The organism is Porphyrobacter sp. ULC335 (assembly GCF_025917005.1).
In the GTDB taxonomy this organism is placed as follows: Bacteria; Pseudomonadota; Alphaproteobacteria; order Sphingomonadales; family Sphingomonadaceae; genus Erythrobacter.
Genome location: NZ_CP078091.1, coordinates 784,632 through 897,692, shown reverse-complemented (window position 1 = coordinate 897,692; position 113,061 = coordinate 784,632). Strand labels below are relative to the sequence as shown.

The following is a 113,061-nucleotide window of genomic DNA, read 5'->3' as shown; positions in this document are numbered from 1 at the left end:
GCCAGCAGCAGGCGATCGAGGCCTGGGCGGGCAAGGCGCTGCCCGGCGCAAGCGTGGTCAAGAAGAACGGCGGACAGCACCCGCTGGCGAGTTTCTGGCAGCGCACCGAGAATTTCCTCGGCCTCGCATCCGTGATCCTTTTCTTCATGGGTGCCGTGGCGCTCGATATGACCAACCGCCGGTGGCTTGCCCGGATGCGCTACCGCGCTGCGATATATGCGAGCTTCGGCACGCCCACGCGCACGGCCACCTTGATGGCGCTTGGCGAATGGCTGGCGGGGTTTCTGTTTTCGATCGTTCTCGCCAGCGCCCTTGCGGCATTCGCATATGTTCTGATCATCGCCGAATTGCAGGCGTATTTTCCCGGTGTGCGAACCGGCTGGCATATAGCGCCGGCCCTGAAGACCATCGGGCTGTTCTTCCTGCTGCTACTGGCATTGCAAATTCCCAGTTTCATCCAGCTGTCGCGCGCGTCCTTGCTGTCGCTGATCCGCAATCCGGCAGAGGGCAGTCACGTCTGGCAGCGCATGATCTGGAGCATCGGCTCGGTGACACTTCTGGCCGCCGCCTACTCGGACAACTGGCTGCTGACCGGCATGACGCTCGCGGCTATCATCGCTGCGCTTGCCCTGATGGCAGGCCTGACCTGGTCCGTGATCCGCCTTGGCGACCTTTGGGGCAGCCGGCGCGCCGGCTTGCTTCCGTTCACCTTCTTCATGATGCGGCGGCGCCTTTTCGCCAAGTCGGCGCAGGTGATGGGTCTGGGCCTGTGCGGACTTCTGCTGCTGTTTTCCCTGATGCTGATGCGCGATCTGGGAGCGACGTTGGAGCGATATAACCGCAGCCACGATGGCAATCTCATGATCGCCGAGGCGCAGGCCGACCAGATCGCGGCGATCGGGGACTGGGCCAAGGCGACCGGAAGCAGCGTGCGCGCCATGCGGCCTTTCGTTTCGGCGCAGCTTGTCGCGGTAAACGGGGAGTCCCTCGCGGACTTCAGCAACGGACCCAGCGACACCCTGGCGACTTTGCAGGATCCGATCCGTCTGAACTGGACGAACGAAATGCCAGCGAACAACAAGCTGTCGGGCGGAGCATGGTGGCCGTCCAATCCGACCGACTGGCAGCAGATCTCGGCGGAAGCGGAAATCATGACCGATCTGGGGCTCAGCTTTGGCGACAAGCTGACCTACCAGATTGGCGGAAAGCCCTATGTCTTCACACTCGTGGCAAGCCACGCCTACCAGCCGGGTAGCGGCTCGATCACATTCTGGTTTCAGGTTCCCGCCTCTGCCCGGGAGAAGATCGACGCTCCCACCCGCTACATGGGCAGTATGGAACTGCCGCCGTCCGCCTGGAATGCGCTGGCCGATCTGTGGCAAGAATATCCAACCCTTGCGCTCGTCCCCCTGAAGGAGCTGACCGAACGGTTTGACCAGACGCTCGGGATCGTCACCAAGGTGACAAGCGGTTATGCCGCCATGGTGTTGCTGCTGTCGCTGTTTGTGCTTGCCGCTTCGGTTGCCGGCTTCAGCGCCGATGACCGCCAGAAGAACGGTCTGCTGATGAGCATGGGGCTGCGTGAAGCGGATTGCCTGCGGCTCAATTTCTACGACTGGGTCATCACCGCCATGATCGCCGCATCCGGGGCCGTCGCCGGCACATGGATTGCCGGTTACCTGATCTATGACGCGCAGTTCAAGCTCACCTATAATCCGGACCTGCTGTGGGTGACGGCGATCGTCATGACGATGGTCACTACGGTGTGCATGGTGGGCTACCTTGCCTGCCGACAGAGCCTCAAGGTATCGGTCCGCGACCTCCTGACGACGTAGCCCGGTGCGCGGCATGGCCGTCGACGTACCGGTACCTCGTCGTACGTTTCGCTAAAAAATCAGGATGGTAAGTTTGACCGCTTGCGCCCTTCTCATGCGCCACAAGCATTTTCCCGGGCAGCTATATCATTGGGATTTTCGTGATGAAGGTTTTGCAGAAAAGATGGGCTGCCGTTGCTTTGGCAATTCCGCTCCTTGCCGCTGGCCCGGCCAAGGAGCAGTCCGACCTTGAGGCACAGCTCGCCCAGCTGATTGGTGAAGGTGACGAAGCCGCCGATCAGGACAGGGCAGGCGCACCGCGTCCCGCACGCACCGGCTGGGCTCAGGGGGAGCTTGACGGGAAGACCGGCAAGAGCTGCGCGATGACCTTCCGTGATGGTATGAATGCGATCGGATATATCGGGCCGTCCAGCGGGTGGAAAAAGGGCTACTTCTTCGTGTCAGGCCCCAGCGTTCCCTTCACAAGCAACCCTCGCATCATCCGCGTCGCGCTGGCCACCGATGGCGACAGCGACCAGACCGTGAAAGCGGTGAATTACCCCGCGGGATCGAAGAACTATGCCATCCTGTTTGAGCTGACCGACTTCACTGCTGCGCTTGATGCCATGGATGACAGCGAGAACATCGCGGTTCTGGAGAAGGACGAGACGGCCACCAATTTCGGACAATCTCTTTTCTCGGGCAGCTGGACTGGCGGGCATGCCGCCCGCGAAGAGCTTCGCGCTTGCCTGAGCGCGCAGAAGTAAGGGATTTCACATGAGCCGACCAAGTTCGAGAATGCGTGCCGCTGCCAGAGCCGCGATGACGTTCGCGTGCTTGCTAGCCGTGACCGGATTGCCTCAGGTCGCAAATGCGCAGGCGCCATCCGAGGAATTTACCAAGTATCAGCGCAAGAACCGCGAGAAGGCCGACCAGATCATCGAGACTCTCTACAATCAGGGTAGAGCCATCCTGATTGTCGCAACACTAGGGATAGACTTCAAATACCCCACCGAGGCTCTGCTCGATGACAACCTTGCCGACGAGGTCACTGACAAAGGCAGATCGGCTGCTGTGGAATATTCCATGGCAATGGAGTGGGTCAATGTCACCGATCCTGAATCGATGGTGGTCATTGCGCAGAATGTGTCCCTTCAGCAGATTGGGCCTCCCGGCTGGTTCTACAGACACAAGATCGGCAACAACGATTACCTGGTTTTCGTTGTCGAACCGGGGACATATTCGCTCAGCAAGATTAGCTACCCTCGGCCGCGGTCGAGGCTGGGCGAGGGGCAATTCATTGCCTCCGGTCACCGCACCGCCGCCATCGGCGAACTGCGGCAGGTCGCCAGCAGCATGCTCGAAGCAGAAGAGACCATGGTTTACCGCGATGCTATCACAACCACTGTCGCTGGAAGCGAAGAGTGCAACTGGTGGTACAAGGGCGTCTGCACGCAGTCTGTCTACACTCCCGAGTATACCGAGCAGACACGTGCCGCCGGCTATTACCCGATGACCAATTATCTGCCGATCCCCGCGACCGATGTCGGGATCAAATTCACCGACGAGGTCGCATCATTTCAGGTCGAGGCAGGCGAAGTCATTCTGGTCGACGGGCTGTTCCCCCAGCCTCTCGACACGGACATGGGAGTCGACGACTGCCGTAGAGGTGAATCCATGGAGGTTTGCGCGCTCCAGTCGATGGAGCTTGTCCGCGCCAAGGGGTCCGTTGAACAGCTGCGCGCGTTTGATTTTGCGGCCGTATTCTATCCGCGACTGGGCAAGCTCGTCAGCGGGGTGCAGCATCGCCAGCTGAAACTGAACGGGACACCGCTGGGCGAAAGCAAGTTCGGCGAGCGTTATCGCTTTTCCCGCTGATCTATCCATCGCGATCCGCGAACAGGCTCGGCGAAGCCGTTGATTTAAGCTTCCCGCACTCGTACGCCTGAGCCGCCCGGAAGCCTTGCCCATGCGCGCCATGCAAGCGCAGCAAAGCACGCGCATGGATCACCTTTGCGCAGACCTTCGCCTCTCGATGCCCGTCGCTTCGAATGCGGAGCTATCGCATTCCGGTTGCTGTTCAACCACTTGCCCGTTCGGAAATCCAAGGATTGGCAATCGCCAAGCTGATCATATCCATAATCAAATTGTACTAGTACATCACTGAATAATAGACATTAAATCGCAGCTGCTATCCGCACGTCCCTGATCTGCCCGTTGAGAGCGGGCTTGAACTTCTGGGGTATGGCAATGGGCGGCGGTAAGTGGACTTCGTTTAGGAAGGCAATCGTAGCTGCCGCCCTGGTGATCGGGCAAGCGCTCATTGCAGGTCCAGCCTATGCTCAGCACACCTCGGGCGAGTGTCCGGCGCAGACCGCAACCGTCTCGGCGGGCGGGACGGTAACCATCAATATCTCCGACTGCGAGGCCGTTGCCGGATTGGGAGGCATTGGCGACATTGATGGTGGCGCTTTCGGCCCAGCCGATTTTGAAAATCACGGGACTGCCACCACGCGGCACACCGGCGGGCAGTGGTTCCTCGACTATAGTCATAACGGATCGACCGGAATTGGTTCGGTCGACGTCTTCGAACTTTCCGACGGATCACTGGCCGGGTCGGGCGACGTCAGGTTTACCATCACCATAACGCCGTCGGCTTCGCCGCTGACGGTGACGCCCGGCAGCTTGCCGACGCTTACGGCTGGCACGCCTTTCTCGCAGACGCTCACCACCACCGGAGGCACCGGGCCCTATTCCTACAGCTTGCAGTCGGGCGTGCTGCCTCCCGGCGTGTCCCTGTCGCCAAGTGGTGTGCTGAGCGGTTCGCCTACGCAGCGGGGGGCCTATTCCTTCAGCGTTCGCGCGACTGATAGCACGGCCCCAACCGCCAATTTCGTCGACAAGGGCTACACTGGCAGCGTCCAGAACCCTTCCCTATCGTTGGGCAGCAACGCTGGAACGGCGATACAGGGGAGCCCGTTCTCGCAGACGCTGACCACCAACGGCGGCGTCGCGCCCTATGCATACCAGATCGAAACGGGCAGCCTGCCGAGCGGCATAACGCTATCGGGTGCTGGGGTGCTATCCGGGACGACGAATGCAGCGCCCGGCAGTTTCCCGGTCTCCATCCGCGTGACGGATTCGAGCACCGGGCCCGGCATCTATTTCGAGCTTGAGACTTTCACGCTCACCGTCACCGCGCAGCCCACGGTCTCGATCGCAGTCTCGCCTGCTTCGGTAGCCGAAGATGGCAGCACGAACCTGACCTATACCGTAACCCGCAGTGCCGCATCTGCCAGCTCGCTAACGGTCAACCTGACCACCTCGGGTACTGCGACCAGCGGGTCGGACTACACGGGTGCGGCCAGCACCATTGTGATCCCCGCCAACGCGGCTTCGGCCACGCTGACGATCAATCCGACGGCTGACACAATATCTGAAGCCAACGAAACTGTGATCGTGTCGATCGCCAGTGGCTCGGGCTACACTGTCGGTACGCCGTCCAGCGCGACTGGCACGATCAACAATGACGAGGGCACTTCGGCTTTCTGCCCGACGTTGCTTGCGACAGTACCTTGGGGGGGGACTGTCAGCATCAATGCGGGATCTTGCAACGTCGGATTCGGGCTGGGGGTTGTTCTGGCCCAACCGACACATGGCACCGCGAGCGTGGGTGCCTTCGGCCCCAATCAGCCGATCATCTACACGCATAACGGGGCCAGTGGTACGACCGACACCTTCACGGTCAATGATGGCGAGGCGCCGCCGAACAACCAGATCCGTGTCAACATCACGATCCTGCCCGCAACGACGTCGCTCGTCGTCGCGCCGGTCAACCTGTCGGCAATGGTGGCTGGCACGCCTTTCACACAGTCGCTGAGCACCACCGGCGGCGTTGCGCCCTACACCTACGTGCTCGATAGCGGCGCCCTGCCGGTCGGCCTGACGCTCAGCAGCGCAGGCGTGATCAGCGGCACGCCCACCCAGCGTGGCAGCTATGCCTTTAACGTGCGGGTCACCGATTCGACCAACCCAACGGCGCAGAGCGTCGTCAAAGGCTATTCCGGCACCGTCCAGGTCCCCTCGCTGGCGCTTGCACAATCGAGCTATTCGGTCGTGCAAGGTGCTGCGGCGTCGTTCACCATTGGCGTCAATGGCGGCGTTGCGCCTTACAGCTTCCTGGTCGAACCCGTTCCGCCAAACGCATTGCCGGCGGGCCTGTCGCTTTCGTCGACCGGGCAGATCACCGGCACGCCGACCACGTCGGGCACCTTCAACACCACGATCAGAGTGACGGACTCGAGCACCGGTCCGGGCTCCTACTTCGAGCTGGAAACACTGACGATCAATGTCACCGCGCAGCCGACGGTCTCGATTGCCGTCTCGCCTGCTTCGTTGTCCGAAGATGGCACCGACAATCTGACTTTTACCGTTACGCGCAGTGCCAGCCTGAACACACCGACTGTGGTCAACATCTCGACTTTCGGCACCGCGACCTCGGGCACGGATTACACGGGCGGGATGACCAACGTCACCATTCCGGCCAATGCCACCGCCGCCACGATCGTGATCGACCCGGCCGCCGACGGCACGGTTGAACCTGACGAGACGGTCACGTTGTCTGTGGCAGCAGGCGCAGGCTACACTGTCGGGAGTCCCTCGGCCGCGACCGGAACCATTCTCAACGACGATGTGCCGAGCGCCTCGATAAGCGTGGCCCCGGCAACGGTGACCGAGGATGGTGCGGGCAATCTCGTTTACACGGTGACACTCAGCGCGGTGTCCAATAGCCCCGTGTCGATCAACTATGCAGTCACGGGTACCGCCGCCAGCGGTACCGACTATGCGACGATCACCTCGCCTCTGATCATCAACACGGGCCAAACGACCGGCACCATCACGGTCAACCCGGCCGCCGACACCAACGTCGAGGCTGACGAGACTGTCGTCCTCACCGTGACCGCTGGAACCGGCTACACTGTCGGATCCCCCAATGCGGCTACGGGCACGATCAGCAATGACGACACCCCCGGCCTGACGATCAACGATGTGACCGTCACCGAAGGCAACTCCGGTACGACCAGCGCGACCTTCACGGTCAGTCTTGCAGCTGCCGCGCCGGCAGGCGGGGTCACGTTCGACATCGCCACTGCCAACGGCACGGCGACTGCCGGATCAGACTATACCGCGCAAAGCCTCAGCGGTCAGACCATCGCTGCCGGATCGACCAGCGCCACCTTCACGGTGTCCGTCACGGGCGACCTTCTCGACGAGCCGAATGAGAGCTTTTTCGTCAACGTCACCAATGTGACGAATGCCACGGTAGTGGACGGGCAAGGCTTGGGCACGATCAGCGACGATGATGACCTTCCAACGATCTCGATCGGCGATGTCGGCGTCTTTGAGGGCAATTCGGGCATCACGAATGCGCAGCTCACAGTGTCGCTCAGCGCGCCAAGCGGCCAGGTCGTCACCGTCAGTTTCGCGACCGGTAGCCAAACGGCAGCGCAGCCCGCCGATTACACCGGCATCATCGGCACATTGACCTTCACCCCTGGCCAGACCGCGCAGCTTATCAATGTTGCCGTGATAGGTGATACAGTGCCGGAAGCGGACGAGACTTTCCTCGTCAACCTCTCGGGTGCCACCAATGCCACGATTGCGGACAACCAGGGCGTCGTCACGATTACCAATGATGATGTCCCGATCACGGTTTCACCCGCCTCCCTGCCGGTTGGGGCGGTTGGACAGGCCTATAGCCAAAGCCTGAGCGCCAGCGGCGGCACAGCACCATACATTTTCGCAGTCACTTCGGGCACGTTGCCGACCGGCCTGAACCTGGCACCCTCGGGGCTGCTGTCAGGCGTGCCGACCGCAGGCGGCTCCTTCAACGTCACCATTACAGCGACCGACAGCAGCGCGGCGCCGGGGCCCTTCAGCGAAAGCCGGTCCTACACGATCGTCGTCGCCTCGCCGACCATCACGCTGCCCGCGACATCGCTTTCCGGCGGCCAGAGCGGTACAAGCTATAGCGCGGCGTTGGCCCCCGCCACGGGCGGCACCGCGCCCTTCACCTACACTGTGACGGGCGGGGCGCTTCCCGCAGGCCTGTCCCTGTCCAGCAGCGGCACGATTGCGGGAACGCCGAGCGCATTCGGCACCTTTGCCTTCACCGTCACCGCAACCGACAGCAGCACCGGCACCGGCCCCTATTCCGCCAGCCAGAGCTACACCATCGCGATCCTCCCTGCGACGCCGGTGGCCGGACCGGTCAGCGTAAGCCTGCCTTACGGAGCGCCGCAGACCGCTGTCGCTCTCAACCTTTCGGGCGGTGCGCCGACTGCGGTCAGCATCGTCACCGCTCCTTCCAATGGTGTCGCAACTGTCGACGGCATCGGGATCAGCTATCGCCCCGATCCTTCCTTCTCGGGCACCGACAGCTTCACCTACACCGCGACCAATTCTGGCGGGACATCACAGCCGGCGACCGTGACGGTCACCGTGGCCGCCCCCAACCTGACCGTAAGCGCGTCGGGATCGCTGACCGCAACGGTCGGGGTATCCTATAGCCAGACGTTCAATTTTGCAGGCGGCTCGGCGCCCTTCGGGTCGTACCAGGTCACTGGATTGCCTGCAGGCGTGGCGCTCACCGGAACCACTTCGAACAGTGTGACGATCGCGGGCGTTCCCCGGGCTCAAGGCACGTTCGCGGTTTCGGTGAGCGCCCTCGACAGCAGCACCGGCAACGGACCGTTCACGGCAAGCGGCGTGTTCAACCTGAACGTCGGCGCGCCCAACCTCGTGCTCACCCCTGCATCTGGAACCTTCGACACGGCTTATGCAGCCGCGTTCACTCGCAGCTTCACGGCCAGTGGCGGAATAGGGGGATACAGCTACGCCTTGAGCGGCACCCTGCCGGTCGGGCTGGCGTTCGACCCAGCTTCAGGCACCATTTCGGGCTCGCCGACCCAGGCCGGCAGCTTCCCGATCACCGTCACCGTGACAGACATCGGTGCCACCGGCCCAGGAGCTCCTTTCACCGTCTCTGGCAGCTACACCATCAATGTCGCGGCACCGATCATCGTGATCTCGCCGGGCGCGCTTCGGGGCGCAACGGTGGGCGTCGGTTACAGCAGCACCATCTCCGCCAGCGGCGGAGCCTCGCCCTACAGCTTTGCAATCACTGGCGGCGCCTTGCCCGCTGGCATGAGCCTCGCGCCATCCGGACTACTGTCCGGTACGCCGAGTGCGGGCGGCACCTTCAGCTTCACGGTCACCGCCACAGACAGCAACGTGGCGCCTGGCCCCTTCAATGAAAGCCGTACATTCACGCTGGAGGTGGCCTCGCCGACCATCACGCTGCCCGCGACATCGCTTTCCGGTGGCCAGAGCGGCACAAGCTATAGTGCGGCGTTGGCCCCTGCCTCGGGCGGCACCGCGCCCTTCACCTACACTGTGACGGGCGGGGCGCTTCCCGCAGGCCTGTCCCTGTCCAGCAGCGGCACGATTGCGGGAACGCCGAGCGCATTCGGCACCTTTGCCTTCACCGTCACCGCAACCGACAGCAGCACCGGCAACGGCCCCTATTCCGCCAGCCAGAGCTACACCATCGCGATCCTCCCTGCGACGCCGGTGGCCGGACCGGTCAGCGTGAGCCTGGCTTACGGAGCGCCGCAGACCGCTGTCGCTCTCAACCTTTCGGGCGGTGCGCCGACTGCGGTCAGCATCGTCTCCGCGCCTTCCAACGGTACCGCGAGTGTCGATGGCATCGGGATAAGCTATCGTCCCAATCCGTCCTTCTCGGGCACCGACAGCTTCACCTACACCGCGACCAATTCTGGCGGGACATCACAGCCGGCGACCGTGACGGTCACCGTGGCCGCCCCCAACCTGACCGTAAGCGCGTCGGGATCGCTAACCGCAACGGTCGGGGTATCCTATAGCCAGACGTTCAATTTTGCAGGCGGCTCGGCGCCCTTCGGGTCGTACCAGGTCACTGGATTGCCTGCAGGCGTGGCGCTCACCGGAACCACTTCGAACAGTGTGACGATCGCGGGCGTTCCCCGGGCTCAAGGCACGTTCGCGGTTTCGGTGAGCGCCCTTGACAGCAGCACCGGCAACGGACCGTTCACGGCAAGCGGCGTGTTCAACCTGAACGTCGGCGCGCCCAACCTCGTGCTCGACCCGGCGTCCGGCTCCTTCGATGCAGCCTACGCGGCACCGTTCAGCCGAAGCTTTGCTGGCAGCGGGGGCATCGGGCCATACTCCTATGCTCTCGCCGGGGCTCTGCCCAACGGCATGACCTTCAATGCCGCCTCGGGTACCATCTCGGGCTCGCCGATCCAGACCGGCGCCTTCCCTGTCACGATCACCGCGACCGATACCGGCGCGACCGGCGCAGGGGCACCCTTCACCATCTCGGGAAGCTACACCCTCAATGTAACGGCCCCCACCATCGTGGTGACGCCGGGGACGCTTCCGAATGCGAGCTCGGGAACCGCCTATTCTGCCAGGCTGGCAGCCTCGGGTGCTGTGGCGCCTTACAGCTTCAGCCTGACGGGCGGCGCTCTGCCGGCTGGCCTGACGCTTTCGGCAGAAGGTGATCTGGCTGGAACACCGACGGCTTCGGGCACCTTTGCGCTTACGGTCACGGCTCGTGATGCCAACGGGCAGGCCTCCCCGACCAACCTCACGCTGGTGGTCGACGTCCCGGTTCTGGCGATCCGGCCCGAAACGCTTCCTGCAGCATCGCAGGGGCTCGCCTATAGCCAGCGGCTTTCGGCCACAGGCGGGGTCGCGCCCTATCGCTACGCAGTGACCACGGGCACGCTTCCGGCAGGCCTCGCGCTTGACCCCGCAACTGGCGTCATCAGCGGAACGCCGACAGGCTCGGGCACTGTCAACTTTGCCATCACCGTGACCGACAGCACCACGGGAACTGCAGCGACCGGAACCATCTCCTACGCGTTGCAGATCACGGCACGGCCCGACCCTGCGCTCGATCCCGAAGTGCGCGGTCTGGTCCAGGCTCAGGCACAATCGAGCCGCCGCCTTGCCAATTCGCAGGTCAACAACTTCATGCGCCGGCTCGAAAGCATGCGCGGCATGCGCCGCAGCGGTGGCGGCTTCCAGAATGGCGTGCGGCTGAGCAGCCCGGGCTATTGCGAGGATTCGATCACCAACTGGACCAACGAAGCCTGCCGGAACAACGACCAGACCCAACAAGGTCTCGCTGCCGCGGATCGTGCGTCCGAACCGGTCGGGGGTGCTAGCAACAGCTTCGCCGGTGAGGACGAGAAAGCATGGACCGTATGGACCGGCGGCACCATCCGTTTCGGTGACCGCGATGCCCAATCAGGACGCTTGTCGCAGGAGTTCAACAGCGAAGGGATCAGCATTGGCGCCGACTACCAGTTCAGCCCTTCGTTCGCGGCGGGCCTGGGTGTCGGCATCGGGCGCGACGAGACCGATGTGGGCGAGAACGGCTCACGGAGCGAGGGCACTGCAAAGACGATTGCCGCCTATGGCAGCCATCAGCTGGGCAAGGGCATCTACCTTGAATGGCTTGGCGGTTATCAGTGGCTCGATTTCGATCTGCGCCGCTATGTCACCAGCACCGGGGCGCTGATCGACTCCAGCCGTTCGGGCCAGCAGTGGTTCGCCACCGGCTCGCTCGGCGCGGAGATCGAAACCGGCAAGTGGGTCATCACGCCCTACTCGCGGCTCGACCTCGTGCGCGGGAAGCTCGGCGGCTATACCGAGAACACCGGCTCGCTGTGGGATCTGCGCTTCCTCGATCAGGACATCGATTTCACCTCGATCGGCCTTGGCACCATCATCGCCTACGAGCACCGGTTCAAGCGCGGGTCACTGCTGCCGCGCTTGCGGGCAGAGTATCTGTATGATCTTGAACGCAATGCCGATGCAGGCGTCGCCTATCGCGATCTGGTGAATGGTCCGTTCTCCACCGTAACGCTGACCGGCTTTGCGCGGGAACAGTTCACCTTCGGCTTCGGAACCGAACTGTTGCTGGGGAGCGTGGCATTCGAGCTCGATTACCTCAACCGCATGGCCTCGGGCGCTGGTTCGGATCAGGCGGTGCAGGTGGGCGTGAGCGTGAAGTACTGAGTTCGATCGGAACGGGGGCCGAGCCCCGAAGTACGGGGAGCACCGGCCTAGGCACTTCGCGGTGCCGAGCCACAGGCGAAACACCGCGAAGGAGAGCTGGCCAGTCCGCCTCTCATCCGCGGTCATGCACGGCTCGTGCGGTATGGCTTGCTGCCCGGAACAACCTCCGTAAGCGGCACAAATCACACTTCCATAAGGGCGAAAGAGCTTGTCGAAGAAATTGATTGTCGGCGCGGCGGCAGCACTTTGTCTGGCAGCCATCACGGGTGCTGTCGCTTCCCAGCAGCGTTCGGATACTCCCGCGCAGCGTGGCGAAGGGATGGCGTATGAGCTGACCGGTACCGAGGTCCATGATCTGCCTGATCAGGCGCGCAATATACCCTACCAGCTCTTTGTCAGCCTGCCCGCATCCTATGCCGACAACCCTCAGAAGCGCTACCCGGTCGTCTATGTCACTGATGCCGACTACGGTTTCGCCATGCTGCGCTCAATCGGTCGGCGCATGAACAATGCCGGGCCTCGGGTGGAGGAATTCATCCTGGTGGGCCTGTCTTACGGCACCGGCGAAGATCCGATTGCCAGCCGCCGACGCGATTACACACCCACCCCGAGAGGCCCGAGCGAGGCCCCAGCCGATGCCCTGCATGGCGAGTCCCTGAAGTATCGGGATTATATCCAGCGTGCTGTGTTCCCGTTTGTTGAGCAGCGCTACCGGACGATGCCGGATCGCCGGGTTTTTGTCGGCCACTCCTATGGGGGCCTGTTGGGGGCCCAGATCCTTCTGACCCGCCCCGATATGTTCAGTCGCTATCTGCTGGGCAGCCCGTCATTGTGGTTCGACAAGGGCTACCTGCTCAAACAGGCACCGGCCCTGCTTGATGGACGCCCGAACCTCAAGGCGAAGGTTTTCATGTACGTCGGAGAGTTCGAGGCACTGCGCAAGGGTGACCGGCGATATATGCAGGAGGTGGATATGGTGGCTGACAATGCAGCCTTCTCCGCCATGCTGCGGGCGCGCCAATATCCGGGACTTGAGTTAAACGACGAAGTTCTGGACGGAGAGGATCATCTCTCCGTCGCGCCGCGAGGCTTTACCCATGGCTTGCTCGATCTGCTTCCCGCAGCTGAAGCTTCGCGCAAGTGAAGCTGCCCGATGAGATGACGCCCGCCTGACTTTGCCGCACGGCGCAGTCTGCGGCGATGGCGTCACCTCATCTGACGTTTCAGGACGTAGGAAAGCGGTGACCCGGCCCGGCAGATTGCCTCGGCCATCGAGCCCGAGTGCGATCGCCTCACTCGTTCGCGTTCACGGCATCCGCGCCATTTGCCGCAAGCCTTGTCCGCTTGTCATAATCACCCAGCACTGCCTTGGTCAGGCCGAAGTCCGTGATGGCGAGAATTATCAACTCGTCGGTCTGGGACATGTTCTTCGACTGGTGAAAGACCCAGCGCGGCACGAAAGCGAGTCCGCCGGGCTTCAGGCCCATCTTTGCCTCGCCGATCCGCACCTCTGCCTCGCCGCTGATCACGTAGAAAAGCGATTCATGCGCGTGCTTGTGCAGTTCATTGTTGCACCCCGGTGCAATACGCACCACCCGGGCATCGAATGCCTGGGTTGCTGGAAAATCCAGTACGTCGACTGAGAAATCGATGCCCAGCTTCTCATTGCGATTCCGATAGATTTCGCGATGATTGTTGATGAGATCGGCGTGATAATCATCAATAGGAGCACCGTCAGCCAAGGGCTGACGGGCTTCTATGTTACGGACGATATTCCATAATCCCGGTGTCATTTCGAAATGCCTTGAATTGAGCAAGCGCCGCTTGTTGACGCGGCGTGCATCAGGAAGCGAGCATCATTGCGGACGCATCGGCGCGCGTCAGAGCGCGTTCGTACATCCAGTCCCAGAAGGACGAACGCAGCGACAATGCCTTGATCATCCCGCGGCGCAGATCGCCTTTGCCTGCTGGCGTGGCTGCAAAATGCAATGAAATTTCCTCAAGCGCTTCTTGATGATGATCATCAACCGCCGTGTGCAACGGGAAGAAAACCGTATCGCGCGGGCTGAGGTTTGTTCTGGACAGCGCCTTCACAAAGGGAATGTAGATGGTGCTCACGATGTTCTCTGTGCCGAGGCCGAGCGCACCGAGCGCTTCGGCGGCAGAGCCATGGGTCAACGTGGTCAGGAAAGATTCGCGCCAGCAGACCAGTTCAATGGCTTCCTTGTCCGGCGAGTAGGGCGCCGTAACGCCAGTGGCCTCGCGAAAACGCTTGAACAATTGCGGGTGAGGAACGCCTTCGATCCACTCCCTCTCGACACCGATGGCCGCGAGTTCCGCATATTCGTCGTCACCATAAAAGCCGGATTCTTCGGTGAGATTCTCCAGCAGGCTGTTGCGGTGCTCTGCGATTTCCAGCTTTGAAATCACTGTTGTCAAGTAACGGGGAAAATGCAGGGAATATCCGTAATAGTGGTTGGCAAAATCCGCCAATGCCCATTCGGTGTCAGGCAGTTCCCCATCCGCCAAGGCTTTCAAATAGGGGTGATTAACGGCACGATGATTCAACGATTCTTCGACCAGATCATTGATATAAACAGACACACGGCCTCCTGGACTTGATTATGTTTTATAACAAGTTTGTTACCAAGGCTCATGAATTGGCCTCGGGCCGTCGGCTATATCTTCAAAGCTGATTTAACAGATATATTGGAGACGTACTGGTTCATTTTTCGGGGTGCCCCCAAGTGCACATTGACGGGCTGACCCGCCATGCAGCAGGTTCACGCGAGCTGGCCGCGCAGCGCGATCAGCAGAGCTTTTTGCAGCGCCCTCGCGGCGCCCGGGAGAGCACCTGGGCGAAACGGACAACGACCGCGGCGTGATCGGCGATCGCAAAGGCCGCGAAAGCGGGCCTCACAGCTCGAGCGGTGGATTTGCGACGTCTTCGGCAAGTTCCCAGCAGGTATCAGTCGGAGTGAAAAGCAACCTCCCGCCCGAGCCTGTTTCCTGCACCAGATCGCCCAGCCCTTCCTCCAGATCGGGTGGCCTGGGGGTCAGGTCCTTTTCGAAAATGCCAGGCAGCCAATCGACCCGGATATGGTTGTTGCTCGCTTGGCTGATCTTCACCTGCACATAGCGACGGTCATCGGGCGACCCGTCTCCGGTCTCGAACGCCTTTGCTGATTCAGCAGTGACAAACAGGTAATCGAGCATCGCAATCGGGTATTGATCCAACGCCAGATAGCGCTGGCGCAGAGTCCTGCGCGTGTTACCGACTTGCCCGACGGTCACACCCGCCGCTGTATGCCGCTCCCGCACCGCCGCAGAGCGGCTGAATGCCTGAATGAAGGCCCTGTAGTCACCATCAAGGCAAGCGCCCTCGGCCATGCCGAGGATCAAGGCGTCGCTTTCACTCAGCGCGGGCGCCGCTTGTTCATCGGCGCGAACACGATCGGCACCATCGCTGTTAGCGGCAGGCTCGGCGACAGCCCCCGCGCTGCTCGCGCCGTCATGCTCCGCAACGACGGGCGCGCCCTGGCACGCGAAAACTCCGACTGCGATGGCGGGCGTCAGGATCGACTTCAGGAACGGCCTCATGATGGCAGCGAACGGCGCGCTGGAACGGGCAGTATACTCATCGGTCTCCATTCCCGGTTTGCAGCATTCGGGTGGCGAGGCAGGCCGCCCCCAGCCGTGATGATCGGGGACAGCAACGTCATGCCGTCCGCATCCGGCACGCGGAAAATGCCGTCAGCCTGCAGGACATAAGGCGGTTTGTGGCTGCGATCGAAATGCTAAAATGAACCGGTGCATTCCATGCGCTGGCTTGTTTTAAGCGGGCGGCCGATAAAGCAGCTATGCAGGCTTTCGCATCCATCACGAATCCTCCGTCACGGAAGTCCGGCCAGCCGCGCAAAGCTCTGTCGCTCGTGGCAGCCGCGGCGGCCGTGCTGCTGATAAGCCTTGGCAGCGCAGCTAGCCGCGCCGAAGCGCGGGAGAGCGCGGAGTCCCCGGTCTTTTCGAAATGCATGAAAGCAAGCGGGGGCGTTACGTCCGAGATGAGGGCGTGCCTTCACGCCGAATACAAGCGCCTCGATCGCGAACTCAATGTCACCTACAAATCTGTGATGAAGCAGCTGAAAACGCAGGATCTTCGCACCCGGCTGGTCAATTCCCAGCGGGTCTGGATCTGGCGCCGGGACAATGATTGCCAGCTCAAAGTCGACAATTCCGGGACCAAGGGCGGAACCGCCGCCGATCTCATTTACGATGACTGCCTGGTCACCACAGTCCGCAAGCGGATCGAGTGGCTTCGCAAGGTGCCTGCCAACCCCGGATATCTGGCCAAAGTCTAGTCGCCGGGCAGGCCACTGATAAGCGCCGCCGGGATGGAGGCTCGATTGATTGACTGCATCGCAAGGCTCGCGCCGACTGCCCTTCTCGTCAGCATAGCTGTTCTTTGGGCTTCGCCCCCGGTGTCGCTGGCACAAAGCGCTGTGCAGTTCGAAGACCCGGCGATGAAAGGCAGCCTTACCGCCTTCGACTATCCCACGATACCGCCGGAGTATCACGGCACCTGGGCTGATCGCTCCGCGAATTGTTACGCCACGTCTGATCGGGGGCGGCAGGTGACTGTGTCAGCCAGCGCAATCGGTTTTGACAGGCTGCTCAAGGTCGAAGGTTACAGCGATCATCCGGCGGTGCTGGTCACGGCGCAGTCCGCCGAAGAGGGCGTAATCCGGGTGTTTCTCGATATCTCGCTGGATCGCAGTCACATCGAAATACGAAGAGCGGGCGCTGATGCCGCCGAGGTGCTGCTTCGGTGTCCACCGCCCTCCGCCGTGGCCGATCCCGCCAGCATCGCTGACGACGGCTGGCTCAGTCAGGCCGAGGGTGCCTGCCAATCCGGCGAGTTCGGGCTTTTTCTCGAGGCTTTCATGTCCTCCGAGTTCATTGAGCGGCGGTACCTTGCGCCGCGGATCAGGATTGTCACGCCGGCGAAGGCCACATCGGTTCCTGCTCACCAGTACCGGCCGGTTCCGATCCGTTCGCTGGATTACAGTTATGTGTTGAATGATGGGTCATTCGCCCAAAAAGTGAGGGCCGAATTCACGGCACTTCCCGATGGCGGCTACCGGCTCGATTGGCGCCGGACCAGCCATGATCCGAGCGAGGATGCCGACGAAGTTGATCAAGCGGCCGGGCTTTACGGGCCGCCCGGCTGGTTGATCTTCGAACGCACCGCCACGTGCTGGCAGCTCGCAGAAGACGGAACGGGGTTCTGACGATGCTACCTCTGAGATCATTTCTGCCAAGAGAGGTACACCCAACCCGGAATCTGCACCGGTGCATCAGGCTCCGCGCGCTTATACGAATTCACTCGTAAGTGGCGCAGGCTGGTCAGGCAGTGAAGCCTGTCAGTGCAGGTCGGGCGCCTCCCTCTCTCGGTAACCTGCCCGACCTGCTCTTTTGCTTGGCCAGCGCGGCGCTGGTGACCATGCACAGTTGCTGCGCTTTCCCATTGAGGGAGGAGCTGACCATACAGGCCTATGTTGGGCGCCGGCTGCAATCTGACAGGTTGGGGGGCAAGCGCGACGTTCGGAACCGGACGACAGCCAATTAATTGGCCGGCCGCCATTATCCTCTCATCAAGCGCTTGCAGAATACACCCCGCGCAATCCGCCGCCGCGCGATCAAGCAGCAGTGGGGCGGAGCGTGCCCAGCAGGCTGTCGATGGCAGTGCGGACCAGTACTTGTGGGCTCGACCAGGGAAAAGCGCTGATTGTTATAAGGTTGTGCGCAATACCGTTGAGCATGCAAAGCAGCAGCTCGGAACTGATGGCAAGATCGCTATCCGAGGTATTTGATGTCGCCTGCGCAAGGCTACGCTGAAAAATCATAAATCGGCCGATTATGGCGTCATCTTGGACAAAGACGCTGACGTCAGATTGTTCAACATTGCTTGACATGAAAACCATGAAATAGATGTCACGGTTCTCGAGCCAGTAGCGAACATAGCCAAGCGCTATCGCCTCAAGTCTTTGCCTGGGATCGGAATAGGTCGCGGCGACTTGCTCCAATTCGTCAAAAAGCGTCTCAAAAACCATCTTCCACAAGTGGCGCAGGATGTCGATCTTGCGATCATAATATCGATACAGCGTCATGACCGTGCAACCGGTGGCTGAGGCGATACGGCGCATCGATATCGCTCCATAACCCTCCGACAGGAACAGAATTTGTGCCTGCTCGGCAATGCGTGCCCGCATCTCCGCCACATGCTGCGCAGAACGCGCCGGCCGACCTCGGGTCCCGGCCTTTCGGCCCACCTTGTTGTCCTTCTCCGCCATCTTACCGTTCAGAGCGGCTTACCATCGAATTGACAACCCACCGAATTAAATATAACGCGTTATCCCTAAAAGGATGGTGGTATGTACAAATGGGCAGCAGGGTTGCTGATCGTCGCCTCTGCGGCGATGAGTGGCGGTCCGGAAACTTCGAACCCCAATGGCCGTTGGCGAACACAAATGCATGGTGCGTTGGTCGATATCAGCACCTGCCCTGATCGTTCTCCATGCGCATTCCTCGCCTGGGTTGACCCATCGAAAGCCAAGGGGGTGACGAAGGATCTTCGCAATCCTGACGCAGCCCTTCGTTCAAGGCCGCTGATCGGGGTGCCGATATTGTGGGGTCTAAAACCTTCCGGACGGGGCTGGAAGGGAGGGCGCGTATACAACCCGGAAACCGGTCAGACCTTCAAAAGTTCGCTCATGTCACTATCGCAGGACAGGCTGCGGGTGACTGGTTGCTGGGGCATTCTGTGCCGGGACGAAATCTGGGTGCGCGTTCAATGAGACATCCCGCCGGAACAGAGGCCGGAGATGATATGCTGATCAACTCTCTGCCGCATCGCGACGTCCGGATGTTCCGTATCTTGTTTGTGATTTCGGCTCTCTGGAATCTCGCCGGGGCAATCCCGGGCCTATCAGATGCCGAAGGCATGTTTCTGCGTGAATTCGGCCGCGAACTTGCCGACCCCATTATGATTGCTGTCTATCGCGGTGCTTGGGGGACCGCATTTCTCTACGGCATCGGCTTTCTGATCGCCGCGTGGAATCCAGCGCGACATACCGGGATTGTGATGATGGGCGGGCTGGGAAAGGCGCTTTTCGCGCTCAACCTTCTCTCCATGTATCAACAGGGCTGGACTTCCGATTTTGCCTTGGTCGTCATCGTCGGCGATGCGCTTTTCGTGGCAGCATTCGCGGCCTATTTTCTCAGACTGAAACGGCATGGGTCGCTGCTTGCCTGACGACCGAACTGTCAACCGGCCTAATGAGGCTCTAGGCCACGCGAAAGGCCCGTAATGCCGCAATAACTCTTGTGACGAATTGCTGGGCCGCTCACCAGTTCGTCTTCGAAGACCGCGCTCCCGCCGGTTCCGCGTATCCGCGCCAGGCTTGGTGACCGGCCAACTATCCATGTCCGCCGGCAGATGGAAGATCGCGGCAGGGAGACGCGATCGCCGGCGCATTTCATATGCACCGGTTCATCGCGCGCTGTAGTGTCCGGATCGCCAGCAGCTAGATTGCCGGCGCTTACCGGTGCCGAAAGGCCCGGGAGCGCAGGTCGGGCGTCGAATCCCCCAAGATCATCTCGCCCGACCTGCAACTTGATCATGAGGCGCCGATCCGGTCCCGATCGCCTTGGTCCGTCATCATGCTCGGCCGGGTTTTGTGAAGGTAATGTGATGTGAAGATTGCCGCGGGCCTCCTGTCGGTTCTTGCCCATGCTCCCTTCGTCGTAGGGGATCTGCACGAGTTTACGGACTGGGTGGTAGGCTGCGACAATTCCAGAGGCTGTCATGCGACGTCCTTCCCCGAGGAACGCTATAGCGAGGGCGAAGATCAGCCGGTTGGCGATGGCAATCTCTCCGTATCGATCAAGACATCACCCGCGCCGGGCACCACGCCCGAAATTCGCCTCGCCGTGGTCGGCGAGTCGGATAGGGAGGCGATTTCCCGGATCAGCGGAATCTCCATCGATGGCCGGATCATTGACCTCAAGGTCTCCAGCGGGAACGGGCTGATCGTCCTTGACTCAGCCGGGTCGGAATTGTTCGTGCGCCATGCGCGCAAGGCGTCGAATGTCGCTCTGGTTGATGACGCGGGGGAGGAGATCGCGTCTGCCTCGCTGCGCGGGTGGCTCGACGCTGCGGCCTATATCGACCATCAGCAATATCGCACCGGCACGCAGGCGTCGCTGGCAGCGCCCGGCGAAAAGGCCTGGGATTACAAAATCGTCCCGCCGATGCCGCCGCGCCCGATTGTCTTCGTCGATCCTCCACCGCAGCAAGCGCCCGTTACCCTTGATGACGCCAGGCTTGCGCCGTTGCGCGCGCTGGATCCCTGCCAGCCCTACGCGCAGGAACCGCCGGTCGACGCACCCGAGTATTTCCGTCTCGATGCAGCCTACACGCTGCTGATCCTCCCGACGACATGTGGCGGATATAATCCCTTCAGGATGCCCTTCGTGATCGACGAAGGCGGGAACGCGAGCGCTGCGGAATTCTGGCCATACCCTGGCAACCGCATGGAGAACCCTCCCGAACTGCCCGATCTCGAATGGAACCAGAAGGAGGGCCGCCTGCTCAGCTTCGGGAGAGGCAGGGTCTTGTCGGACTGCGGTGAGACATCGGAGTTTGTGTGGGACGCAGGCAAGTTCAGGCTGGTCCACTTTGCCAGCATCTACCCGTGCCGGGGCAGCCATGACTACATCACGACCTATCGGCTGGAAGTGCGCGCCCGATGAGGCGCCCAGAGACAGTATTGAACCAGAAGGAGCACGGCGATGATGCATAAGGTATTAGCGAACCATGCGAAAAGGATCGCTGTGCTGTGCGTGCTCTGCATCGCACTTTCCGGATGCTTCTTTCTGCCCGGACGGTTCAATTCGAAACTCGACATCGCCAAGGATGGCAGCTTTTTCTTCAGCTACACCGGAGAACTGGTGTTTCTGATGCCCGAAGAACGGCTTCAAGATTGGGACGATGCTATGGCGCGCTGCTACGATGATAGCGGAGACGGCATGGACGCCCGGCCTTGCACAGACGCTGAAACAGCCGAAGAAAAAGCAAGGTTCGATGCCCAGAATGGGGAAAGTGAAGAAGCGGGGAAGTACATCTCGGAGCTGGTCGGATTCAACCCAATCAGCCCGGAATCCAATCGCGCTCTTGCCAAAGAATTGGAACGGCACCCAGGCTGGAAGAAAGTCCAATACGTAGGGCCCGGCAGATTTTACGTCGAGTACGAGATGCGCGGCCAACTGGACCGCGACTTTGCATTTCCGCTGATACCGCAAGCGCAGATGGCAATGCCGATTGTCCACATCGCGAGAGCGGAAGGCAACACCGTAAAGGTCCGCGGCGGCGGGTTTGCGTCTCCGCAGCTTCGCAGCCTTTTGAATGGGTCAAATCCCGACGCCGACAGTGATGAACGCAAAGCCATGGCTGCGCAGTTCGGCGATCTGGCGCGCGGAACTTTCATCGTGACAACCACAGCCCGGATAAACTCCACCAATGGGACAGAGGATGCTGACGGCGACTCAAAGCGCCTGACCTGGGTCCTCGACGGGCAGGGGCGCGAGACGCCTATGGTCGATCTCGAGTTAGACCGCTGACCCGACACTGCGGCCGTCATGCCTCTGGCGGGCGGCCGCGCCGCATCGCTTATAGACCAGTGCAGAAGGGCTCCGGGACGGTGACGGCCAACCTCCCCGCCGAATCCGGGCGCCGCTGCAGAATGACGTGCTGAACGCAGGTCGCGATGAGCCGATGGGATCGCGAGCGACTGCATCGAATGTCCGGAACCTCGCCGCGTGACCCCGGCTCTTCGACACAAATGAAGCCCGCCTGCTCCAAGGAGCTGATGGCTTGCGCAGCATCCATGTCAGGCGCAATGCGACGCTCCACCTCCGCCCGCACGTCAACGCCGGAGTCCGCAGAACATGCGCAAAGCCCTGCGCTCAAAAGCATGACAAAGGCACCAGCTCTTATCATCGACATTTCGTCCCCCCTGCCCGGTGTTGTACCTTGATCGTCAGCCCGCTGGAGCAGCACACTGGTGCGCAAGGCTCTCGGTGAGATCCCCCTAGCTGCCGCTATCGCTTTGGTGAAAGCTCCAGTGGGATTTCATTCTTGACCAGCCAGGCAAGGACGGCCGCCCTGTCCTTGCGCGTGCGAGCGGACAGGACCTTCTCATCGGCCATGAACAGATAGGGCTGGAAGGTTTGCTGCTGCTGGTTCCGGATCAGCGGATCCGCGCCAGCCTCTAGTAGTTCGAGAACAAGGCCCGGCTCGTTGATCTGCGCGGCAATGTGCAGCGCCGTGTTCCCCACCTGATCGGTCAAATCCGGATCCGCGCCGGAGCTGAGCAGTTTTCTGAAATGCTTGTGCTTCTCCCAGATCAGCGCCGTCATGAGCGGCCGGATGCCTGTGTCAGGATCGGGAATATCGAGGCTTTCAGGATCATGCAGGTACCAAGGCAGATCGCGCGCGCGGTAGTGCTTGATGGCGTAATGCACGTCATCCACCAGCGGCCGGACGACGACGCATCCCTTGACCTGTTCGCCGATCAGCATGGCAACAAGCACGGCAAAGGCCATCAGCAGACTGAGAACGGACACTCGCATCGCGGGAAGCAGCGTATCAAGCGTCAGGAGCTATGCCAGCGCACTCTTGAACTGGTACATGACACGACCATAGCGATCAGGTGCTTGCGGTGAGGCAAGGATGCGCCATCTGCGCCCCCGTCCTGGTCATCACCGGACTATGAAATCGTCACCTTGTCCCGCGCAAACTCCAGCCGGGTCGTCAGCAGCGCGCGGAACGCGTTGTAGCCCCCGGTTCCCGGGAAAAACGCATGGAAGAACAGTTGCGGCTGATCGTCCAGCCCCGGTGCGACGGAGGCATGGCCGGGCGCCCACCACGACTTGACCGACTTCAGCAGCGGCCCATCCTGCTTCACATAGGGGCCGAGCGGGTGGTCGGCGACCGCAACGCCGATGCCATAGGCCGGCGTGCCGAAATCATTGCCCGCATAGAACAGCCAGTACCGCCCTTCCTGCAACGTCACCCACGGGCCTTCGATAAGGTGCCCTTCCCATTGCTGGTCATTGGTCAGCACGATTGTGTCGGTGCCAATCAGATTGCCGTCCTCGTCCAACCGCTGGGCGTGAATGGGTGTGCTCATGGCATCGACGATGAAGGCGGCTTCATCGACTTCGCCCAGAACCGATTTCACCTGCTCCCAGTGGTCCAGCACGGCTTCGATCATCGGCTGCATCAGGAAGAAGCGTTCCATTGGGCGTCGGGTGTTGGCCCACGGCTGGACGGCCGCCGCGAAACGGGCGATCAGCCGGTCTTCCTTGCGATCGAACAGGCGGTCGACCAGTTCCGGGCGTCGCCGCAGCAACCCGGCGAGCGGGCGCGGCCAGACCCCGTTGGTGTCGCGCTTCCAGAACAGATAGCGTTCGCCATTGGCGTCGATGAAGATGTGCGAATCGATCACCCCGCCGCTCAGCATCGGCTGGCTGGGATCATCGGGATAATTGGTGGTGTTGATCGCAAAGCCGCTGACTAGCGGATGGCCGATATCGGTCCAAGGACCTGTCGGATGGGGCGCCTTCGCCAGACCGATGGCAAGCGCGTTGGAGCGTTGGCGCGCGGTGTAGACCAGCCAGTACTCGTCGCCGCACTTGGCCATTTCCGGGGCCCAGTAATCGCCCACCGTGCGGCCATGCGCGGTCCATTCGGGCGCCTCGCCTTCGGGAAACACGAAGCCGCGATGGGTCCAGCTTTCCAGATCGTCGGAATGCAGGATCGGGAAAGCATCGGGCGCATCATTTGAGGTGGCGACAAGGAAATAACCCTCGTCGGTCTTGAGCACGGCAGGATCGCCATAGCCCGCCGTCGTGCGCGGGCTGAGGTTATCAAGGATCAGCGGACGCCAGTCCGGTTCGGGGCCATCGATCGACACCGGCTTGTGACCAGTCGGCGGGCGCGTGCCGAAATCGCGCGCCAGTTCGCTGAAGAACACCGCGTAGTGATTATGCTGGCCGGTCGGCAGCCGATAGGAATGGCTCTGATCACCCAGTTGCACGGTAAAGCGCGTGGCAATGCCTTCTGCAACCGCATCGACTTCGAAAGTCGGGATGGTGGGGGTGGTGGTGCTGTGCATATGCCTCTCTCGATTGGCCCCTCGCCAAGGCCGGAGTCCGGTGATAAATGTTATTTGTAAGATAAATAAGGGACAGGCAATGGCAAGCGCTTTCGACGCTCCTGGCTGCTATGATGCCGGGGATATCATGGGCGGCCTGTATGGCGAGGGTATCATCAGCCTGCCCGGAGCCTTCGATCCGTGCTTTGCCGACACGCTTCATGCGGAAATCATGGCGATATTCGCCGAGATGCGCGACGTGCCCGGCGGCGCGCTGCCGCGCGGGCCGGAGCGCTGGTATATCGAAATCCAGCCCGAGCGGGTTTCCGGCTTTTCCGCCATCGCCGCGCACCCGTGGTTTGTGGCGGTGTGCGAAGCTGTGCTGGGCCACGAATACCGCATCATCGAGGTCGGCTTCGACATCCCCTTCCCCGGCGCCGCCGATCAGCCCTGGCACCGCGATTTTGCCGTGCCGGAGGCGACCACAACAGGACGGCGGCTGAACTCGCTCGCCTTCAACCTCACCACCATCGACACAAGGCCGGAGCACGGGCCATTCGAGATAGCGCCGGGCACGCAGTGGGATGATTTCGCAGGCTGCCCGCGCGGGATGTTCCCGCCGCAAGCGCTGTGGCCGCGCTACGAAGCGCGGGCGGTGAAGAAGCTGCCCAAGCGCGGCGACATCTCCGCGCGTTCGGCCCTGACGGTGCATCGCGGCACCGCCAATCGTTCGGACGAGCCGCGCCCGGTGCTGGTGATCGGTGTGGATGCGCCGGATGCGACCAACGGCGCACATCACGATCTTCAGGCGACCGCGGCCTATCTGGCCAGCCTGCCGCCGCAGGTGCGCGATCACTTGCCGGCCCGAGTGGTTGATCGGATCGAGCCGGTTGTTCAACACCATGTTATCGAAGGCCTGCTTGCGCCGGTCTATTGATGTGCGGGCTGCGTTGACCCGCAAGGCTTTATGCATTAAGTATGATAAATACGATATATAAGTCGTAAACTGTTGAGGGGGATGTCCTTGTCCGGTCTGGAGCTGATCGAGGTCTGCAAGTCCTACGGCGACACCAGGGTGCTCGATGGAGTCTCGCTGACCATTGCGCCGCGCGAGTTCATCGCTTTCCTCGGCCCGTCGGGCAGCGGCAAATCAACCTTGCTGCGGATCATTGCCGGGCTGGAAAGCCTCGACGCGGGCGAAGTTCGGCTTGATGGCGCGCGGATCGACGGGCTGGCGCCGGGTGCACGCGGGATCGCAATGGTGTTCCAGCACTACGCGCTCTACCCGCATATGACCGTGCGCGAAAACATGGCCTTCGGGCTGGTCAATGCGAAGGTGCCGCGCGACGAGATCACCCGGCGGATCGCGCAGGCCGCGGACATCCTCGAGATTGCGGGGCAGCTGGACAAGAAGCCTGGGCAGATGTCGGGCGGGCAGCGCCAGCGGGTCGCGATCGGGCGGGCGATCGTCAAGCAACCGCGACTGTTCCTGCTCGACGAACCGCTGTCGAACCTCGATGCCGCGCTGCGTAACCGGACGCGGGTGGAGCTGGCGCAGCTGCGCAGCCGGGTGGATGCGGCGCTGATCATGGTGACGCACGATCAGGCCGAAGCGATGACGCTCGCGGACCGGATTGTTGTGATCAATGACCGGCAAATCCAACAGGTCGGCACCCCGGCGGAAGTCTATGCACGCCCCGCCAACGCCTTCGTCGCGCGGTTCGTAGGCTCGCCTGCGATGGCGATGCTTCCGGTGGAGGTGGTTGAGGGCGGAGGAGACCGCGTGCGGGTGCGCCTGCCGGGCGGAGCCGAGGTGCTTACCGCCGTTCGCGCTGACGGGTTGCCTCCGGGAACGCGCGCCGAACTCGGCCTGCGCCCCGAGCACGTCAGCCTCGCTGAGCCCGGCAATGGCGGAATTCCCGCCACGGTCGAATTGGTTGAACGCCTTGGCGACCGCACCTTCATCTACACCCGTCTTGCAGAGGGGATCGAGATCATCGCCTGCGCCCCCGGCTTTAGCCCGGTGCGCCCCGCCGATGCGGTGATGCTCACCATCAATGGCGCAGCGGCGCATGTCTTTGCCGCGGACGGCACCGCCCACCACCCCGAGGCAAGCGCGTGAACCGCGCCCGGCGTGACGGGCTGGTTGGCTATGCCTTCGTCGGGCCGTTCCTGCTGGTCTACGCCGCGATCCTCGTCGTGCCGCTGCTGATGGGGATCATCATCAGCTTCAACAACGCGGACCTGTTCGGACGGCGCGAGTGGATCGGGCTGGCCAATTATGCGCAGGCGCTGAGCGATCCGGTGCTGCATCAGGCGTTCTGGAACACGTTGACCCTGACCCTGCTGATCGTCCCGCCGCTGACGGCGATCGCGCTGATGTTGGCCTTGGCGCTAAACCGCTCGACACGGCTTGCCGCTGTGCTGCGCGGGGTGTTTTTCTCTTCGCTGGTACTCTCGGTGACGATCGTGACGCTGATCTGGCGCTTCATCCTGACGCCTGATGCGGGGCTGGTGGCAGTGGGCCTGCAAGCTGCCGGACAACCGCCGATCCCATTCCTCAGCGATCCCGATCTGGTGATCCCCGCGCTGGCGATGGCGACGCTGTGGTGGTCGCTCGGCTTTCCGATCATGCTGTTTCTCGCCGGCTTGCAGCAGGTGCCGGGCGACATCTACGAGGCCGCCGCGCTCGACGGGGCGAGCCGCTGGACGGTGTTCCGCCGCATCACGCTGCCATCGATCCGGCGCACGCTTCTGCTGGTCGTGATGCTCCAGACCGCCGCGCAGTTGCAGATCTTCGGGCAGGCGCAATTGCTCACCGGCGGCGGGCCGGGCGGGGCGTCGCGCACCATCGTACTCTACATCTTCGAGGTGTCCTTCGGGCGCTGGGAGCTGGGCTACGCAACCGCCATCGCCGAGCTCTTGTTCGGCATGATCCTGCTCGTGACGCTGCTGCAATACTGGCTCGTCACTCGCCATGAAGGCAAGCGCGCATGAGCCAGAACCGCCTGTCGCCGCTGGTCACGGCCCTGCTGCTGATCGGCGCCGCAATCATGCTGATGCCGATGCTGTGGACGCTGCTCCTGTCCTTCAAGAGCAACGCGGCGCTGATGGCCAACAGCGGATCAGCCTTCGCCCCGCCATGGACGCTCGAGAACTACCAGGCGATCTTCGCCGGATCGTTGACGACGCGCTGGCTGGTCAACAGCCTGATCGTTTCAACCGGAGCAACCATCGGCGTGCTGGTTCTCTCTAGCCTCGCCGGATACGGTTTCGCGCGGCTTGAATTCCCTTTCCGCCGCACGCTCTTCGTGATGGTGCTGCTGGGGCTCGCTGTGCCGGAGCAAGCCGTGATCCTTCCGCGCCACCAGCTATTCGCGTGGCTCGGCCTGCACAATTCCTACCCCGGGCTGATCCTGCCGAGCCTTACCGGATCGTTCGGCGTGTTCTTCATGACGCAGTATTTCCGCGCCATCCCGCCCGAGCTTGACGAAGCCGCGCTGCTCGACGGCGCGAGCCGGTTCACGCTGTTCTGGAAAGTACTGCTGCCGCTCACCATTCCCGCGCAGGCGACGCTGGGCGTATTCACCTTCCTCGCCTCGTGGAACGATTACTGGTGGCCGCTGATCTCGGCGACGACGAGTGATTATTTCACGCTCACCGTTGGGCTGGCCTCGGCGCAGATGAACTATGCGCAGACCAGCGGGCTGGGGTTCCTGATGGCGCAGGCGGTGTTCGCCTCGATCCCGATCCTCGTCGTCTACATCGCGTTCCAGAAACAGATCGTGAGCGCCATGGCGGGGACGGCAGTGCGATGAGGTGCTTTGCTGCTCTGGCGCTGACGGTTCTCCTCGCAGGATGCTCCGCGCCCGATGACCGCCCGACGATCGTGGTCCAGCGCTTCTTCGGCGAGTGCGGTGCGGTCTATGGCAACAGTACCGAGGTGGCGCAGGCCGAAACGGAATGTGGCATCCTCACCACGCTGATCAACCGTTTCGAGGCCGAGAACCCGGACATCCGCTTGAAGGTCAACGTCGTTGCATGGCCGGGCTATCCGCAGCTGGCCGCGCAAATGGCGGCAGGCGATCCGCCCGACCTTGTCACCATGCACCAGTCGGTGATTTCGGACTATTCGAGCCGCGGACTGATCGAGCCGGTCGAGCCGCTGCTGGCGCAAGCGAAGATCGATCCGACCGGCTTCACCCCGGCGGCGCGGGCGGGAGTGGAAAAGGAAGGGCGCCTCTATGGTATGCCGTGGGATACCATCGGCCGCCTGTTCCACATCAACACCGAACTGATGGCACAGGCCGGGCTGATGCACGATGGCAAGCCGGTGCTTCCCGCCTCACCTGAAGAATTGCTGGCCCATGCCCGCCAGTTCAAGGAGCGGACCGGCAAGCCCTACCTCATTCAAGCGCAGGTGAGCGCCCCCGATTTTACGGTCGCCTTCCTGTACACCTACCTGCTCGCGCAGGACGCGCCGATCTACCCCGATGATCGCCACATCCGCCTCGACACCCCTGAGGCGCGCGCGATTGTCACCCTGATGCGGCAACTCAATGCAGAAGGCCTCACCACCACCGATCAGGACTTCCCCGCTGCGACTGCCGCCTTCACGCAAGGCAAGGGCGGGATCTTTCCGGTCGGCACGTGGATGCTCGGGCCTTATGATGCCGAGGCGGCCCGTGATGGCTCCCCGCTGAAGGGTCACTATGCCGTGGCCCCCTTCCCGCAGTTATGGGGCACAGCGGCGCCCTTTGTCGACGGGCATGCCTGGGTCGTCCCTGCGGCGGAACGCAGCGCTGCCGAGCGGGCGGCGATGGCGCGGTTCCTCGCCTTCCTGTCACGTTACAGTTATGACTGGTCACGCACCGGGCAGCTTCCGGCCTTTGCCGCAGTGCTGGATCGCGCCGCATTCCGCGCCCTGCCGCACCGTGAGGACATCGCCGCCCTCGCCCGCACGGGCAAGCAGCTGCCCGGCTATGTCGAACGCCAAAGCGCGGTGCAGGGCCTGATCGGCGAAGAGCTGGAAGCGGCGATCACCGGCACAAAACCGGTCGAGACCGCACTCAAGGATGCCGAGCGGCGGGTAAACCGGCTTTACGCGCAGATGATGTGAGCGGCGCTCAGGCGGCGCGTTCAGCGTCAGCAATCAGCGCCATCACGTCCTCGATCAGGACGAGCATCGCCGCGCGCGCCTGTTCGGGATCACGTGCTTCGATGGCAGTCAGCACGGCGCGGTGTTGCGGCAGGCTGGCGGTCCGTCCCTTGAAGCGGTTGGTGAAGCGGATCGACGTGCGCAGCGCGGTCGTGACGACATCGCGGAACTGGGCGTAGAAGGGGTTGGCGGACGCCTCCAGAATGGCGATGTGGAATGCGATGTCGGCTTCCAGAGGATCGTCGTCGCCTGCTTCGGCTGCGACCATGCGATTGTAGCCTTCCTCGACCGCCGCAATCCCTTGCGCATCTGCCGCCCGCGCCGCCAGAGCCGCCGCCATGGGCTCGATTGCGATGCGCAGCTCGTTGAACTGGCGGAGCAGGTCGAGCGAGAATTTGCGCTCCAGCATCCAGCGCAGCACGTCCGGATCGAACAGATTCCACGAACGGGGCGGCTGGACGCTGGTCCCTTTGCGAGGGCGCGCGATCAGCAGGCCCTTGGCGGTCAACATTTTGACGGCTTCCCGCGTGACGGACCGGCTTACAGCGTATTCCTTGGCCAGATCGGCTTCGGTCGGGAACGGACTGTTGTTGTAGCGCCCGACCACGATGGCTTTACCCACCGCTTCGAGCAGCCCGTAGGTGAGGTTGCGACCCGAACCTACGGCTTCCATTTTGGTCATGCGCGAGATGCCCCTTTCTCGTGTTCCGTCAGAGTTCGCAGATATCATCATGGGGTGCAATCGAAAGGGTCAGATGTAAGGGGCTGTCGTTGTTCTGCGCGCGATCAGTGCCGCATCGGCGAGGATCCGCAGGGGCTGGCTGTCGACGTCCACCACGTTTGCCGCCATGCAATCGGCAAAGCGGGCGTAGATCGAGGCATATTCGGCAAAGGGCCCGAGGATCTGCTCCTCCCCGTCGACAATCAGACGTGCGCCACCTCCCTGCAGTGACAACCGCCGCCCGCTCGCTGTGTCCACGCTGATGTTCCACGCCTCGTTGCTCTGTTCGCGCCAATCGAAGCGTGCGGCATGATCCGATCCGCGAAACCGCAGGTGCGCCGCGATCGGGGCCTGCCGATTCGCAGGGATGAAAAATTCGGCCTCATCGACAAACAGCGGTCTCGGCAGAATGGCGCTGACAATAGAGAGAGCATTGATGCCGGTATCCAGCACGCCAAACCCGTCGGGTTCCCATATCCAGTCCTGACCCGGATGCCACTTGCGCACGTCCTCGCGCCAGTCGATGGCAAGGCGGCTGATGACCTCGCTGTGCAACAGCATCGCCGCAGGTTTGACCGCTGGCGCATGCTGTGAATGCCATGCCGCATAGAGCGTGGTCCCGTTCCGGCGCGCGCGTGCTTCCAGATCCTCAAGCTCGCTAAGCGTCGCAGCCGGCGGTTTTTCCAGCATGACGCCAAGCCCAGCCTCGATCGCCTCGACCGCAATGGCATGGCGTACGCGCGGCGGGGTGCACAGGCTCACCGCGTCGATCCCGTCCGGCATGGCGTCAAGCAATTCGGTCAATGTCGGGAATACCGGCACCTCGCTGTCAGGTGCGCCGTTGGGGGCGACCACTGCGGCCAGCTCGAACGCGGGGTGGCGCGCAATGGCCGGCGCGTGTTCGGTGCGGGCGATCTTGCCGTACCCGATGATGGCCATGCGAACCGTCATGCCTGCGCCTCGCGCAACGCGGCCACGAAAGCCCGCGCCCGCGCCGCGACGTCGGCGACGGACAGGCCCGGTTTGTAAATGGCACCACCCAGACCGAACCCGTCAGCACCTGCGCTGCGGTAGGCCGGGATCTTCTCTGGCGAGATGCCGCCGACAACGATCAGAGGAATATCGTCCGGCAACACGGCCCGCAGCGCCCGAACCACCTCAGGCGAAGCGGCTTCGGCCGGAAATAGCTTGAGCGCCTGCGCCCCGGCGCGGATTGCCGTAAAGGCTTCGCTCGGGGTGAAAAACCCGGGCGCGGAGACCATGGCTGCCACCCGGGTCGCGCGGATGACGTCAGGATCGGTCCCCGGGGAAACCACCAGCTGGCCGCCTGCATCGGCCACCCGGGTGACGTCCACCGGATCGATGACTGTGCCTGCGCCGATCATGGCATCATCGCCAAAGCGGCGGGCAAGGAGGGCGATGCTCTCAAGCGGCTCGGGCGAATTGAGCGGAACTTCGATGATCCGGAAGCCGGCTTCAACCAATGCGCCGCCCACCCCCTCAACCTCCGCAGGAGTGACTCCGCGCAGAATGGCCACCAAGGGACACTGGGCCAGATAGCGCGTGAATTTGTCGTGGTTCGTCATGCCAATTCCTTGAGCACTGCCCGAATTCCTTCGCGAAAGGCCAGTCCGCCATCGATCTGGCGGTGCGCGTCGAACGGCCGGTCCTGAACCTGCGCGATCGCAGCGGCATAAAGGTCGCAGAGGTCGGGGCGACCGATGAGATAGGGCGTATCCCCCTGCCGGGATGCAAGGGCGGCCCGCACCTCGGCGCCGATCAGCAAGCCGCTGGCATAGCTGGGCCCGTCGGCAATCGGCGTTCCCAGCAATGCTCCGGCGCGAAGGCGGAACAGCCTGCCAAGCGGGTCTCCCGATTGGGCCTGCGCCACGCCCGCTGCGAAACCGCTGCCGGATTGCGCCTTGCCTGCAATCTGCGGGGCCAGGATCGAATGGCGCCCGAGCAGCGCGAACACCTCACCGGTCATCCAGGTGGCAAAGCTCTCGATCCGGCCACCGGCAAGGCATACCCACTTGGCGTGGGTGCCGGGCAGACATACCAGCCCGTCTGCAGGGAGCCCCCCGGCGGCCATTGCACCGATGATCTGCACTTCCTCGCCGCGCATCACCTCCGGTGCGTCGGCGCGGTTCTGGCATACCCCCGGAACGATGCCGGTCCGCTCGTCCATCCAGACAATCGCTGGCGCGATATCGGCCACAGCTGCCGGGCAAGCAACGTAGGGAACGTCACGCCACCCGCGGTTGGACCCGACCATTCCGCCTAGCAGCATCGGCAGATCGCCAAGCCGTTGGCGTAGCTTTTCAACCTCCGAAGGATACGCGCCAGAGGGCAGCGCAGCGACGCCCGCGTCATCCTCGAACACATCTTCTACCGCGCCATCGGGGCCCATGCGCCATGCGCGGCGATTGGTCGTGCCCCAGTCGACGGCGATGAAGCGCTCGTGCCCGATCACAGGAAGTCTCCTCGGCGGCCTTGTGATGATCACTTGCCACCCTTCAATTATCATATAAATATGATGCGCTCAAATGCCAACGGTGATGTCCGACATGAAGATTGCCCGTATCGAAACCTTCCTGGTCCCGCCGCGGTGGTTGTTTGTGCGGGTGGAGACCAGTGACGGCAGCTTCGGCTGGGGCGAGGCAAGCCTGGAAGGCCATGGCGAAGCGGTGGCGGGCGCCTTCGAGGCAATCCGCGACCGCGTGATCGGTGCCGATCCGCGCCGCATCGAGGACATCTGGCAGGTCTGCTACCGCGGCGGCTTCTACCGTGGTGGTCCGGTGCTGATGTCTGCACTCGCCGGGCTCGATCAGGCGCTGTGGGACTGGAAAGGGCGTCACTACGGGATTCCGGCGCACGAAATGCTCGGCGGCCGGGTACGCGATCGGGTACGCGCTTACGCCTGGATCGGCGGCGACCGTCCTAACGACATTGCCGCTGCTGCAGCCGCCCGCCGCGCGCAGGGCTTTTCGGCCGTGAAGATGAATGCGACCGCCGAAGCGCAATTCCTCGCTGCGCCCCGGTTTGACGAGGTGATCGCCCGCGTCAGGGCAGCCCAGTCCGAAGGGATGGACGTAGCGCTCGATTTCCACGGGCGATTGCACCGCCCGATGGCAAAGCAGCTTGCGCGCGTACTCGAGCCGTTGGGACTGCTGTTCATCGAGGAGCCTTTGCTCTCGGAGAACGCCGAAGGACTGGGACAGATCGCCGCGCTGACCAGCATTCCGATCGCCATGGGTGAGCGGCTTTACTCGCGCTGGGACTTCAAGGCCCTGCTGACGAGCGGCGCGGTCGATGTGATCCAGCCTGACCTCAGCCACGCAGGAGGCCTGAGCGAATGCCGCCGGATTGCGGCGATGGCCGAGGCCTACGATATCGCCATAGCGCCGCATTGCCCGCTGGGGCCACTGGCGCTGGCCGCGTGCCTGCAACTGGCAGCCTGTGCGCCCAACGTGGTGCTTCAGGAGATGTCGCTCGGCATCCATTACAACGAGGGGCACGACCTGTTGAGCTTCGTGCTCAATCCTGCGGCTCTCACACCGGTCGATGGTCACCTGCCCATCCCTGACGGCGCAGGCCTCGGCATCGAGATTGACGAAGCCAAGGTGCGCGCCGCAGCCGAACAGCCACACCGCTGGCGAAATCCGCTCTGGCGACACGTCGACGGCTCTTTCGCGGAATGGTGACGGCTTGACGCAGACCCACAGGATGAGTCATTAAAGCTTATTTATACGATTTATCTGTTCTCTTGGCCAGCCTGGAGATATTGACCTGCTTAAGAGAGCCGCCTGGGCGGCCGGACCACAAGACAACAGCAAGGGGAGATGTTGATGCGTGCGATCACTTTGGGGCGGTGCTCGGCTACGGCCGTCGCTATAAGTCTGCTGGTCAGCGCGGCCCAAGCGCAGCAAACGCCGGATGATCAGTCGGCAGCCCCCGCCGATCCGGGCGGGGAAGTGGACGAGATCGTCGTCACGGGCTTGCGTGCCTCGCTTGAATCCGTGCGCAACATCCGGCGCAATTCCGACGAGATCGTCGATGCAGTTGTTGCCGAGGACATCGCCAAACTGCCCGATCTCAACACCGCACAGATTGCTGCGCGCATTCCGGGCGTGCAGGTCTACCGCCAAGGCGGGGAGGCGCAGAACGTGCTGGTGCGCGGGTTGCCCAACTTCACCACCACCTACAACGGGCGCGAGATTTTCACCGCCGAGACGCGGATCGTTGCGCTGCAGGACTTCCCGGCGGCGAACGTCGCCGCGCTGGAAGTCTACAAGACCTCCGCCGCCGACCTGATCGAGCCCGGCCTTGCCGGCCTGGTCAACGTGCGGTCGCGCATGCCATTTGATTTCGAGGACGGGCAGATCGCCGGTTCGGTCTGGGGTCTTTATACCGTTCAGGCCGACAAGCTGACGCCGAACTTCAACTTCCTCGCCACCAAGCGCTGGGACGTGGGTGACGGCGGCGAGTTCGGCGTGCTGCTCAACGCTTCGCGGGTCGAGATGACCTATCTTGATGCGGAAATTTCGAACACCGATTTCCTCCAGACTTTCCGCTCGGGCGGCACCACCCTGATCCCTGACGCGGGCGCAGGCACGGCGGCGCGATTCCCCGATATCCAGCGCCTGTTCTATCGCTCGGGCAACCGCGTGCGCCCTTCGGTCAATGGCGCGATCCAGTACAAGCCCACTCCCGATGTCGAGTTCTATCTCGAAGGCCTGTGGCAGGGCTTCCGCAACGAGATCGATGACCGGTTGCTGGCCGCCGAGCTGTTCAACGGCGCACAGGTTTCCAGCCTGCAATTCCGCGAAGGCACCAACATTGTGCGTAGCGGCACGGTCAACGCACCGCCAGGATCACTGTTCTCGTTTCAGGGCGCGACCCTCAACAAGACAGATACCTACCAGTTCGCAGGGGGCGCGAAGCTGACCTTCGACAAGCTCAACGTGAACATCGACATTGCGCGGACCGACAGCACCTTCACCGGCTCGACCGAATCCGTCGACCGCCGCTGGACGCGCGGACCAACGATCCAGTTCGATACCGACCGCCCCCAGTTCGAAATCACCAACATCGATCTCACCGACCCGTCGGAACAGTTTTTCGACGGGCTGTACGAACAGAACCAGCGCTCGGCAGGTGACGATTGGCAGCTGCGCGCCGACCTTGAGTATCTGGTCGACGGCGACTTCATCCGCAGTGTTCAGGCGGGTGTGCGCTACACCACTCGCGATGCGGTACGGCAATTCAGCGATCGCTTCGCGCGTCCCGGGACACCGACCAACGCGACAGCCCTGCCGGTCGAGTTCGACGTGTTCCGCGGTGTCGATGTCGGCGGCACCTATCGCTGGTCCGCGCCGACCTATTCCAGCATCCGCGAGAACATCGGCACGATCCGCCAATTGGTCGGCTTCGGCACCGACCCGGTTGCGGCGGGCCTGCTCTATACCGCCAATGAAACGAACCTTGCGGGATATGGCCAGGTCAACCTCGGCTCGGGTGACCTTCAGGGCACCGTCGGCGTACGCGTTGCCCGCGTGAAGACACGTGTCGCCGGCCCCGCGCCGACCGGCATTCCGCAGATCGACGAGGGCAGCACCGACACAGCGTGGCTACCCAATGCCAGCATCCGCTATCGCGTGACCCCGGACGTCCAGCTGCGCGCCGCGGTCTCCAAGACCCGCACTCTGCCGACCTTCCAGGACCTCAACCCCGCGCTGGTTCTGGCGCAGGCCCCGCAGACCCCGGACGGACTGGGCACGCCAGACCAGCCGCGTATCGGCTTCGGCGGCAACCCGTTCCTGAGTCCGTTCACCTCGTGGAACTTCGACGCGGCGGTGGAATACTACTTCACGCCGTCCGGCTTCATCTCGTTGAGCGGCTTCCACCGCGAAGTCGACGGATTCTTCCAGTCAGGCAACGTCGATCTTGAGGACACACCGGTCGGCTATCTGCGCATCTTCGCGCCAGTGAATGCGGGCAAGGGCCGCATCACCGGCTTGGAACTGCAAGGCCAGGCCTTTGCCGATTTCAACAGTCTGCCCGACTGGGCACAGGGCTTTGGGGTGCAGGTCAACGTCACCTATATCGACGGCAAGGTCGAACAGCCGGACGGCGCGGGCGGCTTCAGCCTACAGCCCATCACAGACCAGCTGAACGGCGTGTCCAAGTGGAACGCCAATATTGTCGGCATCTATGAGCGGTACGGGGCTTCGGTGCGGCTCTCCTATAACGACCGCTCCAGCTTCCGCGCGACCCAGCAGTTCCGCGGTGACGACATCTACACCGAAAACGCCCGCCCTGCTGGTCGCCTCGACCTGTCGCTGAGCTACAACATCAACGATGATTTCGCGATCTTCGGGGACTGGACCAACATCACCCGCGAACGGTTCCGGCAGGATTTCACCTCGGCCCGCAACGGCGCGCCCGAGGCGGAATTCATCCGTTACTTGCGGGATGACGAAAGCACCGTCTCACTCGGCGTGCGCTTCCGCTTCGGGCGCTAGGGCGTTCCGCAAGGGGCAGGCACAAGACGGTTTCTTGTGCCTGCCCCGGCGAAGATCACTTGGTCTTGGCAGGCGGACGCAGGCTGGTGCCGATCACAGGCTTGCTGCCTTCCCAGCCGAGCGGGGCGATATACATCTGCCTGCCCTTCTTCGCATTCTGGCACCCGCCCCGCGCGATGTGGGCGTGAAAGACTATGAATTGCCTCCCCCGCGCTTCAAACACCGCCTGATGGCCGGGTCCGCTGAGACAGCCCGCAGCGCGATCAGCATAGCTGTACAGGATCGGGTTTGCGGGCGCGTCCTTGCACGGACCCGCCGGTCCTTCGCAGACGGCATAGCCCATCGCGTAAGGTGACAGGCGCTGGTGCGACTCCCAGCCGAAGTGATTGGCCGAATAGAACAGCACATAATCGCCGCCCCGGCGCACCATGGTGGGCGACTCGATTACATGCGCTTCCCATGGCTGGTCGTTGTCGAGCAGCGCAACCGGCGCTCCGGTCAGGCCGAGGCCATCGGCGGTCATGGGCTGTACGAAGATCTCGGTAGGCTTGCCCACCGCGTTCGCATCCGCCTTGTAATAGAGATACAACTTCCCGTCCGCATCAAGGAAAGGGCTCGCGTCGATCGTGCCGCCCAGTTCCCGCTGGCATACCAGCGGTTCCTCAGCCTCGGACGTGAACGGGCCGAGCGGATCGGCGCTGGTCGCAACGCCGGTGCATTGCTGCCCGCTCGCCTTCTCGCGCGCGGTGAAGAACAGCAGGAAGCGGTCACCCAGCTTCATGACCTCGGGCGCCCAGGTCCAACCGCGGTCTGCCCAACGCGGCAGCACCGGCATGGCGTCGTGAAGCTTGTCCCCGTCCTTGAGCGGTGTCCAGCTCACCAGATCGGGCGACACTGCCATTTGCACATTGGCCTGATCGCGCATCGCATTGGTGGCGTAGGCGAGATAACGCCCTTCGTGCTCCACAATGAAGGGATCGGGAAAATTGACTGGATAGACCGCAATGAACGGCTGTTCGTCCTTGGCTGACGCTCCGGCGCAACCGAAGATGGCAAGGGACGCCGCAGAAAGGAAAAGGTTGATCGATGTGCGCACAGGTGCTCCTTGCCATGGTTGCCAAGCACGATCTGCGCTTCGCCGCTTGCTCGCTGCATATTATCATATAAATTAGCCAGAGATGAAAGAGCCACCTGCCATTCGCCAACAGCCGCGGGCGACCCGCGAAGTTTTCGGACACTTGGACCGTGGCCGCCCGGTCGAGGCGATTACGCTGGTGAACTGCCACGGCATGAGCGCGACCGTGCTCGCTTACGGGGCGACGCTGCAATCAGTGCGTGTGCCGGACCGCCATGGCGTGTTCGCTGATGTGACCCTCGGTCATGCCGAACTCGCGCCATATGTGGAACAGCCGCAGTTCTTCGGCTCGAGCGTCGGGAGGGTCGCCAACCGGATTGCCGGGGGGCGCTTCGCTCTGGATGGGCAGGAATTCCTTGTCCCGGTCAATGACGGACCCAATGCTCTCCATGGCGGACCGTGCGGTTTCGACAAGGCGCTCTGGACAGTGGTCGAAGCAACCGCAGACCCCGCGCCGAGAGTTGTGCTCACGCACATCAGTCCTGATGGCGATCAGGGCTTTCCCGGCACGTTGCAGGTCACTGCGACATACACCCTCAGCGATGACGGCGATCTGGCGATCGAATACCGTGCCCGCACCGACCGGCCGACCTTGGTCAACCTTACCAACCACGCGTACTGGAACCTTGCGGGCGAAAGTGCGCCGGGCGGAGCGATGGACCACGTGCTGACGATCCCCGCAGAACATTTCCTCCCCACCGACGCAGGCGCGATCCCCACTGGCGAGTTCGCTCCGGTTGAAGGCACGCCATTCGATTTTCGCACGCCTGCGGTCATCAGTGCGCGCGTGCGAGACGGTGCCGATGCACAAATCCGCATCGGCAGGGGCTATGATCACAACTGGGTGGTGGCGGCGGAGCGTAGCGAGGCGCCCAGACTGGTCGCGCGGCTCGAACATCCGCTCTCCGGCCGCGTGCTGGAAGTGCTTTCGACCGAGCCCGGCGTGCAGTTCTACTCGGGCAACTTCCTTGATGGCAGCAGCATCGGGAAGGCGGGACAATGCTACCGGATGGGCGATGGAATTGCGCTCGAACCGCAGATGTTCCCCGATGCCGCCAATCAGCCGGGCTTCGGCTCAATCCGCCTCGATCCCGACCAGGAGTATCGTCATACCCTGATCTTTCGTTTTAATATCGCCTCCAACTGACCGCCGATTCACGCGGTCAGATTGCGCTCGCATTCTTGCTCGTAGCTTTGTTCGAGCTGTCGCATGCTATGCTGCCGCCACTGGTCATAGCTGTAATCGATCTGCGAATTCTCGCCCTGTTGGGCTTCGGCTTGCTTAGGGCGTCGGGCAAGGCTTTCGCGCTCTATCGCCATCTCTGAATTCCTCGACATCTGGCGCGCCGCATTGGTGCAGCACTCTTGAGAGCACACTGTCCCATGCCCCGCCGACTAGCCCCCTATCCTGCATTAGCGTGTGTGTGCGTCCTGACGGGGGTATGGGGCGCCTTGGCAAGTCCCGGTGTATTGCCGCCGTCAGGACAAACGTGGATGGCCGAATGGCCGTGGCACTGGTTCATTGACGGATCGCAAGCCAAAAGATGTCAATTGCCGCGCCCGACGACTGGCCACCCGTTCCGCCATACCAAGTGATCAACAAGCATGATGCGGCGTGTGTTCACTTCATCCTGAGGTGCGCTGCGCGGTCTGTCTGCATCGACAGCATGGTAGAGAATGACCATCTTGCCATCGCCATCTTCGGCGACGGCATTGTGACCGGGGGCCACCCAGCCGGACGCCGCTTCCAGAATAACACCGTTGTTAGCAGGATTGACGCTGAACGGTCCCGTTGCACTGCGCGATCGCGCGACCATCACGGCATAGTGAGCGTTCGGCCCGCAGCAATTATCGCCGGAGAAGAACAGATAGTACCAGCCCTTGCGGTAAATCACCCATGGGGCCTCGACCAGCCTGCGATAGCTTGCCGGATCGTCTGTCTGCTCCACCGCGATCAGGTCGACAGGCGCGCTGCCGACCGCAAATGACATTCCATCGGGGGCCAATTCTTGCACCTTGATGGGACCAAAGCCCGACCCCCAGTACAGCAGACGCTTGCCGGTCCGTGGATCGTCGAAGACCATAGGATCAATGTTGATGAAACTCTCGCCGCACAGCAACGGTTTGCCCATGTCGGTAAACGGCCCGTCCGGCCGATCTGACGTAGCCACCGCAAGGCACAGCCCTTGCTCGGGATCGGCCAATGCTGAGTCCGGTTTGGCAGAATAGTGAAGGACATAGCGTTGTCCGAAACGGCTGACATGCGGCGCCCAGAAGTCTTGTGTCTGGCTGGCCCAGCCGGGCTTTTCGGGCAGAGCATCGCCGGCGCGCTCCCATTTGCGCAGATCAGACGATCGGGCGATCTGCACGTTGACCATGCGCCCATCTATCCGCCCCTGTGTGGCATAGGCGTAATAGGTGCCGTCATCAGCCCGGACGATCGCTGGATCGGGAAAGTCTGCATCGATCGCCACCCACGGCCCCGGCGGCAGTTCGTCCGGGCTTGCGGTGACGCATCCGGACAGGAGTAAAGCGAAAACTCCGACATGATATCGCATAGGTTACCGCCCCCGCGTCAGGACTAGGTGTCCCGTCAGATGAACTGGAAGACCGGCTGACTGGCGCCGACGTGACAGGACCATAACATCCAGCTCTCGCTTAAAGATCATATTTATCAGTTTTTTCTATCGAGTCTGCAAGCCTAGGGCTGATTTGGGGCGGGAAATCGCGCCCGACGGACGCAACCGTTCGTCGGCTACAAACCGCCGTCGGGCCAATTTTGGCTTGCATTCGACGAGCACGACGCTAGGCGCGTGATACGTTATCTCATTTATCCAATACCACCTTAGCAACGGGACCTCCCATGACTGACAGCAAGATCCGCCTTGCATCCTCGCGCCTCGCACTGGCCACTGTGCTGGGCCTCGCCTTCACCGCGACACCTGCTCTTGCCGACACGGCCGAGGCCGGTGCTGACGCGGCAGAGCAGCAGCCGGAAACCGGTACCGGCAAGGTCGAGGATGACGTCCATAACCGCCAGAGCGATGCGGGGGGCACCATCATCGTCAGCGCCAACGGGCTGAAGGAACTCGATCTCCTCGCCGGCACCAGCGTGCTGGAAATCCGCGAGATCCAGCGCGACGCCGTGACCGGACAGATCGGCGATCTGCTCACCAAGATCCCCGGCGTCTCGGCGACCAGCTTCGCCCCCGGCTCCTCACGCCCGGTCCTGCGCGGCCAGCAGGGCGAGCGCGTCCGCGTGCTGGTCGACGGTGTCGGCACCGCCGATGTGTCGAACACCTCGGTCGATCATGCCACCACGATCGAGCCCATCACGGTCGAACGGATCGAGGTGCTGCGCGGCCCTGCGGTGCTGCTGTACGGCAGCCAGGCAATCGGCGGTGCAGTCAACGTGATCGACAAGCGCATCCCGACACGGATGCCCGATGAAGACTTCCACCTCGATGCCTTTGGCGGTGTCGACAGCGCAACCAATCTGCGCACCGGCGCGGCCAGCCTCGATGTCGGGATCGGGTCGAACCTCGTGTTCCATGTCGACGGGTCGTGGCGCAAGACCGGCAACATGGAGATCGGCGGCTTCCAGCTCTCGCCCGAACTGCGTGAGGAACTGCTTGAGGAAGCGGCCGAAAAGCAGGCCGACGGCGAGCCTGAGGAAGCCGCGGAATACCGCGAAGCAGCTAACCAGCGCGGCTTCGTGCCCAACAGCGATATGGAAAGCTGGACGATCAACGCCGGTCTGGGCGTGATCCTGGGCGAAAGCACCTTCGGCGCCTCGCTCGGCTGGTACGATACCAATTACGGCGTCATCAAGCGCCCCGGTCTCGAGCATGCGCACGGCGAAGAAGGCGGGGAGGAAGAGGAGGGCGAGGAAATCGTCCGCATCGGACTCCAGCAGTTCCGCGCCGACTTCAAGGGCGACGCCTACCTCGGCGACGGCACCTTCGAACGGCTGAAGCTGCGTGTCGGCTATTCGGACTACACCCACACCGAATTCGAGGGGCCTGAAGTCGGGACCACCTTTGATTCGACCAGCGTCGAAGCGCGCGCCGAATTGGTACAGAACACCGGCGGCGCCCTGCGCGGGTCAAGCGGCATCCAGTACCTGCACCGGGACTTCTTCGCTGTAGGGGCAGAAGCCTATGTCCCGCCCAACCTGACCGATCAGTTTGCCGTCTTCACCCTTCAGGAATTCGGCACCGGCCCGTTCCAGATCGAAGCGGCTGCCCGCGGCGAGTTCACCAAGGTCGAGGCGCAGACCCTCGGCATCGAACGGGACTACGACACGTTCTCCGGCGCGCTCGGCTTCGTCTATGAAGGCGTCGAGGGCATTCGCATGGGCATCAACGGCTCGCGCGCCGAACGTGCGCCCAGCGCCGAGGAACTCTTCTCCAACGGACCGCACATCGCCACGCAGGCCTTCGAAATCGGCGATCCCGATCTCGAGACCGAAAGCGCGTGGGGCCTTGAAGCCTATGCCCGCGGCACTATCGGCGCGGGGACATTCAACTTCACCGTCTTCAAGCAGTGGTTCAACAACTACATCTTCCTTGAGGAAACCGGCGAGGAGGAAGACGATCTTCCCGTCTTCGAATACCTCCAGCAGGACGCCGACTTCTTCGGGATCGAAGCGGACATCAACTATCCGGTCATCGACACCGAAGGCTTCCGCCTGATCACCGATCTGCGCGCCTCCTATGTCGAGGCTGAACTCGCCGATGGCACCGCCGTCCCGCGCATCCCGCCGCTGAGCCTGCTCGGCGCGCTCGAAGCGCAGACCGGAGCCTTCGATGTTCGCGGCGAAGTGCAGTGGTTCGACAAGCAGGACCGCATCACCACCTTCGAAACGCCGACCAACAGCTTCACGCTGGTCAACGCGCTGGTGGCGTGGCGTCCGTTGGCGGACAACCAGAACGTGACCTTGCAGCTTGCCGCCGACAACATCTTCGATGTCAACGGCCGCCGCCATGCCAGCTTCACCAAGGACTTCGTGCCGCTGGTGGGCCGCAACTTCCGTGCGAGCGTGCGCCTCAGCTTCTGAGCCCGCTCAGACCCAGGTTCAGGGAGGGTCGCAATCGGGGCAGTCGGGATGACCGGCTGCCCCTTTTCGCGCGCACTCAGCTTTCGACCGCAAATGTCAGTTCGGCATGCTCTTCGAGCCGCTTGACCAGATCCTCGCCCAGGAAGCTCCCCGGCGTGCCGATCCCGCCCGGCTTGGTGCAGGAAAGCAGCCCGATCCCCGTCTCGCTCAGCATCCGGCAGGTGGAACCGTAACCCGGATCGTAACGACCCTTGACCCCGAATTGCAGGCGTCCCCCGTCAGCCATGTCGGCGACGAAGACGACATCATAGAAGCCGTTCTCACGCTCCTCCTTGGTCGGCCCCTCGCCCGGCTTGGGGGGCTTGGCGCCGAAGGGGTTCTTCATGAATTCGAGCGCCGCATTGGCCGCCGCCTTGCCCGCATCGCCGGGGCTGGTCAGCATCATCTCGTCATACTTGAAGTCGGTCCCGTAAGGGTGGCCGAGCAGGAAGTTGGTGCGGTGCACGTTCTTGGTGTTGATCGGTGCCATCACGAACGGCGCGGACCACTTGCCGAGGTCTTCCTCGTGGCTCGGGATCATGCCCGAGGGCTGGTCCGGCCCCTCGAAGCCCGGGGTCAGCGCAAAGGGATTGCGCAGCACGTTGATAAGGGAGGGGCTTTTCGCCGCCGCCTTCATCGTCGCGCCGAGGCTGGCGGCGGTGCCGCCGGAGAACGTCCCCTGCATGGCGCGCACACGGCCTCGGATGCGCGGCGCAGGCTTGCCGAACCGATCCACACAGGCCTTCTGCGTCATCATCACGCCGAGATCGAAGGGAATGGAATCGAAGCCTGACGAGAAGCAGATGCGCGCGCCGCTGGCTTCAGCGGCGGCTTGATGCTCGGCGATCTTCTCGGCCATCCACGCCGGTTCGCCGCACAGGTCGGCATAATCGGTGCCGGTCTTCACGCAGGCCGCCACCAGCTTGTCGCCATACAGCTGGTACGGGCCGACCGTTGTGAGGACCACGCGGGTGCGCGCGCACATGGCTTCGAGATCGGCGCTGTCATCGGCGTTGGCAACCACCAGCGGCGTGTTGGCCGGCGCGCCGATTTCGTCGCGCACTTCCTCCAGCTTGGCGAGGCTACGGCCCGCCATCGCCCACTTCGGCGCGTCATCGCGGCTGCCGTAATGGTGGGCGAGATACTCCGCCACAAGCCGCCCAGTGTAACCGGTGGCGCCATAGACGATGATGTCGAATTCGCGGGTGGTCATGCTTGGTCTCCTTTACGCTGACTGATGCGCGAGGGAGAGGGGCAAGTCTAGAGCAGTTGCCCTAGAGTCTGGGAAGGGTCACCCCGCGCTGGCCCATATATTTGCCTGCGCGGTCCTTGTAGCTGGTTTCGCAGCGTTCATTACCTTGCAGGAACAGGAACTGGCACGCGCCTTCATTGGCGTAGATTTTCGCGGGCAGCGGGGTGGTGTTGCTGAACTCCAGCGTGACGTGGCCCTCCCAGCCCGGCTCCAGCGGGGTGACGTTCACGATGATCCCGCAGCGCGCATAGGTGCTCTTGCCCAGACAGATCACCAGCACATCTTCCGGCACGCGAAAATATTCGACCGTGCGGGCCAGCGCGAAGGAATTGGGCGGGATGATGCAGCAATCGGTCTCGCGATCGACGAAGCTCTTCGGGTCGAACTGCTTGGGGTCGACCACCGAGCTGTCGACGTTCGTGAAAATCTTGAATTCCGGCGCGACCCGCGCGTCATAGCCGTAGGACGACAGGCCATAGGAGATCACCCCGTCGCGGCGCTGCGCCTCGACGAAAGGCTCGATCATGCCGTTTTCGAGCGCCTGAGTACGGATCCATTTATCGGAGAGAATCGCCATGGGAGAGAGATTCCCGATGGCGGGCGCGGCGGCAAGGGCAGGCTGAAACATATCCCCTCTCGCCTCATCGTCGCCCCAGCGTCATCCCAGCGGTCATTCGTGCTTAAGGTGACAGAACCTCGATCACCCGCCCAATTCCGATCAAGCGCACACCTTCTTGGATGCGCCATTCGCGGCCCTGATAAACTTGGTCCGCTAGGCCGGTCCAACCCAAGAAGGTGATTGTCGCCTCCATGGATTGGCCGGGGTGCAGTTCGCACCCGTCAGGAAGGTCGATGGCGCCGGCCGTCATGTTCAGGTCGTCCGGCCCAAAGAAGTTGTGATTGGGGCGATAGCTCCCTCTTATGGGATCGATACGACCGCTCTCTGAAGCCGGCAGCAGTCGCACCTCCGCCTTGACGGTCACGTCGCCCATGACTGCTTCATCCATTGAAGAACGATGGCGCAACAACCGTCCGTTTTCCACCCACTTCCGGCCCTCCAGCATCGCCCGCTCTTCGCCAGAAAGCGGTCATCCACCCAACCTCACCCCACCCCAAACTCCGCCCACACCGGCAGGTGATCGGACGCCGTCGTGGCAAGCGCGCTGCGGTGCACGCCACAGCCGTTCGCCACCAGCCCCCCGCAATGCATGATCCGGTCGAGCCGCCCCAACGGGCGACGCCCCGGAAAGCTGGGCCCGGGATCGAGCACCGTGAAATGCTTCCCGAATTCGCGAAAGCAGCCGGAATTGGCGCGCCATTCGTTGAGATCGCCCATCAGCACCGTAGGCCCCTGCCCGCGCGCCACATCGGCGAGCGCGGCGATGGCGCGGGCTTGCCGCACGCGCCACAGGCCCGACAGGTCGAGGTGCATGCCGAACACGCTTACCTGCGCCCCCGCCACTTCCAGCCTCGCCGTCACCACGCCGCGCGGTTCGAGGCAGGGGATGTGGATGATGTCATGGCCCACGATATTGACGTGACGCTTGGCCAGAATCGCATTGCCGTGCCAGCCCATCGAATCGTGCTGCACATCAAGCGGTACGGGAACGTAGTCGGTGTGCCCCTCGATCAGGAAGTGCGGGAGCACGGAGGCGCGGGTGCCGAAACGCAGGTCCGCCTCCTGCAGGCAGACAATATCGGCGTCCACCTCCTGCAAGACACGCAGGATGCGCGCCGGATCGCGCTTGCGGTCGGTCCCGACACCCTTGTGGATGTTGTAGCTTGCGACCTTGAAGCTGCGCGCCATCCTTCTGCCTAGCCCGCTGCCAGCAGGCTCGCATTGCCCCCGGCCGCCGTGGTGTCGATGCACATCACCCGCTCGGTGGCGAAGCGCGCGAGGTAGTGCGGGCCGCCCGCCTTGGGTCCGGTGCCGGACAGGCCCTCACCGCCGAAGGGCTGGCTTTCCACCACCGCGCCGATCTGGTTGCGGTTGACGTAGAAATTGCCGACCCGCGCATGGGCCTGCACGAAGCGCCGCGTCTCGGCGATGCGGCTGTGGAGGCCCAGGGTGAGGCCGAAGCCGGTGGCGTTGATGTCGGAGATCACCTTGCCCAGCTCGCCCGCGGCGAAGCGTACCACGTGGAGGACGGGGCCGAAATTCTCTCTGGCCAGGTCGGCGATAGAGCCGATCTCGATGATCGTCGGCGCAACGAAATGCCCGCTGGTGGGGGTCTCGGGAAGGCGTTCCACCTTGAGGCCCTTCGCGATGCAATCGGCGATGTGCGCTTCGAGCAGCGCCTTCGCCTCTGCGTCGATTACCGGACCGACATCGGTGGCGAGATCAGCGGGATCGCCCACGGTCAGCGCCGCGAAGCCGCCGCGGATCATCTCCAGCACGCCCTCGGCAATGTCCTCCTGCACATAGAGTACCCGCAATGCCGAGCAGCGCTGCCCTGCGCTCTGGAAGGCGCTGCCGAGAACGTCGCGCACCACCTGTTCGGGGAGCGCGGAGCTGTCGACGATCATCGCGTTCTGCCCGCCGGTCTCGGCGATCAGCGTGGCGATCGGCCCGTCGCGGTTCGCCAGCGCACGGTTGATCGCCTTGGCGGTCTCGGTCGAGCCGGTGAAGGCGACGCCCGCAAGTCGCGGGTCGGCGGTGATCAGCTGGCCGACCTCGCCTGCGCCGGGGAGCAGTTGCAGCGCCTCGGGCGGAATGCCGGCCTGATGGCACAGCTTGACCGCCAGCGCCGCGATCAGTGGGGTTTGCTCGGCGGGCTTGGCGATGACGGAATTGCCCGCCGCCAGCGCGGCCGAGGCCATGCCGATGAAGATCGCGAGCGGGAAGTTCCACGGGCTGATCGTGGCGAAGACGCCGCGGCCGTGGAGCGAGAGCGAGTTTTCCTCGCCGGTCGGGCCAGGGAGGATCGTGGGTGCGCTGAACTGGCGCCGCGCCTCGGCAGCGTAGTAGCGCAGGAAGTCGACCGCCTCGCGCAGCTCCAGCACGCTATCGAGCAGCGTCTTGCCGGCTTCGCGCTGGCACAGGCTGAGGAATTCCGCCGCGTTCGCTTCGAACAGGTCGGCGGCTTCCTTGAGCAGCAGCGCGCGCGTTTCGCCGCCCAGCGCGTCCCAGCCGGGCTGGATCGCAGCGGCGCGGGTGAGGGCGGCCTCCACCTCTTCAGCTGTGGCATCGCGGCGGGTGCCGACGACGTGCGACGGATCATGCGGTGAGCTTACGTTGACCACCGCACCCGCCTGCGCGCCCGCGAAGGTCGGCGCTGCCTGCCACGTGGCACTCTCCAGCATCGCCAACCGCTCCAGCAGCGGCCCGCGCACCAGCGGGTCGCTCAGGTCGATCCCGGCGCTATTCTGGCGCTGGCCGAAGATGTCCCTCGGCAGCGGGATCGCCGGATTGCGGCGCGGGCTGAGTGCGGCAAGCTCTGCCACCGGATCGCCCACCAGTTCCTCGGCCGGAATATCGGCATCGCCCATGCGATTGACGAAGCTGGTGTTCGCCCCGTTCTCGAGCAGGCGGCGCACCAGATAGGCGAGCAATTCCTTGTGCCCGCCGACCGGAGCATAGATGCGCACCGGCGTGCGCTGGTTGCCCTCCAGAGAGTGGAGCGCGTCATAGACCTCCTCGCCCATGCCGTGGAGCCTTTGAAACTCGAAGGGACGCCCGCCTGCCAAGTGCTTGATCGCGCCGATGGTGTAGGCGTTGTGCGTGGCAAAGGCCGGGCGGATCACGTCGCTGTGTTCAAACAGCCGCGCCGCGCAGGCGAGGTAGCTGACATCGGTCGCGACCTTGCGGGTAAACACCGGATAGTCGTTATACCCGCCCACCTGCGAAAGCTTCACCTCGCTGTCCCAATAGGCGCCCTTGACCAGCCGCACGAACAGCTTGCGCCCGTGTCGCCGCGCCAGCTTCCCCGCCCAGTCGCACACGGCGACCCCGCGCTTCTGATACGCCTGGATGGCGAGGCCGAAGCCCTCCCAGCGGCTGCCATCGGGGCGGCGGAACAGGTCATCATCGGCGACCAGATCCTCGATGATGTCCATGCTGAGTTCGAGCCGCTCGGCCTCCTCGGCGTCGATGGTGAAGTGGATGTCCGCATCGCGGGCCTTCAGCGCGAGCGCCTTGACCATCGGTACCATCGCCGCGCGGGCCTCGGCGGCGTTGAAGAAGGTGTATTTGGGGTGGAGCGCCGACAGCTTGACCGAAATCCCCGGCGAACCTGCGACCCCTGCCCCCGCCTCACGCGCCAGCCGCTCAAGCGCGGCTTGGTAGCTGAGCCGGTACTTCTCGGCATCGGCAAAGGTCATCGCTGCCTCGCCGAGCATGTCGAAAGAGTGGGTGATCCCCCGGGCGCGTTCGGGCGCGGCGCGCTTCAGCGCTTCGTCGATTGTCCGGCCAAATACGAATTGCCCGCCAAGGATCTTCATCGCCTGGCCGGTCGCGGTGCGGATCACCGGCTCGCCCAGCCGGTTCATCGCGCGCTTGAAGGCGCTGCCCAGCCCCTTCTGCCGCGCATCTGGCGGATCGAGCACTTCGCCCGTCAGCATCAGCGAGAATGTCGCCGCGTTGACGAAGGTCGAGGCGCTTTCGCCCAGATGTTCGCCCCAGTCGATGCTGCCGATCTTGTCCTTTATCAGCGCGTCCGCGGTGGCGGCATCGGGCACGCGCAGCAGCGCTTCGGCAAGGCACATCAGCGCGATGCCTTCTTCTGTATCGAGGCCGTATTGCTGCAGGAAAGCGTCAATCCCGCTCGCCTTCTTGCCGCGCGCACCTTCGATCAGGTCGATGGCGAGCCGCGCCGCTGCGCCATGCACCTGCGCTGCCGGGGCCGCCTGCTCCAGCCGCTCGGCAATGCAGGCTTCCTCGTCTTGCCGATAGGCGCGGCGCAGCTCGGCGCGGTCGATAGAAGGGGCGGCGGAATAGTCGGCCATCTGGTTTCACCTGAAACGATTCGCGGAGGAATGTCCGGCCCTCTGAACCTGCCAAGGCTGCGCTTCAAGCGCGGGTTTTGCAACGCCTGTCCTTGACCCTAGCCACGGCCAGCGGTTAGCCTTGCGCGGGATTAACAGGGGTCACACCAAGATGCGGATGTTCTGCTTCCACTGCCGCGACGGAGAGGATGGCGGACGGCTGCGTGCGATCCACCGCCCCGCGCATCTCGATTTCATCCATGCCAATGCCGATCATTTCGTCATCGTAGGCCCGCTGAAACGCGCCGATGGGTTGATCATCGGCTCGCTGCTGATCGTGAAGGCCGCAGACGAAGCCGCCGCGCGCGCCATTCTGGCGGATGATCCCTATCTCACTGGCGGGGTGTGGCAGCTGATCCGGGTGGATGAATTCACCCCGCTGCTGGGAGACTGGGCCTAAGCCTTACCCGAACGGGTCGTTGTCGCTGTACCGGCGACTGATGAAAGCGGCATTGCTGGAAAAGGCGTCGAGGTCGTGCTGCGCGAGGTTGCGCGCGATCTCGTCGATCCGGCCCTGCATCGTGTCGAGGCTTTCCTCCAGAATGAAACTCGCCGACTTGCCAGCCTTGCGGAAGATTTCGGCACGGTGGGCGGCGGGGATGTCGATATAGCTCTTGACCAGCTTGGGCAGGTGCTCATCGCGCATCAGCTCGATCTCGGTGCGGCTGACGGCCTGCACCTGTTCGCGGTCCATCATCGCTTCGACCTCGGTCAGGCTGGCGAGGATGGCGCGGATCTTGGCGCGCGCACCGGTCGGCACACGCTCGTCATCATAATCGAACGCAGGCTTGCGCGGCGCAGGCGAAGGCGCCGCGGAAGGGGCAGGGCCTGCCTCCGGCTCGGGCGCAGCAAACATTTTCCTGAGCGAATCAAACAAGCCCACGAACCTTCACGTCTCCACTGGCCGGCGATTGTCCGGCGTGCTGTCTTAGACCCTGTTTCACCGGGGTGGAAGCATCGACATTGCCGCGCGCTCGGTATCGAGCCGGTCTAGCGCATCGTAAAGACGGGCGAAGGCCGACTGCAAGGCTTGCGCCCGGTCGTCATCGGGCGTGCCGTCCTCGGCAATGAGGTTGCTCGCCGCCTGCCTCAGGCTGGCAATGCCATCCAGCACTAGTTCCTGTTGCGCGATCAACCGCGCGGCCTCGATGGCGGTGCGCAGGACCAGCACCATGGTGGCGATGGCCTGATCGATGCCCTCGATCAGGCGCAGGTTGGTGGCGGTGACGATTGCACGCATGGACACCGCTTGTGCGGCCAGCGCGCGCGCCTCGGCAATGTCGCGCATCCGGGACTGGACAGCGGACAGGGCGTCCGACCGCAGCCGCCGCGCCTTCATCGGTTCGCGTGCGTCCAGCGCCTCGGCGCGGGCAGCAAGGGTCAAGGCGACCTCCTCGGCGAATAGCGCGTGCTCCATCAGTTCAGCGAGCAGCGGGGTGATCCCCGCCTGCTCGCCCTCGATCCCGACATTGGCGCGCAGCAAGGCGTCCCGTTCGCGAGTCAGCGAAGCGAGTGCGGCTTCGATCCGGCTCTGGCTTTCGCGATAGCGGCGGAAATAGGCCTTGGGATCGGGGGTCGATGAAAACAGGCCCCAGCGCCGCCCGCCTCCTGCCAGATTGCCCTGCCGCAGCGGTTCAAGGCTCTGGGCGAGGCTGCGCAGGCCCGCGATGGCGCGCGCGATGCCATCGGTCGGCGGCGGGGCGACATGGGCGAGGCTGCCCGCATGGCGCGCGGACAGCTTCAGGATCGCATCGCGCCCCAGCCCTTCGATCGCTTCAAGCTTGTGATCGAAGGCGGGGCTGAGCGGCTCGATCAGCAGCAGTTCGGCGACATATTTCATCGCCTGCCCGGCAAGTTCGGCGTGGCGGCGTTTGGTGATGGGGGACACGGCCCAGGTCGCCCGACGTCAGGCCACCCGCGTCGGCTGTTGCGGGAAGCCGGGAGCAGCGCCGCGCAAGCCGTGGACCCGCGCCCGGTCCAACACGCCCGCCGCCCAGCGTGCATGGGTGGTCGGCTCGCACATGCTGCCGCCATGGCCGAACACCGCCTGCGCCTCGCGCGCTAGGATCGCGCGGGCTTCCTCTTCCTCGCCGGAGGAAGGGCGCAGCGCTTCGTGGATGATGCCGACCTGAACGGGATGGATCGCGGTCTTGGTCAGCAGCCCATGCTCCAGATCGCGCGCCACTTCCTCGCGCAGCAAATCGCTTTGCGCGTAATGCTCGAACACCGGGGCGGACAGCGCCATGCCTTCGGGCAGGAACACGCTCGCCATCGTCGCAATCGCCAGGCCCAGCGGCCCATCATAAGCGGTGCGCACCCGCGAGCGGCGCACGCCGAGCAGGTTGAGAATGTCATTCCCGCCGATCCGCACGGCATGGACCCGATCGCCCAGCGGTTGGAGGGTGCGGGCCATCTGCGTCAGCGCCGCACGGTCGAAGGCCTCGGCGCTCTCGACGGTCGGCATGATCCCGTGATCCGCGCCTTCGAGCCGCGCCAGCCAGCCCGGAAGATTGGCGGTCGTCACCTTGGGCAGGACAAAGCCCGCCAGCCGCTCGATCCCCGGCTGCGCCTGCATCCAGGTCAGCATCTCGGGTCCGCGCGGGCGGGTATAGGCGATCAGCTGCGGCGGGGCGGCTTCAAGCGCGCGCAGGGTTTCGCAGAACACCGCCTGCGCCGCGCTGACATCCGCCTCGTGGAGCGAATCCTCAAGGCAGATCACCACCGAGCGCAAGTCGGGATTGTCACCGGCCAGCACCTCGGCAAGGCGCGGGTGCTGCACCGGGATATAGAGCGTCGCGCCCAGTTCCACCGCTTTCGTCATCCGATGTCTCCTGCCTTCGCAATCAAGGTTACGGCGCGATAGTTGCCAAGTTCCCGCTGATGCACCTTTACCCCCGATTGTTCCGCAAGGTGCAGCAAATGCGCAACTTCTTCGTCGGCCCGGTCGCGTACGAACACCGCCTCGGGCACCCGGCGCAACACGGCGCGGGTCGCCTCGGCAATGCCGGGCTTGATGCGGTTGCGGTTGGTGACAGCGAATTCGTCCATCAGTCCCTCGACCAGCGCGGCGCAGGCGGCGCGGCTTTCGCGTGCGTCGGCAGGGTTCCAGCCGGGGTGATCGGCGCGGGAGGGCGCGGCGGCCTCGACCGCGGCGATAAAGGCGCGCGACTGGTCGGCGGCGGCATGTTCGGTGAGGTGGCGGCAGGCATGGAACTCGCCCGCGCCCACCAGATCATCGCTCAGCACAGAGCGGCTGACCAGCCCCGAAGCGATCCCGCCGAGGATACCGGAGGGGATGAGATAATCTTCCGACGTGGCGGCCAGCGAGGCGCAGCCCGCCGGATCGGCCACCACCGCGAGGAAGGGGGCAAAGCCGGTCGCGCCATCGCCAAGGCTCGCTTCAAGCTCGCCGGTGATCGCGCCCTTGCCCGTCCAACCGTCGACAAACACCGCGTCCGCCGCGCCGCGTGCAGCAGCGATGTGGGCGAGCGCGGCCCGGTCGATCCCGCGCCCGCGAATGATGCTGACCGAATAATGCACCGTCTCGATGCCCCGGCGCAGCAAGGCGCGGCGCAGCAGCACGCCGATGGGCGTGCCCGCGCGGGCGAGCGAGATGATGGTGCAACTGCGCGACGTTTCCGGCCTTGCGGCGATGGCCTCGGCCAACGTCTCGACATCGCGCCGCACCCGCCCGCCATTGCGTGCCAGCGCGGCGTGGTAGAGATCGAGGTAGCGCGCATCGGGCAGGCGCTCTTCCGACAACATCTCCGAATAATGCCGCGCGCCCGACTGGATCAGCGCCTCCTTCTCGCGCACGCCGGTCAGACCGATCGTGGCGGGCTTGAGGAGGAAGGTCACATCCTCGGGGGCGTAGGAACCGTGAAACGGGGTCATGCGCAGCTCAATCGATCCAGTCATGGCCGTGCGCGATATGCTGCCACAGCTGCGCCTGCGTCGGGATCATCGCCATGTCGGCCAGATCGAGGAAGCCCGCGTCCGACCAGCTATCACCGATGCCGATGACCAGCCGCTCGGGTGTCGCGACGCGCACCTGTTCGAGCATGTAACGCACCGCCGCGCGCTTGCTGAGCCATGGGGGGAGAAAGGCAAGGTTGTTGCCATTGGCGTGAATGCGCCAGCCCTGCGGCAGGCGCGCAGCCAGCGCCTCGGCCAGCGCAGTGAGGGCAGGGACATCGCCGTGATTGCTCTTGATGACGATGTAGAGATCGAGCCCGTCTTCGCTCACCAGCCAGTGGCGGTATGCCTCGCCGCACAGCCCGCTCACCAGCGCTGGATAGAGCGCGGCGGGAGCGGTGCTCGCCTGCGCCTCGGCTTCGAGCAGGCGGTGCCAAGCCGCGTCGGGCGTGCCATCGGCGGTCAGGATGCAGCCGCCATTGGCGCAGATCGCCGGGGCCTGTGCAATGGCGACCCGCGCCAGCACCTCGCGGCTGCGCGCGGTGACGGGGACGACCTCACCATGCGCCAGCCACGCCATCAGCGCCTGCTGCGGAGGGGTGGCGTAGCCGCTGGGCGCACCATCGGCGAGGCGGCTCATCAGGCGCAGCGATTCCTCCGGCCAGTCCCCGCACTTGGGGCGGGTCTGGAACAGGCTGTCATCGAGATCGGCCAGAATAAGGGGGCGAGTGGTCATCGCGCGTCGCCATAGCGGCACAGTACGAGTTCGACCATCGCAGCGCTGCCCGCTTCGGCGATCCAGCGCGCCAACTCGTCGGCCTGCGTTCCGGCGATCTCGGCGGCGATCACGATCCGGTCGGGCCGGTGGGCGAGCAGATTATAAACATGGCAGGTCGCGCCCGATCCATAGGCGTCGGCAAGCGTGGTGACGCTCTGCATCGCGTGGCCGATCAACGCGGGGGTGCGGGTGATCGACTGGATGGCGGCAATGCCGCCCTGCGCCGCGATCTCTTCGGCAATCCGCAGCGCCTCGTAGGCATGCTCGCCATCGCCAAGCACCAGCACCCGCTCGCCGGGCGCAGCGTTGATGGGGGCGCGGGTCGCAGCCTCGGGCGCTAGCAACCCGGTGCGGCTGCGCATGCCGCTGGCGGGGGCGGTGCCGTGGCGGTTAGCGGTTGCAGCGAGCGTCGCGGCGGCCTGCCCTGCGCCGGGCGTCCATTCGAGCGCCCCCGCGATCAGCGCGTGTGCGGCGGCGGGGCGCGGCATCCGGGGGATGAAGCCGCCCGCGCTCCAGTCGGTCAGGCTGGCACAGTGCACCGTCTCCAGCGCAGGCAGCGCCGCAACCAGCGCCTCTGCCGCCTCGACGAAGGTGTTGCCGGTGCTGCATTCGTCATCGACGATCACGAGGCTGCGCGCAGCGGCGAGCAACGGTTCGATCTCGGCGCTGACCTGCACCATGTGGGATGCGGCGTGGCTATGGCCTTCCTCGAAGCGGGTGAGGATTGGCGCGCCCGCCACAATCTGGCGGCTGCTCTGGATGTAGGCGCTGGCGGCATCAGGATGGCGCAGACGCCACGCCGCCCAGACGCTTTGGGCAAGGCCTGTCGCGGTCTCGGCCATGCCGCAGAACAGCACTGGCCCCGGCAAGTCGCCGGGGATCTGCGCCGCCAATGCATCGGCGGCGGCGCGCAAGGCCTGCGGCGGGGTTAGCAAGTGCCGTCCCAGCACCCGCGAGACGATCAGGAACCCGCGCTTGGGATTGGCACGGGCCGCAAAGTCGCACAGTTCGGCGACCCGCGCGGGCGAGACCCCGCGCAGCACCAGGCGGCCGGTCGGCAGTTCGACCGTAACCATGTCCTCAGCCGGGCCGGATACCCGCGCCTGATCAGGCATGAACGATGATGCTGACCACCGCGTTGCGCGCCCGGCCCACGACATTGCGGCGCAGATTGTCGGTCGAGATCGCCAGGGGCGGCAAGTCCGCCCCCGCCGCTGCCGCCATCTCGAACACCAGCGCGGCGCGGATGCCGAAATTGACGTTCTCCGAAATCGACCCGCGGTTGCGCATATTGTCATGCGCCAGGCTCGCCGAGGTGATGCCGACCAGATTGCCGAATTCGTCGATGATCGCCCCGCCCGACGATCCCGAACCGATCGGCGCGCTGAACTGGAAGCGCGTGATATCGCCGCCACCGCCGGTCAGGCCCGAGACATTGCCGGTTGTTACCTTGAGATCGGCGCCCAGCACGTCAATCAGCGGGAAGCCCGCCGCCATGATATCCTCGCCGAGGAACAGCGGCGACCCGATCCTGAGCGGCAGAGGCGCGCCCGCCGTCTGGCAGCGCAACAGCGCCAGATCGTGCTGCGCATCAACCGCCAGCGTCACCGCGACATCGCGTGCGGGGCCGATTTCGAAACGCTGGCCGTCCTCGATCACATGGGCGTTGGTGACGATCAGATCGGGCGCAATCAGCACGCCGCTGCCCGTCCCAAGCATCTGCCCCGGCACCGGCTTCGGGCGGTTATGCCCGCGCCCGTCGGGATGAGGGATCGGGCCGTTCCCCGGTGGCGGCACCGAAGGGGCGTTGCGATAGGGCACCTCGACCTCGCCCAGATTGCGCGCCCGGACATAGGCGTCGATACCGAAGGTGAAACCCTCGTTTGCCACCTTCATCCGCCGCTCGCCATTGCGGGTATAGATCTCGGCGAGGATCACTGCGGCGAGCTGTTCGGTCGGCGGCGGCATCACATGGGTGGTGCCGTCGACTTCGAAATGGATCGGGTAGGCGGCGTTGGTGAAGCCGCCGTGGCGATCATCCATGACATAGGCGACAATCTCGAAATCGCCTTCCAGCTCGGCCATGCCGCCCATGAACCAGTGCTGCGGATCGATCCGTTCAAAGGCGAGCACCCGCCCGCCTTGGCCGCCACCCGTCCCGATCGCGGCAATGGCAATGCGCTGGCCTTCCGGCCCTTCCAAACGGATGCGGCAATCGGCCTTGGGGCTGATTGCGATCCGCTGTCCGGGCTGGGCGGGCTGCATGACGGCGTTGCTCGCCAGATCAGCCGATGTTGACGCCCATCGCGCCCGCAAGACCGCCAAGGCCGCTGCGCCAGCCTTCGCCGATCGCCTTGACCTTGATGTCGCCGGCAGGGCCGCGATAGAGTTCGACGAAGATCATCGCCACGTTCATCGAGGCGTCTTCGGACAGGTCGTAACGCGCCAGTTCCTTGCCGTCGGCCTCGTTGACCACGCGGGCGAAGGCGTTCTGCACCGAGCCGAAGTTCTGCCCGTTGATCTCGCCTTCATGGATCGTCACCGCGATCACCACCTTCTTGGCAGCGGGGGTGAGCTTGGCGAAATCGATCCTGATCGTCTCGTCATCGCCCGCGCCATCGCCGGTGCGGTTGTCGCCGCTATAGACCACGGCGCCATCGGGCGAGGTCTTGTTGTTGTAGAACACGAAATTCGCGTCCGAGAGCACCTTGTCATTTTCCCCGATCACGAACGCCGAAGCGTCCAGATCGAAGGCCGCGCCATCGGTGCGCCGCACGTCCCAGCCGAGTCCGACCGTGACCGCACTGAGCCCCGGCGCTTCCTTCGACAGCGAGACATTGCCGCCCTTGCTGAGCGAAACCGCCATATTCCCTGATCCTTGTAAAATTTGAGTGCGCGCGGGAGCCGGTCGCCTAACCGTGCCCCGCGCGCGGTTCAGCCCTTAGCCGACATTGACCCCGAAATGCGAGGCGAGCGGACCAAGCCCGCCGCGGAAGCCCTGTCCCACGGCGCGGAACTTCCACTCGGCTCCGTGGCGATAGACCTCGCCGAGGATCATCGCGGTTTCGACCGAGGCGTCTTCCGACAGGTCGAAGCGCACGACTTCGTTGTTGTTGCTGGCATCGACTAGGCGGATGAAGGCGTTGGACACCTGACCGAAGGTCTGGCCATTCTCGTCGCCATTGTAGATCGTCACCACGACCGCAACCTTGTCGACATCGGCGGGCAGCTTCGAGAGAGTGACCTCGATCTGTTCGTCATCGCCGTCACCTTCGCCGGTGCGGTTGTCGCCCTGGTGGACCACTGCGCCGCCAGCGACGTTCTTGTTGTTGAAGAAGCAGAAATCGGTATCGGCGCGAACCTTGCCGCCCGCGTTGCACAGGAAGGCCGATGCATCGAGGTCGAAATCCTGACCATCGGTCGCACGCACATCCCAGCCGAGGCCGATCATGATGCGGTCAAGCCCGGGGGCTTCCTTCGACAGGCTGAGATTGCCACCCTTTGACAGCGAGATAGCCATAATCCGTCTTCCTTTCTCAAATCCGGCGGCGACCGGAACCGTCCCGGCCGCCGCCCGAGGTAAATTCTGCGCCGTGCCTCAGGCCAGCGCGTCCTCCGGCTCCCCTTCCGGGTTCGCCTTGTTCCAACGCACCGACGACCAGAACGCGAGCCCGATCAGCACCGCGCCGATCAGGCCGGTGATGACTTCGGGGATATGCGCGAACGTGTTGACGAACATGATGATCGCCAAGGCCATGATCGCATAGAAGGCGCCGTGTTCGAGATAGCGGTATTCCGACATCGTCCCCTTGCGCACCAGGAAGATCGTCATCGAACGCACGAACATCGCACCGATACCAAGGCCGATGGCGATGATGATCAGGTTGTTGGTCAGCGCGAACGCCCCGATCACCCCGTCGAACGAGAAGCTGGCGTCGAGCACTTCGAGATACAGGAACGCCCCGAAACCGGCCTTAGCGACATCGCCTGTGGTGGGCGTGGGCGGTTCGAGCAGGTGGTTGACGATCTCGACCGCAAGATAGACCAGCAGGCCCGCAATGGCCGCGATGATGAAGGTCAGCGCATCAGCCGGCGCGAGCATGGTGGACGTCGCCCAGATAGCCGCCAGCACCAGCCCGATCGCAATCGCCTCGATCTCGGCCACCTTGGACAGCGGGCGCTCGATCGCGGCGATCCAGTCGACCTCCTTTTCGGAATCGAAGAAGTACTTGAGGCCGACCATGCCCAGAAACGCACCGCCGAAGCCCATCAGGCCGATATGCGCGTCGCTGACGATGCGCTGGTATTCGGTCGGCTCGTTCAGCGCGAGCTTGATCGCTTCGACAGGGCCCAGCGAGGCCGCGACCATCACGATCACCAGCGGGAACACGATCCGCATCCCGAACACCGCAATCGCGATCCCCCAGGTCAGGAAGCGCTGCTGCCAGACCGGGTCCATGTCCTTGAGCACCGAGGCGTTGACCGCGGCGTTATCGAATGACAGCGAAACTTCCAGCACGGCCAGCACCGCGCAGATCCAGACGATCCCCAGCATGCCGTCGATCGTGCCGGTCAGCTCCCAGCCGTACCAGCCCCCCAGAATCAGACCGAACAGAGTGAACAGCAGCGAACCGCCGAAATGCTTGAACATCGAATAATTATCCTTCTGGCCGCTTCATACGGCAGTCTTGTTGCTCAGTCCTTACTGCCGCGCGCCCACTGAAGATAGACGCCGATATCCTCGGCAAAGGGTTTCTGGCTGGAATAGAAGCGCATCAGGCGGCTCATCTTGAGCTCGCCGCCGACATTGTCGATCACCGCGATCCCGCATAGCCGCTCGCGGCTGCCGGTTTCGTCCATCCGCACCTCGATCTCGGGCTGGCCGGGAATGTTGAGCCGGACCACCCCATCGGTCTCGCCCCAGTTGGGCGCACCTTCATAGATCAGGGCGAACACGCCGATGCGGCGGATATAGTCGAAATACTGGCCATTGACGCGGATCGTCTCACCGGCCGCGACCGCGCCGGTGCGGTCATCGCCCGACAGTTCGATAAAGGGCGGCTGGTTATACGCGCCGAAGCTGCGTCCCAGCGCCTGGATGCAGCCTGCACCCATGCCGTCGGCCAGTTCGAAGATCACGCCCAGATCAAGGTCAAGCTGCTGCGTCCCGCCGAAGAAGCCCTTCTTCTGCGTCCGCGCAGTCCAGTTGAGGTTGAGCACGATCTCGCCGAAGGTGTTGCCCTGCTTCTTGAGGCTGACCGAAGAATTACCTTTGTCGAGGCTGATTTTCTTCAGGCTGACCGGCGCCGCAGGGGCTGGTGGCGGAGGCGGAGGCGGAGGCGGCGGGGGTGCCGGAGGAGGGGGTGGCGGTGGCGGCGGTGCGGGGGCATCTTCCACTTCCCCGCCGAAATGCCCGATCAGCGCGCCAAGCCCGCCTGCAAAGCCAGCCGCAATCGTGCCGATCTTCCAGCCGGAGGAATGGCGGTAAATCTCCGCCATCATCACGGCTTTTTCGTTCGAGAGGTGCGCGGCGACGTCGAAGCTCGCCTTGCCGCCATCAATGCTCACCAGCAGCGGGCGGGATTCGCCCACGGCGCGGCTGTCATGGGTGGCGGTGAAGACGATGCGGTCGATCGTCGCCGGGAGCTTGTCGAGATCGAGCGTGAAACTCGCCGCGTTGCCAGCGCTGCTCATCCGCACTTCGCCGCCGGGGCTGGCAGGGTTGGAGAACAGCACGACATAGCGGTCATCGCCGATCTTCTGCCCGGGTTCGAGCCCGAAGGCGGCAATGTCGATGCCGTCCATGCCGAACTCGACCTTGACCTCGCATTGCGGGCCAACCCCGAGATCGGACAGGGAGCGTTTCTCCCCACGTTGCAACTGCATCGGAATGACTCCCGCTGGAATGGAGGCTGGCGCGGTGGTTCCGCGCGCGCCGGATCAGGTCAGAGGATGGCGCGGGCCGGGGCGGTCAGATCGTGCACGGTGCGTCCGCCGGTCCGCTCGCCGATCGCCTTGAAGTCCCACTGCCCGCCATTGCGCGACAGGCTGGCGAGGATCAGCCCGGTGTGCGAGCCGGAATCCGAAATGTCGAAGCGCGCCAGCTCGGTCCGGGTCTTGGTATCGACCACCCGGCCAAAGGCATTGGCAACCTTGTCAAAGGTCTGCCCGCGGAAGCTGTTCACCGTCAGGACGATATACTCGACCTTGCCGTCGAGCCGTTCGAGATTGATGGCGATGCTCTCGTCATCCCCGTCGCCCTCGCCGGTGAGATTATCGCCGCTGTGGCGGATCGTGCCCGAGGCGTTGGTAAGCTTGCCGAACCACACCGATTCCAGCACGGCCTTGTCGGCATCGAAGGTGATGCACGACGCGTCGAGATCAATATCCCCGCCGCCGCCCAGCAAACCGCCGAAGAAGCCCTTCTTGGCAACGTCCCAGCCAACCCCGAGGGTGATCTGCGACAGCCCGTTCGGCGCCTGCTTGGTGAGGCTGACAGACTGGCTCTTCTGGAGTGAAATTCCCACTGATCCCCCACGTCTTCCGGCGATTGATGCCTTGACGAAGATATCCGCGAAGCCCGCAGGAGTGTCAACCCTTCGACCGAGGGGATTGCGGCGAGCCGCGCGCTGATTTCGTTACGTTTTTGTTAAGGGGTTGCGGAAGCTTCGCGGGCGTTAGCCGATGCTTTTGATCTTGCGGCCTGCGTGGTTTTCTATGACCGCGATGGCATCGCGCATCTCGCGAACCTTGCCGATCTGCGTGTCGCTGCCCCACACTGAACCCTTGTAGACGTAGATCGTCCCGTTCGATTCAGACACGTAGTACAGGTTCTCGCCACCGCCCTCGACGATCACTTTCTTCTTCGCCATCGCGCCACTCCCCCGGTTGCGCGAGGAAGACTATGCTCCGTGCGTGGCCTGTCAACCGGACTAGATGCCGAAGCTGCCCTTCAGCCCGTCGATCACATATTGCGCCGCCAGCGCGGCCAGCAGCACGCCGAGCAGGCGGGTGATCACCGCCTCGACCTTGTCGCCCAGCAGCCGGATCAGCGGCCCGGCGGCGACCAGCGCGGCGGCGGTGATGGCCAGCACCGCGGCGAGCGCGGCGAGCACCTCGAGCGATTCCGGAAGCCCATCGGCCTCGTTCATCAGCAGCATGATCGCCGCAATCGCGCCCGGCCCGGCGAGCATCGGCATCGCCATCGGGAACACCGAAACGTCCTCGATCTCGGGCGTCTGCGCGATCTTCTCGGCGCGTTCCTCGCGGCGCTGTGTGCGCTTTTCGAAGACCATGTCGAAGGCGATGAAGAACAGCATCAGCCCGCCCGCGATGCGGAACGAGTCCAGTTCGATATGCAGCGCGCCCAGCAGCTCCTGCCCGAACAGCGCGAAGATCAGCAGGATGACCGAGGCGATCGCCGTCGCGCGCAGCGCCATGCTGCGGGCCTGCTCACGCGTGGCGCCCTTGGTCAGCCCGGCATAGATCGGCGCGCACCCCGGCGGGTCGATCACAACGAACAGGGTGACGAAAGCGGAAAGGAAGAGTTCGGTCAGCACCATTGCTCGCTCGGGGAAGGCCTAGCGCCCCCTCACATCAATCGCCGGTCGGCACAAGGCTTTGTTCGATCCCGGTCACCCAGCGCCCCTGGTAGAAATACTCCGCGGCGGCATAGCGGGTGCCGTCCGCGCGGTGTTCCCAGCGCCAGCGCAGCGTGCCGTCGCGCGAAAGGCGGGCGTCGGTCTTGCCGTCCTCGCCCACGGGGATCGCGGGGGGCGGCGGGGTGGGTGCATCGCCGCGCGGGCAGGTGGCGACGAGGCCCTGCACCGCGTCGATCTCGGTCACGACGATATCGCCTTCCTCGACCGGCTTGCGCGGCGGCGGCTGCGGCACATCATCCCCGCCGACATCGAAGACATAGCGATAGGTGTTGTCTGCCTGCCGTTCCCAGACGGTCACGAAATTGCCGACCTTGCCCTCCGGATCGCGGAAGCGCCCCTGGCTCACCGCCACCGCGCCATCGCAGCTCATCACCACCACGCGCGGCTCCCACTGCACAGCCTCGGGCGGATCGGTCTGCATGGCGAGCCACGGTTCGATCGGGAAGGGGCCGTTGCGCCCGTGGAGCAGCGCGCCGGGGGCGGCGAACTGGCGGAAGGCGGTCCACTGGCCCTGTTCGCGCGCGGCGCGGGAGAAGGCGAGTTCGGCGGCGACGATGGTGCTCGGCTGCGCGGCGCCGGGCGCGGTGGTCAGCACTCGCTCGATCATCGCCATGGCCCGCTTGTTCGGCTTGGGCGCGCCGCCCCCGGCACAGGCGGTGAGTGCAAGCATGGCGGCGACGGCGAAGACTGACGATTTCATGCTTTTCCCACCTTCGCAGAGATTGATTACAGCCCCTCTGGCGCGTCCAGCCCGGCATGGCGATGCGCCGCGACGAGCGTGTTCCTGAGCAGCACCGCAATGGTCATCGGCCCGACACCGCCCGGCACCGGCGTGATTGCACCCGCCACGGCAAGCGCCTCGGCAAAAGCGACATCGCCCACCAGCCGTCCCTTTTCCTTGCCTTCATCAGGCGGCAGGCGGTTGATGCCGACGTCGATCACGGTCGCGCCCGGCTTGATCCAGTCGCCGCGCACCATCTCCGGACGGCCCACGGCGGCAACCACGATGTCGGCGCGGCGCACCACGGCGGGCAGATCGCGCGTGCGGCTATGCGCCACGGTGACGGTGGCGTTGGCATCGGTGAGCAGTTGCGCCATCGGCTTGCCGACGATGTTCGACCGGCCGATCACCACTGCCTCCAGCCCCGACAGATCGCCCAGCCGGTCTTGCAACAGCATCAGGCAGCCCAATGGGGTGCAGGGCACGAAGCCCGGCTGGCCGACACTCAAACGACCGGCGTTGATCACATGGAACCCGTCAACATCCTTGTCGGGATCGATGGCGGCGATGACCGCCTGCTCGTCCAGACCGGCAGGCAGGGGAAGCTGGACGAGAATGCCGTCGACTTCCTCGTCACGGTTCAGCCGCTCGACCAGCGCGAGCAGTTCACCGGCACTGGTGGTCGCGGGCAGGCGATGTTCGAAGCTGGCGATGCCCGCTTCCTCGCAAGCGCGGCCCTTGGCGCCGACATAGACCTGGCTCGCTGCATCTTCGCCGACCAGCACCACCGCAAGACCGGGACGCCGCCCGGCGTTCTGGGCAAAGGCCGCCGCTGCCGCACCGATGCGTGCGCGCAGGGCTTCGGCAAAAGCCTTGCCGTCGATCCGCGCTGCCTCCCCCATCAGGTCATCGCGCCTTGCAGGATATAGCCGACCGCGTTGAGCAGCATCAGGAACACCATCGGCGAAAAGTCGATCGCCCCGGTATCGGGCATGACCTTGCGGATCGGGCGCAGCGCAGGCTCGAACAACCGGCTCAGCGCATCATGCACCGCAAAGGCGAACTGGTTGCTCGGGCTCACCACGTTGAAGGCGAACAGCAGCCCGATGATGAACCAGATGATCAGCAGCATGTTGGCCGTGTTGAGGACCATCAGGAAAATCTGGAGAAGTGCGTCAGTCATTGGCGATCCGTTTCCATTGCGAAGGCGCGGCTTGCTTTGGCAGGCTGCCGCGCGCGGTCTAGTCCCTTGGCTAGGCGTATTAGCCTGTTAATACGCCCCGCGCCATATCTCAGTTCCCGCTTCAGGCGCGCACCAGTGTCCCGGCACCGCGCGCGGTGAAGAATTCGAGCAGCATCGCGTGCCCCACCCGCCCGTCAAGCACCACTGCCGCCTCGCAGCCCGATTGCACCGCGGTCACGCAGGTTTCCAGCTTGGGCACCATGCCGCCGCGGATCACGCCGTCGGCGCGCAGCTTGGCGATATCGGTGGGGGTGAGATCGGTGAGCAGTTCGCCTTCCGCGCCCAGCACGCCCGCCACATCGGTCAGCAGGAACAAACGCGCCGCGCCCAGCGCCGCCGCAATCGCGCCCGCCATGGTATCGGCGTTGATGTTGTAGGTCGCCCCGTCCTCGCCCGGCGCAATCGGCGCGATCACCGGGATCATCCCGGCGGCGACCATCGTGTCGATCACCGTGGTATCGACCATCGCCGGTTCGCCGACGAAGCCCAGGTCCACGACCTGTTCGATATTGCTGTCAGGATCACGCGTGGTGCGGCTGACCTTGCGCGCGGTGACCAGCCCGCCGTCCTTGCCCGAGATGCCGATCGCCTTGCCGCCGGCTGCCGCCAGCCAGCCGACCAGTTCCTTGTTGATCGCGCCTGAAAGCACCATCTCCGCGATCTTGGCGGTTGCTTCATCGGTGACGCGCAATCCGTCGACGAAGGTGCTCTCCACCCCCAACCGCTTGAGCATCTGGCCGATCTGCGGGCCGCCGCCATGCACCACCACCGGGTTGATGCCGACCGCCTTCAGCAGCACGATATCCTCGGCAAAATCGCGCGCTGCCTCGGGGTCGCCCATCGCGTGGCCGCCGTATTTCACCACGAAGGTGCGGCCCGCATAGCGCTGGAAATAGGGCAGCGCCTCGATCAGCACTTCGGCCTTCGAGAGATCGGGCGTTTCGGCCCCCGAACGGGGTGCGTCATGGAATTGCTTGTCAGTCACCGGCGTCATGTCCCGTGCGCGCACATCGCGCTGTCGGGCGGCGCCCTAGCGGCTTGCAGGCGCGGGGCCAAGCGGCTTGGTGGGGTGGAGAAAGACCAAACTAGGCATTTCACTCACTTGATGATATTCATCCAAAAAAAAGAGGTCGCTATTTACCTTCTCCATCAGAGGTGATCATGGCCGAGAATGACAGCACTACCCCTGCCGAAGAAGCCGGCAGCGGAGGACGGCGGCAGGGGGACCGGCGCAAGGCGCAGGTGCCTTTTGACGGGCCGGATCGCCGCAAGGGCGACCGCCGTTCAGGCGCGGACCGCCGCACCACACCCCGCAAAGACACCGAGATCTGAGGCCCGCCCCCCAAGGCCGCCCCGTCATTCTGCCTGGGCGTTTTCCAGCATGGCTGCGATTTCGTCGAGCAGGTGCAGCCGCTCTTTCTTGAGCGCTTCGAGCCGTTCGTCGCTGGCCGCTTCGATCTCGGTTTCGATGCGGTGGATGGTGCGGTTCACCTCGTGATGCCGCTCGGCCAGCCGGGCGAAATGCGCGTCGGTCAATTTGAGCTGGTGGAGCGCGGCGGTATCTTCGGGGAAGGTATCGGCGAGTTCGTGCGGGGTATGTGCGGACATCGGAGTCTCCTTGTTCGATGTCCCCTGCCTAGACCCCTGCGCGCCATCCGCATTTGATCGCGGTCAAATCCGCCGCGCCGGGCTGGAGGGGGTCTGGCGCGGGCTGGAGGGGGTCTAACAGGGGTCTAAGGGGGGCCTGAATTTCCCGCCAATCGCGCCATCACTCTGTAATCGCTCGCCTTTCATGCCGGATGACATGGTTGCGGCGAAAATCGGGGCGTGTCACCGCTTTGCACCCCGCAGACTTAGCGCCGGAGGGGCCGCGTAGGAAAGCGCGTGCCCCCCCCGCACACGCGCGCCGTGCGGGCTCACCAGAAATAGACCGCCAGTCCCGCCGCTGCCGCCAGTTGCAGCGCGGCAATCGCGTGGAGCTGCCCGCAGAACGGCTGCTTGCGCGTCTTGTGCCGGAACAGCGCGCGGCCCGCATAGGCCCCCACCGTCCCGCCAAAGAACGCAAGCCGCAGCAGCGTCGATTCCGAGACCCGCCACGCCCCTTGCGCCGCCCGCGCCTTGTCGATTCCGAAGGCCGCAAAGGCGAACAGGTTCATCGCCAGCAGCGCCGCCGCGATGTTGAACGGCGTCACCAGCGCCTTGACGGCGGCGATGGTCGACGGATCGGTGACGAGTGCGTGCGGGTCCATGGGGGCGGGTATAGGAAACAAAGGGTTGCAGAAGGGTTGAGCGGGCTTTCCGCGCGCACCGCGTTAGCGCGATGTTGAGAATTGGCGCGGCATTCTGCGTTGATGGGCAAGATCATCCGCTTCCGCAATCCGCGCCAGCCGTCCCGCTGGACCAAGGCGGATGCCTATGCCTCGCGCCGCAAGCGGGCGTGGTTTGCGCAGCGCTTTGCCCGGCAACCGGCGAAGGCTTCGGGGCGGTGGTTTGCCGCGCTGATGGTGATCCTGCCGCTTTCGGCCTTCACCGCGGTGCTGCTGATGCCGGTTTCGGGCGGGCCGGAGGAAGCCGCGGCATCAGGCGCGCGGCCTAGCGCTGCTGATCTGGCCTTGAACAGCGCCGCCAGTCTTGATGCTGCGCAGCCGCGGATCGTTGCCGGAGCGCGGCCGGGCGGAGTGGCCGCAGCCAGCGGCGGCGACCGCGAGAGCGCGCGTTTCAGCCTGTGTTCGGGGCCGGTGCGGGTCACCTGCGTCGTCGATGGCGACACCATCTGGTATCGGGGCGAGAAAATCCGCATCGCCGATCTCGACACGCCCGAGGTCAGCAACCCCGGCTGCGCCAACGAAGCGATGATGGGCCGCCGCGCCACGCAGCGGCTGGTGACGCTGCTGAACGCGGGGCCGTTCTCCCTCAAACCCAATCCCGAGGGGCGCAGCCGGGACAAATACGGCCGCACCCTGAAACTGGTCACCCGCGGCGGCGCAAGCCTTGGCGAAGTGCTGGTGCGCGAGGGGCTGGCCGAGCAATGGGGCGGCGTGCGACGGGCGTGGTGTTAGGGGCCTAACCTGCCCGTCATCCCGGCGCAGGCCGGGACTCAGAGCGGCTGAGAGCGAACGTCAGGGAAAGAAAACTGGGCCCCGGCCTACGCCGGGGTGACGAGATTGGGGAGCGACCTGTCCCCCGTCCCGGGCCTGACCCGGGATCCCGCTGTTCTTTCATCGGCGCGGAAGAGAGCGGGGCCCCGGGTCCCCGGCCTGCGCCGGGGCAGGCAAGCCCGGGGAGACGGGATTTTGGGGGCGGAAATGTTGAGCGCAACCCTCATTCGAGTTCTAGATCAGGCAGGCCGTTCAGCAACTTAGAAATTAGGACACGCTTCCCTGCTGATGACGAGTAGCTTCCTGCGGCACCGCCTTTAGGTGCAGTGAGCCAGAAATCGGCTCCCTTGACGAATTCTGCGTCCTTGTTTTCACCATCAAGGTGATCAAACATCGGCTGCAAGAGTTCTGCATAGTTGTCATCTTCAAGGAGCGAGCCGCCGTTCGATCGCACTAGCTCAGCAATTTCCGGAAGGATCTCATGCATTGCCCACACACCAATACCCTTCATTAAGGTGTATTTTTGACTTTCTTTAAATGGTTCGGGCATCGCCGACCGAATTCCTCTCCAGTAGCTTTCGAGGATTTGAAATTTCCTATCTCTCCCTACATTTTTCAGAAGGGGGTAATTCAGGAATTTTCTCAATGAAGTGACAAATGAGGCGCTTGGTATCGTAGTTATACCACGATCTTCGTTTGCTAGCCGGATCCGATTTCGCCAGATATCGGAACTGTCTGCCATCATCTCGGTAATTGCTTGAGCCTCGACTTTCCAATCTTGACCTGATTCAATTAAACCCGTCATGACTTTCCCGTCATGCTCAGCGCGTTGCTTAAGAAGGTCGTAAGCCAAATCAGTTTTCACTGATTTAGCAGTAGAATTCACGATGTAGAATTGCTCAAGCTCTTGACCTTCGTCAGCGCCAAGCATCATGACGAATTGAATCTTGAAATCCCCGTATCTTTGGGGATCCTCGGCCATAAGCCCGCGGAAAGCAGCCAACCGATGCTGCCCGTCAACAACAGAAAGCGTGCCACTATAAGCGTTAAGGTCGAATGTGCTGCAATCGCCATCTGTGCGCTCTTCCAACGCGGCACGCCATGAATCGTGGCGCGCATTCAAAAGAACTGCCGTCGGGATGTCTACCCGCCCACGTCGAATTTCCATCATCAGCTTTAAGATGCGGCCTTGAGCTGGTTTTCGCTGATAGCCTTGCTTGGTTCGCGCATCACGCCAAGGCGTGAAGAGGCGTTCATGAAGATGCTTGTAACGCACGGAGCCAACGATAGTCTTCACTCCTGAAGACAAAACTTGGCCCATGATGACTGGAATCTCGGCCAATGGGGTTTCCTTCCGCGGCGCACTGAATTAAGACCCCAGTGTCACTGCTGCACCCATCGCCGGTTTTGGACACCAGCGAAGCTCCTCGGATTAGCAGCGACAACTTCAACTTCGGTTTGGACCCAAAGAAGATGGGGAGATGGCGCAGGTCCATCTCCCCTCTATTTAGCTGAATTTTAGCTTTATGTCTGCCCAGCTGAGGGTGGCTGGCGCTAGAAATGCACGGTCTATCGTATTTTCAATAGATCTGCATTTCAGATCCGGATTCTCCTACTCCGCAGCCTCAGCCCCAAACAGCCCGGCCTCGGCCACAACGCCGTCATCCTCGTTCACGGCCTTGGCCTTCTGGCGCTTGTCGAACGACGACCACACGGTGTTCCAGTCGCCGCGCGTTGCGCCCTTCGAATATTCGGTCGCGCGGGTTTCGAAGAAGTTGGCGTGTTCGACGCCGTTGAGCAGCGGGGCGAGCCAGGGGAGCGGGTGCTCCTCGATCATGTAGATTTCCTGCAGGCCGAGCTGCTTCAGGCGCCAGTCGGCGATGTAGCGGATGTAACGCTTGATCTCCTTGGCGCTCATGCCGTTGATCGGGCCCATTTCGAAGGCGAGGTCGATGAAGTTGTCTTCCAGACGCACGGTCTTCTGGCAGATGTCGATCAGGTCTTCCTTCACAGCCTTGGTGAGGCATTGGCGTTCCTCGCAGAAGGTGTGGAACAGCTTGATGATGCCTTCGCAGTGCAGGCTTTCGTCACGCACCGACCAGCTGACGATCTGGCCCATGCCCTTCATCTTGTTGAAGCGCGGGAAGTTCATCAGCATGGCGAAGCTGGCGAACAGCTGCAGCCCTTCGGTGAAGCCGCCGAACACGGCGAGGGTGCGGGCGATATCTTCATCGCTGTCCACGCCGAAGGTCTGGAGGAAATCGTGCTTGTCCTTCATTTCCTCGTATTCGAGGAAGGCGGAGTATTCGCTTTCGGGCATGCCGATGGTGTCGAGCAGGTGCGAATACGCCGCGATGTGCACCGTCTCCATGTTGGAGAAGGCGGCAAGCATCATCTTCACTTCGGTCGGCTTGAACACCCGGCCGTAGTTTTCGTGATAGCAGTTCTGCACCTCGACATCGGCCTGGGTGAAGAAGCGGAAGATCTGGGTGAGCAGGTTGCGCTCGTTCTCGGTGATCTTCTGCGCCCAGTCGCGGCAATCCTCGCCCAGCGGCACTTCTTCGGGCATCCAGTGGATCTGCTGCTGGCGCTTCCAGAAGTCATAGGCCCAGGGGTACTGGAAGGGCTTGTAGGTGTTGCGGGCTTCGAGAAGCGACATGGGCGGATACTCCTAAGGCAAAAGGTATAGCAGATACGGAAGCGCGGGGCGCTTGGATTCAGCGAAATCAGGGCGCGTAGGCGATGACGACGTAGAGGCAGAAGGGCACAAGCATCGATACCATCGCGATGTGGATCATCGCGGCGTTGCGGGCGTGGCCTTCGACATTGCGCTTGAGTTCGCGCACCGAGTTGAAGGCGAAAACGGCGCTGACGATCAGCCCGAACAGCCCCATGGCAAACGGCAGGTTCATTCTATTTGTCCCCCTTGGTGGCAGCTGCCGCGGGTGCTGCGGGGGCGGGGTCCGGCCCCGCCCGCGCGCCCGCTGGCGCCGCTTACTGGCAGCTCAGGCATTCCTCGTAATCGGTCTCGGCGCTGAGCTCGATCTTGGCGAGTTCGGAGGTGTTGTCCGCCTCCACCCCGCCGACGAAGCCGGCGCGCTGCACGGACTTGGACCGCAGGTAATACAGCGACTTGATGCCGCGCTCCCACGCCTGATAGTGGAGCATCATCAGGTCCCACTTGTCGACATCGGCCGGGATGAACAGGTTCAGCGACTGGGCCTGATCGATGTAGGGCGTGCGGTCGGCCGCGAATTCGAGCAGCCAGCGCTGGTCGATCTCGAAGCTGGTCTTGAAGGTCGCCTTCTCTTCCACGGTGAGGAAGTCGAGGTGCTGCACCGAACCGCCCCGCTCGAGGATCGAGTTCCAGACATTGGTCGAGTTCTTCGACTTCTTGTCGAGCACCTTTTCCAGGTACGGGTTCTTGACGATGAAGCTGCCCGACAGGGTCTTGTGGGTGTAGATGTTGGCCGGGATCGGCTCGATACAGGCCGAGGTGCCGCCGCAGATGATGCTGATCGACGCGGTCGGCGCGATCGCCATCTTGCAGCTGAACCGCTCCATCGCGCCCATGTCGGCCGCGTCGGGGCAGGGCCCGCGTTCCTGCGCCAGCAGCATCGAAGCCTCGCACGCCTTGGCGTGGATGTGCTTGAACATCTGGAGGTTCAGCGCCTTGGCCATCGCGCTTTCGAAGGCGACGTTCTTCTGCTGGAGGTACGAGTGGAAGCCCATCACCCCGAGGCCGACCGAACGCTCGCGCGAGGCCGAGTACTTGGCGCGGGCCATCTCGTCCGGCGCGCGGTCGATATAGTCCTGCAGGACGTTGTCGAGGAAGCGCATCACGTCCTCGATGAACTGCTTGTCGCCCTTCCACTCTTCCCAGGTTTCGAGGTTGAGCGAGGACAGGCAGCACACCGCCGTGCGGTCATTGCCGAGGTGGTCAATGCCGGTCGGCAGGGTGATCTCCGAGCACAGGTTCGAGGTCGAAACCTTGAGGCCCAGATCGCGGTGATGCTTGGGCATCATGCGGTTCACGGTGTCGTTGAAGACGATATAGGGCTCACCGGTCGCGAGGCGGGTCTCGACCAGCTTCTGGAACAGCGAGCGCGCGTCGACCGTCTGCCGCACCGATCCATCGCGCGGGCTGCGCAGCTGGAACTCGGCGCCTTCACGCACTGCATGCATGAATTCGTCGGTGATCAGCACGCCGTGGTGCAGGTTCAGCGCCTTGCGGTTGAAATCGCCCGAGGGCTTCCGGATTTCGAGGAACTCCTCGATTTCCGGGTGGCTGATATCGAGATAGCAGGCCGCCGAACCACGCCGCAGCGAGCCCTGCGAAATCGCCAGCGTCAGCGAATCCATCACGCGCACGAAGGGAATGATCCCGCTGGTCTTGCCGTTCAGGCCCACCGGCTCGCCAATGCCGCGGACATTGCCCCAATAGGTGCCGATCCCGCCGCCCTTGGACGCCAGCCACACGTTTTCATTCCACGTGCCGACGATCCCTTCGAGGCTGTCCTCGACCGAGTTGAGGTAGCACGAGATCGGCAGGCCGCGATTGGTGCCGCCGTTCGACAGCACCGGCGTGGCCGGCATGAACCACAGGTTCGAGATGTAGCCATACAGGCGCTGGGCGTGATCCTGATCGTCGGCATAGGCATCGGCCACACGGGCGAAGAGATCCTGATAGGTCTCGCCGGGCAGCAGGTAACGGTCGGTCAGCGTGTCCTTGCCGAAATCGGTCAGGCGCGCATCGCGGCTGTTATCGGTGACAACGGTGAAGCGGCGGTCGTTGACCTTCTTGCTGTCCACTGCGGCAGCCTTGGCCACTTCGGCCATGGCGCCGGCCAGCGCTTCGCCCGCCTTGGCGGCGATCAGCACATCGGATCCGGCATCGGTCTTGTTCATTGTCACAGCCTTTTCGTTCTTGGAGGGCATTTCATCCCCCGCAGGCGCGGCGGCATTGGTGCCCGCATCCAGCTCGCCCGGAATCGCTTCATTGGTCACATCGGTGTTCACCGCATCATTGGGCACGTTGTCGCTCGCCTTGAAATCCATTGTCAGCCCCATTTGTCCCCCGAATCGGGCCCATGGCACAAGAGGCCATGTTCCGATTCTGTTCTATACAGTTTGGTCCACAGACTTGCCAACAGCTTGCCCCCTGTTTGGACGTGCTGGCAGGTCGATCAGTCCCATTCGCGGCGCGCCTTGGATCCCCGGGCCAGAGCGAATCTCCCTCCGCATGCCCTCTGCGGGGCGGCGGGAGATTTACCAAGGGTTGGGGGTCCGATTTGCGCCGAACCACTAGATGATGAATCACCTAGGGACTCACGTCAACGGGCGATTAAGCACCTAGTTACCATTCCGAGGGGCCGGAGAGCCCGCCAAAACCCCGCGACGCGTGGAGCAAGCTTGAGTCGCGCGGCCCGCAACCCCCAAACTGAATCTGTGAAGAAAAATATGGTGATTGAATCATTCGAATCCACCCGTGAATCTTTTGCACGGGCCGGGGTTCGAATGTTGCGTGGATAGCCGCTGCGCAATGCGCCTTTGGGGCATGCGCGCATCTGCCGGCCGTTGTTCGGGGCAACGGCTGCTGATCTGGCGCCAGCGCTACCGTCGCCCCATGCGAAGCACAGGGCGACGATCAGGCGGATGTCACATCCTGCCCAACCGAATCATTGCCGCGCGAATCTGAAACATCCCGCGCGCTTCGCGCTTGATCGCCGCGCGTCAGGCCATCGAGACATTTTCCAGGTGGAACTGGAACGGCGTCGCATCTGGACCAGCGCCGCCGCCGGTCATGACAATATCTGCCGAGGCAATGCCGAGCAGGCTGATTTCTGTGTTCACGCTCGAGACGATCGCCGAACTCATGTTCGCTCCCTCGTCAACCTCCGAGGCGACGCCGATCCAGATGGTTGGCGTGAATTGGAACACCGCCTTCATCCCCGGCGCAATCGAAGTCTTTTGCGCAAAGAGACTCCCCGACTTGTAGATATTGGCGCTGATGCTCCCCTTCATCAGACCATTGACCACCTCGATCTCATCGGGCGCGGAGCTCGCTCCGGTCAGGGCCAGATGGTCCCCGGATGCTGTATTCTGTGCCGTGAACTGCTGTCCGGGCTCGGCTTTCAATCTGGGCGAGAAGTTGCCCCAGCTATCGCCCATCGCAACTTGTGAATCGGTGGAATAGACGAAGGGATGGTTTTCTCCCTGACCGCAGAAGCGAATGACCTTCCATGCGACCGCGAATTCTTGCATATCCGTTGCGGTATTCTTCGCAAAAATCACGATTTCACTGTTGTTCGTGTCATTTGAATGATTAATGAAATTCAGCTTGATATTCATTTTCGCGCTCCCCTTTTTCGATCCATCATACCGTAATCAATCGAGAAAACAGGATTCAAGAAAAGCGGGATTCACGCAAGAAGAATTATTTCCGGATTCTTGGCCAAGTGATTTTGGCGATTGTCGAACGGGCGCTCGCGCTTGGCGCTTCAGCCCGCCTCCGCCTCCGCAATGGCCTGCGCGGTCTTGTAATCAGGCTTGCCGTTGTTGAGCCTGAGCGACTGGCCGGTCAGCACGTAGAGGCGCGGGATCTTGTAGCCTGCCAGCCCCGCGCGGGCGTGGGTGTCCAGCGCGGCCTCCAGCCCCTCTGACGCGCCCTCCGGCTGCACCACGGCCACCACCTTGCGGCCAAAGCGCGCATCGGGAAGGCTGACGACGCGCACGTCCTTCACAGCGGGATGATCCAGCAGCACCGCCTCGACCTCCTCGGGGAAGACCTTCTCGCCGCCGGTGTTGATGCACATATTGTCGCGGCCGATGAATTCGAGCGTGCCGTCCGCCGACCAGCGCGCGCGGTCGCCGGTCATCAGCCAGCGCTGGCCGCCGATCACGGGGAAGGTCTGCGCGTTCTTTTCGTCCTCGCCGAGATAGCCGAGCGGTAGCGGCCCGGTGCGCGCGACAATGCCGACGCCGTCGCTGCCGGGGCGGATTTCGTTGAAATGCTCGTCGAACAGCTTGGTCTCGCGCCCGGGCAAGGGCTGGAACTTGCCCCCGCCGCTCGATCCCGCCGCAGTGGTGATGACGATCCCGGTGCCCGAGCTTTCCGAGGAGCCGAGTGCGTCGATGATCATCAGCGAAGGGTGATGGGCGATAAGCCGCTGTTTGAGCACTGGCGATAACACTGCGCCTGACGAGGTGATGCTCCTGAGGCTCGCCAATGCCTCCGCCCCATCCCCGCGCGCATCCAGCCTGTCGGCGAGTGGCAGGGCAAAGGCATCGCCGACGATAAAGATACCGCGCGCGCCAATGCGCTTCACTTCATCCAGCGCCAGATCGGCGTCGAATTTCGGCCCCGGCAGCAGCGCCAGCGTGCCGCCTTTCAGGAGATGGATCACTGCGGTGAACTGCCCCGCGCCGTGCATCAGCGGGCTGAGCAGCAGCATCGGCGAATTGCTGGCGGGGTGATCGGGGCCGATGGCGGCGGCCTGCGCCACTTGCTCGTCGAGGCTGGAAACGATCAGCGGCGGCGTGCCCGGCGGGCGCTGCCACAGCCCGATATTGAACGCGCCCCAGGCCTGATCCATCGGCCACATCACCGCCTTGGGCATGCCCGTGGTGCCGCCGGTCGCGGTGAGGAACAGGGCTTGCGCGTCATCATGGATGGCGAACCCGGCGGGCAGCGCGCTTTCGCAGAGCGCATCCCACTCGGCGCTCCCCACATCCACCGTCAGCGCGCCTTCCGGCATCGCCTCGCGCGCGGCATCGGCAAAGTCGCTCTCGGTGAACAGCGCCTTCAACCCGAAGCGGCTGAAGATGTCCGCCAGCTCGCGGGCCTTGTAGTGGTAGTTCACGTTGACCGGCACCACGCCCGCTTTCACGCAGCCGAAATAGGCGAGCATGTAGTCGGGCGTGTTGCGCAGCATCTGCCCGGCAATGTCTCCGGGCTTCAGCCCCCGCGCGATCAGCCCCGCCGCGATCCGGTCGGTGATGGCGTCAAGCTCGCCCCAGCTGACCACCCGCGTGCCGTGCACCAGCGCGGGCCTGTCCGGCGGGACCGCCGCCGCCAGCGCCTTCACCACAACCCCGAAATTCGCGCCCGCAAATGCCATACTCAGCCACTCTCCCTGTCTCTTTCGCTAGCCCCCGCCGCCCGCGCTTTCCCCTAGGTAAATAATGAGGACATTCCGGAAAATTGCGGTAATCTCCCGAATCAGAAAACAAACAGAGGAGCAAGGGCGGTCAATGGCTACCAATGTTGTCGAACTGCGCACGCCGCAAGGCCGCGAGTCGCTCGATCTGCTGCTCGAACAGGTGACCATCACCTGTCCCGAGGACATCCACGATGCCGCCGTGGCGCTCGCCCGCATCGCGCAGGAACGCGGGATGCAGATCGCGGTCTGCGACGACATCTCCTCCAAGGAACCGATGGTCGATGCCGATGGCACGATCCTCAACGCCGATATCTTCCGCTGGCTGGATGACGGCGCGCGCTGGTGGGAGGATCATCGGCTCGCCCTGCATTCGCCGCTGCCGCGTGCCTGCCGCTATGAAAGCGAGCCCTTCTGGGCCAACCGCCACGGTTTCAACACCCGCTGGCGCAACTCCTACCTCGGCGAGATCGACCTTGCCGACTTCGAGAAGCGCGCGCTGTGCAAGGCGGCAATCGTGGTGCCGGTGCACCTGCCGTTCGGCCAGATTTCCGCGAGCAGCTTCATTTCGATGGACCGCGAGAAGGAAGACCTCTCGGCCGAGTTCGCCGAATATGGCGCGCTGTTCGCGATGGTCACGCGGTGCTTCGTGGCAGGCTACGTGCAGGCCAACCGCACCAAGCGGCGCATCCCGTCCGACTGCGTGCTCTCCAAGCGCGAGGTCGAGTGCCTGCGCTGGGCCGCGATCGGCAAGACCGACAAGGAGATCAGCATGATCCTCAACCGGTCACACGCCACGATCCGCTACCACATCCACCGCGCGGGCGAGAAGCTGGACAGCGTGAACCGCGCCCAGACGATCTTCAAGGCCGGGCAGCTGGGGTATCTGGGGGCGTCTGATTAGAGAACGCGCCTCCGCGCGTTCCTCCTCGGTGCGTTTCGATCCCTGCGGGATCGAGCACCTGCGGGCGTCCGGTCGGCCTTGCGGGCCTGCGGCCCGGATCAGTGCATCATTGCAAGGGAGAGCGGGCTCGGCGCCGCAGGCGTCGCAAGGGCGACCGCCCGCCCGCAGCGGGCGCAGCTTTGCTGCGCGTCTAGCGAGGACCGCGCGCCCGGAGGGGCGTGCGGAAATCAAAAACGGCGAAGCGGCTCCGTCCCATCCCAGCCCACGCCGGCAGCCTTGATCATCCCGAACAGGTCCGGCCCGTCCTTGGCCTGCTGGAGAATCTCCACCAGCGTCCCCGGCCCGCCCCCTGCATCGACATAGATCGCCTGACTGGTGCCAAACGTCCCTTCGATCATCACTTCGGCGCCGGACTCCTCGCAGACCCGCCGCGCCTCCGCGATATCGTCAACCAGAATGCACACGTGGTGGAGGCCATTACCCGTGGCCCCGTACTCGCCGGTATAGACCGAAGGGTGATTGTCGCGCGGGCGGATCAGCTCGATCTGCAAGTCGCCCCAATAGGCCAGCGCCAGATCGAACACCGCATCGGTCGGCTGCCCGCGGTATTTCATGCCATCGAGATGGATGCCCTCGATGATGTAGAACGGGCCGACGCCCATCGTTTCTGTCCAGTGCTTCACCGCCGCGTCGAAATCCTCCGGCACGTAGGCCAGCTGCATGATGTCGCCCAAGGCGGCGATTGACCCGGGTAAAGCCATGTTCCTCTCCAATCCGATAGGGTGACCCTCGGCGAGACTGTGTGATATTCCCCCCACGAGACACTGCACAAAGTGCGAGGACGAGAGGCGGGGACAAGCCCCCGAGAGGACCGGACAAGCCCAATGAACGAGATCAAAGATATCGCCCGCGCCGACCGCTGCCCGGGGATCAGCTATACCGACATGCTCAACGGCGATACCCGCCGCGCGCCCGATTACCTGTTCGAGGAAACCACCATCGAAATGGGCGACGATCCCTTGCCGGTCGCGCCCTATATCTCGGAAGAATTCGCCGCGCTGGAACGCGAGAAGCTGTGGCCCAACGTCTGGCTGTTCGCCGCGCGCGAGGACGAGCTGCCGGACGTGGGCGACACGGTCGTCTTCGACATTGCGGGCAAAAGCTTCCTGCTGATCCGCCAGAAGGATGGCGGCGTGAAGGCCTTCTACAACGCCTGCCTCCACCGCGGGCGCAAGCTGCGCACCGAAAGCGGCAATTCGGTGCAATTGCGCTGCCCGTTCCACGGCTTCACCTGGCGCAATGACGGGAGCCTCAAGGAAATCCCCTGCGCCTGGGACTTCAAGCATCTCGAAGGCAAGGAGATGAGCCTGCCCGAAGCCCGGATCGAGCTGTGGCAGGGCTTCGTCATGCTGACCGAGAACCACAGACTGCCCGATTTCAAGACGTGGCTCGGCCCGGCGGCCTCGCATTACGAGCGCTATGATTTCGGCAACCGCTACACCGGGATGTGGGTGCAGAAGAAAATCCCCGCCAACTGGAAGGCGACTGCCGAGGCCTTCATGGAAGCCTGGCATTCGATCACCACGCACCCGCAGCTGCTCGCCTTCCTCGGCGATGCCAACACGCGGTACGACCTGATCGGCGATCACTTCAACCGCGCGATCACGCCGTCGGGCGTGCTGAGCCCGCACGTGAAGGGCAAGAATTCGGACTACGTGCTGGAGAAGATGAACGAGTTCTCCGGCGGGGCCGATGCCAAGACCAACCGCCGCTTCAACGCCAGCGAGGAACCGGCGGAAGGCTATGATGCTGCCGATCCGCTCGGCGCGCGCAAGGTGCTGGCAGAGGCGGGGCGCAAGGGCTTTGCCGAGAACTACGGCTATGATTACTCGGACGCGGCCGACACCGAGATTCTCGACAACTTCACCTACAACATCTTCCCCAACTTCGCGCCGTGGATCGGCTTCCTGCCGACGCTGGTGTACCGCTGGCTGCCCGGCGACACGCCCGACTGGTGCATCATGGAAATCCGCCTGCTGTTCCCCACCCCCAAGGGTCAGGAACGTCCGCGCGCGGTGACGCCCACCTATATCCCCGATGACGAACCCTTCGCCTGGGCCAACGACATCATGGGCCCGCAGCTTGCCAATGTGTTCGATCAGGACATGGCCAACCTGCCTTACGTGCAGGAAGGCATGAAGAGCATGCGCGACGGGTTGATGGAACTGGGCCATTATCAGGACAGCCGGGTGCGGCATTTCCAGACCACGCTGATGAAATATGTGAACGGGGAGCTGCCTGCGGCTAAGTGACCGCCATGGGCTTCTCCTTCGAACTCACCGGGCGCACCGCGCTCATCACCGGCGCATCTTCCGGACTTGGCACCCGTTTCGGGCGAATTCTCGCTGCGAGCGGCGCGAATGTGGCGCTGGGCGCGCGGCGGGTCGACCGGCTGGAGGAACTGGCCGACCGCATCGGCGCGAAAGCCTGCCCCGTGCAAATGGACGTCGCGCGCGAGGCAGACATCATCGCCGGGTTCGACGCGGCGGAAGCGGCATTTGGCTCCCCGGTCGATACCGTGATCGCCAATGCGGGTGTCGATGGCGCAGGCATGGCGACCACCATCTCCGAAGAGGAGATCGAACACACCCTCGCCATCAACCTCAAAGGCGCGATCCTGACCGCACGTGAGGGCGCCAAGCGGATGATGGCGCATGGCGTCACAAAGGGCCGCATCGTGCTGATCGCCTCGATCACGGCGTTCGAGCCTTCTCCCGGCCTCGTCGCCTATGCGGCGTCCAAGGCGGGCGTGGTGCAGGCGGGCCGCACGCTGGGGCGCGAATGGGCGCGGGCCGGGATCAACGTCAACACCGTCTCCCCCGGCTATATCCGCACCGCGATCAACGACGAATGGTTCGATACCGAGCCCGGCAAGAAGCAGATCGCCCGCTTCCCCAAGCGCCGCCTGATGGACGAACAGGGGCTGGATGCGATGATCCTGTTCCTCTGCTCGGACGCCTCGGAGTTCGTGACGGGGACCGATTTCGTGCTCGACGACGGGCAGACATTGTAATGCGTTTTCGGTTCAAGCTGACGCGAACCGAAAAGCACGCTCAAGCGCCGCGCGGGCTTAGTCGCGCTATCCCTGCGGGAACCGCTCCCCATGCCTAATCGCCTCATCTCCCTCGCCGCCGGGATCATGCCCGAAGCCACACCGGCCCAGCTGATCGAAGCCGCCGCCGCAAGCGATTTCGACTTCGGCGGCATGTGGGCCGAGCGCGAGACGTGGACCCCCGCAACCACCCGCGCGATCCGGCAACAGGCGCGCGATGCGGGGGTTGAACTGCTCGATCTGGAAGTCGCGTGGATCATGCCCGGCGCGCCCGATCCGTGGCTTTGCGAGCTGGTCGACATCGCCGCAGAACTGGGCGCGCGGAACCTGCTCTGCGTCTCCAGCGATCCCGACATGGCCGCCACCACCGCCAAGTTTCAGGCGATGGTGGACCGCGCGAAGGGCACCGGAGTCAGGGTGAATCTCGAATTCGGCATCTTCACCGAGGTGAAGACGATCCACATGGCCCGCGCGGTCCTCGAAGGCGTGGAGGGCGAGGCCAAGGCGCTGCTGATCGATACGCTGCACTGGGCGCGATCGGGCGGGACGGCGGAGGATTTGGCGGCGATCCCGCGCGAGTGGCTGTCCTATTGCCAGCCCTGCGATGCGCCTGCCGACCCGCCCGACCTGACGGATTTCGACGCGATCATCGACGATGCGATCAACCGCCGGATGCCATTGGGCTATGGCGGCCTGCCGCTCGGCGCGATGGTCGACGCCCTGCCCGCACATCTGCCAATGGCCATTGAGGAACGCTCCGCGGCCCTGCGCGACGCCTTCCCCGACCTCAACGAACGCGCCCGCGCATGCGCCCGCACCAGCAGGGCGTGGCTCGACAGCCGCGCATGAGCATCCTCCCCGTCACGCTGGTGCAGATGGCGTTTCTCGTGCCGAACCTTGAAGAAGGCTGCGCCGCTCTCAATCGTGCCTATGGCTGGGGGCCGTTCCTCGGCGGGACCGAGGGGGTACTGGCCGATCACGTCTATCGCGGCCAGCCCGCCGACCCGATCCGCATCCGCGGCGTCTTCGTGCAGACCGGCACGATCAATGTCGAGGTGATCGAGGTCGTCTCGGAAGCACCCTCAGCCTTTCACGAGATGCTGCGCGCCGACGGCCAGCCCGTGCTCCACCACTGCGCGACCTTTGCCGCCGATTATGCGGGCACGCGCGACCATCTGGTGGCGGCCGGCTATCCGGTGGTCAGCGAGTTCGGCTTTGCGGGGCACCGGATCTGCTACGTCGATACGCGGCCGCTGCTCGGCTACATGACCGAAATCTATCCCGATCTGCCGATCATCCGCGCGATGTATGCCGAAACGGTCGAGGCCACCACCGCGCGCCCGGGCGATCCGGCAATCAGCCCCTTCACCAGCACGCGCTGATTACCCCCCGCGCGCATGGGTGGCGATTTCGCTCGCGATGCGTGGCACCAGCACCAGCGGCAGATCGTGGCCCCAACCGGGGATCGTCACCAGCCGCGCGCCGGAGATGTGCCGCGCGGTGTCCTCTCCCGCCTCCAGCTTGACCAGCGGATCGGCCTCGCCATGCATCACCAGCGTCGGCACGGTCACGCTGGCGAGCCGCGAGCGGCGGCAGCCATCGTCGATGATCGCGGCCAACTGGCGCGGCAGGCCCGCCGGATAGACCGAGCGGCGCATGTTCAGCAGCACCCGATCGCGCTGCTGTTCGGGATCGAAGGGGTAGCCCGGGCTGCCGATATTCTTCGCGATGTTGAGGCCGTGGGCGACCAGCGATTCCTCCTCCATGCTCTTGATCGGCGCCACCAGCGCGTCGATCGCGTGCTTTTCCGCCTGGGGCAGCTTGCCATTGCCGGTGGTCGACATGATCGAGGTGAGGCTCGCCAGCCGTTCGCCGTGATGCACCGCCATCAGCTGCGCGATCATCCCGCCCATCGACGCGCCAACCACGTGGGCGCGCGCGATCCCCAGCGCGTCGAGCAGCCCGATCCCGTCATCGGCCATGTCCTTGAGGGTGTAGGGCACCCGCGCCGGAAAGCCGATCTTCTTGCGCAGCACCTGCACCGGCAGGCTGGGCGCGCGCGCGCCTTCAAACTTCTGGCTGAGGCCGATATCGCGGTTGTCGTAGCGGATCACCCGGAACCCGTCGCCCACCAGCGCCGCCACCAGCTCGTCCGGCCACAGCGTCATCTGCGCGCCGAGGCCCATCACCAGCAGGATCGCCTCATGCGAGGGATCACCCCGATCTTCGTAGAAAATCTCGATGCCAGTGTTGGGGGTGGTGATGGTGGGCATGATGCGGGCTGATCCTCTGGTCAGGCCCGGATGGTCACTTCCATTCGGGTCCGGATATATCGAAGCCGCGTGCGTCCAATTGGTCAAGCACTCCGCCGCTTTCCGCCAACACTCGCAAAGGCACCACAGCGAGGGTTGTGCCCTTGGCGGTGCTGACTTCTGCGATCTTCTCGACCCAGATGGTCCTCAATTCACTGCCCAAAGTATCATCCGCCCATGGCCAGCACTGGCCGAGCGCGCTTTCCAGCGGGTTCGCCATCACCGAGGGAATATCATACCGCCGCCAGTCGGAAGCGCGCTTTTCGACGATATCGGGGCCAGCCTCGACCGCGTCCATCGCCGCGGTGAGGCAGGGGATGTGCGCAGTGGGCGGCGCATCGGCGAGGTTGTCGATGATATCCTCGCCCCGCAAGGTGGCCGCGCGGGTGGTCGGCACCTTGGCCTTGTCGGCCGCTTTCTCCACGACCTCCGAAGCATCGTCCGCGGTGTCGCGGTTGAAGCGCAGTTCCTTGCGCAACATTTCGAAGGAGGTGAGCAGGAAGGACTGGCGGGTGTAATCCTGCTCATGCGCCGTGCCCAGCGCGGACAGACGCGCCCATTGTTCCGGCGTCAGATATTCGCTCGCCACGGTCTTGTCCGGCAGCTTGGTGAACTTCGAGCCGGAGAAGATCAGCCGCAGCACATCCCCCGGAGAGACCTTGGGCCGCGCGCCGAGGATCACCCGGTCCGCCTGCGAGGTCGCCTCGCGCAAGCGGTCGGGCTGCCACGGGGTGGTCTTGGGGATCGCCCGGATCTCGCCGACGAGGATGATGGTGCCGGTGGGGGTATCAATGGTCCACATCGGCGCGCCGGACCGCTGCGCGGTGACGACGATCGAATTCTCCGGGGCGTTTTCGGATGCGGCGGAGTCTTGGGCGGCGAGGGGGATGGCGATGGCGGCCAAGCAGACGAAAGACAGTAACATTTTCATTGCAGCGCACCTTTGAGAAATATCCCGCGCGCAGTTAACCGCTGGCAGATGAACCCCAACAGAACTTCCCACTACCGTTCATGCTGAGCGTGTCGAAGCATTGCTCTTTCTTCCAACGCCAGTTCCGAAGAGAAAAGCAGCCCTTCGACAAGCTCAGGGCGAACGGAAGGGTCTATTTCACAACGCCGGCCGCCTGCCGCTCGACACACTCATCACCCCGAAAAGTGCGATCCGGCTCCGGAAAGCCTCCCCACTTTCTCTCAGTCAGCTCCTTGAAATTCGCACTAAGTTGCTCGTCACCATTGGTCGTCAACATGGCAATGATCCGCATCGGGCGCCCAGGCTCCCACGATTCGCTCGAGAAATCCATGGAAGCATGAGCGCCGAATAGTTTGCTTGCGTTGAACCCCACGCCGTATTTGTGCTTTTCGACTTCGTAGCCATTCCGTTCGAACAGATTGACGAAATCAGCTTCGACGATGTGGCGCTGGTTCAGGTCTTCAAGGCAAATGAGGGCGATGTAGTCAGGCTCACCGCCAGAACAGCCTGCCAAAGCAAGCAGGCTGATCGCGGCGAGGCATCTCACGGCACCAACACCGTATCCCGCGGCTCATCCGCCAGTTCGGGATAATCGAGCGTATAGTGCAGCCCCCGGCTCTCCTTGCGGCGCAGCGCGGACGTCACGATCAGCTCCGCTGACTGCAACAGATTTCTCAATTCAATCAGATCTGTAGTGACCCGGAACGCGCCGTAGTAATCTTCCACCTCGCGCTTCAGCAGTTCAATTCGGCTGGCGGCGCGCTCCAGCCGTTTGGTGGTGCGCACGATGCCGACGTAGTTCCACATGAAGCGGCGGATTTCGGTCCAGTTCTGCTTGATCACGACTTCCTCGTCGGAATCGGTCACGCGGCTTTCGTCCCACGGCAGGATCGCAGGGGGCGCTTCCAGCGTGTCCCAGCGGGCGAGGATGTCCTGCGCCGCCGCTTCGCCGAACACGAAGCATTCGAGCAGGCTGTTGGATGCCAACCGGTTTGCGCCGTGGAGGCCGCTTTCAGTGCATTCGCCCGCCGCCCACAGCCCCGGCACATCGGTGCGCGCATCCAGCCCCACCACCACGCCGCCGCAGGTGTAGTGCTGCGCGGGGACGACCGGGATCGGCTGGGCGGTCATGTCGATGCCCAGACCCATCAGCTTGTCGTAGATCGTCGGGAAATGCCCCTTCACGAACTCGGCCGGCTGATGGCTGATATCGAGGTGGACGTAATCGAGGCCGAAGCGCTTGATCTGGTCGTCAATCGCTCTCGCCACCACATCACGAGGCGCAAGCTCCATCCGCTCGGGGTCATAATCGACCATGAAGCGGCGGCCGGTTTCGGGGTGGAGCAGATGCCCGCCCTCGCCGCGGACGGCTTCGGTGATGAGGAAGTTCTTCACGTCGAGATTGTAGAGGCAGGTCGGGTGGAACTGCATCATCTCCATGTTGGAGACGCGCGCGCCTGCCCGCCATGCCATCGCGATCCCGTCCCCCGTCGCGCCGCGCGGGGCGGTGGAGAACTGGTAGACGCGTCCGGCGCCTCCCGTGGCGAGGATCGTGGCGCGGGCGACATGACGTTCGACCCGCCCGGTTGCCTCGTCGAGCGCATAGACCCCCCACACGCGGCCAGCGGCAGAGAACTGCTCACGGTGGCGATCAGTGATGAAGTCGATGCAGGTGCGCCCCGGCAGCAGGGTGATGTTGGGGTGGGCCTCGGCCGCCTTGACCAGCGCCGATTGCACCGCCCAGCCGGTGGCGTCATCGACATGGACGATCCGGCGGTGCGAATGGCCGCCCTCGCGGGTCAGGTGCAGGCTGTCCGCATCGCGGTTGAACGGCACGCCAAGCTCGCACAGCCGGTCGATCGACTGCGGCGCACGCTCGATCACGAACTCGACGGTGGCAAGGTCGTTCAGCCCCGCGCCTGCGACCATCGTGTCGCGCACGTGATTGTCGAAGGTGTCGCCCGTATCGAGCACGGCGGCGATCCCGCCCTGCGCCCAGGCGGTCGACCCACCGGTGAGCGAGCCCTTGGCCAGCACCAGCACCCGCCGTTCCTCGGCCAGCGCCAGCGCCGCGGTCAGCCCCGCCGCACCCGATCCGATCACCAGCACATCATGCGCCAGAGTGTTATGTGGCTGTCGCACTGCGTTCTCAATCGCCATGTCTGCGCCATGCCGCGCATTTGCAACCTGAGCAAGGGTGAGCGCGCAGGTGAGGGCGGCAGCCCCAGCCTCCGGCAAAATTGACATAGGTTGTTTTTCCTATGTCTTCGCGCGCGGTGCCGCTAATGATCCGCCGTCGCGCATCCCGACCCGAAGGCGGGCGGAGTGTGGGCCCCGGAAAGTCGCATTGCCTATCCTCTCACTCAGGCGGTTTGGTCGATGTCTTTAGTCTCTCGCCTCGCATGTCTGTTCAACCGGCACGATCCCCTTCGCCGCGACGTGAAGTGGGACGGGGTCACCTATGTCGGAGAATGCCGCCATTGCGGCACGACGATCATCCGGATGAGCCGTCGCAAATGGCGCAAGCACATACCCGCCGATCCCGAGGCCGATAGCTCCGTCGGTTAACCGTCGGCAGCGCCCGTCAGCTGCACGAAGACATCTTCCAGGTCGGCTTCGCGGGTGGTGACATCCTCGATGGTGAGGCCCTCGCCTTGGAGGATCGCGAGCACCTGACCGGCGCTGAGGCGATCCTTGTCATAGGTCACTTCGACCGCGCGCGCGCCGTCCCATTCGACCTTGGCGAAGGCTTCGTGTGCGGGTGCGGCGGTCAGATCGGCGGCGGCGGTGACGGCGACGATCTTCTCGCGCGCCATTTCGACCAGCTCGCGGGTCGGCTTGTTGGCGATCAGCTTGCCGTGATTGATGATCGCGATGCGGTCACACAGCTCTTCGGCCTCTTCGAGGTAGTGGGTGGTGAGCACCACGGTCACGCCGTCGCGGTTCAGTTCGCTGACCAGCTCCCACAATTGGCGGCGCAGATCGACATCGACCCCGGCGGTCGGCTCATCCAGCACCAGGATCGGCGGGGAATGCACCATCGCCTTGGCGACCAGCAGCCGCCGCTTCATCCCGCCCGACAGCGTGCGGGCATAGGCATTGCGCTTGTCGGCCAGCCGCACCGCTTCGAGCAGCGCCTCGCTGCGGCGCAGGGCGGCGGTGATGCCGTAGAAGCCCGCCTGATTCTCCAGCACCTCGAACGGCGTGAAGAAGGGATCGAACACGATCTCCTGCGGCACGATCCCGATCGAACGGCTGGCATTGCGCCGGTCGCGGTCGATATCGAAGCCCCAGATCTCGGCGGTGCCGCTGGTCTTGGTGACCAGCCCCGCCAGAACGTTGATCAGCGTCGATTTGCCCGCGCCATTGGGGCCGAGCAGCCCAAAGATCGAACCCTCCGGCACATCGAAGCTGACGCCGCCCAGCGCCAGCTTGCCTTCGGTCATGGTCCCGTTGGCCCCCTTGGCAGGGGCGTAGCGCTTGGCGAGGTTTTCGATGCGGATGGCGGGCTCGGCTGGCGTCGGGTACATGGGGGCACGCCTAGGCAAGGCAGGCCGCAAAGGCAATTGAACTCGCGCAGAGCTGCCTGTATCGGCAGGCGCATGAGCATTCCTCCTCCTGAAGTCATGATCGTCGATACCCGCCGCGTCTCGTGCGACGGGGCCAGCGGCATCCGCGGCGGCGCGGGATATCGCCCGGCGGCGCTGGGCCATCCGCGCGTGTTCCTCGAGATCGACGAGCATGGCTATGTCGACTGCGGCTATTGCGACCGCCGCTTCGTGCTGCGCGGCGGCCCTGCCGATGGCGCGGATCAGGCGGAGCTGCCCGATATCGCATCGGGTGCGAGCAACGCGCGCGCCTGACAGGGCACCCGCGCTCAGCCTCGGTTAAGGCGCGGTGTGGCCAAGTGCGGCATCACGATTCGAAAGGATCACGCCATGAACCGTTTCCGCCTTGCCCTTACCGCCGCCCTGCCGCTGGCACTGACTGGCCTGCCGATCGCGCCGCTTGCTGCCGATGCGCCGCAGGCCGACGTCAGCACGGATGTTCCCCCGCCGCCGACCAAGGGCGAACTGCGCCTCGCCAAACTGCTTGAAGGGCGGGTTGCCGGAGAGCCCACGCGCTGCATTCGCACGCTGCCGAATGTGCGGATGCAGACCATCGATGGCGTCGCCTATGTCTATGGTTCGGGCAACACGATCTATGTCCAGCGCACCCGCGATCCGGACCAGATCAATGATAATGACGCGCTGGTCACCAACCGTTTCAACGGCACCGAGCTGTGCCGGCTGGACGTGATGACCACCATCAACCGGTTCAACGGCATCTTCACCGGCGCGGTGTTCTTCGAGGACTTCGTTCCCTACACCCGCGTGAAGCCCGAGGCTGGCGGCGAGGGCTGATCCGTGACATCGGCCACCAGCAAGGGGCCGCTGTCACCATCCCGGCGGTCACCATCTCCTGCATGCGGCCGTAGACTGTAATCCAGCGCGGCCCCGTGCAGTGAGTTCAGCACCCGCTCCGCGCGGCGATAGGCGGTAATTTCTGCATGAACCTCGCCCAGTGACGCTTCGGTGTGCATCGTCACCTGCCGCTGGGCTTGCGCTGCATGCGGGTGGGGGATCGCTGCGCCATCCTGCACGTCTTCGCCGGGCATGGCGGGGGCTTCAGCGTCCTGCGGCACGGCAGCATCAAAGGACGGCGAGATACCCCCCTGCCAGCGCCCTAGCGCCCAGGCGGCCAGTGCCACGCACATCATGACGCCGCCCAGCGCTGCCGGTCCTGCCGAGATATCCATGCCAACCTTCCGTCCAAGCCGTCCGGGTGGCATCGCTTAGCCTACCGGGCAATGATCCGCGCGCGCGCGTCCCGAGAATCGGCATGGCGCAAGGCGCATCGTGCCGCAGGGCGGCATTGGAGAGAATGCGGGGGTTTACCTAGGGATTCGCCCTTATGTCTTGTCCCCGGACAAAGCGTTTCAGGCTCGCGCCATGGCCTGCATACGGGCGATGATTTCCTCGGCCTGGAGCATGATCCGGTCGATAAGTTCCTGACAGGTCGGGATATCGTGGATCAGCCCGGCCACCATGCCGCAGCTCCACGCGCCCGCGTCCATCGTGCCTTCGGTCATGATCTTCGGGTAAACCCCGGCAACCTCGGGCAGGATATCCTGAATGGTGATGGTATCGCCCAGCTCCTTCTCCTTGAGGATCAGGCGCTCGACCGCCGCGTTGTTGAGCACGCGTTCGGTATTGCGCAGCGGGCGCATCACCAGCCGCGTGTCGAGTTCACTTGCCGCCAGAATCGCCTGCTTCACGTTCTCGTGCACCGGGGCTTCCTTGGTGGCGATGAAGCGGGTGCCCATGTTCATCCCCTGCGCACCCATGGCGAGGCTGGCGACCAGACTGCGCCCGTCAGCCATGCCGCCGCTGGAGACGAACGGGATTTCCAGCTCGTCCGCCGCGCGCGGCAGCAGAATGAAATTGGGCACGTCATCCTCGCCCGGGTGGCCGCCGCATTCGAACCCGTCAACGCTCACCGCATCGCAGCCGATGTCCTGCGCCTTCAGCGAGTGGCGCACGGAAGTGCACTTGTGGATCACCTTGATCCCCGCATCCTTGAGCGGCGGCAGCAGATCGACCGGATTGCGCCCGGCGGTTTCCACCACCTTCACCCCGCCTTCGATCACCGCCTTCACAAGGCCCGGATAATCGGGCGGGGTCAGCGTGGGCAGGATGGTGAGGTTCACGCCGAAGGGCTTGTCGGTCATGTCCTTGCAGCGCGCGATTTCATTCGCCAGCTTTTCGGGCGTGCCCTGCGTGAGGCCGGTGATGATCCCGAGGCCCCCCGCGTTGGAGACAGCCGCGGCCATCTCGGCGAACCCGACATAGTGCATCCCCCCTTGAATGATGGGGTGCTGGATGCCGAACATTTCGGTGATCGCGGTCTTCATGGCGTGGTCTCTCCCGTGCAAAGCTGTGTTTGCGGGGCAGACAAGCCGAGTTGGCGTCCGCTTTCAAGCCTGCTTTTGGGGAGGATTTGGCCGGATCGCGCGCGCCGTAGCGTCAGCCGCGCCTGAAGGTAAGCGTGAAGGTCACCGGCACGGCCGGCGTGATCGAGGGAAGCTGCGCCAGCGCGCGCAATTCGCCCAATTCGTCGGTCAGGCCGAACATGTCGGTGGAGATGATGACCGGCGCGGTCGGCACCACCATCACGCGGTCGGCGGTGACGCGGGTGACCATCACGGCGGTCTCGATCTCGCCGGTCGCGCCCTTGATCATCACGCTCGCCTTCAAGGGGCGGGTCAGCGACTGGCCGACCGCCAACCCGGCAAAGGCCGCCGGGTCCAGCTTTGCCGTCACCGTCGCCTTGGGGTTTTCGCCCACGCCGAAGAAGATCTCGCGCATCCGTTCATCGCGGATCTCGACCCCGGTGTTGACCGAGGACAGGTCGATATCGAGGCTCGCCGTGCCATCGGGCGCGACGCTGCCGCTGATCCGGTCGAAGCGGTTGGGCTCGGCCAACTCGCCCGCCTTGATCGAAACATAGCTGAGCCGCGACCCCGCCGGATCGAGCGCCCATGTGCCTTCGGTCAGCGGGGCAGGCGCGGTCGCCTCGCCGGTGGGCGCAGCGGCCGGCTGTTCGGCGCAGGCAGCAAGGCCCAGAGCGATGAGGGCTGCCAGAGGGAGTGTGCGAAGGTTCGGCATCACGATTTGGCGGCCTCTCGTGCAAAGAATGCGGCGGCCAGCGATATGCGATTTGCAGCGCTGCGGGAAGAGCCTCTTGAGTTCAGCGCCTTGCGCCTCACTCCCACTCGATCGTCCCCGGCGGCTTCGACGTGTAGTCGTAAACCACGCGGTTGATGCCCTTGACCTCGTTGACGATGCGGGTGGCAACGCGGGTCAGGAAACCGGCGTCGAAGGGGAAGACATCCGCGGTCATCCCGTCAGTCGAGGTCACGGCGCGCAGAGCGCAAACCGAATCGTAAGTGCGCCCGTCGCCCATCACGCCCACCGTCTTGACCGGCAGCAGCACCGCGAAGGCCTGCCAGATCGCGTCATAGAGGCCCGCATTGCGGATTTCTTCGAGATAGACCGCATCGGCCTTCCTCAGGATGTCGCAGCGTTCCTTGGTGACTTCACCGGGAATGCGGATGGCAAGGCCGGGGCCGGGGAACGGATGGCGGCCGACGAAGGCATCGGGAAGGCCAAGTTCGCGACCCAGATCGCGCACCTCGTCCTTGAACAATTCGCGCAGCGGCTCGACCAGCTTCATGTCCATGCGTTCGGGCAGGCCGCCGACATTGTGGTGGCTCTTGATCGTGACGCTCGGCCCGCCGGTGAAGGAGACAGATTCGATCACATCGGGATAGAGTGTGCCCTGCGCGAGGAACTCCGCCCCGCCGATCTTGCGCGCCTCTTCCTCGAACACGTCGATGAAGGTCTTGCCGATGAACTTGCGCTTGGCTTCGGGGTCGGTGAGGCCGGCCAGGCCGCCAAGGAACAGCTCTTCGGCCTCCACGTGCACCAGCGGGATATTGTAATGGTCGCGGAACAGGGTGACGACCTGTTCGGCCTCGTTCATCCGCATCAACCCGTGGTCGACGAACACGCAGGTCAGCTGGTCGCCGATCGCCTCGTGGATCAGCACCGCTGCGACCGCCGAATCGACCCCGCCCGAAAGGCCGCAGATCACGCGCTTGTCGCCGACCTGCGCGCGGATCTCGGCGATCTTGGTCTGGCGGAATTCGGCCATGGTCCAGTCACCCGCCAGCCCGCACACGTGGCGCACGAAGTTGGCGATCAACCGCGCGCCATCGGGCGTGTGGACGACTTCGGGGTGGAACTGGGTGCCGTAAAAGCGCCGCGCCTCGTCCGCGATCACCGCAAAGGGCGCGCCATCGGAGGTGGCGACAATCTCGAATCCGGGCGCGAAGGAGGTGACCTTGTCGCCATGGCTCATCCACACCTGATACCGCTCGCCCACGTCCCAGAGGCCGTTGAACAAGGTGCATTCCGAGGTGACGGTGAGGAACGCGCGGCCGAATTCGCCGCCTTCGCCGGTTTCGTGGCCGGGGCGCACTTCGCCGCCGAGCTGGTGGGTCATCACCTGCTGGCCGTAACAGATGCCGAGGATCGGCACGCCCGCCTCGAACAGCGCCTGCGGCGCGCGGGGGCTGCCGTCTTCCGGCACGCTCGCGGGGGAGCCTGACAGGATGATGCCCTTGGGCTGCATCCGCCGGAACGCGGCTTCGGCCTGAGTGAAGGGCGCGATTTCGGAATAGACCCCGGCCTCGCGCACGCGGCGCGCGATCAGCTGGGTCACCTGAGAGCCGAAATCGACGATCAGGATGGAATCGGAGACAGCGGAATCGCCCGAAAGGGGCTGCAAAGGGTGCGCGCTCATGGCGGCGGATTAAGGAGCGCGCCCGCGCCTGTCCAGCATCGCCGCACCGCGATCCATCAATTTTGCAATGCAGCGTAAAAATCCTCCTGCGATTCCATAGGGTTCCCGAAAAATCGCGCGACAAGCGTTGCAATCTTTGGAACCAATTTCGCGCATTTCGCATTTGCACATAACTCTTGTGCACTGCACCAGAGTTTCAAAGAGCAACCGAATGCCGGTCAGCGGCATCACCTGTCCCGAAACCCTCTCTCATTCTTTCGGAGTATCTCCCATGCGTTTCCTTCTCCCCCTGATCGCCCTCACCGCCGTGGCCGCTCCCGCTGTTGCTGCGCCTGCTGAAGAAACCGTCACCGTGCGCATCGCCTATGGCGACGTCGACGTGACCACCCCCGAAGGCCGTGCCGCGATCGAAGCGCGCATCGAAGCCCGCCTGCGCAAGGCCTGCACGCTCGACAACGCATCGCGCTACACGCATGGCCGCCCGTCGGTTGACGGCAAGTGCATGGCCGATGCCCGCACCGCCGCGCTCGCCGAAGTCGAGCGGGTTGCCGCACTCGAAGCGCGCAGCGGCCGCACCGTCGCCGCCAACTGAGCGACGCCAAGCCTTTGAAATGCAAACGGCCGCCGGAGCGATCCGGCGGCCGTTTTGCGTGCAATGCATGTTAAGTTGTTGCATATTGCGCAACTCGCCTTGGCGTTTTCGCATTTGAAATCACTTCCGCGCAATCCCACTTGCCCATCAAGCGATGCCGCACCGGACCTCCTCTCCATCCGGTGTTATCTGAAGTGGTACATCGCCCGGCATCACAGGCCGTACAAGGCCCGGTTGCCTGCCTGCCAGACCGGCAGGATTGGCCAGCTCCCCCCCTGCTCGGCCGTCCTGACCCGTCATTTGCCCAGCGCCACGCGCCGGGCATGCAGCGAAAGAGACGCGGCCACCACCCTCCCCCCCCCTGAACAGGTGGCCGCGTCTCGAGCTGGCCAGCGCCAGACTTGCACGCATCGCGGGCGGCCGCGCGTACGGTGTGATGCACTAGTACAGCGCCGAAGTTGTACCGGCACCGCCAAACGATAGAGGCCGAGGCCTATTCAGGGGGCCTTTTACCGTATGAAACACTTAATCACTGCTGCGAGCCTGGTTGCCGTAGTCCTGTCTCAACCCGCGCAGGCGCAAGTCGCAGCGGACCCTTGGAACCAGCAGCAGGGCGAAGCGCAGGCGCAGATCGCGTTAACCGTGCCGCTGGGTCACTCGCCCCGTGCCGAGGAAACCGAACCGCGCATCGAACTGATGGTGCGCCAGCGTGCGGCGGCGGGAGAATTTGCCGCGCTCCGCCGCGCCGACGATGCGCGCTGGAACGAGCGGCGCATCGGGCTCTCTCTCGGCGATGATCCGCAAGTGATGCTCAACGGCCGCGAGATCGTCCGCGAGGAGCGCAAGGATGGTGTCAGCGACGGTGTGTGGATTGCCGGCGGCGTTACGGTGGCCCTCTTGATTGGTGGGCTTCTGTTTTGGGACGCACTTGAGGACTCCAGCGAGTAGCCTGCTGGCGGACTTCCGCAGCACAGAATGTCGCGCCTCGCCCACCCTCTCCGGTGCGTGCGGACGGCGCCCATTATTGCCTTTTTCGATTGCGGTGATGAATTATTTTAAATCTTGCGAGAGATTGAAAATTGCGTGCGGCTATGTATATGGTGCTCTGGCCCGGGCGATCCTCTCTCCCCCCTTTGGTCGTCCGGGCTCCCAAACAACAACAAAACAGGGAACCAGAACATGCGTATGATCAGCGAAAAGGCTGTCGCCTTCCTGCTCGCCGTTGCCGTCAGCGGCACCGCGTTCAACACCTTCATCGTCTAAGGCTCAACGCCCCGGCGATGGTGTGACGCGCGAGCGAAGCGACACCTTCCAGCGGCCCGGTTTCTCTTTCGAGGAGCCGGGCCGAGCTGTATCTGGCGTCCGTTACGCGTCCCCGCCCAGCCGCACCGCTTCCTCGCGCAACTCGGTCTTGAGCAGCTTGCCGATATGGCTGCGCGGCATTTCCGCGATCGGATGGAGCGCCGAAAGCCGCTGGGTCTTGCCGAGCCGCGCGTTCACGGCCGCCATGATCGCCGCCTGATCGCCGCCATCCTTCAGCACCACGAAGCCGACCGGAGTCTCCCCCCAGGCGCGGGACGGCACGCCCACCACCGCAGCCTCGGCAACGCCCGGCTCCTTCATCAATTCGGCCTCGAGATCGCTGGGATAGATGTTGAACCCGCCTGAAATGATCATGTCCTTGGCGCGGCCCACCAGCTCGACAAAACCTTCGGCATCGACCCGCCCGATATCGCCCATCCGCATCCACGCCTCACCCGTGGCGGGATCGATCCACTGCGCTTCGGCAGTCTTGTCGGGGCGGTTCTTGTAGCCGCTCATCATGGTGAGACTGCGGCCGATCATGTTGCCGGGCGTGCCGGGCGGCACTTCGCGGTCCTCGTCATCCAGCACCTTCAGCTCGCTGCCGGGAGCAGGCCTACCGACGGTGTGGAGCTTATCGGGGAATTCGTGGCACGGCAGCAGGCAGACGACGCCCCCTTCGGTCATCGAATAGATTTCGATCAGCCCGCCCGGCATGCGGCTGAGCACTTCACGCTTCAACTCGGCCGAGAAGGGCGCGGAGGTGCAGTATTTGAGCTTCAGGCTCGACAGGTCGAAGGTGTCAAACCCGGCGAAATCCATCAGCCGCTGATATTGCACCGGCACCAGCATGGTGATGGTGGTGCGATCGGCCTGAGCGAAGGCGAGCCACTTCGCGCAATCGAACTTGCCCATCACCCGCACGCAGCCGCCCGCCAGCAACACGGGCAGGAAGGCGACCATCGTGGTGTTCGAATAGAGCGGCGTCGAGGCCAGCGAGCGCACCTCCAGCCCCGCGCCGAGATAGCTCAGCGCGGTCGAGGCAAACTGCCGCCAGCGCATCTGGTGCGAATGGACGATGCCCTTGGGAATGCCGGTGGTGCCGCTGGAATAGATGATGTTGAACGGGTCTTTTGGCTCCGGCACGAAGGCGGGTGCGCGGCTGCCGGGAGGGGCCATCCACTGGTCGATGCTTTCGAGCGGCACGCGGATCAGATCGGCCATGAAGTCCTGCCCCAGCTCCGCCGCCTTGGCGGCATCGATGAACAGATGGATCGCGCCCGAATCCTTGGCCATGCCTTCGAGCTGTTCGGGCGAGGCGCTGGTGGTGAGCGGCGCGGCCACCCCGCCCGCGCGCATCGCCGCGAGGAACACCAGCGCATATTCGACTGTCGACGTTCCGAGGATCGCCACCGATTGCCCGCGCTGGAGCCCGGTCTCCACCATCCGCGCCGCCAACCGCTCGACGAGGCCCACCAGCTCCGCCCAGTAAACCTCGCGCCGCTCGTCCACCAGGGCGAGGTCATCGCCCTTGATACGCGACCATTCCATCAGGATGTCGGGGAAGCTGCCGAAGGGTTCGGCAAGGCGGGCGGTCATCATCTCTGTGTTCATGGGCTTCTGCATAATCAGGGCAGCGCGCGGCGCAAAGGGTTTGCAAACCCGCTCGCACAAGTGGCAGGAACGCGGGAGAGGAGAGGGACGACATGATCCGCATCACGGCCGCAATCGCACTGTCCGCGCTGGCGCTGGGCACCGCGCAGGCGCAGGAGCCGGTCAAACCGATGGCGGTGGTGGTCGCGGTCGCCCACCCTGACGACGAGCTGTTCATGGCTCCCGCCATCGCTGCTTTGATGCGCGAAGGGCACAGCGTGACAATCGTCCACGCAACGCCGGGCGATGCCGGGCCGGGCGTCTCGGGCCTGCCCACAGGCGAGATTCTCGCCAAGACGCGCAAGGTCGAAGCGCGGTGCGCCGGGCGTGAACTGGGAGGTGCCGCAGTGGTCAATCTCGAATTCGGCGACGGAAAGCTGGCCGAGCAAGTGCGCAACGGCTCGCTGGCAAAGGCGCTGGCCGGTCACGTTGCGGGCGCAGATCTGGTGCTGACCTGGGGTCCGGACGGTGGCTACGGCCATGCCGACCACCGGCTGGTGAGCGCCATCACAACGCAGATCGTGCAAGCCCGGCCCGCCGATGATCGGCCGAAGCTGCTCTATGTCGGCATCCCGAACGGGAGCCTGCCGCCGGTGCAGGACATGGCGGACTGGGCCACCACTGATTCGGCGCTGTTGACCGAAAGTATTTCCTACACGCCCGCAGATCTCGCCGCCGCCAAGACTGCCGCGCTGTGCCACGCCACGCAATTCGATTTCGGCACCCAAGCCGGGATGATGCCGCTGTTCGATGCCACGATGTGGCGCGGCAAGGTGCATTTCCGTCCCGCCTTCTGACGCGCCCGTCGAAGCAGCCTGCACACTCGTGGAAAAGCGCCGCTAGCGGGCCTCCCGCAGTTGGGTTTCCGCGCCCGACCGCCTATATGATCGCTATGAACGACACCACTCCCCAAGCTTCTGATCCGGCCCCCGAAGGCCTTCCCGAACGCGTCCGCCAGATGGGCGAATATGGCGCCGATTCCATCAAGGTTCTCAAAGGCCTGGACGCCGTCCGCAAGCGGCCCGGCATGTATATCGGCGATACCGACGACGGATCGGGCCTGCACCACATGGTGTTCGAGGTCAGCGACAATGCCATCGACGAGGCGCTGGCGGGGCATTGCGACCTCGTTCTGATCGAATTGAACCCCGATGGTTCGGTTTCTGTCGAGGATAACGGACGCGGCATCCCCACCGGTATGCACACCGAAGAAGGCGTATCCGCCGCCGAGGTCATCATGACCCAGCTGCACGCGGGCGGGAAGTTCGAGAACACCTCGGACGACAACGCCTACAAGGTTTCGGGCGGTCTCCACGGGGTCGGCGTGTCGGTGGTGAACGCGCTGTCCGAATGGCTGGAACTGACCATCTGGCGCGAAGGGCTGGAGCACTGGATGCGCTTCGAACACGGCGATGCGGTGGCGCCGCTGGTGGTCAAGGGCGATGCCCCGCGCAGCGACCGGAACGCGGATGACAACGGCTTCAAGAAGGGCACCCGCGTCACCTTCAAGGCGAGCCACGACACCTTCAAGAATGTCACCGAATTCGATTTCGAAAAGCTGGAGCACCGCTACCGCGAGCTGGCGTTCCTCAATTCGGGCGTGCGCATCAAGCTGCGCGATCTGCGCCACGAGGAAGTGCTGGAACACGATCTCTACTACGAAGGCGGCATCGCGGCCTTCGTGAAGTATCTCGACCGCAACAAGCAGCCGCTGATCCCCGAGCCAATTTCGGTCTCGGCGGAGAAGGACGGCATCGGCATCGACGTCGCGCTGGAATGGAACGATTCCTACTACGAGAACGTCCTCGCCTTCACCAACAACATCCCCCAGCGCGACGGCGGCACGCACCTTGCTGCCTTCCGCGCCGCGCTGACCCGCACGCTCAACAACTATGCCGAGCGTTCGGGGATGCTGAAGAAGGAAAAGGTCAGCCTGTCGGGCGAGGACATGCGCGAAGGCCTGACCGCCATCGTCAGCGTCAAACTGCCCGACCCCAAGTTCTCCAGCCAGACCAAGGACAAGCTGGTCAGCTCCGAAGTGCGCTCGCCGCTGGAATCGCTGATGAGCGACAAGATGTCCGAATGGCTGGAGGAAAACCCCGGCGATGCGAAATCGATCATCCAGAAGGTGATCGACGCCGCCGCCGCGCGCGAAGCCGCCCGCCGCGCCCGCGAGATGAGCCGCAAGGGCGCGATGAGCGTCGCCTCGCTGCCCGGCAAGCTGGCCGATTGTCAGGAGCGCGATCCCGCCAAGTCCGAATTGTTCCTGGTCGAAGGGGACTCCGCAGGCGGATCGGCCAAGCAGGGCCGCGACCGCAAGACGCAGGCGATCCTGCCGCTCAAGGGCAAGATCCTCAACGTCGAGCGCGCGCGGTTTGACCGGATCATTTCTTCCAAGGAAGTCGGCACGCTGATCCAGGCGATGGGCACCGGCATCCGCGACGAGTTCAATCTGGAAAAGCTGCGGTACCACAAGATCGTCATCATGACCGACGCTGACGTGGACGGGGCACACATCCGCACGCTGCTGCTGACCTTCTTCCACCGCCAGATGCCCGACATCATCCGCGCCGGGCACCTGTTCATCGCCCAGCCGCCGCTGTTCAAGGTCGCCAAGGGGCGGAGCGAGGTCTACCTCAAGGATCAGCCCGCGCTGGACCGCTATCTGGTCGATGCCGGGCTGCAAGGCCGCGTCATCGAAACGACCGAAGGCGCACGCGGCGGGGCCGACCTGCGCGCGCTGGTTGATGGCGCGTTGCGGCTCAAGAACCTGCTCGCCTTCGTTCCGCGCCGCTATGACAGCGGGATTGTCGAACAGATGGCGCTGGTCGGCGCGCTGGAGCCGGGGCTTACCGGCGATGCGCTCGCTGCCGCGCTTGACCGCGCCGCCGGAAGGCTCGGCGCGGGCGACCGCGAGGCCCGTTGGAGCGCCTATCAGCGCGAAGATGGCACCGTGGTGTTCGAACGCATGTGGCGCGGCGTGAAGGACGTGCACGAGATCGAAGCGCGCTTCCTGTCCAGCACCGAAGCGCACAAGCTTCACGGGCTCGCCGCCGCACAGGCCGATACCTATGCCTCGCCCGTCCGACTGGTGCGCGCCGGCGACGCCGCTGCCGAGGAACCGGAGGCCGAGGCCGATGCGACCGGCGGCGATCCCTTCGCCGGAGAGGCCGAACAGCCCGCCGCCCCGCCGCCACTGCCGCAGGATGACGGGATCAGCCGCCCCAGCCAGCTGCTCGAGGCGATCTTCGCCGCCGGGCGCAAGGGCCTCTCGATCAGCCGCTACAAGGGTCTGGGTGAAATGAACGCCGAGCAGCTGTGGGAAACCACGCTCGATCCGGAAAACCGCGCATTGCTGCAGGTGAAGGTCGAGGATGCCGATGTGACCGACGAAATCTTCACCCGCCTGATGGGTGACATCGTCGAGCCGCGGCGCGAGTTCATTCAGGATAACGCGCTTAACGTGGCGAACCTCGACGTCTAGCACTGCCCGAAGGATACTGATGGCCAACCAGCCCCACCGCACCGAGGACCTGCAACAGGCAAGCTTCCTGATCATCCTTGTGGTGGTCAGCCTGCTGATGGCCGTGATCGTCTATCCTTTCGCCCAGCCCCTGCTGTGGGCGGCGCTGGTGGCGATCATGTTCCAGCCGCTGTACCGGAACCTGCTGCGGCGGTTGCGCGGGCGGCGCAATCCGGCGGCGGGGCTCTCGCTGCTCGTCATCTTCTTTGTGGTGATGGTGCCCGCTGCCTGGGTGGCATCGATGGTGCTGGAACAGGCACTCGTGCTGGTCGCAACATTGCAACAGCAGCCGCTTGATCTCGCCGCGCTGTTCGATGCGGTTTACACCAACCTGCCCAACGTCGCGCAGGAAGCGGTCGACCGGAGCGGGTGGGCGGATATCGCGATGGTGCAGACGCGCCTTCAGGAATTGCTCACCGAAAGCGCTGGGATGATCGCCACGCAGGCGGTCTCGATCGGCAGCGGCGCGCTCGGCTTCCTGCTGTCGTTCGGCGTCGGGCTTTATGTGATGTTCTTCCTGCTGCGCGATGGCGAGCGGATCGGCCGCACGGTGCTTTGCGCGGTGCCGGTCGAACGGTCGATTGCCGACCGGCTGGCCTCGCGGTTCCTCGGCATCGTGCGCGCGACGATCAAGGGCACCGGCGTTGTCGCGGTGGTGCAGGGCGTGCTGGGCACGGTGACGCTGATGATCGCAGGCGTGCCTTCGGCGCTGTTGTTCGGCGTCATCATGGCGATCTTCGCGCTGGTGCCGGTGATCGGTTCGGGCGCGGTGTGGGTTCCGGCGGGGATCTGGCTGCTGATTTCGGGCGAGACATGGCAGGGGCTGTTCGTGCTGCTGACCGGGTTCTTCGTGATCTCGTCGGCCGATAATGTGCTGCGCCCCATTCTGGTGGGCCGCGACACCGGCATTCCCGACTGGATCATCCTCATCACCACGCTGGGCGGGATCAGCCTCGTCGGCTTTTCGGGCATCGTGCTCGGCCCGCTGGTGGCCGGGCTGTTCCTCGCCAGCTGGTCGATCCTGCGCGAACAGCGCGACGAGGACGAGGAAGCGCAGCGACAGGACGGCATCCTGATCGACGCTGCGGGCCATTCGACCGCCAGCACCGCGGCAGACTGAGACGATGTCATCGCTCGTCACTCCCGGCTCGCAGGGCGAGGCGATCGGGCGTCTGGTGGTCGCAGGGCTGGTGGTGTCGATGCTGCCCGCGCTGCCATTTGGTGCGTATCTGACCTATCCCTTCGCGATCCTGACAACGTGGTTCCACGAGATGGGCCACGGCCTCACCGCGATGCTGCTGGGCCAGCATTTCGAACAGCTGATGATCTTCCCCAACGGATCAGGGGTGGCGCAAAGCCAGGTATCGGCTGATGCGTCGCGCTTCACCCACGCGGCGATTGCGGCGGGCGGCCCCTTGGCGCCGAGCGCGGTGGGGGCCTTGCTGATCATGGCCAGCGCCCATCCGCGCGCGTGGCGTCCCGTGCTGTGTCTGGCCGTGGCGGCCATCCTGCTGAGCGTGGTGATCTGGGTGCGATCGGCCACCGGCTGGTGGGCGCTGCCGCTGGTTGCGGCGCTCCTGGGCGTCGTCGCCTGGCGCGGATCGCCGGGTTTCATGCGCTTCACCCTCCAGTTCCTCGGCGTGCTGGGGGCGATGAGCATGCTGCGCGATTTCGATTACCTGTTCACCGAACGTGCGGTGATCGAAGGGCAGGCAATCCTTTCGGACACCGGCGCGATCGAGGAAGCTCTGGGCCTGCCGCACTGGTTCTGGGCAGGCGTCATCCTCGCCATTTCGGCGACGATGGTCGGCGCTGCGCTCAAATATGCGCTGGCCGACAAGCGCCTGCGTCCGCCGCCGCGCAAGCTTCCCGCAAACGTCCTGCAATTCAGGCGCGGCCCCAAACGCTGACGCTTGTGGCAGTCCCGCAGGCGCGCGAGGCGCGGTAATCTGCGGGCATGGACTCGATCGAACTCGCCGACCGGCTCGCTATCGCCGAAACGCTGGCGCTTTACTGCCGCGGGATCGACCGCTGCGATGCCGATCAGCTCGCCGCCGTCTTCACCCCCGATGCCCGGATCGATTACGGCGACGGGGCAAAGCCGATTGCCGAGACAATCCCCGGCCTGATGGCGGGATTGGGCGCGATGCGGCTGACCCAGCATAACATCTCGAACACAGTGATGCGGATCACCGGCACCCGCGCCAAGGCTGAGACCAACTGCGTCGCGCTGCACCTGATCCCGACACCGGATGGCGAGGTGGAACTGGTGGTGGGCGGCCGCTATCTCGACCGCCTCGAAAAGCGCGAGGGCCGCTGGCAGATCGCCGAGCGGCTCTATGTCATGGACTGGAACCGCACCAGCCCGTCAACCATGCAGCTGGAAGGCGGGTTGTTCGACGGGCTGCAACGCCGCGGCGCGCGCGGGAGCGTTGATCCGTCTGCAGCCTGGTGGGACGGGCTCTAGAACGCGACCTTCAGGGTGTTGACGCCGGAGGCATAGGCCCCTGCCTCGCCCGACAGGCCGATGAACATCGTGTCCACGATCCGCGCCAGCTTCTGCTCGGATAGCCGGTCGCCGAGATAGATGAGCGAATCCGGCAGCGTGTAATTCGCAATCATCTGGTTGATGAGCGACAGCGCTTCGTCGATGTCCAGCCCCGCGAAGAAGCCTTCGGCCTGCGCCTCGGCGATCAGCTCGCACAGGTAGTGGTCGGCAAGGTCGACATAGGACCGCACCCGTTCGAAATTGGCGGCGCCCATTTCGCACAGGATGTTGAAGAACAGCGGATCGGCGCGGAACCGCTCCTGCGAGATGACGAAGCGGCGGCGGAAGAACTCGTACATTTTGCGCTGCGGGGGCAGGCTGGTTGCCAGCACTTCCTCCATTACCGCCATATGCGGAGCAAGCCAGGTCTGCGCCACGGCGTCGAACAGATCGTCGTAGTCGGCAAACAGCGCTTCGAACCGCGCGCGGGTCAGGCCGCTTTCGGCCATCGCCACGGTCCACGGCACTTCGGCGCCGCGCTCCTTGACGAGATCGAGCACATGGCGCGCGATCCGCTCGCGCTCGGCTTCCCGGGCCGTCTCGTTCAATGGCATGTCGGTCGCGCCTCCTCGCGCGGAAGCCAACATAGGCGAAGGCGGCGCGCGCTTAAAGTGTCGCTCGTCGATTTTTGTGCGACGCAGCAAGACAAATGCGATTGGCGCGCGCGGTCAATAGCGCGGCGGCATCGGGAAAAAGGCCGAGGTCTTGCGCTCGTAAACCGCGTATTTGTTGCCTTTTGTCTTGTGCATGCCCTTTTCCAGCAGCGGCACGCCCGACCAGCGGGTCAGCGTGAAGCTGAGGAAGATCGGCCCGATCACGGTTGCCGCGGCATAGCCCCATCCGGCCGCCGCGCAGGCCAGCCAGATGCCCCACCACGCGCAGAAATCGCCGAAATAATTGGGGTGGCGGGTATAGCGCCACAGCCCGGTGTCGAGCACGTAGCCCCTGTTGGCAGGATCGGCCTTGAACCGCGCAAGCTGCCAATCGCCCACCCATTCAAAGAACACGCCGACGCTCCACAGCGCAAAGCCCAGCCACCCCAGTATCGGGATCGGCGCGGGGGCGCCGCTGGCAAGGATGCCGACCTGCGCGGGCGAGGACACCATGAACAGCAGCACGGCCTGCATCAGCCACACACGGGTCAGCGCGGCGCGCGCAAAATTGCCGGCCTCGCGATCCTTCTTGAGGATCAGCTTGTAGCGCTTGTCCTCACCCTCGTGCCGCCAGCGGCGCAGCAGGTAGAAGCCCAGCCGGAAGCCCCATGCGGCGGTCATCAGCATGATGAGGGTGGCCAGTTGGCCCGGACCACCCGGCACGAGCAGCCAGCTGGCCACGGCAAGGATCGCCATCCCTGCGCCCCAGAAGGCATCGATGAAACTGACGTCGTCGATCTTCACGCTGATGGCCCACTGGATCAGCACCAGCACGATCAGGATCGCGGCATTCACAACCAGAAGTTCAAACATCATTCTTTCCGGCAATAATGTCGCGGGCCTGCTGTTCCAGCACCTTGAAGCGATCGTAATCGGGGAGCTTGGAACGGAACCATTCGGCGATCTTGAGCAGGTCTTCGCCATAGTTCCCGGTTGGCAGCATCGGTGGGCCGAAGCTGACGATCTTGGCGGCGTTATCGGCAAAGGCGGGGACGATCGGGACATTGGCCGCCCGCGCAATGTGATAGAAGCCCGAACGCCACTTGCCGTCGGATTTGCGCGTGCCTTCGCAGGCGATCACCAGCGCAAGTTCATCGCGCGCGGCGAACTCCGCGGCGACCTGCTCGGTGGCGTTGGCCTTGGCGGTGCGATCGACCGGGATGCCGCCCATATCGAGCATGAAGTTGCGCATGATCCCTTGGAACAGGGTGTGCTTGCCCATGAAATTGGGCCTGACGCCCTCTTCATGCGTCGCCCCGGTGAAGAACACGAAATCCCAGTTCGAGGTGTGCGGCGCGCCCGCCAGCACATATTTCTTCAGGTGCTTGGGCAGTGGGGAATCAATCTTCCACCCCCGCGCATACCAGATGGCGAGGATGATCCTTCGCACGATGCGCGACAGCAACGTGGGCGCGCGCATCTGCGCAGGGGTGATCGGTGTATGCAAGCTGTGCGCCCCTCCCAAAGGCTTCGCCCTTGTGGCTTAACTTTGGTTAGGTACGCAAGGGGGGCGACGAGGGTTTCAGCCCCTCGTTTTCACTGGCCGATAGGTGGCGGCGCTGCGCCCGCCGGACAAGCGAACCGTTGCGCCATCGCAGGGAGCAGGGTCATCACCGGCGGCTCTTCCCATTTGGTGCCGGCGGCCTGCACATATTCGGAGATCTGATCGACAAATTCGAGCTGGTTTTCGGCCAGATATTCGCCCTCGACCAGCAGGCTCTGGGTGTTGCAGGCAATGCCTTCGTCGGTGAGTGCCTGGAGGCCTTCGAAGGTCAGTCCCGCAAATTCGCTCGCGGCGTTCAATTCGGCCTCGTCCGGTTCCCAAGGCATCAGCACGACGGTCTTGATGAGCCCGCCGCGCCCGCCCATCAGGCTGTCGTGGTTGCGTGCCTTGTCATAGGCGGCGGCGCGCTGGAGAATGCCCGCCTTGGTCTCCAGCGGCTTGTCGACGGCAAGGTCATTGTAGAGGAACAGGCCGACATAAATCAGCCCGAGCACAGCAAGGATGGCGAGCCCGCCATAACGCTTGGCCATCCGCATCGCCGGTTTCATCGCCGACAGCTCCTGAAGCCGCCCGATCAGGTCCTCGGCAACGAAGCTGGCGATGTCGGCCCAGCCGGGATTGTCCTCGGCATAGACTTCAAGATCCTCGCCGATGCGCAGGTAGACCAGTTCAAGATCCGGCTTTTCCGAAAGGATCGCATAGGCCACCCGGTCACGCTCGGCAGCGTAGCGCGCATTGGCCGCGTTGAGCTCCTTCTGGGCCTCGACACCCTGAAAACCGCCGTCGTGACCAAGCTCCGTCGCCAGCGCAATCAATGCGCTATAATCCCTGTCGAATCCCATGAAATGCGCCCCCTGAAGATCAGGGGGCGAGCTTATGGCGACGGTGAGACGGGCTCAAGCGGAATTGTGGTGCGCCATCACATCCGGAACACGCCAAACGCAGGCCGCTCGGCAATCGGCGCTTCGAGGCACGCGGCGAAGGCGAGGCCGAGGACATCGCGGGTCTGCACCGGATCGACCACGCCGTCGTCCCACAACCGGGCGGTGGCGTAGTAGGGGTTGCCTTCGTCCTCGTATTTCTGGCGAATGGGCTGCTTGAAGGCCTCGGTCGCGGCTTCGTCCCAGCTCTCGGCATCGCGGTGGACTGTCGCCAGCACCGAAGCGGCCTGCTCCCCGCCCATCACGCTGATGCGCGCATTGGGCCAGGTGAACATGAAGCGGGGCGAATAGGCGCGTCCGCACATCCCGTAATTGCCCGCGCCGAAGCTGCCGCCGATCACCACGGTGACCTTGGGAACGGTGGCGGTGGCGACCGCCGTCACCAGCTTCGCGCCATGCTTGGCGATGCCCTCGGCCTCGTATTTCCCGCCGACCATGAAGCCCGAGATGTTCTGGAGGAACAGCAACGGAATGCGGCGCTGGCAAGCGAGTTCGATGAAATGCGCGCCCTTCTGTGCGCTTTCGCTGAACAGCACGCCGTTATTGGCGAGGATCGCCACCGGCATCCCCCAGATATGCGCAAAGCCGCACACCAGCGTAGAACCGTAATGCGCCTTGAACTCGTGGAACTCCGAGCCGTCGACCAGCCGCGCGATCACCTCCTTCACATCATAGGGCGCGCGCACATCCTCGGGGATGAGGGCGTAGAGATCATCGGCATCGAACTTTGGCGGGCGCGGGTCCTTCAGCGCCACGTCTGCCGCCGCGCCTGTGTTAGCGCCGAGGTGGCTGACGATATCGCGCACGATGGTCAGGGCGTGCTCGTCATTCTCGGCAAGGTGGTCGACCACACCGGACTTCTTGGCGTGCAAGTCACCGCCACCCAAGTCCTCGGCGGTGATTTCCTCCCCCGTCGCGGCCTTCACCAGCGGCGGGCCGGCGAGGAAGATCGTGCCCTGATTGCGGACAATCACGCTCTCGTCCGACATGGCGGGCACATAAGCGCCCCCTGCGGTGCAGCTTCCCATGACGCAAGCGATCTGCGGGATGCCGAGCGCCGACATATTGGCCTGATTGAAGAAGATGCGGCCGAAATGGTCACGATCCGGGAAGACCTCGGCCTGATGCGGCAGGTTCGCGCCCCCGCTGTCGACGAGGTAGATGCAGGGCAGGCGGTTCTCCTGCGCGATTTCCTGCGCGCGCAGGTGCTTCTTGACCGTCATCGGGTAGTAAGTGCCGCCCTTCACGGTCGCATCATTGCACACGATCATGCACTGGCGACCAGAGACGCGCCCCACGCCGCAGATGATCGAGGCGCCGTTGACGTCGCCCTCGTACATCCCGTTCGCCGCAAGCTGGCCGATTTCAAGGAAGGGCGAACCCGGATCAAGCAGCCGCTCGACGCGCTCACGGGGGAGTAGCTTGCCGCGGGAGACATGCCGCTCGCGGTGCTTCTCCGGCCCGCCCAGCGCGGCCTCGGCGACAGCGGCGCGGAGTTGCTGCGCGAGCGCGTGGTTGTGCGCAAACCGCGCCTTGGCCTCGGGGCTTTCGCGGTCGAGTTTGGTGGTGAGGGTGGGGGCGGTCATCCCAGAGTGCCTGCCCAGCCTGTGAACCCGGCAAGGGTCAGGGTCGGCCAGCCGACGTGCTTGCCCCGCGTCGAAAGCAGGGAGACCAGCCCGATAACGAGCCAGACCGACGCGACCAGCGCCTTGAGCCAGTGGTCAGTGTCAGGCCAGATCATCACAGCGGCGGTCAGCACCATGTAGGCGCTCGTCAAGTGCCAGGCCCCGCGCAGCACCTTGCGCGATTGGGCATTGGCGAAAATGCCCTGCTGGCCGGCCAATGCCGGACCGACCAATCGCCTCTCTCCGGCCACCGAATGAATGATCGCGGTAAGCGTCATCATCAGCGCCGATATATAAAACCACTGCATTACCCTGCTCCCATCAATTCGTGCCCGATCAGCATGCGGCGGAATTGGAGTGTGTCCGCGCCGATGTCGAGCGGCCTGGCATCGTGCTTACTGCGTGCGACCCACCAGTCAGCGAAGTAGCCCGCCTTGCCCAGCGCAGCCTCACCGACGGCGGCGCGCAGCTGCTGCGCGAGCGCGTGGTTGTGCGCAAACCGCGCCTTGGCCTCGGGGCTTTCGCGGTCGAGTTTGGTGGTGAGGGTGGGGGCGGTCATATGTCGTCCTTAGCGTTTCCGCACAAATTCGGCCCGCAGCACGAGGCCCTTGATGCCTGGGTATTTGCAGTCGATCTCCTGCGCGTCGCCGGTCAGGCGGATCGACTTGATCAGCGTGCCCTGCTTGAGCGTCTGCCCCGCGCCCTTGACCTCGAGGTCCTTGATCAGCGTCACCGCATCGCCATCAGCGAGCCGATTGCCGACCGCGTCGCGCACCTCGACCACGTCCTCCGCCGCCTGCTTAGCCGCGAGCTCGGACGCAGCCATCCACTCGCCGCTCGCCTCGTCATAGACGTAGTCTTCGTCGGTGCTCATTGGGGGTTACTCCGCTTCGAGATGCGGGCGGGGGCGGTCATGTCAGTGACGTCCTCATATATTCCCAGGATTTGGCTGTCCCAACCGCGAAGGTCAGACCCATTATTCCGACGATGGCCGACGTAATCGCCATGAAGGTGAAGCCCAGTTCCGGTCCCCAGGTTGCCGGGAAGGCCACCATGCTTGCGCGCGCCAGCAGCACGATCGCAATCGCGACGAGACCGGTTCGCAGGAGCGGTAGCCTGCGGACAATACCCGCTCCGGATAGCGCATAAAGGCCCCACCCAGCGAGGATGATCGCGATGACTGCGGTGATGATCGCTGGCGTCCGCGAACCTGCCTCGTCGAGCCGCGCCATCCTCTCACCAGCGCCGAAAAAGCGATACCAGTCACCTCCCCCGACTATGCAGGCGAGGTGCAGAAGGGAGGCGACAAAACTCATCGCAGCAGCAGCGACCAGCCAGCTCCGGCCTGCCGGTCTCATCCAGCCGCTCCAATCAATTCGCGCCCGATCAGCATCCGCCTGATCTCGTTGGTCCCCGCGCCGATGTCGAGCAGCTTGGCGTCGCGCATGTAGCGTTCGACCGGCCAGTCGGTGGTGTAGCCAGCGCCGCCCAGCGCCTGCACGCTCTCAGCGGCGACCTTGAAGGCATTCTCGCTCGCGAGCAAAATCACCCCCGCCGCATCGAAGCGCGTCGTCTGACCGGCATCGCACGCTTTCGCGACCGCATAGGTGTAGGCGCGGGCCGATTGCAGCGCGACATACATGTCGGCGACCTTGGCCTGCATCAGCTGGAACGAGCCAATCGGTTTGCCGAACTGCTTACGCTCCCGAAGATACGGGATCACCGTATCGAGGCACGCCTGCATGATGCCAAGCTGCAACCCGGCCAGCACCACGCGCTCGTAATCCAGCCCGCTCATCAGAACGCCGACGCCGCCGTTGAGCGGCCCCATGATGCGGTCTTCGGGCACGAAGCAGTCACTGAACACCAGCTCGGCGGTGGGGGAGCCTTTCATGCCGACCTTGCTGATCTTCTGGCCGATGGAAAAGCCCTCGTCTCCCTTCTCTATCAGGAAAGCGGTGATGCCGCGCGATCCGGCGTGGCCATCGGTCTTGGCATAGACCACCAGCGTATCGGCCTCGGGCGCATTGGTGATCCAGAACTTGGTGCCGTTGAGGACGTATCCGCCCTGAACCGCGTCAGCCTTGAGCTTCATCGACACCACGTCCGACCCCGCGCCCGCTTCGCTCATGGCGAGGCTGCCGACATGCTCGCCCGAGATCAGTTTCGGCAAATACTTCGCCTTCTGATCGTCATCCCCCCAGCGGCGGATCTGGTTGAGGCAGAGGTTGGAATGCGCGCCGTAGCTGAGGCCGACGCTGGCGCTGGCCCGCGACACTTCCTCGACCGCGATCACGTGTTCGAGGTAGCCGAGCCCCAGCCCGCCCCATTCTTCTTCCACCGTAATGCCATGCAGGCCAAGCGCGCCCATCGGCTCCCACAACTCGCGCGGGAAGCGGTCCTCGCGGTCGGTGCGTTCCGCCAGCGGTGCGATCTGCTCATCGGCAAAGCGCGCCGTGGTGTCACGGATCATCTCGGCGGCCTCGCCAAGGTGGAAGTCGAAATCGGGGGTCGCGCGCATTTTATGTCCTGCGGGTGTAATGATTGTTCAGAGCACCCGCATAGCAAGCGATCATGCAAACGCCAATCGGGGACGCTGGCGTACGGCGCCTAACCTCGCTAATCATGCCGCCAATGCTTGACCCATCACCCCTGCTCCGCTTCGACGGGGTGATCTGCCGCTTCGGCGAGGTCACGGCGGTTGGGGCATTGGGGGCCGGCGTATCCTGCGAGATCGCTTCGGGCAGCTTCGTGGCGCTGGTCGGCGCGTCGGGATCGGGCAAGTCCACGCTGCTCAAGACGGTCAACACGCTGGTCGAACCAACCGAGGGCCGCGTGCTGTTCGGCGGCGAGGATGTCAGCACGCTCAAACCCGCCCGTCTGCGCCGCCGGGTCGGCTATGTTTTCCAGAGCATCGGGCTGTTCCCGCATTTCTCCGTGGCCGAGAACATCACCATCGGCCCGCGCCTTGCCGGGGAAAAGCTGCCGCCCGACCGCATTGCCGAACTGCTGGCGCTGGTCGAACTCGACCCCGCCTTCGCCAGGCGGATGCCGGACGAGCTTTCAGGCGGGCAGCGCCAGCGGGTCGGTGTCGCACGCGCGCTGGCGGGCGGGCCGGAGCTACTGCTGATGGACGAGCCCTTCGGCGCGCTCGATCCCGTCACCCGCGACGCGTTGGGCCGCAAGGTGCGCGAACTGCATGAACGCCTTGGCCTGACCACGGTGATGGTCACGCACGACATGGCCGAAGCGCTGCTGCTGGCGGACCGGGTGCTGGTGATGGACAAGGGCGCGCTGGCCGCGGACGAGACCCCGCGCGCCTTGCTGGCCGGTGCAGGCGGCACGGTGGCGCAGCGGCTGGTCAGCGTGCCGCGCGACCAGGCCGAGCGGCTGGCGGCGTTGGAAGGCCTTGGGGAGGGCCTTGGGGAAGGTCGCGGCTGATGGGCGATATCTGGGACCTCCTTCCCGGCCTTGCCGACAAGCTTGCCGCGCACGTCGTGCTCTCGGCCAGCGCCATCGGCCTCGCCATGCTGATCGCCCTGCCGATGGCTGTGTGGGCGAGCCGTTCACCTGTGGTCTCGCGCCTTGCGTTGAGCTTGGCGAGCCTTGTCCAGACGATCCCCGCCCTCGCGCTGCTCGCGCTGTTCTTCCCGCTGCTGCTGAGCCTTCGTACGGTGTTCGGCGAGGGGCTGCCGACGCTGGGCTTCCTGCCCGCGCTGATGGCGCTGACGCTTTATGCGCTGCTGCCGATCCTGCGCAATGCCGTGACCGCACAGGCCAATCTCGATGAAGGCGTGCTCGAAGCCGCCGACGGCGTGGGCATGACCAAATGGCAGAAGCTGGTGCTGGTCGAAGCGCCGCTGTCCGCGCCCTTCATCATGGCGGGCATCCGCACCGCGAGCGTCTGGACGATCGGCGCGGCGACGCTCGCCACTACCATCGGCCAGCCGAGCCTTGGCGATCCGATCTTTGCCGGGCTGCAAACACAGAACTGGGCGCTGGTGCTGGCGGGGTGCGTTGCCAGCGCGGGGCTGGCGCTAGCGGCGGATAACCTGTTGTGGGTGATCGAAGTCGGCCTTGCCCGCCGCAGCCGCGCCATGACCTTCGGCGGGATCGCGGTGGTGGCCCTCGGCATTCTCGCCGCGCTCTGGGCGCAGGGTTCGGGCAGCGACGAGCGGCGCATCATCATCGCCTCGAAATCCTTCTCCGAACAATACATCCTCGCCCAGCTGATCGGCGCGCGGCTTGAGGCGGCGGGTTATGCGGTCGAATATCGCGACGGGCTGGGGAGCGCGGTGGTGCACTCGGCGGTCGCCAGTTCCAGTATCGACATCTCGGTCGATTACACCGGCACGATCTGGACCAATTACCTCAAGCGTGATGACAACCCGGGGCGCGAGGCAATGTATGCCACGATCCGCGACTGGGAAGCGCGCACCAATGGCGTGAAGGTGCTCGGACGGCTGGGCTTCGAGAACGCCTATGCCTTCGCCATGCGCGGCGACCGGGCCAAGGCGCTGGGCGTCACCAGCCTCGCCGACCTCACCGGCAAGGCGGGCGAGCTCACCGTCGGCGGGGACCCCGAATTCTTCGAGCGGCCGGAATGGATTGCGGTGCGCGATGCCTATGGCCTGCGCTTCGGCAAGAGCCGCAATTTCGCGCCGACCTTCATGTACAACGCGCTGCAATCAGGCGAGGCGGACGTGATCAGCGCCTATACCTCGGACGGGCGGATCGCGGCGGACAAGTTGGTGGTCTTGGCCGACCCGGAGGGCGCCTTGCCGAGCTATGACGCGATGCTGATGCTGTCCCCCCGCATTGCCGGAGACAAGGGCGTGATCGCCGCGCTCCAGCCGCTGATCGGCGCCATCAGCGTCGAAGCGATGCGCGAAGCGAACTTCGCCGTGGACCGCGAAGGCGCAGGCAAGCTGACGCCGAAACAGGCGGCCGAGGCGTTGGCGAAGCAGGCGGGATTGTAGCCCTCGATTTCGGGCGCTGCATCGGTCGCAAAGCGACCGCAAGCGCGACCGCGCGCCCGCAGCGACGCGGCCGTCAGGCCGAGTGAGCGAGGAAACGGCACGCCGGAGGGCGTGCCACAGTCAAGACGCCCGCTTCCACACCTGCGTCTGGCAGATCGGGCCGAAGCAGCCCTTCACTTCAAGCGAGCCATCGCCCTTGCCGCGCACTTCGGATGTGTAGGTGCGCCCGCTCTTGGGGTCATAGACCTGCCCGCGCCACACGCCGTCATCCTCGGTCAGCCCGTAAAGGATCGCAGTGCCGATCAGCTTGCGGCCCCGCTTGGCAGGATCGGAATTGTTGACATCGCGCTGGTCCTTGCCGCCGGGGGGCAGGATCAGGAACTTCTCGATCCGCCCGCACAAGGACTTGCCGCATTTGGCAATCGCGACGACCGCGTCCTTTTCGCCGGTGACCCAGCGGCCCGTAATCGGGCTTGCCGCCAGAACCGGCGCTGCCAGCGCGAGGCCCATTCCCGCAACGATCATCCGCATTCTTGTTATCATCGCAGCCCTCAATCAAATCCCGCGCCGAACGGCCAGCGCCGTCCGCACATGCCGAGCACCTTGAACAGCATGCCCATCTCGCTTTCCTTCACCAGCCGGTCGCGCTGACGCTGGAATTTGTCCTTCTGGTACGGCGCGCGGCGACGGAGCATTTCCATGCGGGCGTCGATCCCCATCTGGATCAGCCATTCGCCCTGATACTGCAAGCCCATCACGTCCGCGCCGCTTTCTTCCGCGACATGCTTCAGCAGTTCGAAATCGACATGCGCGGTCAGGTCCGCCTCGCCGGGGTGGGCGAAAACATCGACCTTCTGGTGGGACTTCAGTGCCTGCAAGGTCGATCCCGAACGCAGCTCCTCGTGACCATAATCGATGATCAGCGCTGCCCCGCCCTGTTCCTTCAGGCGACGCGCAATCTCGGCCATCAGCGCGACCGACGCCGGGCTGGTTTCGATCAGGGTCCCCTGCGAGGCCGTGACCCAGCTGGGCGGGACCAGGTGATCCATCCGCTCCTTGCCCGTCACGAAGGTGAACGCGTCGTCTTCCAGCCCCACCATCCGCGCATACCACCCGTCAGTCGAGCGGATGAGGTGCTGCACCGGCAGGGCATCGAAGAACTCGTTGGCGACGATCAGCAGCGGCGCATCATCGGGCAGGGTCGAGATATCGTGGTGGTGGATGCAATCGGGGAAGGCCTCGCGCTGGATCGCGCGCAGGGTGGCCGAGGTTTCGACGAAGTGGACCTTGGGTGTCATGCCCTGCTGCGCCGCCGCATTGAGCGCGTCCTTGGCCAGAGTGCCGCGCCCCGGCCCCAATTCGACGTAGTGGATATGCTTGCGCCGCGTCATGCGCGACCACAGATCGGCGAGCCACACCCCGATCAACTCGCCGAACACCTGCGTGATTTCGGGCGCGGTGATGAAATCGCCCTGTTCGCCCAGAGGATCGCGGCTGGCATAATAGCGTGCGTTGCTCTCCCCCATGAACTGCGCGACGCTGATCGGGCCGGTCTCGCGGATCAGGCGCTTGAGCACGGCGGGCACGTCAACCGTTGCGCGGGCAAGCATCTCGGCTTCGAGCCGGGCTTGTTCGGCCGCAGCGGCTTCTTCGGCCTCGCGGCGGGCCTGTTCTTCGGCAGCGATGCGCGCGGCTTCGGCTGCTTGGGCGGCGGCGGCTTCGGCAGCGATCCGTGCGGCCTCGGCGGCAGCAGCTTCCTCGGCTTCGCGGCGAGCCTTTTCCTCGGCGGCGATGCGCGCGGCCTCGATGGCGGCGAGGCGGGCGGCTTCTTCGGCTTCAGCCTTCGCCTTGGCCTCGGCTTCGGCGCGGGCTTTGGCTTCCGCGGCGAGACGGGCCTTTTCCTCCGCTTCGGCCTTGGCCTTGGCTTCGGCTTCTGCCTTGGCGCGGGCCTTGGCCTCCGCCTTGGCGCGCGCTTCGGCTTCCTTTTTCAGCCGCGCCTCTTCTTCGGCCCTCGCCTTGGCTTCGGCTTCAGCCTTGGCGCGGGCTTCGGCAGCGCGGCGGGCTGCGGCTTCGGCGGCGGCGCGTTCTGCCGCTTCGGCGGCTTCGGCTTCGCGGCGGGCGCGTTCCTCCGCCTCGGCGCGGGCTTTGGCCTCGGCTTCGGCACGGGCCTTGGCGTCCTTGCGCGCCTGCGCTTCGGCAGCCGCCTTCGCGCGGGCTTCGGCTTCGGCGCGGGCGCGCGCTTCAACCTCGGCGAGCTTGCGGGCGCGCGCTTCGGCGGCGAGTTTTTCGCGGGCTTCGCGTTCGGCGGCGGCGCGGGCCTCGGCCTCCGCCTTTTCGCGCACGCGGGCCTCCTTGGCGAGGCGGGCGCGTTCCTCCGCTTCGGCCTTGACGCGGGCAAGCGCCTCGGCCTTTTCGCGCGCGGCCGCCTCGGCGCGGGCCCTTGCCTGCGCGCGGGCGTCGACCTTCGGCTCGGGGGCCGGCGGTGCGTCTTCTTGCGGATCAATCAGCCTGAGCGCGCTGCGCCAGACTTTTGCGCCATCCTTCAGGCTGGCGCTGTCGTCCCCGCCGCCAGCGGCTTCTTCCGCAGCGCGTAGATCACGACAATCAATCCAGTCAGGATAAGCGGTATTGTTAGCCATTGCCCCATCGATAGCCCTGTTCGCACCACCAAGTCAGCCAGTTGTTGATCCGGCTGGCGGAAAAATTCGTTTACAAAGCGCGAGACCCCCATGCCGGTGGTAAACACGCCCGCCAGCAAGCCCGGGCGATAGCGCGCGCGCGTGAACCAGAACAGCGCCAGCATGATGACGAGCATCGCCAGCCCTTCGAGCCCGGCCTGATACAGCTGGCTGGGGTGGCGGGGCAGATCGTCCGCTCCGGGGAAGACCATCGCCCATGGCACATCGGTGACGCGGCCCCACAGCTCGCCATTGACGAAGTTCGCCAGCCGGCCGAGCAGCATCCCCATCGGCACGCCGACGCACACATAATCGACCACGCGGATGAAGTTCAGCTTGTCGCGCCAGGCAACCCACGCCATCGCCGCCGTCACCCCCAACAGCCCGCCGTGGAAGCTCATTCCCCCGTCCCACATCCGCAGCAGCTTCCACGAGACGAACCCATCGCCCGAGAAATCGGTGAAAGCGCTGGGGATGCCGGTGTCGCCGCCGGTGTAGAACAGCGCGTAACCCAGCCGCCCGCCGAAAATCACGCCCAGCGTGCAATAGAAGAACAGATCGTCGGCATGGCGCTGCGCCATCGGCGCGCCGGGCTGCTTGAGCATGAGCGACGTGTGCCAATAGGCGAAGATCACGCCCAAGAGGTAGGCCAGCGAGTAAAACCGCAGGGTGAAGAACCCCAGCTCGATCCCCGGCTTTAGTCCCAGATCGGTCCAGTAGATCGGATCGGCGGGGATGCTTGCGGCAAGTAGTGAC

107 protein-coding genes and 1 pseudogene (2 of these 108 running past the window's edge) are annotated in these 113,061 nt (G+C 64.1%); 40 read left to right on the top strand and 68 right to left on the bottom strand.

Going from position 1 to position 113,061, the window contains the following annotated elements; all coding sequences use genetic code 11:
• The 5 genes from KVF90_RS04370 to KVF90_RS04350 form a co-directional block, all read left to right on the top strand.
• Positions 1-1,835: the 3' portion of an ABC transporter permease gene (locus KVF90_RS04370; protein WP_264393632.1), read on the top strand. The gene continues 643 nt to the left of window position 1, outside the view; the window shows 1,835 of its 2,478 coding nt (coding positions 644-2,478); the start codon falls outside the window, past its left edge; the stop codon is at positions 1,833-1,835.
• Between the two features lie 179 nt (positions 1,836-2,014).
• On the top strand, positions 2,015-2,581 hold the full coding sequence (locus tag KVF90_RS04365) for a hypothetical protein (RefSeq protein WP_264393631.1): 567 nt from the start codon (positions 2,015-2,017) through the stop codon (positions 2,579-2,581).
• Positions 2,582-2,591: 10 nt separating this feature from the next.
• Positions 2,592-3,692 carry a hypothetical protein gene (locus KVF90_RS04360; RefSeq protein WP_264393630.1) on the top strand — a complete coding sequence of 367 codons (1,101 nt, stop codon included), beginning with the start codon at positions 2,592-2,594 and terminating at the stop codon, positions 3,690-3,692.
• 426 nt (positions 3,693-4,118) lie between these two features.
• Entirely contained in the window at positions 4,119-11,942 is a 7,824-nt protein-coding gene (locus KVF90_RS04355) for a putative Ig domain-containing protein (RefSeq protein ID WP_264393629.1), read from the top strand.
• A gap of 208 nt (positions 11,943-12,150) precedes the next feature.
• Positions 12,151-13,086, top strand: coding sequence for an alpha/beta hydrolase (locus tag KVF90_RS04350; RefSeq protein WP_264393628.1), 936 nt, complete (start codon positions 12,151-12,153; stop codon positions 13,084-13,086).
• A gap of 148 nt (positions 13,087-13,234) precedes the next feature.
• Here KVF90_RS04350 and KVF90_RS04345 read toward each other — a convergent pair whose 3' ends face one another.
• The 3 genes from KVF90_RS04345 to KVF90_RS04335 all read right to left on the bottom strand — a co-directional run bounded on the left by KVF90_RS04345 (position 13,235) and on the right by KVF90_RS04335 (position 15,593).
• A complete protein-coding gene (locus KVF90_RS04345) occupies positions 13,235-13,684 on the bottom strand; it encodes a cupin domain-containing protein (protein ID WP_264393627.1) in 450 nt (149 codons plus the stop codon).
• 100 nt (positions 13,685-13,784) lie between these two features.
• Entirely contained in the window at positions 13,785-14,546 is a 762-nt protein-coding gene (locus KVF90_RS04340; protein WP_264393626.1) for a TenA family transcriptional regulator, read from the bottom strand.
• Positions 14,547-14,858: 312 nt separating this feature from the next.
• Positions 14,859-15,593, bottom strand: a complete 735-nt coding sequence (locus tag KVF90_RS04335) for a hypothetical protein (protein ID WP_264393625.1) — start codon at positions 15,591-15,593, stop codon at positions 14,859-14,861.
• Positions 15,594-15,802: 209 nt separating this feature from the next.
• On the opposite strand from KVF90_RS04335, the gene KVF90_RS04330 reads away from it, so the two are divergent.
• On the top strand, positions 15,803-16,300 hold the full coding sequence (locus KVF90_RS04330) for a lysozyme inhibitor LprI family protein (RefSeq protein ID WP_264393624.1): 498 nt from the start codon (positions 15,803-15,805) through the stop codon (positions 16,298-16,300).
• Positions 16,301-16,345: 45 nt separating this feature from the next.
• Positions 16,346-17,230, top strand: coding sequence for a hypothetical protein (locus KVF90_RS04325; protein ID WP_264393623.1), 885 nt, complete (start codon positions 16,346-16,348; stop codon positions 17,228-17,230).
• Between the two features lie 408 nt (positions 17,231-17,638).
• On the opposite strand, the gene KVF90_RS04320 is transcribed toward KVF90_RS04325, so the two are convergent.
• A complete protein-coding gene (locus KVF90_RS04320; RefSeq protein ID WP_264393622.1) occupies positions 17,639-18,292 on the bottom strand; it encodes a TetR/AcrR family transcriptional regulator in 654 nt (217 codons plus the stop codon).
• 81 nt (positions 18,293-18,373) lie between these two features.
• Between KVF90_RS04320 and KVF90_RS04315 the strand changes: the two genes are divergently transcribed.
• From KVF90_RS04315 to KVF90_RS04300, 4 genes are all read left to right on the top strand, one after another.
• Complete coding sequence (locus KVF90_RS04315) at positions 18,374-18,796, top strand: DUF2147 domain-containing protein (RefSeq protein WP_264393621.1); 423 nt, start codon at positions 18,374-18,376, stop codon at positions 18,794-18,796.
• Positions 18,797-18,828: 32 nt separating this feature from the next.
• A complete protein-coding gene (locus tag KVF90_RS04310; protein ID WP_264393620.1) occupies positions 18,829-19,254 on the top strand; it encodes a hypothetical protein in 426 nt (141 codons plus the stop codon).
• A gap of 440 nt (positions 19,255-19,694) precedes the next feature.
• On the top strand, positions 19,695-20,753 hold the full coding sequence (locus tag KVF90_RS04305; RefSeq protein ID WP_264393619.1) for a DUF1176 domain-containing protein: 1,059 nt from the start codon (positions 19,695-19,697) through the stop codon (positions 20,751-20,753).
• Between the two features lie 39 nt (positions 20,754-20,792).
• Positions 20,793-21,620 (top strand): hypothetical protein, encoded by an 828-nt coding sequence (locus KVF90_RS04300; protein ID WP_264393618.1) that lies wholly within the window; start codon positions 20,793-20,795, stop codon positions 21,618-21,620.
• A 480-nt stretch (positions 21,621-22,100) separates the two neighbouring features.
• On the opposite strand, the gene KVF90_RS04295 is transcribed toward KVF90_RS04300, so the two are convergent.
• On the bottom strand, positions 22,101-22,604 hold the full coding sequence (locus KVF90_RS04295; protein ID WP_264393617.1) for an ankyrin repeat domain-containing protein: 504 nt from the start codon (positions 22,602-22,604) through the stop codon (positions 22,101-22,103).
• A gap of 164 nt (positions 22,605-22,768) precedes the next feature.
• Positions 22,769-24,178, bottom strand: coding sequence for a family 43 glycosylhydrolase (locus KVF90_RS04290; RefSeq protein WP_264393616.1), 1,410 nt, complete (start codon positions 24,176-24,178; stop codon positions 22,769-22,771).
• 79 nt (positions 24,179-24,257) lie between these two features.
• On the opposite strand from KVF90_RS04290, the gene KVF90_RS04285 reads away from it, so the two are divergent.
• The 5 genes from KVF90_RS04285 (at position 24,258) to KVF90_RS04265 (ending at position 29,276) form a co-directional block, all read left to right on the top strand.
• Positions 24,258-25,094, top strand: coding sequence for a phytanoyl-CoA dioxygenase family protein (locus KVF90_RS04285; protein WP_264393615.1), 837 nt, complete (start codon positions 24,258-24,260; stop codon positions 25,092-25,094).
• Positions 25,095-25,181: 87 nt separating this feature from the next.
• Complete coding sequence (locus KVF90_RS04280; protein WP_264393614.1) at positions 25,182-26,279, top strand: ABC transporter ATP-binding protein; 1,098 nt, start codon at positions 25,182-25,184, stop codon at positions 26,277-26,279.
• Positions 26,276-27,154 (top strand): carbohydrate ABC transporter permease, encoded by an 879-nt coding sequence (locus KVF90_RS04275; protein WP_264393613.1) that lies wholly within the window; start codon positions 26,276-26,278, stop codon positions 27,152-27,154. Before KVF90_RS04280 ends, KVF90_RS04275 begins: the two co-directional genes overlap by 4 nt.
• Positions 27,151-27,975 (top strand): carbohydrate ABC transporter permease, encoded by an 825-nt coding sequence (locus KVF90_RS04270; protein ID WP_264393612.1) that lies wholly within the window; start codon positions 27,151-27,153, stop codon positions 27,973-27,975. Before KVF90_RS04275 ends, KVF90_RS04270 begins: the two co-directional genes overlap by 4 nt.
• Positions 27,972-29,276, top strand: a complete 1,305-nt coding sequence (locus tag KVF90_RS04265; RefSeq protein WP_264393611.1) for an ABC transporter substrate-binding protein — start codon at positions 27,972-27,974, stop codon at positions 29,274-29,276. Before KVF90_RS04270 ends, KVF90_RS04265 begins: the two co-directional genes overlap by 4 nt.
• A 7-nt stretch (positions 29,277-29,283) precedes the next feature.
• On the opposite strand, the gene KVF90_RS04260 is transcribed toward KVF90_RS04265, so the two are convergent.
• The 4 genes from KVF90_RS04260 to KVF90_RS04245 form a co-directional block, all read right to left on the bottom strand.
• On the bottom strand, positions 29,284-29,997 hold the full coding sequence (locus KVF90_RS04260; protein ID WP_264393610.1) for a FadR/GntR family transcriptional regulator: 714 nt from the start codon (positions 29,995-29,997) through the stop codon (positions 29,284-29,286).
• A 69-nt stretch (positions 29,998-30,066) separates the two neighbouring features.
• The gene (locus tag KVF90_RS04255; RefSeq protein WP_264393609.1) at positions 30,067-30,987 is read right to left on the bottom strand and encodes a Gfo/Idh/MocA family protein; all 921 of its coding nucleotides are present in this window, start codon (positions 30,985-30,987) and stop codon (positions 30,067-30,069) included.
• Positions 30,984-31,622 carry a 2-dehydro-3-deoxy-6-phosphogalactonate aldolase gene (locus KVF90_RS04250; protein ID WP_264393608.1) on the bottom strand — a complete coding sequence of 213 codons (639 nt, stop codon included), beginning with the start codon at positions 31,620-31,622 and terminating at the stop codon, positions 30,984-30,986. The genes KVF90_RS04255 and KVF90_RS04250 overlap by 4 nt, the downstream gene beginning before the upstream one ends.
• Positions 31,619-32,509 (bottom strand): 2-dehydro-3-deoxygalactonokinase, encoded by an 891-nt coding sequence (locus tag KVF90_RS04245; protein ID WP_264393607.1) that lies wholly within the window; start codon positions 32,507-32,509, stop codon positions 31,619-31,621. The genes KVF90_RS04250 and KVF90_RS04245 overlap by 4 nt, the downstream gene beginning before the upstream one ends.
• A gap of 94 nt (positions 32,510-32,603) precedes the next feature.
• On the opposite strand from KVF90_RS04245, the gene dgoD reads away from it, so the two are divergent.
• Both dgoD and KVF90_RS04235 read left to right on the top strand, forming a co-directional pair.
• Positions 32,604-33,740, top strand: coding sequence for a galactonate dehydratase (dgoD, locus tag KVF90_RS04240; protein ID WP_413677041.1), 1,137 nt, complete (start codon positions 32,604-32,606; stop codon positions 33,738-33,740).
• 144 nt (positions 33,741-33,884) lie between these two features.
• Entirely contained in the window at positions 33,885-36,560 is a 2,676-nt protein-coding gene (locus KVF90_RS04235; RefSeq protein WP_264393605.1) for a TonB-dependent receptor, read from the top strand.
• Positions 36,561-36,615: 55 nt separating this feature from the next.
• On the opposite strand, the gene KVF90_RS04230 is transcribed toward KVF90_RS04235, so the two are convergent.
• Positions 36,616-37,656, bottom strand: a complete 1,041-nt coding sequence (locus tag KVF90_RS04230; protein ID WP_264393604.1) for a glycoside hydrolase family 43 protein — start codon at positions 37,654-37,656, stop codon at positions 36,616-36,618.
• 142 nt (positions 37,657-37,798) lie between these two features.
• On the opposite strand from KVF90_RS04230, the gene KVF90_RS04225 reads away from it, so the two are divergent.
• Positions 37,799-38,842 carry an aldose epimerase family protein gene (locus tag KVF90_RS04225; RefSeq protein WP_264393603.1) on the top strand — a complete coding sequence of 348 codons (1,044 nt, stop codon included), beginning with the start codon at positions 37,799-37,801 and terminating at the stop codon, positions 38,840-38,842.
• A gap of 8 nt (positions 38,843-38,850) precedes the next feature.
• Here the strand turns inward: KVF90_RS04225 and KVF90_RS04220 are convergent, their stop codons facing one another.
• A complete protein-coding gene (locus KVF90_RS04220) occupies positions 38,851-39,015 on the bottom strand; it encodes a hypothetical protein (protein ID WP_264393602.1) in 165 nt (54 codons plus the stop codon).
• A gap of 227 nt (positions 39,016-39,242) precedes the next feature.
• Positions 39,243-40,169, bottom strand: coding sequence for a glycoside hydrolase family 43 protein (locus tag KVF90_RS04215; protein WP_264393601.1), 927 nt, complete (start codon positions 40,167-40,169; stop codon positions 39,243-39,245).
• A gap of 389 nt (positions 40,170-40,558) precedes the next feature.
• Between KVF90_RS04215 and KVF90_RS04210 the strand changes: the two genes are divergently transcribed.
• Entirely contained in the window at positions 40,559-42,754 is a 2,196-nt protein-coding gene (locus tag KVF90_RS04210) for a TonB-dependent receptor (protein WP_264393600.1), read from the top strand.
• Positions 42,755-42,830: 76 nt separating this feature from the next.
• Here the strand turns inward: KVF90_RS04210 and KVF90_RS04205 are convergent, their stop codons facing one another.
• The 5 genes from KVF90_RS04205 to putA all read right to left on the bottom strand — a co-directional run bounded on the left by KVF90_RS04205 (position 42,831) and on the right by putA (position 48,989).
• A complete protein-coding gene (locus KVF90_RS04205) occupies positions 42,831-44,006 on the bottom strand; it encodes a saccharopine dehydrogenase family protein (protein WP_264393599.1) in 1,176 nt (391 codons plus the stop codon).
• A 61-nt stretch (positions 44,007-44,067) separates the two neighbouring features.
• Positions 44,068-44,622: a dCTP deaminase gene (gene dcd / locus KVF90_RS04200; RefSeq protein ID WP_264394665.1), complete on the bottom strand. Its 555-nt coding sequence runs from the start codon at positions 44,620-44,622 to the stop codon at positions 44,068-44,070.
• 103 nt (positions 44,623-44,725) lie between these two features.
• Positions 44,726-45,109 carry a hypothetical protein gene (locus KVF90_RS04195; RefSeq protein ID WP_264393598.1) on the bottom strand — a complete coding sequence of 128 codons (384 nt, stop codon included), beginning with the start codon at positions 45,107-45,109 and terminating at the stop codon, positions 44,726-44,728.
• Between the two features lie 38 nt (positions 45,110-45,147).
• On the bottom strand, positions 45,148-45,852 hold the full coding sequence (locus KVF90_RS04190; RefSeq protein ID WP_264393597.1) for an endonuclease/exonuclease/phosphatase family protein: 705 nt from the start codon (positions 45,850-45,852) through the stop codon (positions 45,148-45,150).
• Between the two features lie 8 nt (positions 45,853-45,860).
• Positions 45,861-48,989 (bottom strand): bifunctional proline dehydrogenase/L-glutamate gamma-semialdehyde dehydrogenase PutA, encoded by a 3,129-nt coding sequence (gene putA / locus KVF90_RS04185; RefSeq protein ID WP_264393596.1) that lies wholly within the window; start codon positions 48,987-48,989, stop codon positions 45,861-45,863.
• Positions 48,990-49,140: 151 nt separating this feature from the next.
• Between putA and KVF90_RS04180 the strand changes: the two genes are divergently transcribed.
• Positions 49,141-49,428, top strand: coding sequence for a YciI family protein (locus tag KVF90_RS04180; protein WP_264393595.1), 288 nt, complete (start codon positions 49,141-49,143; stop codon positions 49,426-49,428).
• 3 nt (positions 49,429-49,431) lie between these two features.
• On the opposite strand, the gene KVF90_RS04175 is transcribed toward KVF90_RS04180, so the two are convergent.
• The 18 genes from KVF90_RS04175 to argB form a co-directional block, all read right to left on the bottom strand.
• Entirely contained in the window at positions 49,432-49,911 is a 480-nt protein-coding gene (locus tag KVF90_RS04175) for a hypothetical protein (RefSeq protein WP_264393594.1), read from the bottom strand.
• Between the two features lie 57 nt (positions 49,912-49,968).
• Positions 49,969-50,916, bottom strand: a complete 948-nt coding sequence (locus tag KVF90_RS04170; protein ID WP_264393593.1) for a toxic anion resistance protein — start codon at positions 50,914-50,916, stop codon at positions 49,969-49,971.
• An 18-nt stretch (positions 50,917-50,934) separates the two neighbouring features.
• Complete coding sequence (locus KVF90_RS04165; RefSeq protein ID WP_264393592.1) at positions 50,935-51,849, bottom strand: HpcH/HpaI aldolase/citrate lyase family protein; 915 nt, start codon at positions 51,847-51,849, stop codon at positions 50,935-50,937.
• The gene (locus tag KVF90_RS04160; protein ID WP_264393591.1) at positions 51,846-52,946 is read right to left on the bottom strand and encodes a cysteine protease StiP family protein; all 1,101 of its coding nucleotides are present in this window, start codon (positions 52,944-52,946) and stop codon (positions 51,846-51,848) included. The genes KVF90_RS04165 and KVF90_RS04160 overlap by 4 nt, the downstream gene beginning before the upstream one ends.
• A complete protein-coding gene (locus tag KVF90_RS04155) occupies positions 52,930-53,679 on the bottom strand; it encodes a sucrose-6-phosphate hydrolase (RefSeq protein ID WP_264393590.1) in 750 nt (249 codons plus the stop codon). Before KVF90_RS04155 ends, KVF90_RS04160 begins: the two co-directional genes overlap by 17 nt.
• Positions 53,676-54,836 carry a phosphoribosyltransferase family protein gene (locus KVF90_RS04150; protein ID WP_264393589.1) on the bottom strand — a complete coding sequence of 387 codons (1,161 nt, stop codon included), beginning with the start codon at positions 54,834-54,836 and terminating at the stop codon, positions 53,676-53,678. The genes KVF90_RS04155 and KVF90_RS04150 overlap by 4 nt, the downstream gene beginning before the upstream one ends.
• A complete protein-coding gene (locus KVF90_RS04145) occupies positions 54,829-55,986 on the bottom strand; it encodes a S1C family serine protease (RefSeq protein ID WP_264393588.1) in 1,158 nt (385 codons plus the stop codon). The genes KVF90_RS04150 and KVF90_RS04145 overlap by 8 nt, the downstream gene beginning before the upstream one ends.
• A gap of 19 nt (positions 55,987-56,005) precedes the next feature.
• The gene (locus KVF90_RS04140) at positions 56,006-56,587 is read right to left on the bottom strand and encodes a TerD family protein (protein WP_264393587.1); all 582 of its coding nucleotides are present in this window, start codon (positions 56,585-56,587) and stop codon (positions 56,006-56,008) included.
• 75 nt (positions 56,588-56,662) lie between these two features.
• On the bottom strand, positions 56,663-57,241 hold the full coding sequence (locus KVF90_RS04135; protein ID WP_264393586.1) for a TerD family protein: 579 nt from the start codon (positions 57,239-57,241) through the stop codon (positions 56,663-56,665).
• Positions 57,242-57,319: 78 nt separating this feature from the next.
• Positions 57,320-58,372 (bottom strand): DUF475 domain-containing protein, encoded by a 1,053-nt coding sequence (locus KVF90_RS04130; protein ID WP_264393584.1) that lies wholly within the window; start codon positions 58,370-58,372, stop codon positions 57,320-57,322.
• Positions 58,373-58,416: 44 nt separating this feature from the next.
• Positions 58,417-59,607, bottom strand: coding sequence for a TerD family protein (locus KVF90_RS04125; RefSeq protein ID WP_264393583.1), 1,191 nt, complete (start codon positions 59,605-59,607; stop codon positions 58,417-58,419).
• Between the two features lie 59 nt (positions 59,608-59,666).
• Entirely contained in the window at positions 59,667-60,248 is a 582-nt protein-coding gene (locus tag KVF90_RS04120) for a TerD family protein (protein WP_264393582.1), read from the bottom strand.
• Positions 60,249-60,398: 150 nt separating this feature from the next.
• Complete coding sequence (locus tag KVF90_RS04115; RefSeq protein ID WP_264393581.1) at positions 60,399-60,593, bottom strand: hypothetical protein; 195 nt, start codon at positions 60,591-60,593, stop codon at positions 60,399-60,401.
• Positions 60,594-60,653: 60 nt separating this feature from the next.
• The gene (locus KVF90_RS04110; RefSeq protein ID WP_264394663.1) at positions 60,654-61,277 is read right to left on the bottom strand and encodes a MarC family protein; all 624 of its coding nucleotides are present in this window, start codon (positions 61,275-61,277) and stop codon (positions 60,654-60,656) included.
• A gap of 40 nt (positions 61,278-61,317) precedes the next feature.
• A complete protein-coding gene (locus KVF90_RS04105) occupies positions 61,318-62,082 on the bottom strand; it encodes a hypothetical protein (protein WP_264393580.1) in 765 nt (254 codons plus the stop codon).
• Positions 62,083-62,108: 26 nt separating this feature from the next.
• Positions 62,109-63,005, bottom strand: coding sequence for a bifunctional methylenetetrahydrofolate dehydrogenase/methenyltetrahydrofolate cyclohydrolase FolD (gene folD, locus KVF90_RS04100; protein ID WP_264393579.1), 897 nt, complete (start codon positions 63,003-63,005; stop codon positions 62,109-62,111).
• Positions 63,005-63,286 (bottom strand): YggT family protein, encoded by a 282-nt coding sequence (locus KVF90_RS04095; RefSeq protein WP_264393578.1) that lies wholly within the window; start codon positions 63,284-63,286, stop codon positions 63,005-63,007. The genes folD and KVF90_RS04095 overlap by 1 nt, the downstream gene beginning before the upstream one ends.
• 121 nt (positions 63,287-63,407) lie before the next feature.
• Positions 63,408-64,340 carry an acetylglutamate kinase gene (argB, locus tag KVF90_RS04090; RefSeq protein WP_413677006.1) on the bottom strand — a complete coding sequence of 311 codons (933 nt, stop codon included), beginning with the start codon at positions 64,338-64,340 and terminating at the stop codon, positions 63,408-63,410.
• A 167-nt stretch (positions 64,341-64,507) separates the two neighbouring features.
• Here argB and KVF90_RS04085 point away from each other — a divergent pair, with 167 nt between their 5' ends.
• Complete coding sequence (locus tag KVF90_RS04085; RefSeq protein ID WP_264393576.1) at positions 64,508-64,678, top strand: hypothetical protein; 171 nt, start codon at positions 64,508-64,510, stop codon at positions 64,676-64,678.
• A 24-nt stretch (positions 64,679-64,702) separates the two neighbouring features.
• Here KVF90_RS04085 and KVF90_RS04080 read toward each other — a convergent pair whose 3' ends face one another.
• Both KVF90_RS04080 and KVF90_RS04075 read right to left on the bottom strand, forming a co-directional pair.
• Complete coding sequence (locus KVF90_RS04080; RefSeq protein ID WP_264393575.1) at positions 64,703-64,954, bottom strand: YdcH family protein; 252 nt, start codon at positions 64,952-64,954, stop codon at positions 64,703-64,705.
• 308 nt (positions 64,955-65,262) lie between these two features.
• Positions 65,263-65,595 (bottom strand): DUF1294 domain-containing protein, encoded by a 333-nt coding sequence (locus tag KVF90_RS04075; RefSeq protein WP_413677005.1) that lies wholly within the window; start codon positions 65,593-65,595, stop codon positions 65,263-65,265.
• Between the two features lie 102 nt (positions 65,596-65,697).
• On the opposite strand from KVF90_RS04075, the gene KVF90_RS04070 reads away from it, so the two are divergent.
• Positions 65,698-66,405, top strand: coding sequence for a thermonuclease family protein (locus KVF90_RS04070; protein ID WP_264393574.1), 708 nt, complete (start codon positions 65,698-65,700; stop codon positions 66,403-66,405).
• 262 nt (positions 66,406-66,667) lie between these two features.
• Here KVF90_RS04070 and KVF90_RS04065 read toward each other — a convergent pair whose 3' ends face one another.
• From KVF90_RS04065 to KVF90_RS04040, 6 genes are all read right to left on the bottom strand, one after another.
• On the bottom strand, positions 66,668-67,786 hold the full coding sequence (locus KVF90_RS04065) for a DGQHR domain-containing protein (protein WP_264393573.1): 1,119 nt from the start codon (positions 67,784-67,786) through the stop codon (positions 66,668-66,670).
• A gap of 270 nt (positions 67,787-68,056) precedes the next feature.
• A complete protein-coding gene (locus KVF90_RS04060) occupies positions 68,057-69,103 on the bottom strand; it encodes a ribonucleotide-diphosphate reductase subunit beta (RefSeq protein ID WP_264393572.1) in 1,047 nt (348 codons plus the stop codon).
• A gap of 67 nt (positions 69,104-69,170) precedes the next feature.
• Complete coding sequence (locus KVF90_RS04055; protein WP_264393571.1) at positions 69,171-69,356, bottom strand: hypothetical protein; 186 nt, start codon at positions 69,354-69,356, stop codon at positions 69,171-69,173.
• An 82-nt stretch (positions 69,357-69,438) separates the two neighbouring features.
• Positions 69,439-71,502 carry a ribonucleoside-diphosphate reductase subunit alpha gene (locus KVF90_RS04050; RefSeq protein WP_264393570.1) on the bottom strand — a complete coding sequence of 688 codons (2,064 nt, stop codon included), beginning with the start codon at positions 71,500-71,502 and terminating at the stop codon, positions 69,439-69,441.
• 675 nt (positions 71,503-72,177) lie between these two features.
• On the bottom strand, positions 72,178-72,795 hold the full coding sequence (locus KVF90_RS04045; RefSeq protein WP_264393569.1) for a hypothetical protein: 618 nt from the start codon (positions 72,793-72,795) through the stop codon (positions 72,178-72,180).
• Between the two features lie 149 nt (positions 72,796-72,944).
• The gene (locus KVF90_RS04040; protein WP_264393568.1) at positions 72,945-74,564 is read right to left on the bottom strand and encodes an AMP-binding protein; all 1,620 of its coding nucleotides are present in this window, start codon (positions 74,562-74,564) and stop codon (positions 72,945-72,947) included.
• A gap of 133 nt (positions 74,565-74,697) precedes the next feature.
• Between KVF90_RS04040 and KVF90_RS04035 the strand changes: the two genes are divergently transcribed.
• Positions 74,698-75,507, top strand: coding sequence for a helix-turn-helix transcriptional regulator (locus KVF90_RS04035; RefSeq protein WP_264393567.1), 810 nt, complete (start codon positions 74,698-74,700; stop codon positions 75,505-75,507).
• Positions 75,508-75,734: 227 nt separating this feature from the next.
• Here KVF90_RS04035 and KVF90_RS04030 read toward each other — a convergent pair whose 3' ends face one another.
• A complete protein-coding gene (locus KVF90_RS04030) occupies positions 75,735-76,268 on the bottom strand; it encodes a VOC family protein (RefSeq protein WP_264393566.1) in 534 nt (177 codons plus the stop codon).
• 123 nt (positions 76,269-76,391) lie between these two features.
• On the opposite strand from KVF90_RS04030, the gene KVF90_RS04025 reads away from it, so the two are divergent.
• From KVF90_RS04025 to KVF90_RS04010, 4 genes are all read left to right on the top strand, one after another.
• Positions 76,392-77,819, top strand: coding sequence for an aromatic ring-hydroxylating oxygenase subunit alpha (locus tag KVF90_RS04025; RefSeq protein ID WP_264393565.1), 1,428 nt, complete (start codon positions 76,392-76,394; stop codon positions 77,817-77,819).
• Positions 77,820-77,824: 5 nt separating this feature from the next.
• Positions 77,825-78,580, top strand: a complete 756-nt coding sequence (locus tag KVF90_RS04020) for an SDR family NAD(P)-dependent oxidoreductase (protein ID WP_264393564.1) — start codon at positions 77,825-77,827, stop codon at positions 78,578-78,580.
• Positions 78,581-78,670: 90 nt separating this feature from the next.
• Positions 78,671-79,468 (top strand): sugar phosphate isomerase/epimerase family protein, encoded by a 798-nt coding sequence (locus KVF90_RS04015; RefSeq protein WP_264393563.1) that lies wholly within the window; start codon positions 78,671-78,673, stop codon positions 79,466-79,468.
• The gene (locus KVF90_RS04010; protein ID WP_264393562.1) at positions 79,465-80,001 is read left to right on the top strand and encodes a VOC family protein; all 537 of its coding nucleotides are present in this window, start codon (positions 79,465-79,467) and stop codon (positions 79,999-80,001) included. The genes KVF90_RS04015 and KVF90_RS04010 overlap by 4 nt, the downstream gene beginning before the upstream one ends.
• Here the strand turns inward: KVF90_RS04010 and KVF90_RS04005 are convergent, their stop codons facing one another.
• The 4 genes from KVF90_RS04005 to nadB form a co-directional block, all read right to left on the bottom strand.
• Entirely contained in the window at positions 80,002-80,892 is an 891-nt protein-coding gene (locus tag KVF90_RS04005) for an alpha/beta fold hydrolase (RefSeq protein WP_264393561.1), read from the bottom strand.
• 34 nt (positions 80,893-80,926) lie between these two features.
• Complete coding sequence (locus tag KVF90_RS04000; protein ID WP_264393560.1) at positions 80,927-81,862, bottom strand: TraB/GumN family protein; 936 nt, start codon at positions 81,860-81,862, stop codon at positions 80,927-80,929.
• A 172-nt stretch (positions 81,863-82,034) separates the two neighbouring features.
• Positions 82,035-82,448 carry a hypothetical protein gene (locus KVF90_RS03995; protein ID WP_264393559.1) on the bottom strand — a complete coding sequence of 138 codons (414 nt, stop codon included), beginning with the start codon at positions 82,446-82,448 and terminating at the stop codon, positions 82,035-82,037.
• Positions 82,445-84,061 (bottom strand): L-aspartate oxidase, encoded by a 1,617-nt coding sequence (gene nadB / locus KVF90_RS03990; RefSeq protein WP_264393558.1) that lies wholly within the window; start codon positions 84,059-84,061, stop codon positions 82,445-82,447. Before nadB ends, KVF90_RS03995 begins: the two co-directional genes overlap by 4 nt.
• A 219-nt stretch (positions 84,062-84,280) precedes the next feature.
• Here nadB and KVF90_RS03985 point away from each other — a divergent pair, with 219 nt between their 5' ends.
• Positions 84,281-84,469, top strand: a complete 189-nt coding sequence (locus KVF90_RS03985) for a hypothetical protein (RefSeq protein WP_264393557.1) — start codon at positions 84,281-84,283, stop codon at positions 84,467-84,469.
• On the opposite strand, the gene KVF90_RS03980 is transcribed toward KVF90_RS03985, so the two are convergent.
• Complete coding sequence (locus KVF90_RS03980) at positions 84,466-85,431, bottom strand: ABC transporter ATP-binding protein (protein ID WP_264393556.1); 966 nt, start codon at positions 85,429-85,431, stop codon at positions 84,466-84,468. The two genes, KVF90_RS03985 and KVF90_RS03980, sit on opposite strands and share 4 nt — an antisense overlap.
• A gap of 72 nt (positions 85,432-85,503) precedes the next feature.
• Here KVF90_RS03980 and KVF90_RS03975 point away from each other — a divergent pair, with 72 nt between their 5' ends.
• Together KVF90_RS03975 and KVF90_RS03970 are read left to right on the top strand one after the other, a co-directional pair.
• Positions 85,504-85,764, top strand: coding sequence for a zinc-finger domain-containing protein (locus KVF90_RS03975; protein ID WP_264393555.1), 261 nt, complete (start codon positions 85,504-85,506; stop codon positions 85,762-85,764).
• 75 nt (positions 85,765-85,839) lie between these two features.
• Complete coding sequence (locus KVF90_RS03970; RefSeq protein WP_264393554.1) at positions 85,840-86,304, top strand: hypothetical protein; 465 nt, start codon at positions 85,840-85,842, stop codon at positions 86,302-86,304.
• Here the strand turns inward: KVF90_RS03970 and KVF90_RS03965 are convergent.
• From KVF90_RS03965 to guaA, 4 genes and pseudogenes are all read right to left on the bottom strand, one after another.
• Positions 86,265-86,699 carry a hypothetical protein gene (locus tag KVF90_RS03965; protein ID WP_264393553.1) on the bottom strand — a complete coding sequence of 145 codons (435 nt, stop codon included), beginning with the start codon at positions 86,697-86,699 and terminating at the stop codon, positions 86,265-86,267. The genes KVF90_RS03970 and KVF90_RS03965 overlap by 40 nt on opposite strands.
• A gap of 180 nt (positions 86,700-86,879) precedes the next feature.
• Positions 86,880-87,887, bottom strand: a pseudogene (locus tag KVF90_RS03960) (NAD(P)H-dependent flavin oxidoreductase); the annotation flags it as partial.
• A gap of 79 nt (positions 87,888-87,966) precedes the next feature.
• The gene (locus KVF90_RS03955; RefSeq protein WP_264393552.1) at positions 87,967-88,608 is read right to left on the bottom strand and encodes a YceI family protein; all 642 of its coding nucleotides are present in this window, start codon (positions 88,606-88,608) and stop codon (positions 87,967-87,969) included.
• Between the two features lie 97 nt (positions 88,609-88,705).
• On the bottom strand, positions 88,706-90,307 hold the full coding sequence (gene guaA / locus KVF90_RS03950; RefSeq protein WP_264393551.1) for a glutamine-hydrolyzing GMP synthase: 1,602 nt from the start codon (positions 90,305-90,307) through the stop codon (positions 88,706-88,708).
• 271 nt (positions 90,308-90,578) lie between these two features.
• Here guaA and KVF90_RS03945 point away from each other — a divergent pair, with 271 nt between their 5' ends.
• Together KVF90_RS03945 and KVF90_RS03940 are read left to right on the top strand one after the other, a co-directional pair.
• Positions 90,579-90,899, top strand: coding sequence for a UrcA family protein (locus KVF90_RS03945; RefSeq protein ID WP_264393550.1), 321 nt, complete (start codon positions 90,579-90,581; stop codon positions 90,897-90,899).
• A 516-nt stretch (positions 90,900-91,415) separates the two neighbouring features.
• Positions 91,416-91,847, top strand: coding sequence for a hypothetical protein (locus tag KVF90_RS03940; protein ID WP_264393549.1), 432 nt, complete (start codon positions 91,416-91,418; stop codon positions 91,845-91,847).
• Between the two features lie 417 nt (positions 91,848-92,264).
• Here the strand turns inward: KVF90_RS03940 and KVF90_RS03935 are convergent, their stop codons facing one another.
• Positions 92,265-93,815, bottom strand: a complete 1,551-nt coding sequence (locus tag KVF90_RS03935) for a class I adenylate-forming enzyme family protein (RefSeq protein WP_264393548.1) — start codon at positions 93,813-93,815, stop codon at positions 92,265-92,267.
• A gap of 92 nt (positions 93,816-93,907) precedes the next feature.
• Between KVF90_RS03935 and KVF90_RS03930 the strand changes: the two genes are divergently transcribed.
• From KVF90_RS03930 to KVF90_RS03910, 5 genes are all read left to right on the top strand, one after another.
• Positions 93,908-94,651 (top strand): PIG-L deacetylase family protein, encoded by a 744-nt coding sequence (locus tag KVF90_RS03930; RefSeq protein ID WP_264393547.1) that lies wholly within the window; start codon positions 93,908-93,910, stop codon positions 94,649-94,651.
• A 95-nt stretch (positions 94,652-94,746) separates the two neighbouring features.
• The gene (gyrB, locus tag KVF90_RS03925; protein ID WP_413677004.1) at positions 94,747-97,338 is read left to right on the top strand and encodes a DNA topoisomerase (ATP-hydrolyzing) subunit B; all 2,592 of its coding nucleotides are present in this window, start codon (positions 94,747-94,749) and stop codon (positions 97,336-97,338) included.
• 19 nt (positions 97,339-97,357) lie between these two features.
• Complete coding sequence (locus KVF90_RS03920) at positions 97,358-98,497, top strand: AI-2E family transporter (protein ID WP_264393546.1); 1,140 nt, start codon at positions 97,358-97,360, stop codon at positions 98,495-98,497.
• 4 nt (positions 98,498-98,501) lie between these two features.
• The gene (locus KVF90_RS03915) at positions 98,502-99,287 is read left to right on the top strand and encodes a M50 family metallopeptidase (RefSeq protein ID WP_264393545.1); all 786 of its coding nucleotides are present in this window, start codon (positions 98,502-98,504) and stop codon (positions 99,285-99,287) included.
• A 47-nt stretch (positions 99,288-99,334) separates the two neighbouring features.
• Positions 99,335-99,844, top strand: coding sequence for a nuclear transport factor 2 family protein (locus KVF90_RS03910; protein WP_264393544.1), 510 nt, complete (start codon positions 99,335-99,337; stop codon positions 99,842-99,844).
• Here the strand turns inward: KVF90_RS03910 and KVF90_RS03905 are convergent.
• The 10 genes from KVF90_RS03905 to KVF90_RS03860 form a co-directional block, all read right to left on the bottom strand.
• Complete coding sequence (locus KVF90_RS03905; RefSeq protein WP_264393543.1) at positions 99,841-100,479, bottom strand: hypothetical protein; 639 nt, start codon at positions 100,477-100,479, stop codon at positions 99,841-99,843. The genes KVF90_RS03910 and KVF90_RS03905 overlap by 4 nt on opposite strands.
• A 114-nt stretch (positions 100,480-100,593) precedes the next feature.
• The gene (locus KVF90_RS03900) at positions 100,594-101,394 is read right to left on the bottom strand and encodes a DUF1295 domain-containing protein (RefSeq protein ID WP_319641054.1); all 801 of its coding nucleotides are present in this window, start codon (positions 101,392-101,394) and stop codon (positions 100,594-100,596) included.
• The gene (locus tag KVF90_RS03895) at positions 101,384-102,025 is read right to left on the bottom strand and encodes a 1-acyl-sn-glycerol-3-phosphate acyltransferase (RefSeq protein ID WP_264393542.1); all 642 of its coding nucleotides are present in this window, start codon (positions 102,023-102,025) and stop codon (positions 101,384-101,386) included. The genes KVF90_RS03900 and KVF90_RS03895 overlap by 11 nt, the downstream gene beginning before the upstream one ends.
• An 89-nt stretch (positions 102,026-102,114) precedes the next feature.
• Positions 102,115-102,924 carry a hypothetical protein gene (locus KVF90_RS03890; protein WP_264393541.1) on the bottom strand — a complete coding sequence of 270 codons (810 nt, stop codon included), beginning with the start codon at positions 102,922-102,924 and terminating at the stop codon, positions 102,115-102,117.
• Between the two features lie 77 nt (positions 102,925-103,001).
• The gene (locus tag KVF90_RS03885; RefSeq protein ID WP_264393540.1) at positions 103,002-104,609 is read right to left on the bottom strand and encodes a carboxyl transferase domain-containing protein; all 1,608 of its coding nucleotides are present in this window, start codon (positions 104,607-104,609) and stop codon (positions 103,002-103,004) included.
• Complete coding sequence (locus KVF90_RS03880) at positions 104,606-104,956, bottom strand: hypothetical protein (protein WP_264393539.1); 351 nt, start codon at positions 104,954-104,956, stop codon at positions 104,606-104,608. Before KVF90_RS03880 ends, KVF90_RS03885 begins: the two co-directional genes overlap by 4 nt.
• A complete protein-coding gene (locus KVF90_RS17380; RefSeq protein ID WP_319641053.1) occupies positions 104,956-105,207 on the bottom strand; it encodes a hypothetical protein in 252 nt (83 codons plus the stop codon). Before KVF90_RS17380 ends, KVF90_RS03880 begins: the two co-directional genes overlap by 1 nt.
• Before the next feature lie 9 nt (positions 105,208-105,216).
• A complete protein-coding gene (locus KVF90_RS03870) occupies positions 105,217-105,522 on the bottom strand; it encodes an alkylphosphonate utilization protein (protein ID WP_264393538.1) in 306 nt (101 codons plus the stop codon).
• A gap of 37 nt (positions 105,523-105,559) precedes the next feature.
• The gene (locus tag KVF90_RS03865; protein WP_264393537.1) at positions 105,560-106,006 is read right to left on the bottom strand and encodes a hypothetical protein; all 447 of its coding nucleotides are present in this window, start codon (positions 106,004-106,006) and stop codon (positions 105,560-105,562) included.
• Entirely contained in the window at positions 106,003-107,169 is a 1,167-nt protein-coding gene (locus KVF90_RS03860; RefSeq protein ID WP_264393536.1) for an isovaleryl-CoA dehydrogenase, read from the bottom strand. The genes KVF90_RS03865 and KVF90_RS03860 overlap by 4 nt, the downstream gene beginning before the upstream one ends.
• A gap of 113 nt (positions 107,170-107,282) precedes the next feature.
• Here KVF90_RS03860 and KVF90_RS03855 point away from each other — a divergent pair, with 113 nt between their 5' ends.
• Both KVF90_RS03855 and KVF90_RS03850 read left to right on the top strand, forming a co-directional pair.
• Positions 107,283-108,089: an ATP-binding cassette domain-containing protein gene (locus KVF90_RS03855; RefSeq protein WP_264393535.1), complete on the top strand. Its 807-nt coding sequence runs from the start codon at positions 107,283-107,285 to the stop codon at positions 108,087-108,089.
• Entirely contained in the window at positions 108,089-109,627 is a 1,539-nt protein-coding gene (locus KVF90_RS03850) for an ABC transporter permease/substrate-binding protein (RefSeq protein WP_264393534.1), read from the top strand. The genes KVF90_RS03855 and KVF90_RS03850 overlap by 1 nt, the downstream gene beginning before the upstream one ends.
• A 120-nt stretch (positions 109,628-109,747) precedes the next feature.
• Here the strand turns inward: KVF90_RS03850 and KVF90_RS03845 are convergent, their stop codons facing one another.
• The 3 genes in view from KVF90_RS03845 to lgt are tightly spaced (at most 20 nt apart) and all read right to left on the bottom strand, a layout consistent with a single transcriptional unit that may run on beyond the window.
• On the bottom strand, positions 109,748-110,158 hold the full coding sequence (locus tag KVF90_RS03845) for a DUF2147 domain-containing protein (protein WP_264393533.1): 411 nt from the start codon (positions 110,156-110,158) through the stop codon (positions 109,748-109,750).
• A 20-nt stretch (positions 110,159-110,178) separates the two neighbouring features.
• The gene (locus KVF90_RS17375) at positions 110,179-112,266 is read right to left on the bottom strand and encodes a class I SAM-dependent methyltransferase (RefSeq protein ID WP_319641052.1); all 2,088 of its coding nucleotides are present in this window, start codon (positions 112,264-112,266) and stop codon (positions 110,179-110,181) included.
• Positions 112,170-113,061: the 3' portion of a prolipoprotein diacylglyceryl transferase gene (gene lgt, locus KVF90_RS03835; protein ID WP_264393532.1), read on the bottom strand. Its footprint extends 5 nt past the window's final position; the window shows 892 of its 897 coding nt (coding positions 6-897); the start codon falls outside the window, past its right edge — the gene reads right to left on this strand; its stop codon occupies positions 112,170-112,172. The genes KVF90_RS17375 and lgt overlap by 97 nt, the downstream gene beginning before the upstream one ends.

Excerpts from the sequence above, each read along its gene's own strand:
- KVF90_RS04360 (WP_264393630.1), top strand. The coding sequence starts at position 2,592 with ATGAGCCGACCAAGTTCGAGAATGCGTGCCGCTGCCAGAGCCGCGATG.
- KVF90_RS04335 (WP_264393625.1), bottom strand. The coding sequence starts at position 15,593 with ATGGAGACCGATGAGTATACTGCCCGTTCCAGCGCGCCGTTCGCTGCC.
- KVF90_RS04330 (WP_264393624.1), top strand. The coding sequence starts at position 15,803 with ATGCAGGCTTTCGCATCCATCACGAATCCTCCGTCACGGAAGTCCGGC.
- KVF90_RS04320 (WP_264393622.1), bottom strand. The coding sequence starts at position 18,292 with ATGGCGGAGAAGGACAACAAGGTGGGCCGAAAGGCCGGGACCCGAGGT.
- KVF90_RS04315 (WP_264393621.1), top strand. The coding sequence starts at position 18,374 with ATGTACAAATGGGCAGCAGGGTTGCTGATCGTCGCCTCTGCGGCGATG.
- KVF90_RS04310 (WP_264393620.1), top strand. The coding sequence starts at position 18,829 with ATGCTGATCAACTCTCTGCCGCATCGCGACGTCCGGATGTTCCGTATC.
- KVF90_RS04300 (WP_264393618.1), top strand. The coding sequence starts at position 20,793 with ATGATGCATAAGGTATTAGCGAACCATGCGAAAAGGATCGCTGTGCTG.
- KVF90_RS04295 (WP_264393617.1), bottom strand. The coding sequence starts at position 22,604 with ATGGCCTTTGCCGTGCTTGTTGCCATGCTGATCGGCGAACAGGTCAAG.
- KVF90_RS04290 (WP_264393616.1), bottom strand. The coding sequence starts at position 24,178 with ATGCACAGCACCACCACCCCCACCATCCCGACTTTCGAAGTCGATGCG.
- KVF90_RS04285 (WP_264393615.1), top strand. The coding sequence starts at position 24,258 with ATGGCAAGCGCTTTCGACGCTCCTGGCTGCTATGATGCCGGGGATATC.
- KVF90_RS04270 (WP_264393612.1), top strand. The coding sequence starts at position 27,151 with ATGAGCCAGAACCGCCTGTCGCCGCTGGTCACGGCCCTGCTGCTGATC.
- KVF90_RS04265 (WP_264393611.1), top strand. The coding sequence starts at position 27,972 with ATGAGGTGCTTTGCTGCTCTGGCGCTGACGGTTCTCCTCGCAGGATGC.
- KVF90_RS04260 (WP_264393610.1), bottom strand. The coding sequence starts at position 29,997 with ATGACCAAAATGGAAGCCGTAGGTTCGGGTCGCAACCTCACCTACGGG.
- KVF90_RS04255 (WP_264393609.1), bottom strand. The coding sequence starts at position 30,987 with ATGACGGTTCGCATGGCCATCATCGGGTACGGCAAGATCGCCCGCACC.
- KVF90_RS04250 (WP_264393608.1), bottom strand. The coding sequence starts at position 31,622 with ATGACGAACCACGACAAATTCACGCGCTATCTGGCCCAGTGTCCCTTG.
- dgoD (WP_413677041.1), top strand. The coding sequence starts at position 32,604 with ATGAAGATTGCCCGTATCGAAACCTTCCTGGTCCCGCCGCGGTGGTTG.
- KVF90_RS04235 (WP_264393605.1), top strand. The coding sequence starts at position 33,885 with ATGCGTGCGATCACTTTGGGGCGGTGCTCGGCTACGGCCGTCGCTATA.
- KVF90_RS04220 (WP_264393602.1), bottom strand. The coding sequence starts at position 39,015 with ATGGCGATAGAGCGCGAAAGCCTTGCCCGACGCCCTAAGCAAGCCGAA.
- KVF90_RS04210 (WP_264393600.1), top strand. The coding sequence starts at position 40,559 with ATGACTGACAGCAAGATCCGCCTTGCATCCTCGCGCCTCGCACTGGCC.
- KVF90_RS04205 (WP_264393599.1), bottom strand. The coding sequence starts at position 44,006 with ATGACCACCCGCGAATTCGACATCATCGTCTATGGCGCCACCGGTTAC.
- dcd (WP_264394665.1), bottom strand. The coding sequence starts at position 44,622 with ATGGCGATTCTCTCCGATAAATGGATCCGTACTCAGGCGCTCGAAAAC.
- KVF90_RS04195 (WP_264393598.1), bottom strand. The coding sequence starts at position 45,109 with ATGCTGGAGGGCCGGAAGTGGGTGGAAAACGGACGGTTGTTGCGCCAT.
- KVF90_RS04190 (WP_264393597.1), bottom strand. The coding sequence starts at position 45,852 with ATGGCGCGCAGCTTCAAGGTCGCAAGCTACAACATCCACAAGGGTGTC.
- putA (WP_264393596.1), bottom strand. The coding sequence starts at position 48,989 with ATGGCCGACTATTCCGCCGCCCCTTCTATCGACCGCGCCGAGCTGCGC.
- KVF90_RS04180 (WP_264393595.1), top strand. The coding sequence starts at position 49,141 with ATGCGGATGTTCTGCTTCCACTGCCGCGACGGAGAGGATGGCGGACGG.
- KVF90_RS04165 (WP_264393592.1), bottom strand. The coding sequence starts at position 51,849 with ATGACGAAAGCGGTGGAACTGGGCGCGACGCTCTATATCCCGGTGCAG.
- KVF90_RS04160 (WP_264393591.1), bottom strand. The coding sequence starts at position 52,946 with ATGACTGGATCGATTGAGCTGCGCATGACCCCGTTTCACGGTTCCTAC.
- KVF90_RS04155 (WP_264393590.1), bottom strand. The coding sequence starts at position 53,679 with ATGACCACTCGCCCCCTTATTCTGGCCGATCTCGATGACAGCCTGTTC.
- KVF90_RS04150 (WP_264393589.1), bottom strand. The coding sequence starts at position 54,836 with ATGCCTGATCAGGCGCGGGTATCCGGCCCGGCTGAGGACATGGTTACG.
- KVF90_RS04145 (WP_264393588.1), bottom strand. The coding sequence starts at position 55,986 with ATGCAGCCCGCCCAGCCCGGACAGCGGATCGCAATCAGCCCCAAGGCC.
- KVF90_RS04140 (WP_264393587.1), bottom strand. The coding sequence starts at position 56,587 with ATGGCGGTTTCGCTCAGCAAGGGCGGCAATGTCTCGCTGTCGAAGGAA.
- KVF90_RS04135 (WP_264393586.1), bottom strand. The coding sequence starts at position 57,241 with ATGGCTATCTCGCTGTCAAAGGGTGGCAATCTCAGCCTGTCGAAGGAA.
- KVF90_RS04130 (WP_264393584.1), bottom strand. The coding sequence starts at position 58,372 with ATGTTCAAGCATTTCGGCGGTTCGCTGCTGTTCACTCTGTTCGGTCTG.
- KVF90_RS04125 (WP_264393583.1), bottom strand. The coding sequence starts at position 59,607 with ATGCAGTTGCAACGTGGGGAGAAACGCTCCCTGTCCGATCTCGGGGTT.
- KVF90_RS04115 (WP_264393581.1), bottom strand. The coding sequence starts at position 60,593 with ATGGCGAAGAAGAAAGTGATCGTCGAGGGCGGTGGCGAGAACCTGTAC.
- KVF90_RS04105 (WP_264393580.1), bottom strand. The coding sequence starts at position 62,082 with ATGAAATCGTCAGTCTTCGCCGTCGCCGCCATGCTTGCACTCACCGCC.
- folD (WP_264393579.1), bottom strand. The coding sequence starts at position 63,005 with ATGGGGGAGGCAGCGCGGATCGACGGCAAGGCTTTTGCCGAAGCCCTG.
- KVF90_RS04095 (WP_264393578.1), bottom strand. The coding sequence starts at position 63,286 with ATGACTGACGCACTTCTCCAGATTTTCCTGATGGTCCTCAACACGGCC.
- argB (WP_413677006.1), bottom strand. The coding sequence starts at position 64,340 with ATGACGCCGGTGACTGACAAGCAATTCCATGACGCACCCCGTTCGGGG.
- KVF90_RS04085 (WP_264393576.1), top strand. The coding sequence starts at position 64,508 with ATGGCCGAGAATGACAGCACTACCCCTGCCGAAGAAGCCGGCAGCGGA.
- KVF90_RS04080 (WP_264393575.1), bottom strand. The coding sequence starts at position 64,954 with ATGTCCGCACATACCCCGCACGAACTCGCCGATACCTTCCCCGAAGAT.
- KVF90_RS04075 (WP_413677005.1), bottom strand. The coding sequence starts at position 65,595 with ATGGACCCGCACGCACTCGTCACCGATCCGTCGACCATCGCCGCCGTC.
- KVF90_RS04070 (WP_264393574.1), top strand. The coding sequence starts at position 65,698 with ATGGGCAAGATCATCCGCTTCCGCAATCCGCGCCAGCCGTCCCGCTGG.
- KVF90_RS04060 (WP_264393572.1), bottom strand. The coding sequence starts at position 69,103 with ATGTCGCTTCTCGAAGCCCGCAACACCTACAAGCCCTTCCAGTACCCC.
- KVF90_RS04055 (WP_264393571.1), bottom strand. The coding sequence starts at position 69,356 with ATGAACCTGCCGTTTGCCATGGGGCTGTTCGGGCTGATCGTCAGCGCC.
- KVF90_RS04050 (WP_264393570.1), bottom strand. The coding sequence starts at position 71,502 with ATGGATTTCAAGGCGAGCGACAACGTGCCCAATGATGCGGTGAACACC.
- KVF90_RS04045 (WP_264393569.1), bottom strand. The coding sequence starts at position 72,795 with ATGAATATCAAGCTGAATTTCATTAATCATTCAAATGACACGAACAAC.
- KVF90_RS04040 (WP_264393568.1), bottom strand. The coding sequence starts at position 74,564 with ATGGCATTTGCGGGCGCGAATTTCGGGGTTGTGGTGAAGGCGCTGGCG.
- KVF90_RS04035 (WP_264393567.1), top strand. The coding sequence starts at position 74,698 with ATGGCTACCAATGTTGTCGAACTGCGCACGCCGCAAGGCCGCGAGTCG.
- KVF90_RS04030 (WP_264393566.1), bottom strand. The coding sequence starts at position 76,268 with ATGGCTTTACCCGGGTCAATCGCCGCCTTGGGCGACATCATGCAGCTG.
- KVF90_RS04025 (WP_264393565.1), top strand. The coding sequence starts at position 76,392 with ATGAACGAGATCAAAGATATCGCCCGCGCCGACCGCTGCCCGGGGATC.
- KVF90_RS04020 (WP_264393564.1), top strand. The coding sequence starts at position 77,825 with ATGGGCTTCTCCTTCGAACTCACCGGGCGCACCGCGCTCATCACCGGC.
- KVF90_RS04015 (WP_264393563.1), top strand. The coding sequence starts at position 78,671 with ATGCCTAATCGCCTCATCTCCCTCGCCGCCGGGATCATGCCCGAAGCC.
- KVF90_RS04010 (WP_264393562.1), top strand. The coding sequence starts at position 79,465 with ATGAGCATCCTCCCCGTCACGCTGGTGCAGATGGCGTTTCTCGTGCCG.
- KVF90_RS04005 (WP_264393561.1), bottom strand. The coding sequence starts at position 80,892 with ATGCCCACCATCACCACCCCCAACACTGGCATCGAGATTTTCTACGAA.
- KVF90_RS04000 (WP_264393560.1), bottom strand. The coding sequence starts at position 81,862 with ATGAAAATGTTACTGTCTTTCGTCTGCTTGGCCGCCATCGCCATCCCC.
- nadB (WP_264393558.1), bottom strand. The coding sequence starts at position 84,061 with ATGGCGATTGAGAACGCAGTGCGACAGCCACATAACACTCTGGCGCAT.
- KVF90_RS03985 (WP_264393557.1), top strand. The coding sequence starts at position 84,281 with ATGTCTTTAGTCTCTCGCCTCGCATGTCTGTTCAACCGGCACGATCCC.
- KVF90_RS03980 (WP_264393556.1), bottom strand. The coding sequence starts at position 85,431 with ATGTACCCGACGCCAGCCGAGCCCGCCATCCGCATCGAAAACCTCGCC.
- KVF90_RS03975 (WP_264393555.1), top strand. The coding sequence starts at position 85,504 with ATGAGCATTCCTCCTCCTGAAGTCATGATCGTCGATACCCGCCGCGTC.
- KVF90_RS03970 (WP_264393554.1), top strand. The coding sequence starts at position 85,840 with ATGAACCGTTTCCGCCTTGCCCTTACCGCCGCCCTGCCGCTGGCACTG.
- KVF90_RS03965 (WP_264393553.1), bottom strand. The coding sequence starts at position 86,699 with ATGGATATCTCGGCAGGACCGGCAGCGCTGGGCGGCGTCATGATGTGC.
- KVF90_RS03955 (WP_264393552.1), bottom strand. The coding sequence starts at position 88,608 with ATGCCGAACCTTCGCACACTCCCTCTGGCAGCCCTCATCGCTCTGGGC.
- guaA (WP_264393551.1), bottom strand. The coding sequence starts at position 90,307 with ATGAGCGCGCACCCTTTGCAGCCCCTTTCGGGCGATTCCGCTGTCTCC.
- KVF90_RS03945 (WP_264393550.1), top strand. The coding sequence starts at position 90,579 with ATGCGTTTCCTTCTCCCCCTGATCGCCCTCACCGCCGTGGCCGCTCCC.
- KVF90_RS03940 (WP_264393549.1), top strand. The coding sequence starts at position 91,416 with ATGAAACACTTAATCACTGCTGCGAGCCTGGTTGCCGTAGTCCTGTCT.
- KVF90_RS03935 (WP_264393548.1), bottom strand. The coding sequence starts at position 93,815 with ATGAACACAGAGATGATGACCGCCCGCCTTGCCGAACCCTTCGGCAGC.
- KVF90_RS03930 (WP_264393547.1), top strand. The coding sequence starts at position 93,908 with ATGATCCGCATCACGGCCGCAATCGCACTGTCCGCGCTGGCGCTGGGC.
- gyrB (WP_413677004.1), top strand. The coding sequence starts at position 94,747 with ATGAACGACACCACTCCCCAAGCTTCTGATCCGGCCCCCGAAGGCCTT.
- KVF90_RS03920 (WP_264393546.1), top strand. The coding sequence starts at position 97,358 with ATGGCCAACCAGCCCCACCGCACCGAGGACCTGCAACAGGCAAGCTTC.
- KVF90_RS03915 (WP_264393545.1), top strand. The coding sequence starts at position 98,502 with ATGTCATCGCTCGTCACTCCCGGCTCGCAGGGCGAGGCGATCGGGCGT.
- KVF90_RS03910 (WP_264393544.1), top strand. The coding sequence starts at position 99,335 with ATGGACTCGATCGAACTCGCCGACCGGCTCGCTATCGCCGAAACGCTG.
- KVF90_RS03905 (WP_264393543.1), bottom strand. The coding sequence starts at position 100,479 with ATGCCATTGAACGAGACGGCCCGGGAAGCCGAGCGCGAGCGGATCGCG.
- KVF90_RS03900 (WP_319641054.1), bottom strand. The coding sequence starts at position 101,394 with ATGATGTTTGAACTTCTGGTTGTGAATGCCGCGATCCTGATCGTGCTG.
- KVF90_RS03890 (WP_264393541.1), bottom strand. The coding sequence starts at position 102,924 with ATGGGATTCGACAGGGATTATAGCGCATTGATTGCGCTGGCGACGGAG.
- KVF90_RS03885 (WP_264393540.1), bottom strand. The coding sequence starts at position 104,609 with ATGACCGCCCCCACCCTCACCACCAAACTCGACCGCGAAAGCCCCGAG.
- KVF90_RS03880 (WP_264393539.1), bottom strand. The coding sequence starts at position 104,956 with ATGCAGTGGTTTTATATATCGGCGCTGATGATGACGCTTACCGCGATC.
- KVF90_RS17380 (WP_319641053.1), bottom strand. The coding sequence starts at position 105,207 with ATGACCGCCCCCACCCTCACCACCAAACTCGACCGCGAAAGCCCCGAG.
- KVF90_RS03870 (WP_264393538.1), bottom strand. The coding sequence starts at position 105,522 with ATGAGCACCGACGAAGACTACGTCTATGACGAGGCGAGCGGCGAGTGG.
- KVF90_RS03865 (WP_264393537.1), bottom strand. The coding sequence starts at position 106,006 with ATGAGACCGGCAGGCCGGAGCTGGCTGGTCGCTGCTGCTGCGATGAGT.
- KVF90_RS03860 (WP_264393536.1), bottom strand. The coding sequence starts at position 107,169 with ATGCGCGCGACCCCCGATTTCGACTTCCACCTTGGCGAGGCCGCCGAG.
- KVF90_RS03855 (WP_264393535.1), top strand. The coding sequence starts at position 107,283 with ATGCTTGACCCATCACCCCTGCTCCGCTTCGACGGGGTGATCTGCCGC.
- KVF90_RS03850 (WP_264393534.1), top strand. The coding sequence starts at position 108,089 with ATGGGCGATATCTGGGACCTCCTTCCCGGCCTTGCCGACAAGCTTGCC.
- KVF90_RS03845 (WP_264393533.1), bottom strand. The coding sequence starts at position 110,158 with ATGCGGATGATCGTTGCGGGAATGGGCCTCGCGCTGGCAGCGCCGGTT.
- KVF90_RS17375 (WP_319641052.1), bottom strand. The coding sequence starts at position 112,266 with ATGGCTAACAATACCGCTTATCCTGACTGGATTGATTGTCGTGATCTA.